The following is a 112,001-nucleotide window of genomic DNA, read 5'->3' on the forward strand; positions in this document are numbered from 1 at the left end:
TCACGTCGTCCGATCCGCGCAGCAGGCACGGCGTCGTGCCGCAAACCTGCACATGATAGCGGCCGACCGGCGCCAGATTGTACATCGTGTAAAAAGACGCGACTTCATAGGCGCGCATGAACGGCATATCGAGCTCGGCCGCGACGAACTCGATCACCGGCACGGGCAGCCAACCCTGCGTCTCGGTCTCGGCTCCGACCTGGCGCTGCGCGAGGTCGAGCAACGGCATCACCGCCGAACGCTGACGCCCCGCGGGGTAGCGCGCGATGACGGCCTTCGCCTTCTCGGCATTTTCCGCCGTCCACGCAAAAGCGCCCCAGCGCGCGCGGACTTCGGCTTCGTCGGGGATTTGGGGTGCGTCAGCCATTTGTTACTTCCGGGCTTTTGCTTTCGCGAGATCCAAAAAAGGCATTAAGGCAAATGCTGGCTAACAAAAGAGGCCAGAGAAATGCCCTGATGGAGTCCAAATTGGGGACGTTAAAGACGTACTTTGCCGCAAACACGGCAAGTAGCGCAGCGGCGAAAACAACGCTGGCTGCTCGGGTCCAGAACCTCACCGGTCGCACTCCCCAAACACGACGTCGATCGCGCCGATGATCGCGGTGGTGTCGGCAAGCATGTGGCCCTTGCACATCATGTCCATCGCCTGGAGGTGGCTGAACGCCGTCGGGCGGATCTTGCAACGGTACGGCTTGTTGGTGCCGTCGCTGACCAGATAGACGCCGAATTCGCCCTTGGGGCTTTCGGTCGCCACATAAACCTCGCCCGCCGGGACGTGGAAACCCTCGGTATAGAGCTTGAAGTGATGGATCAGCGATTCCATCGACTGCTTCATCTCGCCGCGCTTCGGCGGCACGACCTTGCGGTCGAGGCTGGCGATCGGGCCCGAAGGCATCGCGTTGATGCACTGCAGGATGATCCGCTGCGACTGATAGACTTCCTGCACGCGGACCATGAAGCGGTCGTAGCAGTCGCCGCGCGTGCCGACGGGAATGTCGAAGTCCATCTTCGCATAGGCGTCATAGGGCTGCGACTTGCGCAGATCCCACGGAATGCCGCTGCCGCGGATCATCGGGCCCGAGAAGCCCCACGCCAGCGCGTCTTCCTTCGCTACGGTCGCGATATCGACATTGCGCTGCTTGAATATCCGATTGTCGATGACCAGGCTCATCGCGTCGCCGAACAGCTTCGGCAGCCGCGTCTCGCACCATTTGCCGATGTCGTAGAGCAGCTTTTCGGGGACGTCCTGATGGACGCCGCCCGGACGGAAATAGGCGCTGTGCATCCGCGCGCCCGACGCGCGCTCGAAGAAGTTGAGGCAATCCTCGCGCAGCTCGAAGATCCAGAGGTTCGGGGTCATCGCGCCGACGTCCATGACGTGCGACCCGATGTTGAGCATGTGGTTGCAGATGCGCGTCAGCTCGGCGAACATCGTGCGCAGGTACTGCGCGCGGTCGGGCACCTCGAGGTCGAGCAATTTCTCGATCGCGAGGACATAGCTATGTTCCATGCCGAGCGGCGAGCAATAGTCGAGCCGGTCGAAATAGGGCAGCGCCTGCAGATAGGTCTTGTACTCGATCAGCTTCTCGGTGCCGCGGTGGAGCAGCCCGACGTGCGGGTCGACGCGCTCGATGATCTCGCCGTCGAGTTCCATCACCATGCGCAGCACGCCGTGCGCCGCGGGGTGCTGCGGGCCGAAGTTGATCGTATAGTTGGTGACGGCCTGGTCGCCCGCGGTATCGGCGGTGTCGACCGGATAGCCTTCGAACATGTCGCTGCCGTGGTGCTTGACCTGAGGAGAGTCGGTCATGCGTCACCTCCTGTCTTGGGCTTGCGCGGCGCGCGCGGCTTCGCGGGCGCCTTGGGCTTGGCAGGCGCCTTTTCGGCCTTCTTCGTGGCCGGAGTCTTCGCTTTGGCGGCCGTCGTCGCCTTGGCGCCGTCGCGGCTCGTCTTCGCGGCCTTGATATTCGCCTTCGCGCCCGCGCCGGTCTGTTCGGGCTTGTCGGTGGTCTTGGGGGTCGGCGGCGGCGCCTTCTTTTCCCCCTTTTCGTCGGCGACCTTGACCTGCTGCGCGGTCATCGGCGACGGCGCACCCTTGCCCGGCGCTTCGCCGGTGCCGCCGGCCTTTTCGTCGCCCGGCAGCACATAGTCGGCGCCTTCCCAGGGGCTGAGAAAGTCGAAGTTGCGAAAATCCTGCGCCAGCTTCACCGGTTCATAGACGACGCGCTTGTCCTCTTCCGAATAACGCAGCTCGATATAGCCGGTCAGCGGGAAGTCCTTGCGCTGCGGATGGCCCTGGAAGCCATAGTCGGTCAGGATGCGGCGGAGGTCGGGGTTGCCCGCGAACAGCACGCCGTACATGTCGAAAACTTCGCGCTCGAGCCAGCCGGCGACGGGCCAGACGGGCACGATGCTCGGTACCGGCGTCGTTTCGTCGGTCGACACGCGGACGCGCAGGCGGTGGTTCTTGGTCACGCTGAGCAGGTGATAGACGACCTCGAAACGCTCGGCGCGTTCGGGATAGTCGACCCCGGCGATTTCCATCAGCTGCTGATAGTCGAGTTCATCGCGCAGCATGACCATCACACCGGCGACCGCTTCGCGGCGCACGGTTATGCTGTCCTCGCCCACGGCAAAGACATGCTCGATGAGATCCTCGCCGAGCAGCTTGTGCAGCGCGGGGCCAACGCCCTCGCGGGCCGCGATCAGGGGAGCGGGACTGGCCATCAGCGTTCGATCGTCCCGGTGCGGCGGATCTTCCGCTGCAACTGCATCACCCCATAGAGCAACGCCTCAGCAGTCGGCGGACAGCCGGGGACATAGATGTCCACGGGCACGATGCGGTCGCAGCCGCGCACCACCGAATAGCTGTAATGATAATAGCCGCCGCCGTTGGCGCAGCTGCCCATCGAAATGACATATTTGGGGTTCGACATCTGGTCGTACACGCGGCGCAGCGCCGGGGCCATCTTGTTGCAGAGCGTCCCCGCGACGATCATCACGTCGGACTGGCGCGGGCTGGCGCGCGGCGCGACGCCGAAGCGTTCCATGTCATAGCGCGGCATGTTGACGTGGATCATCTCGACCGCGCAGCATGCGAGGCCGAAGGTCATCCACCACAGCGAGCCGGTACGCGCCCAATTGAACAGATCCTCGGTCGTGGTGACGAGGAAGCCCTTGTCGCCAACCTCGCTGTTGAGATCGTCGAAGAAGCTCTGATCCGGGTTGGTTCCCGGAGCGACAGGGCTGGCGACCGGCATCTGGCCGGGCATGATGATGCTGGAGCTGCTCATTCCCAATCCAACGCGCCTTTTTTCCACGCGTACACAAGGCCGATCGCGAGTTCGGCAAGGAAGATCATCATCGTGGCCCAACCGGCCCAGCCGATTTCCTTGAGGCTGACCGCCCAGGGAAAGAGGAAGGCGGCTTCGAGGTCGAAGATGATGAAAAGGATGGCGACGAGATAGAAGCGCACGTCGAACTGGCTGCGGGCATCCTCGAACGCGGGGAAGCCGCATTCATATTCGGTCAGCTTCGCCGGATCGGGCTTGTGCGCGCCGGTCAGGCGCGCGACGCCCATCGGCAGGAAGACGAAGGCCGAGGAAAGGCCAACGGCTATGACCAGAAAGATCAGGATCGGCAGATATTGCGTCAGATCGACCATGGGAGCTCGCAGTCTGTTTTAAGGCGTTTACCACCCCTTTGTTGGGCGCGCTTTAGGCCAGCAAGCCGCGCCTCGCAAGCGCTGCGGCGAGGAAATTCGTTGCCGTTGTGACCAAAAGCACAAACGGCGCTGGAACGCGCCCCTATCCTCATGATACGCGGACGGCAGGGGTCGATATTTCGGGCCTTTGGCGCCCGTTTCGAAACTGGGGAGCTTTTATGGGACCAATTTTTCATCGCGCCCTCGTCGCAGCGGCCGCCGCACTGGCACTGTCGGCGGCGCCAGCCCATGCCGAACTGGTGAATGCGAAGAATCCCGCGACGATCAAGGCGATCCTCGAGTCGCAGGGCTGGCCGGCGACGCTTGTCACCAAGGACGGCGACGATCCCTATATCGAGAGCAACCGGAACGGCCTGAAATTCCTCGTCCTGTTCATGAACTGCGAGGACAACCGGAACTGCAAGACCCTGCAATATTATATGGGTTTCAGCGACGCGAAGGATGTGTCGCTCGACCGACTCAACCAATGGAACCGGACCAAGCGCTTCGCCCGCGCCTATCGCGATGACGAAGGCGACCCGGTGCTCGAAATGGACGTCGATGTCGATTTTGCCGGGATCCCGCGCGAAAATCTGGGCGAGACGCTCAACACCTGGTCATCGCTGATGGACAGTTTTCGCGAGTATGTTTTCGAGAAATGATGGCCACGTAGGTCAGCCCCGCCCCTCCTTCGTCACCCCGGACTCGATCCGGGGTCCATGGCTTCGACGCCGAGATGGATGCCGGATCAAATCCGGCATGACGATGGAAGAGCTACGACACGTCAGGCGTTGCGCAGCGCGCCCGCGACCAGCTTCTGAAGCTTGGAATGCACCGCGCCGCTGCCCGCGATGAATTCGCTGCGTTCGATCGCGCGGTCGCCGCCGCGGAAATCGCTGACGAAGCCGCCCGCCTCGCGCACCAGCAACATGCCGGCGGCGACATCCCAGATGTTGAGCTGGCTTTCCCAGAAACCGTCGAAACGGCCCGCCGCGACCCAGGCTAGATCGAGGCTGGCGGCGCCGAAGCGGCGGATGCCGGCGACTTCGGGCGCGACCGCGCCGAAAATGCGGCTCCACTGCGCCATGTCGCCGTGGCCCATGAACGGAATCCCGGTGGCGATCAGGCATTCGTTGAGGTGGCGACGCGACGCGACGCGAAGGCGCCGGTCGTGCAGCCACGCGCCGCGGCCACGCTCGGCCCAATAGCTTTCGTCGGTGACCGGCTGATAGATCAGCGCCGCGGTCACGTCGCCCCAGCCGCCGCCGAGCTTCGGCTCCTGCACCGCGATCGAGATCGCGAATTGCGGGATCGCGTGCAGGAAGTTCGACGTGCCGTCGAGCGGGTCGATGATGAAGCGCGGTTTGCCCGGCTCGCCCTCGATCTCGCCGGCTTCTTCCATCAGGAAGCCCCAGCCGGGACGCGCGTGGGTCAGTTCGTCATAGAGCGTGCGCTCGGCGGCCTGATCCGCCTTCGACACGAAGTCGGCGGGCCCCTTTTGCGAGACCTGCAGATGCTCGATCTCGCCGAAGTCGCGGCGCAGTTTCGTGCCGGCCTTGCGCGCGGCGCGTTCCATGACGGTGATGATGCCGGAAATGGCCATGTCAAAATCTCCACCCGCCCGAAATGCGGGCGGTGATATTCAATTAGTCGGCGCGGCGAACATATTCGCGGTCATAGACATTGACCACGATGCGCGTCCCGCTGGTGATGTGCGGCGGCACCATGACGCGCACGCCATTGTCGAGGATCGCGGGCTTGTACGACGACGACGCCGTCTGGCCCTTTACCACCGCATCGGCCTCGACGATCGTCGCTTCGATCTGCTCGGGCAGTTCGACCGAGATCGGGCGTTCTTCCCACAGCTCGAGGACGACTTCCATGCCGTCCTGCAGGAATTCGTGCGCGTCGCCGACGACATCCTTGGAGATTGTGATCTGTTCGTAGCTATCCTTGTCCATGAAGACGAGATCGTCGCCCTCGGCATAGAGATACTGGAAATCCTTGGTGTCGAGGCGGACCTTCTCAACCGTGTCTGCGCTGCGGAAACGGTTGTTGAGCTTGCGCCCGTCGATCAGATTCTTGGCCTCGACCTGCATATAGGCGCCGCCCTTGCCCGGCTGGGTGTGCTGGATCTTGGTGACCTTCCAGATGCCACCTTCAAATTCGATAATATTGCCGGGACGGATTTCAACGCCGGTGATTTTCATCGCGCACACTCGCTGTTCAAGGATGGAAAGAGCCGCCGGCGCATCGCATGCGCCGGTCACAGGAGCGCGCCCTTAGCCGCGTGTGCGGCGAAGGGCAAGCGGTGCTTGCGTCACGCGGTCGTCGCGACGGCCTTGCGCGTCCGCGCATAGCTCATCGCGACGAGGACGACGAACAGGCCGAGGCCGACGAAGATCGACGGGACATGGAAGCCGTCGCCGACGACCGCGAGCGGCGCGTCGCTGTCGGTGGCGTAGACGAGGCCGGCGTAGAAAACACCGAACAGGCTCTCGCCGACGATCATCCCCGTCGCGGTCAGCACACCCATGCGATGCGCAAATTCGGGGTTGGCGCGGCGCTCGGCCCAGCGGTCGTAAAACCAGCCGCCGATCGCGCCGATCACGACGGGCAGGATCACAGTCATCGGCAGGTAGATGCCGATCCCGATCGCGAGCGGCGGGAGGCGCAGCTTGCGCGCACGGCCCAGCAGTTCGTCGATGAGGATGAAACCGATGCCCGCAGCCACGCCGTAGCCCAGCATCGTCCAGTTGAGGTCGCCGCCAAGCACGCCCTTGGCGAGCGACGAGATCAGCCCGGCCTGCGGCGCCGCCAGCGCATTGGGCCCCGCCCCCGGCACGCCGACGAAGCCCAGCGTCTCGTTCAGAACATTGAGCACCGGCGGCACGACGAGCGAACCGAAGAATACACCGATCATCAACGCGACCTGCTGTTTCCACGGCGTTGCGCCGACGAGCTGGCCGGTCTTCAGATCCTGCAAATTGTCGTTCGAGATCGTCGCGATACCGAAGACGACGCCGGTGACGATCAGCGCATAGGCGACCATCGCCGCGCTCGCTTCCTCGCCCCCGCCGCGCCCGAGCAGGCCGACGAGCAACAGCGATGAGGCGATGATCGCGAGGATGCCGATCCCGGACACGGGCGAGTTCGACGCGCCGATCAGGCCCGCCATGTAGCCGGTGACCGACGCGATCATCAGCCCGATGACGATCACGAACACCAAGGCGCCGACGACAAGAATCGCTGCCGAACCGGCAAGCGGCCCGCCCGCAAGCACCGACCACAGCAGCCAGGCGATCGGCAGCAAGGTCAGCAGCGAACCGCCGAACACCCAGCCGATCGGAATGTCGCGCTCGCCGACCGCCAGCGCCTCGCCGGCGTTGCGCGCCTTGCTCGCCGCCATCGCCGACCGGATGCCGCCAATCACTGGCCCGGCGATCTTGAGCAGCGTCCAGATCGCCGCGACGGCGATCACGCCGGCCCCGAAGAATCGGACGTCCGCGCGGAACACGTCGTTCGCAATCGCCTCGACATCGGCGCCGCTCGCGCCCTGCGTCAGGATCGGCAGCAGGATCCACCAGCCGGTGACCATGCCGACGAGCTGCGCAAGACCGACCGACAGGCCGACAAGGTGGCCGACGCCGAACAGCGCGAAGCTGAGCCCGCCCGCCACGCCAGTCGCGCCAGTCCCGACCTTGAACCAGTGCGACACTTCGGCCGCGGCAAGCTTCATCTGGGTGAGCAAGGTAAAACCCGCGGCGACCAGACTGTTCCACAGAAGCGCCGACAGCCCCGCCTTGTTCTCGGCCGCGCCTTCGGCGCTCGCCGCGCCGACATGCAGAACCTCCGCCGCCGCGCGGCCTTCGGGATAGGGGAGATCGGCCTCGACCACCAGCGCGCGGCGCAGCGGCACCGAAAAGAGCACGCCGAGGATCCCGCCGAGCATCGTGATGGCGGTCGTCTCGATCATCGGGAAACCCTGCCAGTAACCGACCATGATCAGCCCCGGCAGCACGAAGATGATCGCCGCCAACGTGCCCGCTGCACTCGCGATCGTCTGGACGATATTGTTCTCGAGAATCGTCGATCCCGCCATGAAACGCAGGAGCGCCATCGAAATGACGGCGGCGGGGATCGAGGTCGCGAACGTCAGCCCGACCTTGAGACCCAGATAGACGTTCGCCGCCGTGAACATCAGCGTCAGCAATCCGCCCAATAGGATCGCCCGGACCGTCAGTTCGCGCATTGCCGTGCCATCGCGGCTCATAATCGTCCTTCCGCCTCTTCAATTCCGCCGTGTTGGGGTGACTTGGCGCCCCGCACAAGCAAAAAACCGACGAGACGAGGATGATTTGACGTATCGATCCAATCCCTTTCCGTCGCCCCGGAGCAAAAGGCGGCCCATGATGAACGTGGATATCCCTGACCAGCCGTCCGGTCTCCGGGCAGCCAAGCCACCGAAGCGTTCCGCTCCCTGTGCCGGGCTGTTCGGCTGGCGCAAGGAGGGCGCGCCGCCGCGGGAAGCCAAGCCGGAAAAATCGCCGGGCCGCGACTATCCGGTCGGCTGACCCTTAAGGATCGCGGCAAAAGCCTTCACTGCGGCGGCAGGCCCCTCGGGATGGCTCCAGACCGCCCCCGACACCGCGAGAAAATCCGCGCCCGCATCGACCAGCAGCTTCGCATTGTCAGGCGTGATCCCGCCGATCGCGACGCACGGCAATTCGAACAATCCTTGCCACCAGGTCAGGATCTCGGGGTCGGCGCGGTGCTCGACCTCTTTGGTCGTCGTCGGAAAGAAGGCGCCGAACGCGACATAGTCGGCGCCCGCCTCCCCCGCTTCCATCGCGAGGTGACGGCTCGCGTGACAGGTCACGCCGATCTGTGCTCCGGGGCCGAGCAGGCTCCGTGCCTCTTTCGGATCGCCGTCGCCCTGTCCCAGATGTACGCCGTCAGCCTTGAGACGCTTTGCGAGCGCCATATCGTCGTTGACGATGAAGGCGACATCCTTTGCCGCGCAGATCGCCTGCAACGGCGCCGCAAGCCGCGCCGCCTCGTGCTGGTCGAGACCCTTGACGCGAAACTGGAACGCCGCAACGGGCGCGGCGGACAGCGCGGCATCGAGCCGGTCGGGAAAGTCGCCGCCGACGTCGAGCGGCGAGATCAGGTAAAGCTGGCAAGTCGTGGTCATGGCGGGTTCATAGCGATGGCGCCAGACGTGGGCAAATGCAGAACTTGACCCGCATTGCCGCCCCGGCCCTCGCCGCCCTTCTCACGCTTTCGGCCTGCGCCACGGCGGGCCGCGATGCGCCGCTTGCCGACGGCAGCGACGTCGCGCTCGGCCAGCGCGCCTATGTCGACGGCCCGCTGGTTCAGCCGGTCGCGGTGCTGGAGGACAGCCGCTGCCCGATGAACGCGCGCTGCATCTGGGCGGGCCGCGTGAAGGTGCAGATGGTGTGGATTCGCGGCAATGGCAACAAGCAGCCGTTCGAGGCGACGCTGGGCGAACCTGTCCAGCTTGCCGATGGCCAATTCACTCTCGAATCGGTCCGGCCCGAAAAGCGCACCGACGCAACGATCAAACCCGGCGACTATCGGTTCAGCTTCCGCTTCGCCGGCGGCCTCTAGAGCACCCGCGCCAGCACGAAACCGTCCCAGCCCTTCGATCCGACCGTCTGCACGGCGGTCGCGTCGAGGCGCGAATCTCCGTGCAGCATCTCGAACAAGGCGCGCGTGCCGTCGATCCGCGGATCGCCGCTGTTCGCGTCGAGTACTCCGCCCTCGCGCACGACATTGTCGACGACGATCGTCGTACCGCTGCGGCCGAGCCGGATCGCCTCGGCCACATAATGGGCGTTGCCCTGCTTGTCGGCGTCGATGAATATGAAATCGAACGGCTCGCCCGGCACCATCGCGGCCAGACTATCCTTCGCCGGACCGACGCGGATATCGACCCGGTCGGCCAGCCCGGCGCGTTCGACATTTTCGGCGGCGACGCGCGCGTGCGTGCGGTCTATCTCCAACGTCACCAGCAGGCCGCCCTCGGGCAGCGCCCGCGCCAGCCAGATCGTCGAATAGCCGCCAAGCGTTCCGACTTCGAGAATGCGGCTTGCGCCCGCCATCTGCGCGAGCAGGAACAGCATCTTCCCCTGCGGCGCCGACACGTCGATCGGCGGCAGGCCCTGCTTCTCATTGTTGGCGAGGGTGGTGGCAAGCGCATCGTCGGCGCCCAGCAGTTTGCCGACGATATATTCGTCGACGGCTTGCCATCCCTCTCCCTTCACATCAGGCCACCGAGGCCGCGTGAATTTCGTCGATCGCGCCGCCCAGCGACGCATTGAATTCCTCGTCGCTCATCTGGTGGCGCAGGTCCTCCAACAGCGCGCGGCTGAAGCTCGCGATGATGCCGGGGTTCTTGGCCAGTTCGACGCAAGCCTCGGGCCGCGCAAAACCGCCCGACAGCGCGACGACGCGCAGCACCTTGGGATGATCGACCAGGGGCTGGAACAGCCCCGCCTCGGTCGGCAGCGACAGCTTCAGCATGACCGGCGCGCCGGTCCATGCGTTGAGCGCGGCCAGCGTTTCCTCGAGCAACAGGCGGTCAGCGGCGCCGCGCTCGGCGCTCTTGATGTTCACCTCGGGCTCGATGATCGGAACCAGCCCATGCGCCGCGATTCGCGCCGCCTCGGCGAACTGCTGCGCGACGATCGCCTTGATCCCGGCGGGGTTGGCAAGATTTATGACGCTGCGCATCTTGGTGCCGAAAACGCCTTTGGCGACCGCGCGTTCGCACAGCGCATCGAGCCCCGGATTGGGCTTCATCAGCTGGACGCCATCGGCTTCGTCCTCAAGCCCCTTGTCGACCTTCAGGAATGGCACGACGCCGCGTTCCCACAATAGCGCCGGAACCGGCTTGCCGCCCGCTTCGCCGTCCATCGTGCGCTCGAACAGGATCGCACCGATCACCTTCTTGCCGTTGAAGCAGGGCGCGGTCACGATGCGGCTGCGCATGTCGTGGATCAGGCCGAACATCTCCTCGTCGTTCGAATAGGCATCTTCCTCTATGCCATAGCCCTTGAGCGCCTTGGGCGTCGAACCGCCGCTCTGGTCGAGCGCGGCGATAAATCCCTGCCCCGACTTGATCTGTTCCAGCATCTCGGCATTGGCGGTCGTCATAAACTCTCCGTGACTTTGCATAGGTATGCGGTGGCGCGCATAGCTTCCCCGCTTCGGGGATGCAAATGCGAGAAAACAACTAGATTTTGAGCGCGTTGACGCCCGGCAGCGGTTTGCCTTCCATCCATTCGAGGAAAGCACCGCCCGCGGTCGAGACGAAAGAGAAATCATCAGCGACGCCGGCATGGTTCAGCGCCGCAACGGTATCGCCGCCGCCCGCGACCGAAATCAGCGAGCCTTCGCGGGTCAGCGCGGCTGCCGTCTTGGCGAGCGCGACGGTCGCGGTGTCGAAAGGCGGCGTCTCGAACGCGCCGAGCGGGCCGTTCCAGACGAGCGTGCGGCAGTTCTTGAGCACGTCCGCCAGCGCTTCGACCGCGGCGGGGCCGACGTCGAGGATCATCTCGTCGGCCGCAACTTCATGGACGTTGACGGTACGCGTCGGCGGATTGGGCGCGAATTCCTTCGACACCACGACATCATACGGAAGATGGATCGTGCAACCCGCGGCATCGGCGCTGTCGAAGATCGCGTTGGCGGTATCGACAAGGTCATGCTCGCACAGCGACTTGCCCACATCGACCCCGCGCGCGGCCAGGAAGGTGTTCGCCATCCCGCCGCCGATGATCAGATGGTCGACCTTGCCGACAAGGTTGCGCAGCACATCGATCTTGCTCGACACTTTCGCGCCGCCGACGACCGCCGCCACCGGATGCGCCGGATTGCCGAGCGCGGCGTCGAGCGCCTTCAATTCGGCCTCCATCGCGCGGCCAGCATAGGCGGGCAGGCGGTGCGCGACGCCCTCGGTCGAGCCATGCGCGCGGTGCGCCGCCGAAAAAGCGTCGTTGACATAAAGATCGCCGACCTCGGCCAACGCGTCGGCGAAAGCCGGATCATTCGTCTCTTCGCCGGGATAGAAGCGGGTATTTTCGAGCACCGCGACGTCGCCCGGCGCGAGGACGGCAACGCCCGCCTTCGCGCCCTCGCCGACTGCTTCGGGGATGAACATCACCGAATGGCCGAGCACATCCTCGACCCCGCCCATGACGAGGCTCAAGGATTGCGTCGGGTTCTTCGCGCCCTTGGGTCGCCCGAAATGGGCGAGGAGCAGGACGATTGCGCCCTTGTCCGAAAGCTCGCGGATCGTGGGCATCGCCGCCTGAATCCGCGTCGCGTCGCTGACCGCGCCATCGATCATCGGGACATTGAGGTCGACGCGCACGAGCACGCGCTTGCCGGTGACGTCGCCGATATCGTCGAGGGTCTTGAAGTTCACCACTTTTCCTCGCTCCAATCCTGAAATGCTCCCCCGCGAAAGCGGGGGTCCATCACCTGCGCTCTCGTTGCCCACTGCGGTTCGCGCGATTTCGATATGGTCGGAGATGGGCCCCCGCTTTCGCGGGGAAACATCAAAATATCGACTTACAGAAACTTGGCGATCACGCCCGCGGTATCGACCATGCGGTTCGAGAAGCCCCATTCATTGTCGTACCAGCTCAGCACGCGCACCAGCTTGCCGTCGATGACCGCGGTTTCGAGGCTGTCGATGGTCGAGCTCGCGGCATTATGGTTGAAGTCGATCGAAACCAGCGGCTCGTCGGTATAGCCGAGCACGCCCTTCAGCGGGCCTTCGGCCGCCGCCTTCAGCACCGCGTTTACCTCTTCCTTCGTCGTGTCGCGCGACGGCGTGAAGGTCAGGTCGACGACCGAAACATTCGGGGTCGGCACGCGGATCGACGAGCCGTCGAGCTTGCCCTTGAGTTCGGGCAGCACCAGGCCGACGGCCACGGCCGCACCGGTCGAGGTCGGGATCATCGACATCGCGGCGGCGCGGGCGCGGCGCGGGTCGCTGTGGATCTGGTCGAGTATCTTCTGGTCGTTGGTATAGGCGTGGATCGTCGTCATCAGGCCGCGCTCGATCCCGATTGCCTCGTGCAGAACCTTGGCGAAGGGCGCGAGGCAATTGGTGGTGCAGGAGGCGTTCGAGATGATCCGGTGATCGGCGGTGATCTTGTCGTCGTTGACGCCATAGACGACGGTCAGGTCGACTTCCTTGGCGGGGGCCGAGATCAGCACGCGCTTCGCACCAGCGTCGAGATGCTTTTGTCCGCCGGCCTTGTCGGTGAAGAAGCCGGTGCATTCCATCACGATGTCGATGCCGTTCGCGGCGTGCGGCAGCGCGGCGGGATCGCGCTCGGCGGTCACCTGGATACGCTTGCCGTTGATGATCAGGTCGTTGCCGTCGACTTCGACGCTGCCGTTGAACGGACCATGCACCGAGTCATGGCGAAGCAGGCGGGCATTCGCCTTGGCATCGCCCAGGTCGTTGATCGACACAAGTTCGAGGTCGTGGTCGGTCCGCTCCAGAATGGCGCGCGCCACATTGCGGCCGATGCGTCCGAAACCGTTGATTGCGACTTTCACTGCCATGTCGAGGAGTCCTTTCTGCGTGTGGAGGCTTGGGTCTTACGCGCCGAGCCGTGCCAGGATCTGGGGTGTGATAGCATCGGCGGTAAGGCCGAAATGCCTGAATAGGTCTTCGATCGGCGCCGAGGCGCCGAAGCTGTCGATGCCGAAGCGGAGGCCGTGACGGCCGGTGTAGCGCTCCCAGCCGAAGGTCGTGCCCGCCTCGATCGAGACGATCAGCGTATCGTCGGGCAGGATATCGGCCTGATAGGCGGCGGCCTGTTCGTCGAACAGCTCGGTCGAGACCATCGACACGACGTCGGCACCATGGCCGGCGGCTTCGAGCTTGTCGGCGACTTCGAGCGCGAGCGACACTTCGGACCCGGTTGCGACCAGCACCACCTTGCGCGCCGCCGAAGCGCCGCGCAGGCGGTAACCGCCTTTCGCGCTAAGATTTTTCGTGACGTCATGACGCAGCGGCGGGAGGTTCTGCCGGGTCAGCGCGAGCAGCGTCGGACGGCTTTGTTGCGCCAGCGCGATTGCCCAGCATTCGGCGGTCTCGACTGCATCCGCGGGGCGCATCACGAGCAGGTTGGGCATCGCGCGTAGCGACTGGAGATGTTCGATCGGCTGGTGCGTCGGCCCGTCCTCGCCGAGGCCGATGCTGTCGTGCGTCATCACATAGACGACACGCTGTTTCTGGAGCGCCGACAGGCGGATCGCCGCGCGGCAGTAGTCGGCGAAGACCAGAAAGGTGCCGCCATAGGGCACGACGCCGCCGTGCAGCGCCATGCCGTTCATCGCCGCGGCCATGCCGAACTCGCGAATACCGTAATAGATATAGCGGCCCGCATAATCATTCCTGGTCAGCGGCTTGGTCGACGCGGTCTTGGTGTTGTTCGAGCCGGTCAGGTCGGCGCTGCCGCCGACCAGCGACGCGATATCGGCCGTCAGCGCGGTCAGCGTGTTCTCCGACGCCTTGCGGGTCGCGACCTTCGGCGGCTCGGCGACCAGCCCGTCGAGATAGGCTTTGAACGCATCGCCCGGCGCTATCTTGCCGCTCAGGCGATCCTCGAATTCCATTTTCTTTTCGTTGCTTGCGAGGCGATCATTCCATTCGGCGTGAAGTTTCTTGCCCTTCTCGCCAAAGCCCGCCCACGTCGCCGCGACATCGGCCGGAATGACGAACGGCTCGGCCGTCCAGCCCAGCGTCGCGCGAGCAGCGGCAACCTCATCGGCGCCCAGCGGCGAACCGTGCGTCGCCGAGGTGCCCTGCTTGTTCGGAGCCCCGAAGCCGATCAGCGTCTTGCACGCGATCAGCGACGGGCGGTTGTCAGCCAGCGCACCGTCGATCGCGCGGCGGATATCGGCCGGATCATGCCCGTCGCAGCTCTCGACATGCCAGCCGGTGGCGGCATAGCGCGCCTTCACATCCTCGCTCGTCGACAGGTCGGTCGCGCCATCGATCGTGATCTTGTTGTCATCCCACAGCACGATCAGCCGTCCGAGCTGCAAATGCCCAGCTAAACCAATGGCTTCGTGGTTGATGCCTTCCATCAGGCAGCCGTCGCCCGCGATCACCCATGTGCGATGATCGACAAGATCGTCGCCATAGATCGCGTTCAAATGCCGCTCGGCGATCGCCATGCCCACCGCGGTCGCCAGCCCCTGGCCCAGCGGCCCCGTCGTCGTCTCGACGCCCGCGAGCTCGAAATTCTCGGGGTGCCCCGCACACGGGCTGCTCAGCTGGCGGAAATTGCGGATCTCATCGATCGTCGGGTGCGCATAGCCCGCGAGATGAAGCGTCGCGTAAGCGAGCATCGAACCATGGCCCGCCGAGAGGACGAATCGATCGCGGTCGGCCCATTTCGGATCGGTCGGGTCGAACTTCAGATAGTCCGAATAGAGGACCGTCGCGACATCGGCCATGCCCATCGGCATCCCCGGATGACCGCTGTTCGCGGCCTGTACGGCATCCATCGCAAGCGCCCGGATGGCGTTGGCGAGCTGGCGTTCGGGCAGTGTCATGGGTCCCCCGGGACAGGAAGTGAAGATGACGGGATTCGGTGGGGACAGCCCTTTGCGGCGGGAGGGGCAGGAGTCAACCGCCCGCGGCATAAAATAGCGCGCATTTCGGTACGGAGAGGCGATTGCACCCCTCCGCCGGCGCTGCTAACCCTTGGACATGGAACTCGATCTCGACGAATCCAGCCTCGCCATTGGCCGCATCGAACGGGCGCTCAGCCGGATCGAAAAGGCGCTGACCGAACGCGCGAACCGTCCCGCCCCCGAACCCGCAGCGAATGACCAATCGGCGCTGAAGGCCGAGGTCGTTGCCGTGATCGGCGAACTCGACCGGCTGATATCGGAGGCGAAGCATGGGTGACGTAAAGCTCAACATCGCCGGGCGCATCTATGACGTTCACTGTGAGGACGGCCAGGAGCAGCAGCTTATAGGGCTTGCCGCCATCGTCGACGAAAAGGTGCGCGCCATGCCCGGCGGCACCGAAACGCGCCAATTGCTCTTCGCGTCGCTGATGCTGGCCGACGAGGCGATCGAGGCGAAGGGCAAGGCCGACAAGGCCGAACCTCAATCCGACTCGCTCCGCGCCGCCGTGGCGCTCGCCGAAAGCCGCGAAGCGCAAGCGCGCGACGAACTCAAATCGGCCCTCAGCGAGCTCAACGCACTCAAAAAAGCCAATGCTGACGCCGTCAACACCCCGACGCGCAACGACCGCGCGCTGCTGCAGATCGCCGATCGTATCGAGGCGCTGGCCGAAAAGGTCGAGCAAATCCCTTGAGCCGAGGGCCCGCGCACCCTACATAGGAGGCGGCGGGAACTGCCCGGCACGAGCCGTTGCGAAAATCCCTGAGGCGATACATCATCCAAGGGAGCTGTCCCTGCCCGGACCCTGGTCCGACGTACATGGCCCCCACCTGACGTTACTGGCGTCAGAGGATCTTCCGGCAACCGACCCATGGTGGTCCCGCCACCCACCCGCCAAGCGCGGCAGAAAGACCGGATCAGGGCGATGACAGACCGATCCGATAGTCTTTCAAATAAAAAGAACGCATTACGGGAAAAACTTCGATTTCGTTGTAAACATTTTGCGGCGAATCTCGACCCTATGGCGCGGTTTGCGGCGTTCAGGAGCTTGCCAGCCCCACTCGCGGATTTGACGGCAGCCGCCCGGTGCATCGCCGCCTATATCGCGTGGCGCGACGAGCCGGACATTCTCCCGATGTTAACAGGCGTCCAGATGCTCGCCTTGCCCCATCACGCAGGGCGCGTCGCCACAATGAGCTTTCGCCGCTGGCGGCCGGGCGATGCGCTGGAGCGCGGGCCGTGGGGCACCGAACAACCCCCGGAAACCGGCGAATCCGTCGTCCCTGACCTCATCTTCTGCCCCCTTCTCGGTTTCGATCGCGCCGGAGGGCGGCTAGGACAAGGGGGCGGGCACTATGATCGCTATTTCGCCGCCCACCCCGGCATCCCGCGCATCGGAATCGCATGGTCGGTGCAGGAAGTTGACACTGTTCCGACCGAACCGACCGACGCGCAGCTCGACGCCATATTGACCGAACAGGAATTCATCGTGATCGGAGACCGCCTGTGAGCCCGCCCCTTCCCGACCCGCAGCCAAGCTGGCGCAAGCCCGCGGGCATGTTCCTGATCCTGCTGCTGATCGCGATCTGGGCGACGGGTGTCGTCGCGCTGTCGCCCTGGGTCGGCGAATGGCCGATGCTCGTCCAGGCGGTCTTTTATCTCGTCGCAGGCATCATCTGGGTGCTGCCCTTGAAGCCGCTGCTGCGCTGGATGGAGCTCGGACGGTGGCGCGGCTGAGAAGCCGCGCCAGTCCATAAATTCCGATCGGGGAATGTCCCAAGCTGCGGTGGCCATTTCGCCCCGAAGGGCAGGAAATGGCGCGAGTGACGGGGCTCGAACCCGCGACCTCCGGCGTGACAGGCCGGCACTCTAACCAACTGAGCTACACCCGCGTGTGCTTGGGAGAGGCGCCAATATGCGCCGCGCTCCGGCCTGTCAACCGTCGCCCTCCTCCTTTTTTCGATTTAGCCGATCGCGTACCTCTTCGGCGGTAGTCAGCGTGCCATGTTCGAACAGGAAACCCGCCAGATCGGGCGTTCCTGTCGATGCGAGGATGGTCTGCAAAATCAGCAGAAGCGGCACCGCGAGCAGCGCCCCCGGCGTACCCCACACCCATCCCCAAAAGCTCAGGGACACGAGAATCAGCAGCGGATTGATGGTCAGCCGCTTGCCGAGCACCAGCGGGGTGACGAGATTCGCCTCAACCAGATGGACGCCGATGAAGAGCAGGGCCGGCAACAGCGCGAATCCCACGGCATCGAAGGTCATCAGACCGCCGAGCCCGAGCAACGCGGCCGCAACGATCGGTCCCAGATAGGGCACGAAATTGCAGATGCTGACAATCCCGCCCCACATGAAGGGCGACGGCATCCCGAGCGCCCACAGCAGCAGCGAGACGACAAGCCCCAGGATCGCGTTGATCATCGTGATCGTCGCCAGATAGTCCGCGGTCGCATCGACGACATTCTGGATCACGCGCGCGGTCTGCATCGCGCCGTCGAAACTGCCGCGGCGGCGGATCGTCGCGCGCCGCAATCGCGTCCACCCGGACAGAAAGAAAAAGATCACGAGCACAGCGAAGAAGAGCTGGATCGCCGCCGATGGCGCCGCGGAGATGAAATAATCGACGACCGACGACGGCGCGGTCGCCGCGACCGCCTGCGCGGTCGCCTCGGTCCCCGTCGCGACCGAGGTCAGCGTCCGGTCGACGAACTTCTGCAGGCTCGAATAGAAATCGATGAGCGGCGCCAGATTGCTCTGGATGCGCGGGATCGATTCGGGAATGCGGGCGAACCAGCCGGTCGCAGGCAGGACGATGATCGCCAGCGCCGCATTCACCAGCGCCACGAATCCCGCGAGCGCCAGAAATGCAGCGAGCGCCGACGGCAACCCCCGCCGCTCGAGCCATTCGAGCAGCGGAACGAGCGCAATCGAGACCACGATGGCGGCGGTGAGCGGCAGGAAGAATTCGGCTCCAGCCTTCAGCGCAAAGGGAAAACCCAGGCAGAAGCTGGCACCAAGGATCAGCGCAAGCGCGGCGAGCAGCCGGTCGCGCCGGAAATCGTCGACCTCGATCTGGCGCAGGGTTCTCGCGCGCGCAGCATCCGCTTTCGTCCTCCCCCTGTCTTCAGCCACGCCTCGAGCCTCCCGGTTAACCGCTTCTTCTTACGCGAGCTTCGGCCGCCGCGCCACCCGGCCGTATTTGCCGCGAAATGCGCATGCCGTCTGTCCCCATTTGAAGCAGATTGCTGATTTCTACCGGAATTTTAACCAGAAATTACCCTTTTTCGCCGATGCCAAAGACCAAGGACCAGCATTTGGAGTCAAAGATCATGGTGAAAGCGCCTGTGGGGGGCGCGAGGCATCATAAGCTTCTACTTCCCTCTTCAACCCTTGCGCTCGCCGTGGCGCTGATGACGCCCATGCCGGCGGCAGCAGCCGGCACGCTCGCGGGCACGACCATCAGCAACACCGCAAGCGCCAGCTTCGACAATGGCTCGGGAAACCAGACGATCAATTCGAACACCGTCGACATGCGCGTCGACGAGGTGCTCGACGTCGTGGTCGCCGACCAGGCAACCGACGTCCCGACGACCCCCGGCGCGACGAACCAGGTTCTGACCTACCGCGTTACGAACACCGGTAACGGGCCCGAAGCCTTTGCGCTCAGCACGATCGCGAATGTCGGCGGCGACGACTACGATCCGGTTGTCACCCAGATCTACATCGATGCCAACAACAACGGCACCTATGACGCCGGGACCGACACCCTCTATGTCGCGGGATCGGAAAGCGCGCTGCAGCCCGACGCGACGATGACCGTCTTTGTCCTCGCGACGACCCCGGGCAGCGTCACCGACGGGAATCGCGGTATCGTTACGCTCGTCGCGGCCGCGAAGACAGGAACCGGCGCGCCCGGCACATCCTTTGCCGGCCAGGGCGAAGGCGGCGGCGATGCGATTGTCGGCTCTACCGGCGCGGACGGTCAGGACAATGGCAATTTCCTCGTTTCCGCCGCGACCGTCTCGCTCGTCAAATCGGCGACGATCGTCGATCCCTTCGGCGGCAGCGAACCGGTTCCCGGTGCGATCATCACCTACACGATCACCGCCACCATCGCCGGGTCGGGGTCGGTGAGCGGGCTGGCGATCAACGATAATATTCCCGCCGACACTGCCTATGTCGCCGGATCGATCACGCTCGGCGGCAGTCCGCTGACCGACGCCGCAGACGCCGACGCGGGCGACTATAACGGCACCCGCATTCACGTCGGCCTCGGCACCGTTGCCGGCGGCCAGACCCGTACCGTCACCTTCCGCACGAGGATCAACTGATGCGAAAGCTCCTTATCCTGTTGCTCGCGATACTTGCGCCGGCACCGGCGTTCGCCGCCAACCAGGTCGCGCTCGACAACAATGTGTTCGTCGAACGCGTCTCGACCGACGCCAGCGGCAAGCAGCGCGTATTGCTCGAAGAACCGAAGGTCGTCGTTCCCGGCGACCGGCTGGTGTTCGTGCTCAACTACCGCAACGCGGGTGGCGAGCCTGCCGACAAGTTCGTCATCACCAATCCGATGCCGTCGGCGGTACGCTTCGCGGGCGCGGCCGACGCCAGCCCGATCGTCTCGGTCGACGGCGGCAAGGCATGGGGACCGCTCGATACGCTCTCGGTCATCCAGCCCGACGGCACCCGCCGTCCGGCGCAGCCCGCCGATGTCACGCACATCCGCTGGGCGTTCCAGAAACCCATTCCGGCGGGGGGCACCGGAAAGCTCATGTTTCGGGGGGTCGTCAAATAATCTTTTGAAGTAAGCCGCTTAACGGTTGCCGGCGGTGGGGAATTTGGCGACCAGCAAAGCCTGGGGATTCAGCTATGACCAGCAAGCTGACTTACTGGGGTTCCATCGGTCTGGCAGTGGCGTTCGGCGCTGCTGCCAGCCCGGCCTATGCGGCCGGGACCACCGCGGGAACCTCGATCACGAATACAGCAACCGTCAACTATCAGGTGGGCGGCGTCGCTCAAGGCGCGCAGACCGCTTCGGATACGTTCACGGTCGACCGCAAGATCAACCTGACCGTCGCCGAGGTGGGGACCGTCACGACCAATGTCGTACCGGGACAGACCAACGCGGTCACAACCTTCCAGCTCACCAATAACTCGAACGAGGTGCTCGACTTCGCGCTCGTCGCGTCGCAGATCACCGGCGGCACCGCCTCGCATGGCGGCACCGACACGTTCGATGCCACGAACGTCCGCATCTATCGCGACAGCACCAGCGGCACCGTCGGCAGCTGGGACGCGGCCGACACGCTCGTCACCTATGTCGACGAACTCGCCGCCGATGCGTCGGCGACCTTGTTCGTCGTCGCCGACATTCCGACGGGCCTCGCCAACAATGCTGTCGCCGGGGTCACGCTCCGCGCCACAGCGCGCGAAGGCGGCACCGCGAGCACGCAGGGCGCTGCGATCACCGAGACGGCGGGTGCCAATACATCGGGCAAGGACACGGTGTTCGCCGACACCGCCGGCGTCACCGGCGACGCCGCGCGCGACGGCTCGCACAGCGATAACGACGACTATACGGTGCAGACGGCGACACTGGCGGTCACAAAGACAAGCCGTGTCATTTCGGATCCGTTCAACAACACGACGAATCCGAAGCTGATCCCAGGCGCCGTCGTCGAATATTGCATCGCGGTCGCGAACAGCGGCAGCGCGGCGGCGACTTCGGTCGCGATCACCGACCCGGTCCCGGGCCAGCTGACGTTCAACGCAGGCACCATCCTGCTGAACGGCACGGTCACGGGCAGCACCTGCAACGCCGACGGCACTGCCGGCGGCAGCTACGCGGCGCCGAACGTGTCGGGGACCATCGCAACGATCGCGGCGGGCGCCACGCGCACGCTTGTCTTCCGCGCGACGGTCAACTGATCCGGCGGGGCAGCGGAAGGCGTCCGTCGTGCTTCCGCTGCCCGTCCTTGGGCCAGCGATGCAGTGTCACCGGAAATATTTGTCGTTCGTGACCGCCGCGGTCGCGGCAGCGCTGCTGCCCGCGGCGCCGGCGGCCCATGCGCAGGTCATTTCCAATACCGCCACGGCCGACTGGACCGACAATGGCCGCGCCGGTCAAACGCTGTCGAACCGCGTCGACGTGACCGTCCGGTCGCGCCCGCCCGAACAGCCGGTGATCCAGACCTATCGCCTGCTCGAAAACGGCGGCAACAAATCGGCGCCGCTGCGTCCCACGCAATGCGGGGGCTCGATCATCGCCGCAAGCGCCAGTACCGGCAATCTCATCCAGCTCGCCGGTGTCTATGCCAGCGTGCCGACCAACCCGGCGTCACTCCAGAGCAGCAACGCGTTTCGCGCCGGTGAAGTGCTGGTCGTCGGCCTCACCCTCGCCTCGGCCAATACCGATCCGAACGCGGTCGATACCCTGCCGGTCGTCCTTGATCTTGCCAACGGCGATCGCGAACAGATCACGCTTACCGAGACCGCATCGAACAGCGGCGAATTCACCGGCTTCATCAACACGATCGGCGTGCCGCCCGCCGTCGTCCAGGGCGATTGCCGCCTGTCGGTCAATCCAGGATCGCCGCTCCAGCTTCGCGTCACCGATCAGGCGAACGCCAGCCTGGTTGCCACCGCGACGATCGATTTCCTCGTCGATCCCTTCGGCATCGTGTTCGACAGCGGCGACGGATCGGCGGTCGCGGGCAGCCGCGTCACGCTGATCGACGCCGCGACCGGCCAGCCCGCGCAGGTGTTCGGCGACGACGGCGTATCCGCTTACCCATCGACCGTCGTTACGGGTCAGACCGTCACCGACGGCAGCGGCAGGCTCTACAGCTATCCGCCGGGCGACTATCGCTTTCCGTTCGTCGCGCCCGGCACCTATCGCCTGATCGTCGAGCCCCCCGCGCCCTACACCGCACCGTCGACGTCAAGCCCCGCGGACCTCGCGCCGCTGCGCCGTCCCGACGACGGCCTGCCCTTCACCATCACCGATGCGAGCTACAGCCGCACGTTCACGCTCGACAGCCCCGCGCCTGTTCGCGTCGACCTTCCCGTCGACCAGCCCGGCCTGCCGCTGATCCTGCGCAAGACGACCTCGACGCAGTCCGCCGCGCCGGGCGACGTCGTCCAATATCGCATCGAAGTCACGAACCGCGATGCGCGCCGCTCGACCGGCGCTGTCACCGTCAGCGACGCTCTGCCCGCCGGGATGCGTCTGCGCCCCGATACCGTGCGCGCCAACGGCCAACGGATCGACGCCGTCGCGACCGCCAACGGCCGCGATTTCACCGTCAGCCTGCCCCCGCTCGCGCCCGGCGCGACTGCCCTGCTGACCTATATCGCCGAAGTGACGGTCTCCGCCCAGCCCGGCAACGCGCTCAACCGCGCAAGCGCCGTCGACAACCGCCGCACCGAAAGCAACATCGCCGAAGCGACCATCGCGATCAAACGCGACCAGCTCGGCGACCGCATGACGATCATCGGCCGTATCACCGATGGCGGCTGCAGCGTGAACCCCGGCAAGGCACCGGGCATCGCGGGCGTCCGCGTGATGCTGCAGGACGGCAGTTACACCGTCACCGACGAGGATGGCCGTTACCATTTCGAGGGCGTTCGTCCCGGGCTCCATGTGGTCCAGATCGATCCGTCGACCCTGCCGCTCGACCGCGAGGCCATCGATTGCGCGCGTTCGACCGCAAGCGCGGGCAGCACGATCTCGCGCTTCGTCGAGGGGCGCGGGGGCTCGCTGGAGCGCGCCGACTTCCGCGCCATTGCGGTCGCCCCGCGAGCAGCGCCAAAAACCGCGGCCTTCGAAGCGCCCAAGCCGGTCGGCGACCCGGAAGCCGCAGGCGCGAACCGCAATTGGCTTGCGGGTCAGGCGCCGGGCATCGGCTGGCTCTTCCCCGAAGCCGGCCATAATCCGCGCACCAAGGCGATCCGCGCGGCGATCAAGCACGCACCGGGCCAGAAGGTGACGCTGACGATCAACGGCAAACCCGTCGATCCGCTCACGTTCGAAGGCACGAGCAAGTCGGCCGACGGGCTGGTCGCGGTCAGCCTGTGGCGCGCCGTCGAGATCCGCGAAGGCGAGAACAGACTAGTCGCGCAGGTGACGGACGAGAATGGCGCGGTGCTCGAAACGCTCGAACGCAGCGTCCATTATTCGATCACCGCGATGCGCGCGACGCTGATCCGCGAAAAGTCGGTACTGATCGCCGACGGCGTGACGCGTCCGGTGATCGCGGTGCGCCTGACCGACCGCGACGGCAAACCGGTCCGTTCGGGCCTGACCGGCGATTTCAGCGTCCCTGCCCCCTATTATCCCGCCGTCGAGGCCGATGCACAGCAGGCGCGGCAACTCGCCGGCCTCGAACGCGCGCAGCCGGTCTGGCGCATCGATGGCGACGACGGCATCGCCTATATCGAGCTCGAACCGACGACCGCGTCGGGCACACTGACGATGGATTTCAATTTCCGCGACGACAAGGTGACGCGCAAGCAGACGATCGAAACCTGGCTCGATCCCGGCAATCGTCCGTGGACCGTCGTCGGCTTCGCTGCCGGCACGATCGGTTACAACACGCTCGACGACCGCATGGAGCCCGTCGCCGAGACGCTCGACGATCTCAATGCCGACGCCCGCCTCGCGCTCTATGCGAAGGGCCGCGTGCAGGGTAAATGGCTGATGACGCTGTCGTACGACAGCGACAAGGACAAGGATGACGCACGCTTCGGCGGTGTGATCGATCCGCGCGCCTATTACACCATCTACGCCGATCGCAACGAGACACGCTATGACGCCGCATCGGTGCGCAAACTCTATCTGCGCCTCGAACGCCCGCAATTCTATGCGATGTTCGGCGATATCGAGACCGGCATCGCCGAACCGCAGCTCGCCCGCTACCGGCGCGCGCTGAATGGCGGCAAGGCCGAGTATCGCGGCCGCAACCTCGCCGCCACCGCGTTCATTGCCGACACGCCATACCGCTTCCGCCGCGACGAGATTCAGGGCAATGGCCTGACCGGCCCCTACCAGCTCCGTGCGCGCGACATCCTGCCGAACAGCGAACGCATCGTGATCGAAACGCGCGACCGCCTGCACAGCGAGCGGATTGTCGAGAGCGTCACGCTGACGCGCCACGTCGATTATGATATCGATTATCTGGCCGGCACGCTGCGCTTCCGCAGCCCCGTCCTCAGCCGCTCGTCGATCCTCGATCCGCAGTTCATTGTCGCCGAATATGAGGTCGACGGTGTCGGCGAGCGCGTCCTGAATGCAGGCGGGCGGGTCAGCTACCAGTCGAGCGACGAAAAGCTGCGCGTTGGCGCGACCTTCATCCATGACGAGGACAATAGCGCCAAGACGAACCTCGGCGGCGTCGATGCCCGCTATCGCCCCAACGTCGATACCGAAGTACGCGCCGAATATGCGATGAGCGACGCAAAGGCGAGGAATGGCAGCAGCACTGCCGCTGCCGGCACGGCAAAGGCGTGGCTGATCGAGGCCGAACACCACAGCCGCAACGCCGACTTCCTTGCCTACGTCCGCGAACGCGAAGCGGGCTTCGGCACGGGCCAGCTTAACAGCGGCGAGGATGGCACACGCAAGTTCGGCTTCGACGCGCGCCTGAAGGCAACGCGCAATCTGTCGGTGACCGGCAGCGCCTGGCAGGAAGATTATCTCGACGTCGATGCGCGCCGCCGCGCCGCACGCGCGCTTGTCGAATATGACAACGGCACGACGCTGATCCGGGCCGGCTTGATGCACGCCGACGACCACCTGTCGGACGGCTCGCGCAACACCTCGAACATCGTCCAGCTCGGCGCGACGCAGCGGCTATTCGACAAGAAGCTCGAACTCGACGCCCAGACCGAATTCGCCCTCGGAGGCAAGGACGCGAGCGTCGATTTTCCGACCCGCCACCGCATCGGTGCGCGCTATGCGGTGACGCGCGACGTGAACCTCGTCGGCAGCTATGAAATCGCCGATGGCGACACAGTGCGCGCCCGCACCGCTCGCATCGGCTTCGATCTTGCGCCGTGGGCTGGCGCACGACTTCTCGCGACTGCGAACCAGCAGGAAATCGGCGAATATGGGCCGCGCAGCTTCGCCGCCTATGGCCTGTCGCAGTCATTGAAGCTCGACGAGCATTGGTCGGTCGACCTGTCGCTCGACGGCAACCGCACGATCGGCGGCATTCGCGCCAGCGACGTGCTCAATGTCGACCAGCCGGTCGCATCGGGCGGCTTCCTGGGCGACAACGGCACGCTGACCGAGGATTTCACCGCGATCAGCGCGGGGGCGACGTATCGCACGCAGCGCTGGACGATCACCGGCCGCGCCGAATATCGCGATGGCGAGCTGGCCAACCGCTATGGCCTGACGCTCGGCGGCCTCCGCCAGCTCGGCGAGGGCCAGGCACTCGGCGCGCTTTTCACCTATGCGAAGGCCAGCGGCAGCGGCTCGACCCCGACGACCGAAGTCATCACCTTCGAGGCAAGCTGGGCGCATCGCCCCGCCGACTCGCAGATTTCGTGGCTCAACAAGAGCGAGTTCCGCTCGGACAAGGTTCGCGATGCCATTGCGGGTCAAGCCGGGCCGATCGGCGGCGCCGTGCTGACGATCGACGGCGACGCGACGAGCCGCCGCCTGCTCAACAGCCTGTCGATCAACTGGACCCCGCTCGGCAACCGCGGGATCGGCAGCGGCAACAATTGGTACGAACGCGCCGAAATCGGCCTGTTCTGGGGCACGCGCTACAATTTCGACCGCTTCAGCGCCGACGATGTCGAGGGCTGGTCGAACCTGCTCGGCGCCGACGTCCGTTTCAACCTGACCGAGAATGTCGATGTCGGCGCCTCGGGCACCGCCCGCATCGGCACCGGCGGCGACACCCTCGCGTGGGCGGGCGGCCCGACGGTGACGCTGGCTCCGATGAAGAACGCCAACATCACCTTCGGCTATAATTTCGCCGGCTTCCACGACCGCGACTTCGAAGACGCGCGCTTCTCGCGGTCGGGGGCCTATGTCACCTTCAAGCTGAAGTTCGACCAGACGAGCTTTGCGGGGCTCGGCCTCTAATCGGCGAACAGCAAAACCGGCGTCTCGATCAGCTTCTTGAGCGCCTGCACATAGCTTGCGGCGTCCCAGCCATCGACGACGCGGTGGTCGCAACTGATCGACAGGTTCATCAGTTTGGCGCGGCGAATGTCGTCGCCGTCAAACACGGGGCGTTCGACGATCTTGTTCGGGCCGATAATTGCCACTTCGGGGCGGTTGATCACCGGCGTCGTTGCAATGCCGCCGAGCGGGCCGAGCGACGTAACCGTTAACGTGCCACCGGTCAGTTCCTCGACCTTCGCCTTTCCGGTGCGCGCAGCTTCTGCCAAGCGGCTGATTTCGCTCGCGAGTTGCCAGACATTCTTGTCCTGCGCGTCGCGGATCACGGGAACCATCAGCCCTGCGTCGGTCTGCGTCGCCATGCCGAGATGCACCGCGCCGTACCGCGTCACTACGCCGCCTTCGTCGTCATAGCGCGCGTTGATCATCGGAAACTCAGGGATCGTGCGGCAGATCGCGACGATCAGGAAGGGCAGCATCGTCAGCTTCGGACGGCCGCCGCGGTTGGCGTTGAGGTCGGCGCGCATATCCTCAAGCGCGGTGACGTCCATTTCCTCGACATAGGTGAAGTGCGGGATCGTGCGCTTCGAGGCCGCCATATTCTCGGCGATCTTGCGGCGCATCCCGATGACCTTGACCGGTTCGTCGGCGCGCGCACGCGATGCGCCGGGCGCATGATAGCCCTGCCCGCCGTTATACCGCAGAAACGCGTCGAGATCGGCGTGGCGGACGCGGTCGCCGTCGGCATGCACCTGACCGAGATCGACCCCGAGATCGCGCGCGCGCGCGCGGACGGCCGGAGATGCAAGAACAGCGCGACTATGAGCCGCCGGAGTTTCAGGAGCCGGAACTGGCTCGGGCGCCGTAGCGGGCGCGGGTGCTGGAGCAGGCGCAACCTCGACAACCGTAACCTCCTCGGTTCCCGGTGTTTCCGCGACGATTTCTTCCTCGACCGGCGTATCGGCGGGCGGCGCGTCGTCAACGCCCTCGCCTTCGGTCTCGATCACCGCGAGCGTCGAGCCGATCGACACCATGTCGCCGACCTCGCCCGCCAGTTCGACGACGATCCCCGACACCGGCGATTCCATTTCCACGGTCGCCTTGTCGGTCATCATGTCGGCGAGCTGCGAATCTTCCTCGATGCGGTCGCCGACCCGCACGTGCCAGGCGACGATTTCGGCCTCGGCGATGCCTTCGCCGATGTCGGGCAGACGGAACGAAAAACGAGCCATGGCGATCAGTCCTTCAGAATCTTGTCGAGCGCGGTCGCGATGCGCACCGGTCCAGGGAAATAGGCCCATTCAAGGCTGTGCGGATACGGCGTGTCGAAGCCCGTGACCCGTTCCACCGGCGCCTCGAGATGATAGAAGCAGCGCTCCTGCACCAAGGCGGCGAGCTCGGCGCCGAAGCCCGAGGTTCGGGTCGCTTCGTGGATGATGAGGCAGCGTCCGGTCTTCTTTACCGAGGCCTCGATCGCGTCGATGTCGAGGGGCAGCAGCGTGCGCAGGTCGAGGATTTCGGCGTCGATGCCGCGTTCCTCGACCACCGTCTTCGCGACATGAACCATCGTGCCGTAAGCGAGCACGGTCACCGCCTCGCCCGCACGCACCGTCGCCGCCTTGCCGAGGTCGATGCGATAATAGCCTTCGGGCACCGCGCTCGCCTGATGCCTCGACCAGGGCTCGACCGGCCGGTCGTAATAGCCGCTGAACGGGCCGTTGTAGATGCGCTTGGGTTCGAGAAACACGACCGGGTCATTATCCTCGATCGCCGCGATCAACAGGCCCTTTGCGTCATAGGGATTCGAAGGAATGACGGTTTTCACGCCGCAAATGTGGGTCATGATGCTCTCGGGCGACTGGCTGTGCGTCTGACCGCCAAAAATCCCCCCGCCGAAGGGGGTGCGCACCGTCATCGGGCAGATGAAGTCGTTCGCCGACCGATAGCGCAGCCGCGCCGCCTCGCTGACGAGCTGGTCGAGGCCGGGATAGATATAGTCAGCGAACTGGATTTCGGGGACCGGACGCAGGCCGTAGGCGCCCATCCCGACCGCGACGCCGATGATGCCGCATTCGTTGATCGGTGTGTCGAACACCCGCGTCTTTCCGTGCTTTTTCTGCAGGCCCGCGGTCGCGCGGAAGACGCCGCCGAAATAACCGACATCCTCGCCCATCACGACGGTGTTGGGGTCGCGTTCGAGCATGATATCCATGGCGCTGTTGATCGCCTCGATCATGTTCATGGTCTTGGTATCGGCGCTCATCATTCGGGCTTCCAGTTCGGGCCGAACTTGGCCTCTTGCTCGGCGAGCATCTGATCGCATTGTTCCTTGAGGTGCCAGGGCATCTCCTCGAACACGTCCTCGAACATCGTCTCGAACGGCTGGTGCATTCCGTGACCAAGAACACCGAGCTTTTCCGATTGTTTCTGGGTCGTCTTTACCAGATCTTCGAGCTCCCGGGCCTGCGCCTGATGGCGTTCATCGTCCCATTCGCCCAGCACTTCCAGATGCTGCTTCAGCCGCGCGATCGGATCGCCAAACGGCCACGCGGTCGCCTCGTCGGCGGCGCGGTAGGCACTCGGATCGTCGGACGTGCTGTGCCCTTCGCTACGATAGGTGAAATGCTCGATCAAAGTCGGGCCGTTGTTGGTGCGCGCGCGATCGGCCGCCCACTGCGTCGCGGCATAGACCGCAAGCGGATCGTTGCCGTCGACGCGCAGGCCCGCGATACCATAGCCCACCGCGCGCGCCGCGAAGGTCGTCCGCTCGCCGCCGGCGAAGCCGGAAAAGCTCGAAATCGCCCACTGGTTGTTCACGACATTGAAGATGACCGGCGCATTATAGACGGTCGCGAAGGTCAGCGCCGAATGGAAATCCCCCTCGGCCGACGAGCCCTCGCCACACCACACGGTCGCGATCCGTGTGTCGCCCTTCGACGCCGACGCCATCGCCCAGCCGACCGCCTGCGGATATTGCGTCGCCAGATTGCCCGACACGCTGAAAAAACCATGCTCGGGCGCCGAATACATGATCGGCAACTGGCGGCCGAGCAGGTGGTCGCCGCGGTTCGAATAGATCTGGTTCATCATCTGGATCAGCGGATAATCGCGCGTGATCAAAATGCCCTGCTGGCGATAGCTCGGGAAGCACATGTCCGACCGGTCGATCGCCATCGTCGAAGCGACCGACGTCGCCTCTTCGCCGGTGCATTTCATGTAGAAGCTTGTCTTGCCCTGCCGCTGGGCACGGAACATGCGCTCGTCGAAGGCGCGGGTCAGCATCATGTAGCGCAGCATCGCACGCAAGCGCTCGGCCGAAAGCTTGGGATCCCACAGCCCCTTCGCAACCCCGTCGAAGTCGAGCACGCGGACCAGGCCGTAGCACATATCGCGCATCGCATCGGGCTTCGTATCTTCACTCGGGCGCGGCGTCGCATCGACCGCCGGAACGACGATATCGCCGAAGTCGGGCGTGTCGCCGGGGCGATAGCGAGGTTCGGGAATATGGAGCGAGAGCGGCGGCAGATTGCTCGCCGGTCGACTGTCCGACTCAGGCATATCTTCTTCCCTTCGGCCGCGAATCGCGTGCCTAGTTATATTTCAGCGTGACGACATATTATTACGGTCGCCATACGAATGCAACGGCAGCGATCAGACCGCGACAGGTGCGGGAATATGCGCTTGCGGTGCATAGGCGTCGACCGCGAAATCCTCAAACCTGTAGCCGAAAATGCTCGAGGGCCGGCGAAGGATGCGCAGCTTGGGCGCCCCCTGCGGAACGCGTCGCAGCTGCTGTTCGACCAGCTCGGCATGATTGAGATAGAGATGAACGTCGCCGCCGGTCCAGACGACTTCGTGCGCGGTGAGATCGCATTGCTGCGCGATCATCCGCGTCAGCAGCGCGGCCTCGAAGATATTGAAGGCAAATCCCAGCCCCAGATCGCACGAGCGCTGGAACAGCAGGCACGACAATCCCCCGTCGCTGCGGACGTGGAATTGATAGGTCATGTGGCACGGTGGCAAGGCCATGCGGTCGAGGTCGGCGACGTTCCAGCCGGTAAAGATGTGCCGCCGCGACCCCGGATTGGTGCGCAGCGAGTCGATCAGCGTCGCAATCTGGTTGTAGCCTTGGCCCGCGCGGCGGAAGAGCCCGTCGCCCACCGGTTCGTAGCGCGGCCAATTCACCCATTGATGGCCGTAAACGGGGCCGAGATCGCCCCATTGCGCCGCGAAATCTTCGTCGGCGACGATCCGTGCCTCGAAATCCCCGGCACTGATCTCGTCGCCGGTCGCGCGGCGATATTTGTCGAGCGGCCAGTCGGTCCAGATCCGGACCCCCTGCGCCACCAGCGACCGGATATTCGTGTCGCCGGTCAGGAACCACAGCATCTCGCGCAGAGCGGTTTTCCAATAGACGCGCTTCGTGGTCAGGAGCGGGATCGCATCGTCCACCAGCGAGAATCGCATCGTCTCGCCGAACAGCGACCGCGTGCCAACCCCCGTGCGGTCGACGCGCTCGTCGCCCTCGACCCAGATGCGGCGCATCAGGTCGAGATATTGCAGTTCATAATGGATGGATTCGGGCAAGACTCGCTCCTCGCTTTCACCGTCTTTGCTAGGCCGCCCCGCGCCGCGCTACAAGGGGCGCGGCCTCGCGGACGGACCTATTGTCCGATACGGCCCAATCCCGTCTTTCGCCGCTTCGTTATCGGCCGCATGAGCAGCCCGGTGACCCTGATCGAGCCCATCGGCAAGCTGTCCCGATCGACGATCGCGGCCGGCTTCATACCGCGCGAGGCGGAGGACGAGATCGCGCGCCTGCTGTACCGCCCGACGATCCCCGCCGATCGCGAAATCATGATCCTCGCAGGCTTCGACGCCTATGCCCGGCTTGCCAGCTTCCAGCGCATTGCGGGCGAGGCAACCGACCGATGCGTCATCACGCCGCAATGCTGGCACCGGCTGCTCGGCGGCCGTGTCGTGGCGGTGCAGATGGCGCACAACCACCCGTCGGGAATAGCGCGGCCGAGCCCCGCCGACCTGCAATGCACGCGCGAAGCCGCGCAGTTCCTGCGGCTTGTCGGCATCGACCTCACCGATCATCTGATTTTCGTCGAAAGCGGACATTTCAGCTTCCGCAATGCCCTGCTGCTCTAGACCGAACAATCGTGACCGCCATGCCGATTGGCGCTTGATGTTCGCAAAATGCGCGTCTAGAGGACCGCCCTGCCCTCGCGCCGGACTACCGGCGCCGGATCGGTCGGGGAGTAGCTCAGCCTGGTAGAGCACTGTCTTCGGGAGGCAGGGGCCGGAGGTTCGAATCCTCTCTCCCCGACCAGTATCTTTTGTAATCAACAGACCTTGTAACGCGCGGCGACTATCCCTAGATTGTCCCCACGCCGTCGTGGTTTTCCCCCTTTCCATTTCGGCGAGTGCCCCGTCGTTCGACGCGGGCGCGTCCTCCCTGGACCCTGGCCACCTCGTACTTCGGTACGAGGTGGTTTTTTATTCGGCAGCGAGCGGCACCTCGTCTTCGCCGGGCGCAATGCCCGCCAGCCGGTCGATCAGCCCACCGAACCATTCGGACATCCGGACAACCGCCTCATGATCGGGGGATCGGTCCGAGCGAAGATAGAGACTGCGGTCGATCTCGATCTGCACCGCGTGGATCGACCGGTCCGGCCGGCCGTGCGCCGACACGATATGCCCCCCGGCATAGGGCTGGTTCCGCGTCACCGCGACGCCCAGCCTCTCGGCGTGCTCGACGACAGCGTCCGTAATCCGGTCATCGGCGGTTCGTCCGAAACGGTCGCCGATGACAATCCGCGCGCCGTGACCCGACTGACCGGCGGGAATCGCCGGCATACTGTGCAGGTCGATGAGAACGGCATGGCCGAACCTGGCGCGCGCGCGCACCAGTTCGCGCGACAGCGCCAGATGATAGGGGCGGTGAAAGGATTCGAGCCGCCAGTTCAATCCATGCCGGTCGATCGGAAATCGCCAGAGGGAACCGCAATCGGCAAGTCGCGTCGGGATGACGCCCAGCCCGGCGCGTTCCTTCCGTCCAGGTGCGGAAAATTGCGCGCGCAGCGGTAACGCGACATCTCCGGGCGCCATTTGCCCTTCGCCGCGATTGCAATCGGCGACCGCACGCGCCCATACCGCCTGGACGACCGTCGCCCCGCGATCGGCGGCTTGCCCCGCGATCAGGTCGCACCAACTGTCTTCGAGCCGTTCTAGCTGCTCCAGCCCGACACGCGCGGCGGCCAGTATCTCGGGCGGATAGATGCGCCCGGCGTGGGGAATCGACACGATGACGGGGCCGCCCGACGCGGGCCGATTGACAGCGATGGCGCTGGACGGAATGCTGAAAAGGGTCATTGCGGGAAGCGTGGCAAAAAAGGAGAAGCAAATCCAGCCGCGCCGCAATTTGTTAAATGTCTCCCGCTATAGGACAGTTTCACCACGGACGGCGCCGGGAACGGGCGCCATGAAGGACCAGGGAGCGTATTTCGGGCCATGATTCGCATTTTGCTCGCGGAAGATGATGATGTGATGCGCGAGTATCTGGCGCGCGCGCTGACCAGCGCCGGCTATCATGTGACCGCCGTCGATCGCGGGACCGAGGCCGTGCCCTATGTCGAATCGGGCACCTTCGACCTGCTGCTGTCGGATATCGTGATGCCCGAGATGGACGGTATCGAGCTGGCGCAGCACGCCGCCAAAGTCGCGCCGCAAACGCAGGTGATGTTCATCACCGGTTTTGCCGCCGTGTCGCTCCGCGCCGAGGAAAATGTGCCGCAGGCGAAGCTGCTGTCGAAGCCCTTCCACCTCAAGGATCTGGTGCGCGAGGTCGACAGCCTGTTCGGGCGCGCCGACCAGTCGCACCAACAATAACGACGCTTCTTCGCGCGAAGGGGTTGCAAAGCCCGGCGGAGGAGATTAGGGGGCGCGTCACCCCAAGGGATGGGCGTGTAGCTCAGTGGTAGAGCACTGTGTTGACATCGCAGGGGTCGCAAGTTCAATCCTTGCCACGCCCACCATTAAAAACGCCGCCGACCCAATGGGTTGGCGGCGTTTTTGCGTTCAGGCCATGCCCTTCGCCAGATCGCCGCGCGAGGCGTCGCCGATCTGGCTGCCGCCATCGCAGTCGAGGATCGTGCCGGTGATATAGCCCGCGGCCGGCGAACAGAGGAACACCGCCGATTCGGCGACCTCGGCGATCGTTCCCCAGCGCTTCATCGCGATGCGGTCATAATGCGCCTGACGCGTCCCGGCGTCGGGCGCGAGGCGTTTCATTCCTTCGGTATCGGCGATCGGTCCCGGCGAAATACCGTTCACGCGCACGTCGGGGCCCCATTCGAGCGCCAGGACGCGAATCAGCTGGTTGATCCCGGCCTTCGCGGCGCAGGCATGGGCCTGCAGCGCCGAAGCGTTGACCGCTTGCCCCGCCGTGATCGCGATCAGCGATGCCCCGGGCCGCTTCAGCAGGTCATGGCATCCCCGGAACACGTTGAAAGTGCCATTGAGATCGATATCCACCACCGTGCGGAAGGCGTTCGCTGACATGCCGAGCACCGGCGCCAGAAAATTGCCCGCTGCGCCAGAGATCACGATATCCATCGGCCCGAGTCTGTCGGCGACGGTCTCCATCACGCCGCGGATCGCGGCATAGTCGCGCACATCGCCCGACAGGCCGATTGCCCCCGGTCCGATCTCGTCTGCGGCACGGCGCGCCTTGTCGGGGTCGCGCCCCGCGACCGCGACCTTGGCGCCAAGCTCGGCGAAGCGCTTCGCAATGCCCAGGTTGATGCCGCTCGTGCCGCCGGCAACGAAGGCCGTCTTGCCCGCAAGCAGATTGTCCCGAAATGTCGTCATGCGCCTGCCGCTCCCTTCCCGATGATCGCGACCGGGCTTGACGGATGCCATTCAGTCGCCTTTTGAAACCCGATCAGACAGCAAGGACGACAAGATGGCAAGCGGCCCGACCTCGAACAGCATCATTTCGCAGCGGCTGAAGCTCCATTATGTCGATTGGGGCAATCGCGACGCGCCGCCGCTCCTGCTTGTCCACGGCGGCCGCGACCATTGCCGAAGCTGGGACTGGGTCGCCGAGAAGCTCGCCGATCGCTATCATGTCATCGCGCCGGACCTGCGCGGCCATGGCGACAGCGCTTGGGCGCCCGACGGCAATTACGAGATGGGCGCCTTCGTCTATGACCTCGCGCAGCTCATCCACCAGCTCGATCTCGCGCCGGTGACGATCGTATCGCACTCGATGGGCGGCAATGTCTCGTTGCGTTATACCGGCCTCTATCCCGATAACGTCCGCAAGCTCGTCGCAATCGAAGGACTCGGCCCCTCGCCCAAGGTTCTGGCCGAGCGTGCCGAGACGCCCTTCGCCGAACGTTTTCGCGGCTGGATCGACAAGAAGCGCCAGGCGGCGGGCCGCACGCCGCGCCGCTATGCGACGCTCGACGACGCGCTGGCGCGGATGATCGCCGAGAACAGCTATCTGACCCCCGATCAGGCGCGCCACCTGACGATCCATGGCATCAACCGCAACGAGGACGGCAGCTGGAGCTGGAAGTTCGACAATTATCTGAACGTCTGGCCGGTGGTCGACCTTCCGCAGAGCGACATAGAATCGCTCTGGTCAGCGATCAGCTGCCCGACGCTTCTTCTTTATGGCGCCGACAGCTGGGCTTCCAACCCCGAAAAAGACGGACGCATCGCGCATTTCAATACCGCTAGAGTGATCGAATTCGAGAATGCCGGTCACTGGCTGCATCACGACCAGTTCGACCGGTTCATGTCCACGCTAGAGGATTTCCTCTAAACGGCATGGCGAAGGCGGACGAAGGGCGTTCGCCGCGGATGTTGTCATGGCCTATACGGGGCAGATAACCGGACGTCAGCGGCTTCTCGCTGGCAGCGCCGCGCTGCTCGCGGCTTTCGCGATCGGCACCGGCCTTGTCGGCGGGCTCGACCTCCATGTCGTTCGCGCCGCCAGCGAGGCGATCAGCGCCATCGCCATCCCCGCGCCGAAACCTCCGCAAGACGTCATCGTGCCCGCCAAGACGCAGCACGAGAAGGCAAGCGGCAAGGCATCGGCCGCCAACAGATTTGCAAGAGCAGCCCCCGTCGCCGCCCCCGAACCCAGGCTGCCGCCACCCGAACCGCCTCCGGTCAGCGCCGCCCCCCGGCCAGGCACGGGCAGCGATGCGTCGGCCGGGGCTACCCCCGTCCCCGGTCCGGGATCGGGCTCCGGCGGGCGCGGCGACGGGACCGGCGCCGGCGGTTCGGGCAGCGGCACCGGTGGCGGCAGCAAGGCGGCCTGGCGCAGCGGCACGATCCGCGACAGCGACTATCCGCGCGAAGCCAGCCGCGCCAGGGTTGGCGGCGAGGTCGAGGTTCGCTTCACCATAGAAGCGACCGGACGGGTGACGGGATGCCGCGTCAGCCGATCGAGCGGCGATGCGTCGCTCGATGCGACGACCTGTCGGCTGATCGAAGAGCGCTTTCTCTTCAAGCCCGCGACGAACGCGGCGGGCGAAGCGATCCGCAGCCCCTATGGCTGGCGGCAGACCTGGTGGCTCGAGCGACGTAACTGAAGCCCCTTGACGACGGCCTCAGCGCCCACAGAAATTGCGACAATATCGCGAACCATTATCAATAGCGGTTGACACTGCGAACGACTCTCAATAGCGGCGTGGACGACCAAACCAAAACAAGGGGGTTATCCGTGAAAACTTCGTCCGCCTCGTTCCTCGCTCTCTCCTGCGTGGGCAGCCTGATCAGTGCTCCCGCGCTCGCTACCGAGGCCGATGCCGCGCAGGACGCACCCGGCGGCCGCACCGACATCGTCGTCACCGGCAGGCTCGCGACCGAAGTCGAATCGCCCAAATCGACGGCGCCGCTCGTCGATACGCCGCAGACAATCACCGTCGTGACGCAGGAGGCGCTGCGCCAGCAGAATCTGCTCACGCTGCGCGATGCGCTCGCCACGATCCCCGGCATCACCTTCGGCGCTGGCGAAGGCGGTGGCGGCTATGGCGACTCGATCAACCTGCGCGGCTATTCGGCGAACAACGACCTGACCGTCGACGGTGTCCGCGACAGCGCCCAGTACAGCCGCACCGACCCCTTCAACCTGCAGCAGATCGAAGTCTATAACGGCGCCAACTCGGTCTTCAACGGATCGGGCAGCGTCGGCGGCACGATCAATCTCGTCAGCAAGATCCCGTTCTCGCGCAGCGCGACGACCGTGCAGGCCGCGGTCGGCACCGACAATTATTACCGTGCGTCGGTCGACAGCAACTGGCGCCTGAACGACCTGATCGCCGTCCGCCTGAACGCCATGTATCACGAGAATGACGTTCCGGGCCGCGACGTTGAATCCTATCAACGCTGGGGGGTCGCGCCGTCGATCACGATCGGTGTCGACAGCGACACCAGCCTGACGCTCGCCTATATCCACCAGGACGACGACAATACGCCGATTTATGGCGTGCCCTTCTTCCTCAGCGGCGTGAACGACGGGCCGCTGCCGGGGGTCGACGACAGCGACTATTTCGGCATCGTCAATCTCGACGAACAAAGGACGAACGTGAATCGCCTGACCGCGACCTTCCGCCATGCGTTCAGCGAGAATGTGTCGATCCGCAACCTTACCCGCTGGCAGCGTGTCCACCAGTATAGCCAGACGAGCGCACCGCAGGGCGTCTTCTGTCTTGCGAATGGCCTGCAGCCGGTCGGGTCGGGACCGAATACCACAGTCGGTATCGCTTGCCCCGCAGGCCAGAACACCCCCGGTACCTATTATCCCAGCGGTCCGCGCGGCCTCGTCCGCGATCAGGTCAACGACCTGCTCCACAACCAGACCGACCTCACCGTCGTAACCGGAGAAACGGGAGGCACGCGTAACACACTGGTAATCGGCGCCTCCATCTCACGCGAAGACTATGAAATCACGACCGCATCGCTGGCGCGAAACCCCGATGGTTCAGCGGTGACGCTGCCGCCGATCAATCTCTTCAATCCCGACACCACATACACCGGCCCGATCAACTTCACCGTTACGGCACGGTCGAAGGGCCGCAGCAACAACAAGGCGATCTACGCTTTCGATACGCTCGAACTCGGCACCATGTTCGAGTTGAACGCAGGCCTGCGCTACGAGAGCAATCGCGCCGAGTTTCGGAACATTCCGCTGCTCGTCGTCCCGCCGGGCACGACCGCGCTGACGCCGGCGCAGCGCGAACCGCAGATCAGCGACGAAAATCTCTTCTCCTATCGCTTCGGCGCCGTGTTCCACCCGATCGAGAACGTCAGCTTCTATGGCGCCTATGGCAACGCCAGGACGCCGTCCTCGGCTACGGTGCGTCTCGGCTGCGGCGTGATCCCCGCGACGGGCGCCGCCGATCCCTGCGCTGTCGCCCCGGAAAAGGCGCGCACTTATGAAATCGGTGCCAAAGCCGAGTTGGCGAACAAGAAGCTTCTGCTGACCGCCGCTCTGTTCCGCAACGAACGCACCAACTTCCGCACGCCTTCGAACGACCCGTCGCTGCCGAACTCGCTTCAGGTTCTTGACGGCGAATCGCGCGTCGACGGAGTTGCTATTGGCGTGACCGGCAATCTCACTCCCGAATGGGCGATCTTTGCCAACTACACTTACCTCGACAGCAAGGTAAAGCAGAGCGTCTCCGACTTCTGCCTCACCTCGCCGGGCGCGACAGGCTGCAGCAACAGCGTTGCGATCCCCGACCCGCAGGCCGGCGATCGCCTGATCCAGACCCCGAAACATTCGGGCAGCCTGTTCACCACCTACGCCTTTCCGTTCGGCCTCCAGATCGGTTATGGCCTGACCTATCAGGGCAGGTTTGCAACCAACCAGCGCAACCTGCTCCAGCGTACGCAATTCATGGTCGACGACTATCTCATCCATCGTGCGTTTGTGTCGTATGACTTCAACAACGGCTTGGTCGCGCAGCTCAATGTGACCAACCTGACCAACGAGGATTATTACACCGGCGTCCGCAACAATGTGAACGCGACGACCGGCGTCGTCACCGGCGGCTGGGCCACCCCCGGCGATGCACGCTCGGCGGTGTTCAGCCTCTTCTACACCTTCTGATCGCAAACGGGCGGGCACGGCGCATTGCCGTTCCCGCCCTTTTCTGCCTAGAAGCGGCGCCATGATCCGCATCATTCCCGACGTACTCGACGCCGACGGCGTCGCCCGGCTCCGCGCCATCCTCGACGCCGCCGACTGGATCGACGGCAACGAAACCTCCGGCCCGCAGGCGGCGCTCGCCAAACGCAACCAGCAACTCCCCGAATTGGGCGAAGCCGCGGCCGAGGCAGGACGCCTGGTCCTCGATGCGCTCGGCCGCACGCCAATGTTCATCGCGGCAGCGCTTCCGCTCAAAATCTACCCGCCCTATTTCAACCGCTACGCGGGCGGCGAGACGTTCGGCGATCATATCGACAATGCGATCCGGATGCGGCGCGGCAGCGATTTCCGGATGCGCGCCGACCTCTCGGCGACGCTCTTCCTCGCCGATCCCGGCAGTTACGAAGGCGGCGGCCTCGTCATCGAAGGCATGACCGCGCCGCCGGGGCTCAAGCTTCCCGCCGGGCATATGGTCCTTTACCCGGCGAGCACCGTCCACCGCGTCGAGCCGGTAACCGCCGGCGCGCGCGTCGCCAGCTTCATGTGGATCCAGTCGATGGTGCGCGACCAGGGGCAGCGCGACCTGCTGTTCGACCTCGACATGGGGGTACAGGGCGCGGCGATGACGCTGGGCCAGGGCGACGCGACCGTCGTGCGGCTGACCGGCGTCTATCACAATCTGCTGCGGCGCTGGGCTGACAGCTAACCCAGCATATCGCGCCACGCGCGCGAGGTGAACTCCCGGTCGCCGCGGAGGATCGATGCCGCCAACCCGCGCGCGTCCGCCAGCGCAATTCCCTGATCCGGGCCGAGCACCGTAAGCGCGGTCGCCCAGCCATCCGCCATCATGCAGCTGCGATGGAGCACGGTCACCGACGAGACACCGTTGACGATCGGCTGGCCCGAGCGCGGGTCGAAGCTGTGCGAATAATGCCGGTCGCCGACAGTAAAGCCGCGCCGGTAGCTGCCCGACGTCGCGACCGACAAATCGTGCAGCGCGATGCGCCATGGCTGCGCCGACGACGTCGGCGGCGTTTCGGTATCGACCCACCAGGGCTGACCGTCGGGCCGGATTCCTTCGCCCCTGAGCTCGCCGCCGGCTTCCAGCAGGAAATGCCGCACGCCGTTACCAAGCAGCCACTCGGCCGCCAGATCGACGCCATAGCCCTTGGCGATCCCCGAAAGGTCGAGGAACGCCCCCTCGCCGCGACGCAATCGCGACGCGCCGGCGTCCCATTCGATGCTGCGGTCCGCTTCGTCACCATCGGCGGGCACCGCGTTCACCGGCCCCGTGCTGCCGAAGCCCCAGCGCTCGGTCAGATCGCCCAAGCACGGGTCGAACGCCCCGCCGCTAACCGCCGCAATCTCGAGCGCCGCCGAGACGACATGCGCGAGTTCGGCGGGCACGCGGCGCCATTCGCCCGCAGGCGCGCGGTTGAAGCGCGACAGATCCGATTCCGGCTCCCACTGGCTCATCTGCGCGACGACAAGGTCGAACGCCGCCTGCACGCCCGCCATCGTTCCTGCCGGCGGCGAAACGGCGTGCAGCGACCAGCTTGTCCCCATGGTCTCGCCGGCGAAGGAGGTGATCGCCGCGCATGCATCGCGCCCCGCGAAAGCCGCAGGCGTCAACGCGCGCGGAATCAGGATGCGGTCGGTCAGGGCGCCAGGACTTCCAGCGTCGTCACGTAGCTTGCCCGGCGCGCGATCGGCGGCGGCGCGCCTTCTTCGCCGCCCGCTTGCGGCGTCGTGACGTTGAGCCAGTACATGCCGGGTTCGGCCCAGCTGATCTCGACCTTGCCGTCGGCGCCGGTCTTGAGGTGCATTTCGCCCAGCTGGTCGCGATAGCGGATGCCGCCGGGGATCACCGTCACCGGCAGATCGGCCGCGGGCTTGCCGTCGAGCAGGAACTGGAAGGTCGCCGCCTCGCCCGCGATCAGGTCGTTGGGATGCGTCACCGGAACGAGCTCGATGCCTTTGCCGGTCGGCTTGAACAGCGTCGTCGTCGGCTCGCCCACCGTCACGAAAATCTCGTTGCGGTTGTTCGCCTCGGCGGTCTTCACGTTGGTCGCGCCCGCGGGAACCCGCTCGGCGAGATTCGCGGTCGTCGTGCCGCGCGGCAGGCGCTCGGTCTTGCCGTTGAGGTCATAGCTGCCCATCAGCATGTCGGCGACCGACGCAATGCGATAGGTGCCTTTCTGCGTCAGATGGACGTCGAAGGTGCTGCGATAGCGGCCCGTCGCCTTGTTCTCGATCGTGACCTCGGTGCCATCGGGCGCCCACGCCTTGACCGCATCGAGCCGCAGCGGCTGGTGCTCGAAATAGAAGAGGTCGTTCGAAACCGCGGCGTCGACCGCCACCCACACATCGTCGCCCGACAGCACCGTCGACGACGGCATCATCCACTGGCGATGCGCGCTCGCGGGAACCGCCGCCATTGCCGCGATCGCGACCGTCGCGACCAAACCCAGGATCTGCTTTTTCATGTCCCTGCCCTTTCGAAAATTCAGCGGAAGGCAACCGTGACGGCGCCAAGTTCGGTCTTGCCCGCAGCGCGCCCGCCCACGCCCGCCTTGGCCGGCCAGGTAAAGGGGATGCGGAGCAGTTCGCGCCCGCCGACTTCGCGGGCCGCCTCGATAACGAGCGTATAGTCGCCCACCGCGGTCGCGCCGAGCTGCGCCCGGCTGAACGAGATTTTCTGGGCGCCCGGTGCGCGCGTCGCGCCGGTGACGCCGTTTGCGGGGAAGGTCATCGTGCGGCCCGAGGCGCGCCACCATTGCCGCACGTCGCGCAGCCATTTGGTGCCCTCGTTGCCCTTCATGTCATAGTCGTACCAGACCGCGACCGTCTTTGCGGGCGCCCCTGCCTTCTCAACCCAGATCGCCACATAAGGCCGGTGATATTCGGCGACCTTCAGCTGCGGGATCGTGATCGTGACGTCCATCGTCGCGGGCGCCGCGGCGGCCATGACGGGTGCGGTGAGCGCCGCGCCCAGCGTTCCGCCGATCAGGATCGTTCGCGATGACGACTGCATGAAGTTTCTCCCTAATGGATGAAGATGATGGCGATGGCCGCGGGCAGTACGAGCCCCGCGCCGACGAGCGGCCAGGTGCTCTTGCGCTTCGCCGAATGTAGCCACAGCAGGAACAGACCGGTGATCGCGAAGACCAGGCAGGCAAAGGCGAAGATATCGATGAACAGGCTCCACTCGCCGCCCGAATTGCGGCCCTTGTGGAGGTCGTTGAGGTACGAGATCCAGCCGCGATCGGTAACCTCGCTGGTCACCGCGCCGGTCGCACGGTCGATCGCGACCCAGGCGTCGCCCCCCGGACGCGGCGCGGGCAGATAGACCTCGTCCGCCGACCATTCGGCCTCGCCCGACGCCTTCACCGGAAAATGATCCTCGACCCATGTGGCGACGGGTGCTGGCAGCCTGCCCTTGCCGCCCGCCGGATCGGCGCCAAGCTCGCCGAGCACGGCGGCCGGCATCTGCGCCCTCTTCTCGACGACCTTGGGCGTTCCCTCGATATCGGCGGCGTGATTGAGCGTGAAGCCGGTAATCGCGAAGAGCACGAGCCCGATCAGGCTGATCGCCGAGCTCATCCAGTGCCACATGTGCAACTGTTTCAACCAGAAGGTCTTGCGGCCCTTCTTTGCTGTCGATTGCCGGGATTGGGGTGCGTGCATTGGGAGAGAATCTATCGAAAAAGGAGGCCCGCCATTATCGAGAACGATTCGCAATTACAATAAAAAAGGGGGTCGGCGCGACAAAACATTGTGTGCGGAGACGTGCGGCGCGGATCGCCAGAACCGTGACCGGAGCCCCGTCGGCAGGATCAAAAGGGTTTGAAGGAAGGTGGCGGAGACGGAGGGATTCGAACCCTCGGTACCGGATTTACCAGTACGACGGTTTAGCAAACCGTTGGTTTCAGCCACTCACCCACGTCTCCGCATGGTCTGCCGCGCTAACGACAGGCTGGCCTCAGGCGGGTCGCTATAGCCATGCGTTTCGCGCCCCGCAACGTCAAACATTGCTCTTTTTTGATCCCCGATTGCGCCGTTCGCAGCAAAAATGATTCGGTCTGGCGCAAAATCGACTCGGGTCATCGCCGGTTCATTGCCGAGGATTCACTGTCCGAGTCATGGTTAAGCTGTAACGCGCCGCGGGCGCCGACCGATTTTGGGGGAATTTATGCGTAGAGCCCTTGCCACCTTCACCGCCGCGGCCATCGCCGCGATCGGCCTTGCGCTGTCGCCGCTCCCGGCGGCCGCGCAGATGACCTCGGTCGACCCGAACACGGCGATCGATGCCGATCTCAACAATCCCTCGCCGCCTCCGCCATCGACGCCGCCCGCGAACGACAGCTACAGCAGCGACCTTGCGACGGGCAGCCAGCAATATGACGCGACCCCCGACACCGGCGCGGCAACGCCGCCGGCAACGGTGACAACCGCCGATTCCAGCGCGACCTACAAGGAAGACGATCTGATCGGGGCGGCGGAGGGCGTGTTCGGCAAGGGCGCGCAGGGCCTCGCCGGACTTATCGAGGATATCCTCAAGAAGCAGGGCCAGCCCAACGCCTATATCGTCGGGCGCGAGGCCGGCGGCGCGCTCGGCATCGGGCTGCGCTACGGTTCGGGTACGCTCCACCACAAGGTCGAAGGGGAAAAGCCCGCTTACTGGACCGGCCCGTCGATCGGCTTCGACGCGGGCGCCAACGCGGGCAATACCTTCGTCCTCGTCTATAACCTCTTCGACACCGAGGATCTCTACAAGCGCTATCCGGCGGGCGAAGGCGCCGCCTATCTGGTCGGCGGCTTCAACGCGAGCTACCTGCGCCGCGGCGACGTGGTGCTAATCCCGATCCGCGTCGGCGTCGGCGCGCGGCTGGGCATCAACGCCGGCTATATGAAGATTCGCAAGAAGCAGAACTGGATCCCCTTCTAAGGGGCAGGCCGCTTGCCAAGGGGGCGAATACAGCCCGCGCTCCGGCGCGGGCTTTTCTTTTGTGACCAGGGGGTGGTGCGCGGCTGGTTTCGACCGAAGGTGGACATTCGTTCCTCCCTGTGGCGCAGCCATGGGGAGGTGGCAGCGCGAAGCGCTGACGCAGGGGCGATGGCGCGACGTTGCGGCCCCTCCACCACCGCCTACGGCGACGGTCCCCCTCCCCATCGCTACGCGACAGGGAGGATGCTTCCCGCTTCGTCATCCCGGACTTGATCCGGGATCCATCGCGGCGTCGAAGTCATGGACCCCGGATCAAGTCCGGGGTGACGAGGGGTGGCCGGCTGTGACCGCTCACTACCCCAAAGCCGCCACTACCCTCAAATAGGCCTTTCCTACATTATCCAGCTATGCCAGCCTTCGTCCGGCTCTTTCATCTGGTGGACAAATCCGGTTGTGGTCCGGCTCGGCTTGCGGCCGCGGCAAGGCACGCGAAATGCGTTCGGCAACCCTCCCGGCGCCAAACGGGCGCTGCAATGGGCTGAACTTTCCTGAACTTTGCAAACTATGCCGCGATGACCAAGGCAGGCGTGACGGCTCTTCACGCCGAAGCGGACAGCTATCCTAATCCCCGTCAAAGGCGATCAGCGTCTCGCACGCCAGTCCGGCGGCCTCCAGCCGCTGCGATCCCCCGAGATCGGGCAGGTCGATCACGAACAGTGCCGCCGCGACCTCGGCTCCCACATTGCGCATCAGCGCGGCCGTGGCGAGGATCGTTCCGCCCGTCGCCAGCAGGTCGTCGACCAGCACGACGCGGTGCCCCGGCAGGATCGCGCCTTCGTGTAGCTCAAGCCGGTCGGTGCCATATTCCAGCTCATAGTCGACGCCGATCGTCACACCGGGCAGCTTGCCCGCCTTGCGCACAGGGACGAGGCCGATCCCCAAGGCGGTCGCCATCGCCGCGCCGAACAGGAAGCCCCGCGCCTCGACTGCCACGATGAAATCGGGACGATAGGTCGCAGCGCGCGCGGCCAGACGCCGGACGCTTTCGGAGAAACCGGCGGCGTGGCCGATCAGGGTGGTGATGTCGCGGAACTGGATGCCCGGCTTCGGAAAGTCCGGGATGGTGCGGACGAGCGACGCGAGGTCGAGGTCGGGCTGAGGCGGGAGGGCGATCATCGTGCCGGTCGCCCTCCCTTATGTCCTCAATGCTTCTTGTCGGCCCAGATGTTGCGGTACGACAGATAGGTCAGCGTGGTGAAGATGAGCAGGAAGATGAAGGCCGCCCAGCCCACCTGCACGCGCTTCACCAGCTTGGGCTCGGCGGTCCACACCAGGAACGCGGTAACGTCCTTGGCCATCGCATCGACCGTGTTCGGCGAGCCGTCGGCGAAGGTCACTTGGCCCTTGGTGAGCGGCGGCGCCATCGCGAGGTTGAGGTTCGCGAAATAGGGGTTGAAGTGCAGGCCCGTGCCCGGCTTCAGTTCCTTCGGCAGGTTCGCCGGCGGGTTCTGGAAACCGGTCAGCAGCGAATAGACATAGTCCTTGCCGCCTTCGCGAGCCTTGGTGATCAGCGAGAGATCGGGCGGCAGCGCATTGTTGTTGGCTGCGCGCGCCGCCACTTCGTTCGCATAGGGGCCGGGGAAATAATCCGACGGCAGGCCGTCACGCGTCGCCGGTTCGCCCGTGTCGGGGTTGACCGACGGGACCTGGAAACCCTTGGCGAAGGTCTTCACCTGGCCTTCGGTGTAGCCCAGATCCTGAATATCGCGGAAGGCGACGAGGTGCAGGCTGTGGCAGGCCGAGCAGACCTCCTTGTACACCTGAAGACCGCGCTGCAGCTGGGCTTTGTCCCAGTGCGGCATCAGGCCATCGCTGGCCAGCTTCAGATGCTTCGGATGTTTGTGGAACTCGTGCGAAGCGTTGGGCTCATTGGTCAGCGGCGTCGTGAAGATCGCGAACAGCAGCGCGGCAATGAAACCCAGGCCGACGAGGAAACCGAGCGGACGAACCATGGCTGTATCAGCTCCTATTAAAGTCCGGCGCTCAGGCCGTGGCCGCCGACGTGTCGTCGGCATGCTTTGAGAGGACCGCTTCGGTGATCGAATTCGGCATCGGCAGCGGACGTTCGATCCGCGAGACGATCGGCAGGATGATCAGGAAGTGGGCGAAGTAGTAGATCGCGCCGAGCTGGCTTAGCAGCACATAGGGCTGTTCGGCCGGGCTCTTGCCGCAATAGCCGAGGATCAGCACGTCGACCACGAGCACCCAGAAGAAGATGCGGTTGAGCGGGCGATAGTTCGACGACTTCACCGGCGAGCTGTCGAGCCAGGGCAGGAAGAACAGCAAAGCGATCGCCGCGAACATCGCGATGACGCCCCACAGCTTCGCATCGATCCACAGGAAGTTGAAGGTGAAGGCGCGCAGGATCGCGTAGAAAGGCCAGAAATACCATTCGGGCACGATATGCGCAGGCGTCGAAAGCGGGTTCGCGGCGATATAGTTGTCGGCATGACCGAGCAGGTTCGGGCTGAAGAAGGTCAGCGCGACGAACAGCAGCAGGAACACGCCGACGCCGACGCCGTCCTTCGCAGTATAATAGGGGTGGAACGGGACGGTGTCCTGTTCGTCCTTCACCTCGATACCGGTCGGATTCGACGAGCCCGGGATGTGCAGCGCCCAGATGTGCAGGATGATGACGCCCGCGATCACGAAGGGCAGCAGATAGTGCAGCGAGAAGAAGCGGTTGAGCGCGGCATTGTCCGGCGCAAAGCCGCCGAGCAGCCAGACGCGGATCGGCTCGCCCACGACGGGTATCGCCGAGAAGAAGCCGGTGATCACCTGCGCGCCCCAGAAGCTCATCTGGCCCCAGGGAAGGACATAGCCCATGAAGGCGGTCGCCATCATCAGCAGGAAGATCACGACGCCGAGCAGCCACACCATTTCGCGCGGCGCCTTGTACGAACCGTAATAAAGGCCGCGGAAGATGTGCAGATAGACGACGATGAAGAACATGCTCGCGCCGTTCATGTGCGCGTAGCGGATGAACCAGCCGGCGTTCACGTCGCGCATGATATGCTCGACCGAGTTGAACGCGACGCCCGCGTTGGCGGCATAATGCATCGCCAGCACGATGCCGGTGACGATCTGGATGACCAGCGCGGCGCCCGCGAGAACGCCGAAGTTCCAGAAATAGTTGAGGTTGCGCGGCACCGGATAGCCGGCGCCGATGGCGTTATAGACGAGACGCGGCAGCGGCAGCTTCTCGTCCAGCCACTTCATCAGCGGCTGCTGCGGTTCATAGTTCTTGGCCCAGGGAAAGCTCATCTTATCTCGCTCCTCAGCCGATCGTCACGACGGTGTCGCTGTTGAATTCATAGGGCGGCACGACCAGATTCTTGGGCGCCGGGCCTTTGCGGATGCGCGCCGCGGTGTCGTAGTGCGAACCGTGGCACGGGCAGAAATAACCGCCGAAATCGCCGCGATTCTCTCCTTCGGCGGCGCCGAGTGGCACGCAGCCGAGGTGGGTGCAGACGCCCAGCGTGATCAGCCAGTTTTCCTTGCCCGGTTTCGTACGCTCGTCGATCGTCTGCGGGTCGCGCAGATCCGACAGCGGCACTTTTTTCGCTTCCGCGATTTCGACGGGCGTCAGGTTGCGGACAAACACCGGCTGTTTGCGCCAGCTCGTCTTGATCGCCTGCCCGGACTGGATCGCCGAAATGTCGATTTCGGTGGTGGACTGCGCAAGCACGTCGGCCGACGGATTCATCTGATTGACCAGGGGAAGCACCACCGCGGCCGCACCGACACCGGCAAAACTCACTGCTGCGATGTTGATGAAGTCCCGGCGCCGCACGCCATCTTCGATGCCGGCGGAAATATCGGTTTCACTGGTCATTCGACTGCCCTTGCATGGGTGAACTGACATAGCTCCCCAGAAGGATGACCCGCCCCTGCCAACGCGCACGCGAAATGGCGCAGCCCGGCGGCCCCTCCGGGAATTGCGGGCCTGATAGCCGCACTGTCCGGGCTTGCCAACAGGCAATTTCCGCTTTGTCCATGCTGGCTTGCGCTTCGCCGTCCTGCCCTCGATTCCCGGCCCTTCCGGCGCTATGGGAGCGGCATGGAAATCGCCCTGTTCCAGCCCGACATCGCCGGCAATGTCGGCACGATATTGCGGACTGCCGCCTGTTTCGGCGTCCCCGCGCATATCATCGAACCCTGCGGATTCCCGTTCGGCGACGCGGCGCTGAAGCGGGCCGGGATGGATTATGCGGTGCGTGCGAATGTCCGGCGCCACCCCGACTGGCAGGCCTTCCGGCAATGGTCGCAGCTCGGCGGACAGCGCATCGTGCTGCTGACGACCGCGGGCGCCACGCCGCTTCCCGACTTTGATTTCGGTCAAGGCGACGTGCTGCTGTTCGGATCAGAGAGCGCCGGCGTTCCGTACCATGTTCACGAGGCCGTAGCCGCGCGGGTCGCGATTCCGATGCAGCCGGGCTTTCGATCCTTGAATGTCGCGGTCGCGGCTGGCATCGCGCTCGCCGAGGCGCTCCGGCAGACGAAAGGCTTTCCCCGATGATCCCGCTCGATCCCCAGCAGCAGGCTGCGCGCACCTGGTTCGAATCGCTGCGCGACCGCATCTGCGCCGAATTCGAAGCCATCGAGCGCGAGGCAGGCAGCGATGCCGCCTTCACCTATACGCCCTGGGATCGCGAGGCCGAAGGCACCGCGCCGGGCGAAGGCGGCGGCGGCGTCCGCGGCGTGATGACCGGCAAGGTCTTCGAAAAGGTCGGGGTCAACGTGTCGACCGTCGGCGGCGAGTTCGCGCCCGACTTCGCCAAATCGATCCATGGCGCGGGCGACGATCCGAATTTCTTCGCGACCGGCATCAGCCTCGTCGCGCATATGGCGAACCCGCATGTCCCCGCCGTCCATATGAACACGCGCTTCCTTGCGACGACGAAGCGCTGGTTCGGTGGCGGCGCCGACCTAAACCCGCCGATTCCCTACCAGGAAGACACCGACGCCTTCCACGCGCGCTTCCGTGCCGCCTGCGCGCCCTATGGGCCCGACGTCTACGAACGCTATGCCAAATGGGCCGAGGATTATTTCTACATCCCGCACCGCGGAGTGCACCGCGGCGTCGGGGGCATTTTCTACGACCATCTCGAATGCGGCGGCGATGCCGAGTTCGACCGCAATTTCGCGTTCACGCAGGCGGTGGGCGAGGCCTTCCTCGACATCTTTCCACAGATCGTCCGCCGGCGGATGGCGCAGCCCTTCTCGGAAGCCGAGCGCGAGGAGCAACTGATCTGGCGGGGGCGCTATGCCGAATTCAACCTCGTCTATGATCGCGGGACGCTGTTCGGGCTCAAGACCGGAGGCAATATCGACGCGATCCTGATGAGCCTGCCGCCCCTCGCGAAATGGAGCTGAGACGAAAAGGGCGCCCCGTTTCCGGAGCGCCCCTTCCTCGCCTGAAGCCCGTTCAGGCGAAAACGTCGGCCGATGCCTTCGGCGCGATCGCCCGATAGATGCCGATCGGCATCGCGAACGACAGAAGCAACTGCGGCACATAGACGACGAGCGCCATCACGATCATCGAGATGAACGCGCCAACACCCGGCTCGCCCGACATCGCGGCCCCCATGATTCCGCCAAACACCATCCCCACCACGAACCCGTAAACGATCGAGAGGATGAAGATGAGGACGTAGAAGCCGACGATGGACCACTGCGATGCGGCGGTCATCCGCCACGATTCGGTGATGCCCGTAACCGGATTGCGCGTCAGCCGGTCGGCCATGACCGGGCCCGCTACCGAGAGGCGACCGAATACCCACAGGAAGAAAACCAACATCGCGAGGTAGAAGATGACCATCAACACCATGGCCCCGCCACCGAGCGTACCGGACTCCAATGCGCTCGGCGAAAAGCCGCCAGCACCTGCAAAGGCGGCGCCGAAAATCAGCACGAATATGAAGCCGATTATGATCACGAGAAGATAGATCGCGATGAATACGACCAACATGCCGAAAGCAAATGCCGGTCCGGCCTGCAGCGCCCAACCGAAGTTCGGCGCTTCGCCGGGATAAAGCCCGCTGCGCCAGATCAGCATGCAAGCCGCATATAGAACGACCGCGGCCAAGACGCCGAACAGGAACAATCGCCCCATGGCCCCCATCACCGCCGACGGATCGCCGGCCGACATCGCCATCGTCGTGATAGTCGATCCGAGCATGAGATAGCCGAGCAAACCGAGCACCACGACAGCGCCCACGATCCACGTCAACATCTGCAACCAATTGGCCTTCAGGAACGCGAACGTCTCCGAAAAAGCCGCACCGATACTCATCTTGTTCATCTCATTCCCCCTTTCATACCTGACCTTGTTGTTGCGTCACGTCAGGCGACCCCAAACCTCCTATGTTCTTTTCACATCCAGTCGCGCATCCTTCCCCGGCGCGGACGGGGTAATGCCCTTATTCGAAGGTCGACGCCCGCGTCGCGAGTTGCCGGTAGGCCGCTGCGGAAATCGCGATCGTCACCATCGTGGCGGCGACGCCGAGCGCCGATTCGAGGAAACCGCTCACGATATGCCCGACCCCGGGGCCCGTTCCGGTGACGACGCTCACGACGCCCATCAGGATCAGCATGATGATCACGATCACGATCGTCACCAGCAACAGGAAGAAGAAGATCGCCCAGCCATTGTCGCGCGTCATGTCCCAGCTCGTGCGGATCGCCTCGACCGGATTGCCGATGCCGCGGTCGGCGACCAGCGGCGAGACGAGCGCGAGGCGCCCGATCAGATAGAGGCCCGGAATGATCAGAAGAACGAAGCCGATCCCGACGATCAGCCCGGTCAGGATCTGCAGGCCGATCAGCGTCGGGATCATCCGCGCAGCAAAGGCCAGCGCCTCGCCGACGCTCGTCGCGGTACGCGACAGCCAGAGCCGCAAGATCGCGACCGTTCCGACAACCGCGAACACCGCGACCGTCAGCTGATAGGGCAGCATCTGCCAGACATTCTGCTGGAACGTTGCCGATATCTGCTCGAGTGTCGCGCCCTGCGGCGGCTCGATCGGTGCGGGTCCGAACCATGCGACGGCAAGCGACGGCAGGAACAGGAAAACCGCCGCGATGGTCCCGGTCAGCGTCGTGTGCGACTTCAGCAATGCCACGCTGTCTTCCCACGCCGCACCCATGTCGAATTTTGCCATTGATACCCCATATTTATCGGCAGATGCCAAGGATCGGAGACTGACCTTGTTCGCCCCCAATGTCCAGCCTTGTCGCTACGGCCGCTGCGCCCTCTTGCCTCACCGCACGCAAAGGGGCAGGAAGCGCGCCCTATGACCATCCTGCCCACCCCCGCATGGCATGTTTCACCGGGCCTGACCGACTATGCCGCGGCGCTTGCCGACATGGAGGAGCGTGCCGCCGCGATGCACGCGGGCAACGCTGGCGAACGCATCTGGCTGCTCGAGCATCCCCCGCTCTACACCGCCGGGACGAGCGCCGATCCCGCCGAACTGCTCGATCCGCGCTTTCCGGTGTTCGACGCCGGGCGCGGTGGGCGCTACACCTATCACGGCCCGGGCCAGCGCGTCGGCTATGTCCAGCTCGACCTCACGCGGCGCGGACGCGATGTGCGCGCCTATGTTTCGGCGCTCGAAGGATGGGTGATCGACGCGCTCGGCCTGCTCGGGGTCGGAGCGCGCCGCGCGGAAGGCCGGATCGGGATATGGACCGACGACGCCGGCGGGCGCGAGGCGAAGATCGGCGCAATCGGCGTGCGCGTGAAGCGCTGGATCACGTTGCACGGTTTTTCGCTCAACGTGACCCCCGACCTTGCCCATTTCACCGGGATCGTGCCGTGCGGGATCGCCGAATTCCCGGTGACGAGCCTCGCCGCGCTCGGCAACCCGGCCACCTTCGCCGACGTCGACCGGGCGCTCGCCGAGACGCTGCCCGCCTTTCTCGACAAGCTTCGGGCAAGCGACTAGGAACGGCGGCATGACGCGGACCATCCTCATCGCCCTGCCCCTTGTCCTGCTCGCCGCCTGCGACAGCGAGCCTGCGGGCAAATCGACGACCAAGCTCGACGCGGTTGAGGTGCAACCGGGGACGATCAGCGATTCGATGATCATCCTCGACGACGCGGCGGGCGACGGCACGGCAGTCGATAACAGCGTCCCCGACGACGGCACGAAGAAGGAAGCGCCGACGGCCGCCGCCAGCGAAACGGCCGACACCGCCGAATCTGACGAGAGCGGCGATCCCGACGCGGTCGAGGCGCCCGTCGCGCAAAAGGCCATCTCTGCCGAAAGCGCGACGAAAAAGACCCAATAGGGTTTTAGCGCAGCCCCAGACTCTTGTGCGTCTGCAGCGACAGGCGCCAGCGCGGGTCGGCCATCACCAGGTCGATGCATGCCTGTACGTTCGCGGCGGCGTTCGGATCGTCGAGCGGCTGGATCAGCCGATGCGCGAAATCCAGATCGGCCAGCATCACAACATCGCTTCCCGCCTGCGGCCAGACGAGCTTCAGTTCGTCGCCGCTTCTCTGAACCAGTTCGCTACCCGCCTTGGGACTGACGCAAATCCAGTCGATGCTGCGCGGAACATCCTGCGTGCCGTTGGTCTCGATCGCAATGGTGAAACCCTCGGCATGGAGCGCGTCGATCAACGCCGCGTCGACCTGCAGCATCGGTTCGCCGCCGGTGAGCACGACGTAGCGGTCGTCCGCGCCCTCGCCCCAGCTTTCGGCGATCACCGCGGCGAGCGCCGCCGCATCGCGATATTTGCCGCCGAGCGTGCCGTCGGTGCCGACGAAATCGGTGTCGCAGAATTTACAGATCGCCTTCGCGCGGTCCTGCTCGCGTCCCGTCCACAAATTGCAGCCCGCAAAGCGGCAGAAAACGGCGCGGCGGCCGGCCTGCGCACCCTCGCCCTGCAGGGTGAGGAAAATCTCTTTGACGGAATAGGTCATCGGATCAGGCGTAGCGCGTCGGGTCGGGCAGCCCGGCGTCGGAGAAGCCCTTCGACCGCAGGCGGCAACTGTCGCACGATCCGCAGTGCAGCCCCTCCGGCGTCGGGTCATAGCACGACCAGCTCATCGCCGCATCCATGCCGAGCCGCGCAGCCTCGGCCGCGATGTCGGCCTTGGTCATATGCTGGAGCGGCGCGTGGATCTGGAACTCGATACCTTGATCCCCGTCGCGCGTCGCGAGCGCCGCAAGCTTCTCGAACCCCTGAATGAACTCGGGACGGCAATCGGGATAGCCCGAATAGTCGAGCGCATTGACCCCGATCACGATATCCTGCGCGTGCCGCGCCTCGGCAAGCCCGAGCGTGAGCGACAGGAAGATGAGGTTGCGCGCGGGCACATAGGTAACCGGAATATCGCTGCCGACACCTTCCTTGGGCACGTCGATGTCGGCGGTCAGCGCCGACCCGCCGAAGCGGCGGAGGTCGAGCGGCAGGACGATATGTTCGGCCGCGCCGACGTAGGCCGCGATCCGCGCGGCGGATTCGAGTTCGACGCGGTGGCGCTGGTTATAGTCGATCGTCAGCGCGACAATCCGTGCCCCCGCCTCGCGCGCGAGCCCCGCGCACACCATCGAATCGAGACCGCCCGACAGGAGGACGATGACGCTTTTTCCGGAAACATCCTGCATCGGCGCCAGATAGGCCTGCGCCCGCAGGCGTGCAAGTATTGCGGCGCACAAAGAAACAGGCCGCACGGCGCGAGCCGCACGGCCTAGGTCGGCATAAAGCCGTAGGGAGAAGGACACACATCGGTGCGTCGTCCAACCCCTCTAGCAGGCGATGGTTAACAAGCCGTTAGAACGCGGTGATCAGCAGCCGCCCGCGCGGCGCGCCTCGATCGCCTGCGAGAAGGGGCGGCCGTCGGCAATCCCCTGCGTGTCGATCTGAACCAGCCGGTTCGTTTCGCTGCGGATCGTCGTCCGCCCGTGCCCGGCGCCCGGGCAGGTGTAATGGACGGTCACCGAGGCCGGCGTATCCTCGATAACATAGCGCGAACAGCCCTGCTGCGGATGATAGACCTGGATCAGGCGCCTTGCGTCGCCGAGGCAGACCGTCTGCAGCACCGCATCCTTGCCGCGTTCGCGAAGCTGCCAGCTGCCCTTTTCGAGGCGGTCGAGCATCGCGAGCGACGGCGCCTGCGCCGGCACCGCGGTTGCTCCGGCAACTCCGAGAGCCAGCAAGGCCGTTCGAAACATGGGAGAGAAGATCGCCATTACACCTTCCATCTGGCTGCCCTGGTCCGGGCAAAACGCGACCCCTGTTCCCATAAGCTAGCAAGCCAGGGCAGGCATTTCAACCGCTTGGCGCCGATATGCCTCGTCTCGTCGTCACCCCGGTGAAATCAAGGGGGTAAAACACTCAGCCGTGCGCCGCGATATCGTCGAGCGGGATCGGAAAGACGCGCGAGCAAAAAGCGCAATCGACCTGCACCAGCCCATCGTCATCAGCCATCTCGCGGCGTTCGCCTTCGGGGAATTTCGAGAGAACGCCGGCAAAATAGTCGATGCTGCACCGGCAGCCGCGCGATACGGCTACACCCGGTTGGACGCGCACCTCGTCTTCGTGGAAGAGCCGCCATGCCAGCGTCTCGAGCGAGGTCGCCGGGTCAGTGAGCTCTTCGTCCTTCAGCGTCGCGGCGATGGTCTTGGCATGTTCCCACTCGGGGTGATCGTGCCGCACATGCAGGCGGTCGCGTCCGACTTCGCCCTCGGGCAGGTGCTGGAGCAGCAGGCCGCCAGCAAGGCACCCCGCCTCGGCATCGTGGCGCGCCGCCAGCTTGATCAGGCTCGGAATCTGTTCGGACTGCTCGAAATAATGCTCGGCGGCGTCGCCGATCGACGACCCTTCGAGCGGCACGATGCCCTGATAGCGCTCACCGGTCACCGCCTGGTCGAAGGTGATCGCGAGGAACCCCTCACCGAACAGCGCAAACAGCGTCGGATCGGCGCCAACGCCGACCAGTCGCTCGGCGTCGAATTTCAGGTAACCCCGCAGTTCGCCGCCGCGATAGTCGCATACAAGCAGTTCGATCGGCCCGCCGCCGGTCTGCGCCTGCAGCGTCAGCTGGCTCCCCTCGTCCTTGAGTGTCGAGCCCAGCAGCACGGTCAATGCGAGCGCCTCGGCGAGCAGCTTTTCGGCGACCGGCGGATAGTTATGCGCGGCGATGATCGTGTTTAGCGTCGGCCCAAGACGCACGAGGCGGCCACGAACATGGCGCTCGCTGATCGTGAACAGCAGCGGCTGGTCGAACCAGGTTTCGATAATCTCGCTCATAATTTCCCGACGGCCCAAAGCAGCACCGATTTTTGCGCGTGGACGCGGTTTTCGGCCTCGTCCCAGACACGCGACTGTTGGCCGTCGATCACCGCGTCGACCACTTCCTCGCCCCGATGCGCGGGCAGGCAGTGAAGAAACAGCGCGTCGCCCTTGGCCGCACCCATCAGCCGCTCATCAACCTGATAGGGCGCCATCGCCGCCAGCTTGTTGTGCGCATGATCCTGCCCCATCGACACCCAGGTGTCGGTGACGACCAAATCGGCGCCCGCGACCGCTTCGCGCGCGTCGCGCACGATGTCGATGCGCGCGCCCCTTGCGCGCGCCGCCTCGACGAAACCCGCATCGGGTTCATAACCCTGCGGCACGCCCGCACGAACGTTGAAGCCGAACAGCCCCGCCGCCTCGATCAGCGAGGCGAGCACGTTATTGCCGTCGCCGAGCCACGCGAGTTCGAGCCCCGGCAGTGCCTTGCCGCTTTCGACGATCGTCAGCAGGTCGGCGACGATCTGGCACGGATGCGACAGGTCGGTCAGACCGTTGATCACGGGAACGTCGGCGTACTGCGCCAGTTTCTCGATCTTCTCGTGATGATCGGTGCGGATCATGATCGCATCGGCATAGCGCGACAGCACGCGCGCGGTGTCGGCGATCGTCTCGCCGCGGCCGAGCTGTGTCGTTCCGGCGTCGAGGATCATGGGCACGCCGCCCAGTTGGCGGATGGCGAGGTCGAACGAGCAGCGCGTGCGCGTCGAATTCTTTTCGAACACCATCGCGAGCACATGATCGGCGAGCGGGGCGTCGGCGTCGGGCTTCGCCTTCGGCCAGCCCGCGCGCGCCGCTTTGCGATCGATCGCGTCGGCCAGCATCGCCGCGACCGCATCCCCGCCCGCATCGGACAGGTTCAGGAAGTTCCGCATTTACGCCTCGGGCGGCGTATAGCTCGCCGCCCCCGCCGACAGTTTCTCGATGAATTCGTCGATATGCGCCTGTTCGATGTTGAGCGGCGGCAGCACGCGCACGACATTCTCGCCCGCCGCGACGGTCAGCAGCCCGTGATTGTCGCGCAGGTGCGCGACAAAGGCGCGGCTGTCGCTCTTGAGCTTGAGACCGAGCATCAGGCCGAGGCCGCGGGTGCTTTCGAACAGATCGTCATGGTTGGGGATGAGCTGTTCCAGCGCACCGCGAAGGCGTTCGCCGGTCGCCTTGACCTGGTCGAGGAAGCCTTCCTCGAGGATGACATCGAACACCGCCTGCCCCGCCGCCATCGCGAGCGGGTTGCCGCCATAGGTCGAGCCATGCGTACCGATCACCATCCCGCGCGCCGCCTTTTCGGTCGCGAGGCACGCGCCCATCGGGAAGCCGCCGCCGATACCCTTGGCGGTCGCCATGATGTCGGGGGTGACGCCATACTGTTCATAGGCATAGAGCGTGCCGGTGCGCGCGACGCCGCACTGGACTTCGTCGAATACCAGCACGAGATCGCGCTCGTTGCAGATGTCGCGCAGGCCTTGCAGGAAAGGCTGCGACGCCGGACGGATGCCGCCCTCGCCCTGCACCGGCTCGACAAGGAAGCCCGCGGTGTTGTCGTCGACGAGGTCGAGCGCCGCGTTGAGGTCGTCGAACGGCGCATAGGCGAAACCCGGCAGCAGCGGATCGAAACCCTTGCGCAGCTTTTCCTGATTGGTCGCCGAGATCGTGCCCAGCGTGCGGCCGTGGAACGCGTTGTTGAAGGTGATCAGCGTGTGCTTCTCGGCATTGCCCGCGCTCGAATGATAGGCGCGCGCCGTCTTGATCGCGCACTCGACCGCCTCGGCGCCCGAGTTGGTGAAGAAGACGGTGTCGGCGAAGGTGTTGTCGACCAGACGCTGCGCAAAGGCTTCGCCCTGCGGGCTGCCGTAAAGGTTCGACACATGCATCAGCGTCGCGGCCTGATCCTGGATCGCCTTGGTCAGATGTGGATGGCCATGGCCAAGCAGATTGACCGCGATGCCGCTCGCGAAGTCCAGATAGCGTTCGCCGCGCTCGCCAATCAGATAGGCGCCCTCGCCTCGCACCGGACGCACACCGCACCGGGGGTAAACGGGCATCAGCGGCGTGATCGACATGTCGGGCACCTTTCGAGAAAGACAAACGTAAAAAGGCGACCCCGAACGGGCCGCCCTTGGTGGGGCCGCCCCTATACTGCCGCGGCCGGAGCCGCGTCAACACGGGGGTTAGAGCGATTTCGCCGCTTCCATCGCGAGCGTGACCGAATGCTTGCGCGCGGTGTGATCATACATCGAAGAAGCGATGATAATCTCGTCGACGCCGGTACGCGCCCTGAACGCCTTGAGGCCCGCGGCGACATCGTCGATGGTCCCGACCGCCGAGCATTGCAGCACATGGTCGAGGATCGCGCGTGCATTCGGCGGCAGGCTGTCCTTATAGCCTTCGAGCGGCGGCTTCATCTTGCCGGGATTGCCGGTGCGCAGCGCGACGAACGCCTGCTGCTGCGACGAAGCGAGCAGTTCGGCTTTCTCGCGCGTGTCGGCGGCAAAGACGTTGAACGCCGCCGCGGCATAGGGCTCGGCAAGTTGGTCCGAGGGTTTGAACTGGCGCCGATAGATGTCGAGCGCTTCGTCGAGCGCGTCCGGCGCGAAGTGACTGGCGAAGGCATAGGGCAGCCCGAGCATCGCCGCGAGCTGTGCGCCGAACAGGCTCGATCCGAGAATCCAGAGCGGCACCTTTGTCCCCTCGCCCGGAACCGCGCGGATGCCCAGCCGTTCGTCGCCGGCGAGGAACGCCTGCAACTCGACGACGTCCTGCGGGAACTGGCGCTCGTCGCTCGCAAGATTGCGGCGGAGCGCGCGGGCGACGACGCCGTCCGAACCCGGCGCCCGCCCAAGACCGAGATCGACCCGGCCGGGGAACAGCGCTTCGAGCGTGCCGAACTGTTCGGCGATCACTATCGGCGCATGGTTCGGCAGCATGATGCCGCCCGCGCCGATGCGGATGGTCGATGTCGCCTGCCCGATATGCGCGAGCACGACGGAGGTCGCCGCGCTCGCTATCCCCGCCATGCCATGATGCTCGGCAACCCAATAGCGTTCATAGCCGAGCGCCTCGGCGTGCTTCGCGAGATCCGCAGCGTTGGCGAGCGATTGCGAGATGGTGCCGGTATCGGTGACGGGCACGAGGTCGAGAAAGGACAGTTTCGTCATGCAACCGATATGCGTTGGCGGTCCGTGAGGTTCAAGCGCAGCCCTCCACGCTCGGACACAAGAAAAACTACGCCCGCTCGTCCTTCGGCGATTCCATCAGCACATAAGTGGTGATCGAATGAACCTGCGGCAGCACGCCGAGGACTTCGGTATGGAAATGTTTGTACGCGGCCAGATCCTCGGTCTCGACCCGCAGCAGATATTCGATCGCGCCGGTGAGATTGTGGCACTCGCGCACTTCGGGAGCGAGCGCCATCGCCGCCTCGAAATCATTCTGCGACTTCTTCGTGTGCGACGACAGGCCGACGGTTACATAGGCCAGGAACGTCAGCCCCAGCTTCGCCGGGTCGACCACCGCGCGATAGCCCTTGATAACGCCGCTGCGCTCGAGCTCCTGCACGCGGCGCAAGCACGCCGAGGGAGACAGGCCGACGCGATCGGCGAGTTCGAGGTTAGAGATTCGTCCATCGCTGGACAATTCGTGCAATATCTTGCGGCCAATGGCATCAATCTTGATCATGGATTGCACAATCTATCCCAAAACTACCTATCTTTGCAATCCGTGGCGCATCGAAACGCATTATGTTGCGCCACATGGAACAGACCACCCTTGCCGCGCTCTCCGCTTTCGCTCTCGTCTCGTCGATCACGCCGGGGCCGAACAATATGATGCTGATGGCGTCGGGCGCGAACTTCGGCCTTCGCCGCACGGTGCCGCACGCCCTCGGCGTCGGCATCGGCTTCACGCTGATGATCGTCCTCGTCGGCGTCGGCCTCATGGGCCTGTTCGACCGCTTTCCGGTGCTCAACATCGCCCTCAAGGTGGTGAGCGTCGTCTATCTGCTCTGGCTCGCCTGGAAGATCGCCAACGCCGGCGCGCCTGGCGACGGCGAGAGCCCGCGCGGCAAGCCGATGAGCTTTTTCCAGGCGGTGATGTTCCAGTGGGTGAACCCCAAGGCCTGGTCGATGGCGCTGACTGCGATCGCGCTTTATGCCCCGAACCGCAATTTCGCGGCGGTGCTGCTGGTCGCGGTCATCTTCGGGATCATCAACCTCCCCTCGACCAGTCTGTGGGCGGTGATGGGCGTGTCGCTCCGCGGTTGGCTGTCGAGCCCGGCACGGTTGCGCGCGTTCAACTGGACGATGGCGGCGTTGCTGGTGGGGTCGCTCGCGCTTCTTATCTGATCCGATTGCAAGGTTGCGATCCGCAACCTAAACACGGCGCTCCCCTCACAGGAGAAGAGAGCCATGCAAAGCCGCCGCCTCGGAAAAAGCGCCATCCACGTCTCCGACATCTGCATGGGGACGATGACCTTCGGCAGCCAGACCGACGAGGCCGAAGCGTTCCGCATTCTCGACCGCTGCTTCGACGAGGGGATCAATTTCTATGACACCGCCGAGGGTTATCCGGTGCCGCCCGACACGAAATGGGTCGGCCGCACCGAAGAGATCGTCGGCCGCTGGCTCAAGACCAAGAACCGCGACGCGATCATCCTCGCGACCAAGGTGTCGGGACCGAGCCATGTCTGGTTCAAGTCGCCGTGCCGCGGCGGAATGACCGCGCTCGACCGCCACAATATCCGCAGCGCCATCGAAGCGAGCCTCACGCGCCTCCAGACCGATTATGTCGACCTCTACCAGACGCACTGGCCCGACCATGATGCGCCCTATGACGAGATCATGGACGCGCTCGACGAACTGGTCCGCGAGGGCAAGGTGCGAATCCTCGGCTGTTCGAACGAGACGAGCTGGGGCTTGATGAAGTCGCTCGCCGCATCCGAACGCCTCGGCGCCCAGCGCTATCATACGATCCAGAATAATTTCAGTCTCAACAACCGCCGCTTCGAGGACGAACTCGCGCAGGTCTGCCGGCAGGAGGGGATCAGCCTGATCCCCTATTCGCCGCTCGCCGGCGGGGTATTGTCGGGCAAATATCAGGACGGCGCCCGGCCCGAAGGCGCGCGCTTCTCGCGCTATCTCGGCATGGAAGGCCGGCAGGCTGCGATGGGGCGCCGTTTCGTCAACGACAAGAGCCTCGCCGCGACGGCTCGCTATCTTGCGATTGCCGAGGAGCATGGCCTGCATCCGGTGACGATGGCGACCGCCTGGTCGAAGCAGCACGATTTCGTCGCCTCGACGATCGTCGGGGTCAGCGCCTATGATCAGGTCGACCCGATTCTCGCCGCCAAGGAACTGGTGCTGAGCGACGAACTGATGAAGGCGCTGCACAAGGTCGGCAAGGACATCCTCTACCCGATGGGCTGAGGCGCGCCGCCGAACCGCTCGCGCAACTCGAACTTCAGCACCTTGCCCGTCGCGTTGCGCGGCAGCGCGTCGACGATTTCGAGCCGCGCGGGGTGTTTGTACCGCGCGAGCCGCTCGCCGCAGTAGGCCTTGATGTCCTCGATCGTCACGCTCGCGCCGGGGCGCGGCACGACAACCGCGCAGCCGCATTCGCCCCATTTGGGATCGGGCAGGCCGATGACGGCAACCTCGTGGATCGCATCCATCGCATAGAGCGCATTCTCGACTTCGGCCGGATACACATTCTCGCCGCCGGTGATGTACATATCCTTCACCCGGTCTTCGATGTAGAAATAGCCCTCTTCATCCTGCCGCCCGACGTCGCCCGAGCGGAACCAGCCGTCGACGAAGCTCGACGCATTGGCATCGGGCCGGTTCCAGTAGCCGGGCGTGATGTTGAGCCCGCGCATCCAGATCTCGCCAAGCTCGCCGACCGGCGCCTCGGTGCCATCGCCGCGCATGATCTTCGCCTCGCAATGCCGTACCGGCTTGCCCGCGGCGCCGATCTTGCCCGGGATGTCGCGCGCCTCCTGCATCAGCGCCGCGGCGCACGTCTCGGTCATCCCGTATCCCTCGCGGATCGGCACTCCGCGCGCGAACCAGGTGCGGAGCAGGCTTTCGGGGACGCTCTCGGCGCCGCAGCTCATCGTCTGGGTGCGCGAGAAATCGGTGGTCGCGAAATCGGGATGCGCCTGCATCGCGTTGTACATCGCCGGCACGCCGAGAAAGTGCGTCACGCCCATGTCGGGATCGCCGAATAGCCGCAGCATGGCGCCGGGCTCGAACGCGCGCACCACGACGACGGTGCCGCCGAAGCCGAAGCTGATCGTTGTATAGGCGACGAGCCCGCCGATGTGGAACAGGGGCAGCGCGACAAGCCCGACCATCCGGTTCGACGCATTCGAGATGCCGCCCGACCCCGCATTGATGAACAGGAACTGGGCGTGGTTGAACATCACCCCTTTCGGCGTTCCCGTGGTGCCCGACGAATACATGATCATGCAAAGATCGCTGCCGAGCTGCGGAAGCTGGTCGTACACGGGCGTCGCCGCTGCTATCGCCGCCTCCAGATCGCCGCCCTTCCCCGCCGGGTCCATTGTGATCCAGTGCGCGACATCGGTTTTTTCCCTGAGCGCCGGGATCACCGCTTCGAGATCGGTGTCGTAAAACACCGCGCTCGCGCCGCTGTCGCTCACCATGAAGGCCAGCTCGTGCGCGGTCAGGCGGAAGTTCAGCATCGTCAGCACCGCGCCGATCCGCCAGCAGGCGAACATGATGTCGAGCATGTCGCTGCTGTTCATCGAGAGCAGGCCGACTCGGTCGCCCTTCGCGACGCCGATTGCGCTCAAATGCCCCGCGATCCGCGCCACCCGCTCGTGCATCGCGGCATAGCTGTGCTGCCGCCCGCTGTGGATGTCGATCGTCGCGACCTTGTCGGGAAAACGGCGCGCATTCTCCGCGATCCAGTCATAGACCAGCATATCGTTCATCTTGTCTCTCCCGCAGCAAACTTACGTTTTCCGCTGGAGAAAGCGAATCGATTCTAGGCGGGCGTCAGGCGAGCTCGATCTTGAACAGTTCGAGCATCCGGCCCCACGCCTTTTCAGCCGCCGCTTCGTTGTAGGCGCGGCCGTCGGGCGGGCACCAGCCGTGCATCGCGCCGGCATAGACCTCGACCTCGTGCCATTGCTTGCGGGGGGTCAGCACGGCGTTCAGCCGGTTCTTCTCTTCGGGGTCCTGCTTGTCGTCATTGTCGGCGATCGCGAACAGATAGCCCGCGTTGGTTCCGGGGATCAGCAGGTGCGGGCTGTCGGGCTTGTCGGTGCCGACCCCGCCGCCATGAAAGCTCGCCGCCGCACCGACGCGGTCGGGCTTCAACGCCGCGGTGTAGATCGTCATCGCACCGCCCATGCAATAGCCGGTCGTGCCGAGCTTGCGCTTGGTATCGACCTCCTTTTGCGCGTCGAGGAAGGCGAGATGCGCGGTCGCGTCGGTCGTCACCAATGGCTTGGTCAGCTGCTTCAGATAGCCGAACAATTTGTCGCGGATCGCGGGGTCGTTGAAGTCGTTCGTCGCGTCGACGACGGGCGACTTCTGCCAGCGATAAAAGGGGTTCACGGTGAGCACCGCATAGCCCTCGCCCGCCAGCCGGTCGGCCATCTGGCGAAAGGCAGGACGCAGGCCGCGAATGTCGGGCCACACGAGCACGCCTGGATGCTTGCCGCTCGCGGGCGCGACGAAATAGGCATCGGCGGTGCCGTCGGCGGTGCGTATCTCGACGTCGCGGCCCTTCACCGGCCCGGCGGCGGCCGCCGACACCGGCAACATCGAGGCAAGCGCACCCGCGCCGACCAGCGTGCCGAAACTACGGCGGTTTACGGGCAGCCCCGCGCGGTCGAGATCGGCTTCGGTGATGTCATTGCACATACGCTCTCTCCTCTTCCCGAACCCCGATACGCGCCAAAAAGCCAAAGGCTGCCGATTCCCCCGAAAGCGCAGAAAACTAGGCAACTTCACTCACAAATCGCAATACGCGCACCGATGGATATAGGGGCAGCTAAGCACGGCCCAAGATAATAGGAAAGGGTTATCGGTCCCATTTCGTCATCCCCGCGAAGGCGGGGATCCCGCTTCCTCCAACGCGGCTATTCAGCTGGATCCCCGCCTTCGCGGGGATGACGAGACAGGGGGTCAGGCGTTGAGACGTATCTCGTCGTAACTATGCACCACATGATGCACGCCGACACCGCGCAATATCTCGCCATGCGCCGCACGGTCGACGATATGACCCGCGCCGCAAAATCCGACCACGGTCATCCCCGCAGCCAGCGCCGCCTGCGCGCCGGTCGGCGAATCCTCGATCGCGAGGCAGTCGGCCGGATCGACCCCGATCCCTTTGGCCGCAGCGAGATAGATATCGGGATGCGGCTTGCCGCGATCCCAGCCATCGGCGCTGTAGATATGCTCGCCGAAATGATGCCGAAGGCCGAATAGCACTAGCGCCCAGTCGATATATTCGGCGCGGCTCGACGAGGCGATCGCGCGCGGCAGCGACCCCAGCGTGTCGAGAAAGGCCGGCGCGCCGGGAACGGCGTCGAACCCCTCCATGAAACGCGCCCGCGCGCGGGCGCGGTGCGTTTCCCGAAAATCGGCAGGCAGCGCGCGGCCGAAGCGCGCCTCGATCCGCCGCTGCGTTTCCTGCCAGTTATGGCCGTAATAGTCGCGCAAGGCTTCGTCATAGGTTGTCGGCATCCCCGCCGCGGTCAAGCTTTCGGAGAGCGACATATTCGCGCGCACCTCGCTGTCGGCGATCACGCCGTCGAAATCGAAGATGATGGCGGCGAAGGTCATCGGGTGTGCACAATCTTCATACTTGGGCGCTAGAGACTGAACGGGTCAGGAAACATCATCATGAAATTCATTTCGCTAAACTCGCGTGGCGGCAACTATCTGGTTGTCGCGGAGAATGTCGCGTGGCTCCGGTCTGCCGAAAACGGACAGACGCAGGTCGGCATGGTCGGCAGCACGCCGCTGCTCGTGGCCGGAACCATCGAAGAAGTTTCGGCCTCGATCCTAGCGCAGGCCAACGCCTCCGGGCGCCGAGCCGGTGACGGACCGCCGGTCACGGCATGAGCACCGGATCGCGGGCATAACCCCACGCGCCCTCGCCCGACCAATGGCGTCCGTCGGGGAAGGTCAGCGCTATCCCGCTTAGCTGCGCCGGATCGAACAGGCGCATGTTGACGCCCATCAGGTCGACCGCGCCGCCCATCCGCTCGATCAGGCCCGCGGTCGCCGACCAGTGCGTCGAACAGCCGCAGATGGCGCAGAAATGCAGGTCCGAATTGGGGTTCGGCCGGTCGGCGCGATTATAGGTCCGCGTTTCGCCCTCGATCACGACATCGCGCGGCGAATAATAGGCCCAGAGGATGCCGTGCGAGAAGCAAAGCGAGCAATTGCACTCGGCAATCTCTTCGGGCGCTTTGGCAAGCCGCACGGAGACGGCGCCGCAGTGGCAGGTGGTGTTCCAGGTCATTCCGAAATCACCCTGCCTCTCAACATTTCGAGCCCCGCCTCAACGAGTTCCGCGGCCGAAGTCGCTTCGCGCGATACGGGATAAAATTCCGCTACACGATATCCCGCGCCAATCGCGAGCAATTCCACTTCCTTCGCTTCGATCAATGCATCCCGCGCCTTCAGAAAGTGGCGATGCAAATAGGACGCGCCGTTAATAAGAAGCGTCGAGTCATCCACCGGCGCCCCGTCGCTGACGACCATCAGGATACGGCGTCTTTCGCGCCGCTGGTTCAGATAATGAGCGCCCCATTCCAGCGCCTCCCCGTCAACATTCTCGCGCAGAAGGTCAGGGTTGAGCATCTGCCTCCAACCATTGTCGTCCAGACCCGCACCGTCGAATGGCTGATAGAGGATGTGAAGCAGCGCACACAGACGGCCGGGTCGCCGGGGTCGTCCCTCGCGCAGCCATTTGCGCCGCGCGAAACCTCCATGCCACCCGGCAGTCGTATAGCCAGCAACCGCGACACTGGCACCGCACCGTCCCAACTCCTCCGACAATCGCCGGACGCCCGCGGCAACCCAAGCCATGGGTTCGCCGCGCATCGAGCCGGACTGGTCAACCATCAGTAGGACAGCCGCATCATGGAACTCGCCCGCCTCAGTTCCGGCGAGCGAAGGAAGGTCGTGCAGTCCGCGATAGATGTCTTCTGCGTTCGCAATCTGCGAGCGCCACTGCTCGTTGTCGGTCTCGACATGACCTTTTTCAGGATCAGGACTCGCTTCGTAGAGGGCAAGCGGCAGATCTGTCGCGGCCAAAACACGATCATATTCCCGCGTGTACACACGATAAGGCTCCCCTTCGGGGCCATCGGCGACAGGGCGCCCACGCCAGCGGCGGATTATGATGCCAAACACAACCCACAGAAAAGTCGCGGTGAGTAAAAGGCTGAGAGCCACAGGCACCGAACTCGGGGAGTCGGCAGCCATCGGCCTATTCCACCGTCACCGACTTCGCCAGATTGCGCGGCTGGTCCACATCCGTGCCCTTCGCCACCGCCACATGGTACGCCAGCAACTGCACCGGCACCGCATAAACCAGCGGCGCGATCAGCGGGTGGACCTTGGGCATCTCGATCGTCGCCATGCAGCCGTCGCCGGCTTCGGCGAGGCCTTCGGCGTCGCTGATCAGCACGACCTTGCCGCCGCGCGCCATGACTTCCTGCATGTTGCTGACGGTCTTTTCGAACAACGGCCCGCTCGGCGCGAGGACGATCACCGGGACCGCCTCGTCGATCAGCGCGATCGGGCCGTGCTTCATCTCGCCCGACGCATAGCCTTCGGCGTGGATGTAGGAGATTTCCTTGAGCTTGAGCGCGCCCTCGAGCGCCAGCGGATAGTCGGGACCGCGGCCCAGATACAGCACGTCGCGCGCCGGCGCGACCAAATGCGCCATCTTCGCGATATCCTCGTCATGCGCCAGCGCCGCGTTCAATGCGGCGGGGGCTTCGACCAGATGCTTGACGATCTCGCGCTCCTCATCGGCGCTGAGCTTGCCCTTCTTGAGCGCAAGATGCGCAGCGAGCGCGGCGAGCACCGCGAGCTGGCAGGTGAAGGCCTTGGTCGACGCGACCCCGATCTCCGGCCCCGCGTGGGTCGGGAGCAGCAGGTCGGCCTCGCGCGCCATGCTGCTGGTCGGCACATTGACGACGACCGCGATCGTCTGGCCGTTCGCCTTGCAATGGCGGAGCGCCGCGAGCGTGTCGGCGGTCTCGCCCGACTGCGAGATGAAGAGCGCGAGCCCGCCGGGCTGCAGCACCGGGTCGCGGTAACGGAATTCCGACGCGACATCGATGTCGACGGGGACGCGCGCGAAGGTCTCGAACCAATATTTGGCGACCATGCCCGCATAGAAACTCGTGCCGCACGCGACGATCGTGATGCGCTCGACCGTCGAGAGGTCGAAGTCCATCTGCGGCAGCGCGACGGTCTGTTCGAGCGGGCGGATGTAGGAGGAGAGCGTCTGCGCAACCACGGTCGGCTGCTCGAAAATCTCCTTCTGCATGAAGTGGCGGTAATTGCCCTTCTCGACCGCCGCAGCGGTGACGCCCGATGTCGTGATCTCGCGCGCCACCGGGTTGTTCGCGGCATCGTAGATCTGCGCGCCGTCGCGGGTGATGACGACCCAGTCGCCCTCGTCGAGATAGGCGATCTTCTGCGTCAGCGGCGCAAGCGCGAGCGCGTCGGAGCCGAGATAGGTCTCGCCCTCGCCGTAGCCGACGACGAGCGGCGAACCGAGGCGCGCGCCGATCAGCAGATCGGGATGCTGGCGGAAGGCGATCGCGAGCGCGAAGGCGCCGCGGAGCTGCGGCAGCACCGCCTGCACCGCTTCCTGCGGCGACTTGCCTGCCTCGACCTGTTCGCTCACGAGGTGCGCGACGACCTCGGTATCGGTCTCGCTCTCGAAGGTGCGACCGCGTGCCTGCAGCGCCTCGCGCAGCGGCTTGAAATTCTCGATGATTCCGTTGTGCACCAGCGCGACTTCGCCCGTCGCATGCGGGTGCGCATTGCTCGTCGTCGGCGCGCCGTGCGTCGCCCAGCGCGTGTGCGCGATGCCGACGGTGCCGGGCGCCGGGTTGCCCGCGAGCTCCTTGACGAGATTGTTCAACTTCCCCTCGGCGCGGCGGCGGATCAGCTGGCCACCCTCGACCGTGCATACCCCCGCCGAATCATAGCCGCGATATTCCATGCGCCGCAGCCCGTCGACGAGGCGGTCCGCCACCTGGTCCTTGCCGATGATTCCGATGATTCCGCACATGGGGGCTGGGCTTTCTTCTAGAGCGTGTAGGGAATGCGAATACCCGGCATCGACGCCGGAAACACCTTGATATTGCGGGTGACGAGGATGCGGCCGCTGATCTGCGCGGTCGCCAATACGAAGGCGTCGGCAAGGGTCAAGCCCTTGCGTTCGGCGCGGAGTGCGGCGGCACGGCGCGCAACGGCGTCGCCGATCTCCTCGACCTGGAAACAGCCGAGAAAGGCCTCGACGGCTTTGACCGATTGCGGGTCGGCGGCGGACATCACCTCGGTCCAGCTCACCCGGCTGACGCTCTTGCGTCCGGCGCGGCGGATCTCGCCCCGCGCGGCCTCGACGCCGATCAGCGCGTCGATCAGGATGTCGCTGTCGAACTGCGCATCGATCATTCGCGCTTGCCCCTCAGGCGGCGCTGATATTTGAGGCCGTCACCGATATCGTCGCGGTCTTTCCAGATACCGAACGCATTGTCGATCGCGTCACCCGACACGTCGGCGCGATAGGCGGCAACCGCGCGGCGCACCAGCTCAGCGCGCGAGACGCCTTGCTCATTGGCGAGTGCATCGAGCCATTCGACGTCAGAATCGGGAATGTCCGCGAGAAAGCGCATGTAGTTCTGATATCATATCATGATATCAAATCAAGTCCTGCCGAAATTTCTGTCGACGAAAGTCATGGCAAATTGCACCGGATCGGCGGGGCGGCCGTTGCCCTGCTCGAAACGTAGCCTGCCCTCTTCCCAGATCTTGCGGACCTGATCGGGCAATTCGGGTCCGAATTTCATCTGTTGCGCGACCATTTGCACCCAGCTGCCCGTCAGCCCCAGGCTCTGGCGTATCGTCGGCTCCATCGCCACGCAATAGGCGCGCGTCGGCTCGTCGAGATGGCCGATCGCGTTCAGGACCCACGCGTCGACGTAGCGAAGGAATGGCTTGTCGTCGTAGCGGTCGCTCATCTCGTCTTCTCCGTCTTCCATTCGTCGCGCAGCAAGCCGTAGATCAGCGAATCGCGCACGCCGATATGCGTTTCCCACTCGCCGCGCAGCCGGCCTTCGCGCTGGAACCCCAGCCGTTCGAGCAGCCCGATTGAACCGCGATTTTCGGGGTCGGTGTCGGCAAAGATGCGGCGCAGTTCCAACTCGTCAAACCCATAGTCGATCACTCGCGCCACCGCTTCGCGCGCAATGCCCTTGCCCCATTGGTCGCGATGCAGGATATAGCCGACTTCCTTCACCTGAGGCCTGCCGTCGATCAGGATGACCCAGCCGAGCGCGGCATCGTCGCCCGCGGTGATCGCCCAGCAGAGATGACCCTGCCCTTCGCTGGCATTCCCTTTGACGTAATCCGCCGTCTCCGCAGACGACGTGTGCGGCCCGCTCGACCACCAGATCATCACCTCGGGATCGGACAACACCGGAAACAGCGCGCCGGCATCGTCCTCGCGAAGCTGGCGCAGCACGAGCCGCGCGGTCGTCAGCGTCGGCGCGGGCATCGGTCTATTTCTTCTCCGCTGCCTTCTTCTTGCGCATCGCATCGTGAAAGCGGTCGGCCCAGCCGGGCTTGACCGACTGTTCGGCGCGCACGAGGCGGAGTTCGCCGTCCATCACGTCGCGCGTCACCGTGCTGCCCGCGGCGACGATCGCATCGCGGCCGATCCTCACCGGCGCCACGAGCGCGCTGTTCGATCCGATGAAGGCATTCTCGCCGATCTCGGTCCGATATTTGAAATAGCCGTCATAATTGCAGGTGATCGTCCCCGCGCCGATGTTCGCCCCTGCGCCGATGGTCGCATCGCCGAGGTAAGTGAGATGGTTCGCCTTGGCGCCCTTGCCGAGGATCGCCTTCTTGACCTCGACGAAATTGCCGATCTTCGCCTTCTCGCCGAGGATCGTGCCGGGACGCAGGCGTGCAAAGGGGCCGACTTCGCAGCCGACACCGATGGTCGCACCCTCGATATGGCTGAAGCCGCGGATCGTGACCCCGTCGGCGACTTTCGCGCCGGGACCGAAGAATACATTGGGCTCGATCGTCACGTCGCGGCCGATTTCGGTGTCCCACGAGAACCAGACGGTTTCGGGCGCCTTCAGCGACGCTCCGCCCGCCATTGCCTCGTCGCGCTTGAACGCCTGCCACTGCGCCTCGGCGGCGGCAAGTTCGGCGCGGCTGTTGATCCCGGCGACGTCGGCGGGGTCGGTCCTGACCACCGCGCAATGGCGCCCGTCGGCGTTCGCGATATTGACGATATCGACGAGATAAAATTCCTTCGCCGCATTGTCGTCGGTGACCCGCGCGAGCAGCGCGAACAGGTCGCGCGCCTTCGCCGCCATCAGCCCCGAATTGCACAGTCGCACCGCGCGCTCGGCGTCGGTCGCATCCTTATGCTCGACCATCTTCACGACTCGGTCGCCTTCGGTGATGACGCGGCCATATTGCAACGCATCGTCGGGCTCGAACGCCAGCACCACGACCGCGGGCGCATCGGAGGCGCCGAGCCGATCGATCATCGCCTGCATCGTCGCGGTCGGCACGAAGGGCACATCGCCATAGAGGATCAGCACGTCGCCGTCGAAACCGGCGAGCGCCTGCTCCGCCTGCTGCACCGCGTGACCGGTGCCAAGTTGCGGTTCCTGCACCGCCAGATCGGCACTGCCGCCAAGCGCTGCCTCGAGCTGGTCGGCCTTGTCGCCGACGACAACGACCTTCTTCGCGGGCGCCAGCGCATCGACCGCGGCCATCAGGTGCAGCAGCATGGGCCGCCCCGCGATCGGGTGCAGCACCTTGTGGAGGTCGGACTTCATGCGGGTGCCCTTGCCCGCAGCAAGGATGATGGCGGCGATGGGATTGCTCATGGCGCGAGCCATGCCAGCAAATCATTGCGGTTTCCAGCACATCGCGCCATGCGATCGTGCAAATCCCGTTCGCATCGAGCGAAGTCGAGATGCCGCGAAGGCGCGCTCGATCCTTGGGTGTCTCGACTTCGCTCGACACGAACGGAAAAAGAGGTTTGCACATGAACTTTCCCTTCCGCATCGTCGGCTTCGACCTCGACGGCACGCTGGTCGACACCGCGGGCGACCTGACCGCGGCAGTGAACCATGCGCTCGCGCTGCTCGATCGTGCGCCGCTGAGCGAAGCAAAGGTGCGGCCGATGATCGGGCTCGGGGCGAAGCATATGCTCGAACAGGGCCTCACCGCGACCGGCGGCGTTCCTGACGGCGCGGTCGAGCGGCTCTATCCCGAGCTGCTCCGCTATTATGGCCAGCATATCGCGGTACACAGCCGTCCCTTCCCCGGCTTGATCGACGCGCTCGACCGGCTGGACGCGCTCGGGGTCCGGACTGCGGTCGCCACGAACAAGGCTGAGGGGCTGGCGCGCCAGCTGCTTGCGGAACTCGGCCTCGTCGACCGGATGAGCGCGATCATCGGCGGCGACACGCTCGGCGTGCGCAAGCCCTCACCCGACCCCATCCACGCTATGATCGAGCAAAGCGACGGTGGACGGACGGCTTTCGTCGGCGACAGCATCTATGACGTCATGGCTGCAAAGGCCGCCGGCGTACCGAGCATCCTCGTCGGCTTCGGCTTCCTCGACCGGCCCGCCGAAGACTTCGGCGCCGATCATGTGATCGGCCATTATGACGAACTGGTTCCCCTGCTCGAAGCACTGTGATCCCTGCGAAGGCCGGGGTCCATTGGCAAGCTTCGGAGATGGGCCCCCGCCTTCGCCGGGGATCACATCACAACTTCAGCGCTTCCGCCACTTCGTCCAGAGGTGCTTCGCCAGCATCGTCGGCGGCATCCGCAACCAGTGCGAGCGGATGTAGAAGGCCTGCTGAAGCAGGAAATCGGTCGAGCGTCCCCAGTCGTCGCGCGCGAGGAGGCGGCGGCGATACCAGACGTCGCCCGCGTCCTGCCGATCCCAGCCGGAGGGCAAGTCCGCGCCATAAAGATCGCGTGCCAGTCGCGCTGCGCGATGCACAGCCCCGCGCAGCCCGTGCAGGTCCGCACGCGCGTCGAGCCTGCCCCAGAAACCCGAATCCGCCGCGGCGAAATCGCGCGTCAAGCAATGGAAGTCCCACAGGTTGCGAAGTCCGCCCTGCAGGTCGCCGTCGGCGAGCATATGCGCGGCGCAATGGCATGCCATGTCCTCGCGATTGAGAATGGCAAAGCCACTCGCCGTCGTCACCGCGTCGCCGACCAGCGCGAGCGCATCGGGCGTGACTCGGTGCGTTTTCGGCAGGATCGTGTGATGGACGTCGATCATCCGGTCGCGCGCCTTGTGAATGAGCGGCGGCAGCTCGTGCATATGTTCGCGGTAATAGAAATCGTCATAGGGGTCGGACTTGACCCATTCCCAGCCGGCTTCGAGCAGCTCGTTCTCGGCGCGGCGAATGTCGTGTGCGAGGACGAGGATGTCTAGATCACCGATCTGGCGCCCCGCGCTGCAAGGCAGGCCGCCGGCGGCATAGGCGGTGCCTTTCAGAAGCACGAACTCGATCCCTTCGGGCGCGAGCGCGCGGCGCGCCATCTCCGCTTCCCACAGCGCCTGATCCTTTGCAACCTGGGCGGCGGCGCGCTGGTCGGCGAACAGCGCCGCGACCGGCGGCGGCAGATCTGCCTCGCGCAGATGGTGCGCCAGCGTCGCCAGCATCGCCTCGGCGCGCGCGACGCTGATCACACCGTCCCAGTCGCGCGGCGCGAGCGATACCGCATCGATCCGTCCCGCAAGCAGGCCCACCAGAGTATCGATCGCGCTCACCGCGCCGCCTCCGCCCAAAGCCGTTCGACCAGCGCCATCCCTGCCGCGCTGTCGGGATAGGTAATGCCGAAAGCGGGCGTCTCGCGCACCAGCCGCGTCAGCGCGGCGAAGCCCGCCTCGCCGAGCGCGATATAGTTGGTCGACGCCTCGGTCAGCCGGACAAAGGCCTCGCCCTCGCCCATCGGTTCGATCGCCGCTTCACCGCCGAAGCGCGGGAATAGGATCAGCGCGGGACGCGCCGGCACGTGCATCGCCGCGATCGCGTCGGCGCGCGGGATCAGGTGGCGGATGTCGCCCTTCGGCGTTCCGGCGAGAAGCGGGCCGAGCCGCGCCGCATCGACGCGCGCTGCCATTTCGGCGATTGCCTCATTCTTCAAACTGACCGCGCGCGGAAAGGCCAGCGCATCGCCGCTCGCGGGTTCGACCAGCGTGAACTCGTCGCCCATCAGCCGCCAGTCGCCTTCACCGAGCAGCGCTGCGAGGGTCGATTTCCCCGATCCGGATTCGCCCGACATGATCACGGCGCGCCCGTCCCTAGCGACGGCGCTTGCGTGGAGCAGCAGATGCCGCCGCCAGCCGAGCGCCACCTGCAGGTTCATCCCCATCTCGGCTGCGAGCAGCCCCATCGAGAGTGGCAACGGCAGCGCGTCAGGGACGACGAAGTCGCCGCCGATATGCACCGACGGCCGCAGCCAGCGCCGCCACGGCCGCGCCGCGAACAGCCGCACCGTCGCATCGGCGGGCCGCGCATCGTCGCGCGGATAACCGGCGTATAATGTCTCGAGCGCCGCAATCGGTTGCCGCCAGTCACTGCCGATACGGAACTGGACGGGGCCGACCTGGATTCGCGCGCTTTGCCTCACGCTTCCGCCACCAACCCCATCGCGGCGAGCTCGGCGAGCCGGTCGGCGACGATGGCGACGACATCACCCTCGCCATCGAGGTCGAATTCGCCGGCAAGCCGCGCGGCGATCGCATCCGCTCCGCACGCGTCGCCTCCCATCGCCGCCAATATCTCGGGCATCGGCGCGATCACGAGATGCGTCTGCATCGACCGCCGGTCGAAGATCGCGGTCAGCTCGCCCAGCGTCTCGATGCGCAGCGCGTCGGCGGGCGCGGCGCGATAGGCACGATCAGGCATAATTTTCGGCGGTCGCGAGCAGCTTGACGAGGATTTCCATCAGTTTCGCGCGCTCGTCGCGGGTCAAGGCCGATTCGAGCTTTTCCTCCGCCGCGAGCGCCGCCGGGACGATCGCGTCATACAGCGAGCGACCGGTTTCGGTGAGCTCGAGATGGTGCGAGCGCCCGTCGACCTCGTGCGCCTGCCGCGCGATAAGCTGGCGGTCGGCCAGTGCCTTCGCCGCGCGGTTGACCGTCACCTTGTCCATATGGGTGATCGCGACAAGCTCGCGCTGGGTGCGCGGCACGCCCTCGCCCAGCACCGCCATCAACCGCCATTCGGGAATCTTGAGCCCGAACCGGTTCTGATATTCGGCGGCGATCCGGCTGGACAGGGCGTTGGAGGCGACGGACAGACGATAGGGCAGGAAATTGTCGAGATTCAGCTTCTTCGCGGCCATGCCTTGCAAACCCCCAAATGCCGTTTCCCCGGCAGGATCATCCTATCGCCTGTTTCGGGCCTGTGAAGGTCAGAATGTAACGCGGCCGCCGATCCACAACGTGCGCGGCGTCGCGCGTTCGACGATCCCCGCTGACGAGATCGCGGCAGGGACCAGTTCGTCGGTCAGATTTTCGCCGCGCGCCTCGATGCTGACCGCATCGGTCACGCGCCACGACAGCCCGGCATCGAGCGTCAGCGCATCGTCGAGGCGAAGCAGGCCGAGGTCATCCTCATTCTGGCTACCGATATAGCGCAGCGTCGCGAAGCCGCCGAAGCGGCCTTGGCCATTGCTGCGCAGCGAGACGCTGCCGCCATGCTTCGCGATCTGCGCCGGGCGGCGGCCGTCGAGCGCGACGGCCGCACCCGACGCGTCGACCTTGGCATCGGTGAACGCATAGGTCGCGCGCAGCGTCGCCGGGCCGACGCGCTGCTCGGCGCTGAATTCGACCCCCTTGCTGTCGATCGCGTCGAGATTCCGGCGCTGGTTGAGGTTGGGCGCGAGGGTCACATTGGCGATCGCGTTCGACAGATGGTTGGCGAACAGCGTCACCGACAGCTTCGTCCCGCCCCGCTGCCAATCGGCGCCCACTTCACCGCCCCAAAGGCGCTCGGGTTCCAGCGCCTCGTTCGCGGTCGTCACCTCGGCGCCGACGCGGAAGGGCCGGTAAAGTTCGTTGAGCGTCGGCAGGCGCCAACCGCGATACCCCGCGGCGCGCAGCGCGAATGCGTCCGACGTCCAGCGCACGCCCGCGCGGCCGCTGCCTTCCCAGCCCTGTCGCGACGCGAAACGCAGGTTGGTGATCAGCGATCCGCCGATATTGCGCTCGAGCCGGTAGCCCTCGCCGAGCCACCAGCGATCGACCCGCCCGCTCAGCGTCCAGAGGAACCCGTCGCTCGCGTCGCCCGCGGTCCATTCGGCGAAAGCCCCGACGGTATCGCTGCTGCCTCCGGCGATGCGGTGGCGGCCGGGGATGGTGCCCGTGAAGAAGAAATCCTCTTCGGTGCGGCCGGTGGTACGGCGCCAGTCGGCGCCGATACGCAGCGGGTTCCCGCCATCGAAAGCCGGACGAAATTCGACCCGTGCGCCGAGCCCGGTCGCGGGCACGCGCTGAAAGAGCGCGGGCGCCACGCTGTTCCGTCCCGCCGCGACGCTCGCGAAGCCGCTCTCGAAATCGCGGAGCTGGATATAGGCGAGCGCGAGCCATTGCGTCGCGTCATAGGGATCGTGCACGAAGCGCACGCTCGCATCGACGCCGTCGACCTTGCTCTGCGTGAAATCGGTGCCGCGGTCGCGCCGGTCCGAAAAGCCGCGCACGCTCGCCTCGATCCGGCTGTCGTCGCCGGCATCGAAGCGCAGGCGAAGCCCGACCCCGCCCTGTTCATAGGGCGCCGCGCGATCGACGCTGCCGCGCTGGCCTTTCGTGATGGGGATGAACCCATCGCCGCGGCTATACCGCCCATCGATCACGACCTGCCCGCTGCCCAGTTCGCCGCCCGCCGAAGCCGAGACGTCCCAGCTATCGCGGCTGCCATAGGCCGCGCTCGCCTCGACGCCGTCGGTCATCGTCGAATAGAGCCCGATCGTCCCGGCGAGCGCGCCCGGTCCATCGACCCCGCTACCGCCGCCGCGCGTCACGACGATGCCGCCGAGATTGATCGCATCATAGGCGGACCAGGCGACCCAGCCGCCGAACGGGTCGGCCTGCGGCACCCCGTCGAGCGTCACCAGCGCGCGGCTCGACGCATTGCCGCCCAGCCCGCGCAAGGTAACGCCCTGGCTGGTCGGATGTGCGCTGCGCCCGTCCGAGCGGCGGAACTGGACGATTCCCGCCTCGTCGCGCAGGCGATTTTCGACCCGCGAGCCGAAACCCGGATCGAGGTTGCGAAGAATGGCCGAACTCTGCACCCCGTCGTCCTGATTGTGAGGCAGCAGGCCGCCGCGCACGACAATATCATAAGGGTCGATGCGGTAGTCGGCGAAGACGATCTCGTCGCTCGGACCGGAGGAGGCACCCTCCTGCGCCGCGGCCGCCGCCGGCAGCGCCAGCGCAGCCGCCCCCGCGAACAACCGGATCATACGGGCTTCACTGCATCGGGATGCGCCCGCTGGATCGCCGCCAGTTCCATGCACGCGGCATCGATCTCGACGAGCCGCGGATAGTCATCGAGCGGCACCTCGAACCGCCGCGCATTATACATCTGCGGCACGAGGCAGCAGTCGGCGATCCCCGGCGCATCGCCGCCCAGATAGCGCCCCTCGCCCGCCATCGCTTCGAGCGCCTCGAACCCCTGCGCGATCCATGTCGCGATCCAGCGATCCTTGGTCTGCTCGTTGAGCCCCAGATCCTTCGTCAGATATTTGAGGACGCGGAGGTTGTTGAGCGGATGGATGTCGCTCGCGATCACCTGCGCGCGCGCCAGCGCCACCGCGCGCGGCATCGGTTCGTCGGGGATCAGGCGCGGCTCGGGATAGGCACGGTCGAGCCAGTCGATGATCGCCATGCTCTGGATGATCGGCTCGCCATCGACGACAAGCATCGGCACGAATCCTTGCGCATTCTGTTCCAGATAGGCGTCGCTGCGCTGGTCGCCCGCGATCAGGCTGACCTCGACGCGCTCATATTCAAGCCCTTTCAGGTTCATCGCAATGCGGACGCGAAAGCTGGCCGAGGAGCGAAAATAATCGTGGAGGACGAGGCTGGTCATGCGCGCCCTAATGCGATGCTTTCGGCATCTCCGCAATCCATTGCCGCAGCAGCGCCGCGCCTTCCTTATGGACCGTCGAGCGGCCGAGCTCGGGCATCGCGATCCCCGGCTCGGTGCTTTCGAGGCGATAGATGAGGAAGCTGCGGTCGGGCTCGCCCGGCGCGATCGCAAAATCCATCCCGCCGCTGCCGCGCCCCGCCGCGGTCGGGCGCTTGCCGATGCCATAATTGACATTCACCGGATCGGTCCAGCGCAGGAACAGGCCGCTGTTCGACGCGCTGCCTTCCGGATTGTGGCAGTGCGCGCAGTTGACGTCGAGATAGGCGCGCGCGCGGTCCTGCAAACTGCCGCTCGCCGGATCGTCCCAGCGCGGCATGACCGGCTTGAGCGCCTCGGGCCGGTCGAACCACAACCGTTTCGCATCCGCGCTCATCGTCGCCGGCAGCACGAGGTTGCGCGCCTTCGGACCGATCGGCACGATCGCGCCGGCGCGGCTGTGGCATTCCTTGCACTGATTCTTGTTCGGCACGCCATATTGGATGCTGTGCGCGCCGCCGTCGGGACTCTCGAAGCTCACCGGCACGCGGCGGCCCGCGATCGCGAGCGACGCATCCTTGCCGTCGGCGTCCCAGATATAGGGCAGCGCGACCCAGCCCTTCGCGCGGTGGATGAGCAGCCGCGTCTCGACCGGGCGGCCGCCGTTCCGGTCGTGCCAGCCGAAACTCTTGACGATCACCGTGCCGACGGGGAACGCGATCGTGCCGTCGTCGGCGACCTCGGCCTTCTTGCCCGCCGGGATAGAAACGAAGCGATGCTTCTCGGCATAGTCGCTGAACAGCGGCGTGTTCAGCGTATAGGCGAAGCTCGCGATCGGACGCGCCGGATCATTGCCCGCGAACAGGCCAAAGGCGGACAGTTTCGGCGGCATCGTGTCGCCGTCGATCAGCGCCTGATCGACGGCCGGCGGCGCGACACCGCCCGCACCGCTTGCAAAAAGCAGCGCAGCAGCAAGCGCCGCGACGACGGGCTTCACTGGACCTTCGCCTCCATGCTCGCGGGCAGCTTGATCTCGGGCAGCGCCGCCGGGGGCGTGCCCTTCAGCGTCACCGGCGTCGGCTTCGCCTGATCGCGCGGCGTCTTCACATCGGGCAGGTTCAGCGACAGCACCCCGACCTCGTCGAGAACGATCGCGTCGCCCGCGCCGTCCCACAGCACCGGCGGGATCGCCCCGCCCATCGCCGCCGCGATCTGCGCCCCGCCATCGAACGCGGGGGCATAGCCCGCCTTGCCATGCTGGTTGCCGCGCACGACGATCGCCTTCGGCAGCGGCTGGTAGTTCGGATCCTTGTGATCGTAGCGATAGCCGACGATCATGACATTGGCGGTGCCGTTCTGGTCGAAGACATTGCCGAAAACCTCGACATTGCGGTTCGCCATCACCAGCACGCCGGTGCCGGTCGGGACGCTCGCGACGATATTGCCCTTCGGCGCGAAGTTCGGCGTGCTGTTGTCGCTGACGATATTCTCGAACACGCGGACATTATGCCCGCCCTGCTGCGGCAGGCTCGGCAGGTCGAAGACCAGAATGCCGCCCGTATTCTTCGCCGCGATATTGTCGTGGACGTCGGCGTCGAAGCTGTTCTCGATTTCGATCCCCGCCACATTCTCGGTCGCGATCGATTCGCGAACGACGATATTTTTCGACTGGCCGACATAGATGCCCGCGTCCGACGCGCCGCGGACATAGACGCTGTCGATCAGCACGTCGCTGCTCTCGACCGGATAGACGCCATAGGCGCCGTTGGTTTCCTTCGGCCCCGCGGTCCATTCGACGCGAAGCTGGTGATAGACGATGCGGTTCGCGCCCTTCGACTTGATCCCGTCGCCCTTGGTGTTGAGGACCGCGAAATTGGTCAGGAACACGTCGTCGCTGGTGACCAGCAGCCCCTCGCCGGCGCCCTGCTGGCCCGAGAAATCAAGGATCGATCCTGCGCCGTCCTTCGTCCCCGCGCCGCGCACGGTCACATTGTCGACGTCGAGCGACAGCCCGTCGGTCAGCTTCCACACCCCCGCGCCCAGTTCGACCGTGTCGCCGGGTTCGGCGAGGATCAGCGCTTCCTGCAGCTTTTCATTGGCGTCGGGCGTTCCTGCCTTGACGCTGATCGTCTTTGCCGCCGCCGGAGCGGCAACGAAAGCCGCCACGAAACAGAGCGTCGCCGCGTGGCGCAGGCTTTGGAATCGCATGAGTCTCTCCCCTTGTTTCGGGGGAGCATGCGGCAAGACTTGACGGATGCCAAGCGGGTTGCTGACATGCGTGTAGCTAATAAAAACCGGGAGTGGTCGCCTTGTATTTGAGAATTGGATTCGCGCTTGCAGCCTTCATCGCCGTTCCGTCGATGGCTGCGGCGCCACCGGCGGCGGTCAGCGGGCGCTGGAAAACCGACGACGGCAAGGCGATCGTCGCGATGGCGCCCTGCGGCACGAAGATGTGCGGACGCGTTGAGCGCCTGCTGATCAAACAGCCCGCCGGCGGCCAGCTCGACGAACGCAATCCCGACAAGGCGAAGCGCGGCCGGCAGGTCACCGGCCTGCAGATATATTGGGATCTCGTGCCGCATGACGACGGCTGGAAAGGGCCGGGCTACAGCCCCGAAGATGGCCGCTATTACACCGCGCATCTGCGCGTGAAGGGCAACAAGCTGACGATGAAGGGCTGCGTCGCGGTCTTCTGCAAGACCGTCACCTGGACGCGGATCGCTTGATCCTTTGATCCTCCCTGTCGCGCAGCGATGGGGAGGTGGCAGCGCGAAACGCTGACGGAGGGGCAATTAGCGCAACGTCGCCGCCCCTCCACCATCCTTCGGATGGTCCCCCTCCCCATGGCTGCGCCGCAGGGAGGATTGGAGTTCAGGGCGCATCCCCAAGGATCCAGTCGACCCCGGCCGCCACGTGGATACGCGTCGTGTCATAGATCGGCAGGACATTGGCGTCGGTATCGACCAGCATCACCAGTTCGGTGCAGGCCAGCACGATCGCCTGCACATCCTGTTTTGCGATGTCGGTGATGAACGTCTTCATCGTGCGCCGCGAACTTTCGTTCACCTTGCCCAGCATCAGCTCTTCGTAGATGATCCGGTCGATCTCCTCCGCGCGGCTCGCGTCATAGGGCGCCAGGGTCAGGCCGTGGCGAACGAGGCGCTGGCGGAACCACGGTTCGGTCATCACGTTGCGCGTGCCGATCACCGCCGCCGCCTTGATGCCGTCGGCCTTCATCTTTTCGCCGGTCTCGTCGACGATGTGAAGTAGCGGGATCGAGATCGCCGCCGCGACATCCTCGGCGACCTTGTGCATCGAATTGGCGGCGATCATCAGCGCGGTCGCGCCCGCATCCTGCAGCCGCTTCGCCGACGCGATCAGCACCTCTTTCGCATGCGCCCATTGTTCGGGCGTCGAAATGCGCGAAAGCTCGCAATAATTGAGGCTCTCCATCAGGATCGGCGCCGAACAGGCAGTGCCGAGACGCTTCTGCACGCCCTTGTTGAGATGCCTGTAATAAAGCTCGGTCGATGCCCAGCTCATTCCCCCGATCAGGCCGATTTTACGCAAAATGGTCCTCCGAAATGCAACGGGACCGGGTCTCGTCCGACCCGGTCCCGAACTTGGCTAGAAAAACTGTCGCCGTCGGGCAAGCCCGCGAGCGAAGTTTTGCGGCAGGCCGTCAGCGCCCGGAGCTCCGCGGGTCCTAGTGCCCGCTGCCGCTCAACGCCTTGACGATGTCGTCGGCCATCTTCTTCGCGTCGCCGAGCAGCATCATCGTATTGTCCATGTAAAAGACGTCATTGTCGACGCCGGCATAGCCGACCCCGCCCATGGAACGCTTCACGAACAGCACGGTCTTGGCCTTTTCGACGTCGAGCACGGGCATACCATAGATCGGCGAGGTCTTGTCGGTCTTCGCCGCCGGATTGGTCACGTCGTTCGCGCCGATGACGAAGGCGACGTCGGCCTGCGCGAATTCGCCGTTGATGTCCTCGAGCTCGAACACCTCGTCATACGGCACATTCGCCTCGGCGAGCAGCACGTTCATATGGCCCGGCATACGCCCCGCGACCGGGTGGATCGCATATTTGACATTGACGCCTTCCTTCTTCAGCTGGTCGGCCATCTCGCGCAGCGCGTGCTGCGCCTGCGCGACCGCCATGCCGTAGCCGGGGACGATGATGACATTCTCGGCCTGGCTCATCAGGAAGGCCGCGTCGTCGGCGCTGCCCGGCTTCCACGGACGCTGTTCCTTTGCCCCGCCCGCAGCGGCCGCCGCGTCGGCGCCGAAGCCGCCCGCGATCACGCTGATGAAGCTGCGGTTCATCGCGCGGCACATGATGTACGACAGGATCGCGCCCGACGAGCCGACGAGCGCGCCGGTGATGATCATCGCGGTGTTACCGAGCGTGAAGCCCATCGCCGCCGCCGCCCAGCCCGAATAGCTGTTCAGCATCGACACGACGACCGGCATGTCGGCGCCGCCGATCGGGATGATGAGCAGGAAACCGATCAGGAAGCTCAGCGCCGTGATCGTCCAGAAGACCCATGGGCTTTGGTCGGTCAGGAAATAGGCGACAAGGCCGATGATCGCGGCGAGCGTGCCGAGGTTGATGATATGGCGCCCCGGCAGCATGATCGGCGAGCCCGACATATTGCCGTTCAGTTTCAGGAAGGCGATGACCGAGCCCGAGAAGGTGATCGCACCGATCGCGATGCCAAGGCCCATTTCGACACGGCTGACGGCGAAGATTTCGCCGGCGGCGTCGGCAATGTGGAAGGCGCCGGGGTTGAGATAGGCTGCCGCCGCCACGGCGACCGCGGCAAGGCCGACAAGGCTGTGGAAGGCCGCGACAAGCTGCGGCATCGCGGTCATCGCGATCCTGCGCGCCATGACGATACCGATCACCGCGCCGATACCGATCGCGCCGAGCACTTCGGCGATCGCGATCGTGTCGAACGCGCCCTCGCCCGTCCGCGGGACGTGGGTCAGCAGCGTGGTGACGACCGCGATCGTCATGCCGATCATGCCGTAGCGATTGCCGCGTCGCGACGAGGCCGGGCTCGACAGCCCGCGCAACGCCAGAATGAAAAGGATGCCCGAGGCCAGATAGGCCAGCGCCACCCAGGGATTGATCGGTGCTACTTCGTGCATTCTAATTCCCCCGTCGGGCCGTCCGTCCCCGGCCCGTCAAATCCAAGGATTGCCGCGCCTCAGCGCTCTTTCTTCTTGTACATCGCGAGCATCCGCTCGGTGACCGCGAAGCCGCCGAAAATGTTGATGCTCGCCATCACCACGGCGGCAAGGCCAAGCCATTTCGACAGCGGCGATCCGGCGGCCGCGCTGGCGATCAGCGCACCGACGATTATGACAGAGGAAATCGCGTTGGTGACGCTCATCAGCGGCGTGTGCAGCGCGGGCGTCACCGACCAGACGACAAAATAGCCCACGAAACAGGCCAGAAGGAAAATCGAGAAAATCGAGATAAAGTCCACGGCCGGCTCCCCTGCTGATTCCGCTTGGCGCACCTCTTGCCGTGCGCGAGGGGGCGTGTCGACTCCAAAGCTGTCAAAAAAACGGGCGCACCCTTCGCGATCGGAGGAAAGGCGCGCCCGGGGCGTAATTAAATTGCGCGGGACAAGCTACATCTTGGGCAGCAGCACCGCGTCGACGACGTGAATCACGCCGTTCGACTGGGCGACGTCGCCCTGCGTCACCAGCGCCTTGTTGCCGCTTGCGCTGGTCAGCAGGATCGCGCCGTCGCTCTTGGTCGCGGTCAGATCCTGCCCGTCGGCGGTCTCGAGCGTCGCGCTGCCCTTGCCCTCCGCGATTTTCGCCTCGATATCGGCGATCGTCAGCTTGCCTGGCACGACATGATATTTGAGCACGCCCGCGAGCACATCCTTTTGCGCGGGGCGCATCCAGCCGTCGCGCGTCACTGCGGGAATCTGCGCAAAACTTTCATCGGTCGGCGCAAAGACGGTGAAGGGGCCGGGACCCGACAGTGTCTCGACGAGACCCGCCTGCTTGACCGCCGCGACAAGCTGCTTGTGGATCGGCGAGGCCGAGGCATTTTCGACGATGTTCCGGGTCGGCAACATCTCGGCGCCGCCGACGGTCGGGTTGCCACTCGCGGTGGCGACATCGCCGGTTGCGGCGGCGTCGGTCTCGGCCTTGGGCGCCTCGGCGGCCTTGTTGCACCCGGCGAGCGCCAGACCGGCACCCACTACGGCCGCAAGCAGCATATGTTTCGTCATCTCGTCATTCTCCTTGAAACCAAAGGCGAAATGCCGCGGATTCGAAGAATCCGCGGCCACTCGCAGCGAAACGCGCCCTGCGGCGCGAAAGTTTCAGAAGAAAGACAGCGCGGAATTGCTTATCCCAGCAACCGCTCGTTCACGACCTTGCCGCCCTGCGTCAGGCGCACGGCATTGCCGATTTCCTCGTCGAGCACCGGCTTGCCGGCTTCCTTGTCCCAAAAAGCCGACAGGAAGTTGAACAGGTTGCGGCTGAACAGCGCGCTGGTATCGGCAGGCATCAGCGCCGCGATATTCTTCGCGCCGATCACGGTAACGCCGTGGATGCGCTTCGCCTCGCCGGCGACCGCACCCTCGACATTGCCACCGCTTTCGGCCGCCATGTCGACGATCACGCTGCCCGTCCGCATCGTCGCAAGCTGCGCGTCCGAAATAAGCCGCGGCGCGGGGCGGCCGGGGATCAGCGCGGTGGTGATGACGATATCCTGCTTGGCGATATGTCCCGACACCAGTTCGGCCTGCGCCTTCTGATATTCTTCCGACATTTCAGTGGCATAGCCACCAGCGCCTTCGCCCTCGATCCCCTCGACGCTTTCGACGAAGATCGGCTTGGCGCCGAGCGACAATATCTGTTCCTTGGTCGCCGAGCGCACGTCGGTCGCGCTGACCTGCGCGCCCAGACGCCGTGCGGTCGCGATCGCCTGCAGCCCCGCGACGCCGACGCCCATCACGAACGCCTTGGCGGCGCTGACGGTGCCCGCGGCGGTCATCATCATCGGAAAGGCGCGGCCATAGGCGTTCGCTGCCATCAGCACCGCCTTGTACCCCGCGAGGTTCGCCTGGCTCGACAGGATATCCATCGACTGGGCGCGCGTGATGCGCGGCATGAATTCCATCGCGAGCGCTTCGATCCCGAGCTTCGCATATTCGTCGACGCGCGCGCGCTCGCCGAACGGGTTGAGCCCCGCGGCGAGCCAGGCGCCTTCGGCAAAGCCCTTGAGGTCTTTGGGGTCCGGCCCCTGGATGCCGAGGATGATGTTCGCACCCTTCAGCACCTCGGCACGGCTGCCGACGCTGGCGCCGGCAGCGGTATAGTCGGCGTCGGCGATCGATGCCGCCTCCCCCGCTCCCGTCTCGACGGCCAATTCAGCGCCCAGCCCGATGAATTTCTTCACGGTTTCGGGGGTCGCGGCGACGCGGGTCTCGCCGGGGGCGAGTTCCTTCAGGACGGCGATGCGCATGGCAAAGGGCCGGTCAGGAGATGATGAGGACGACGAAGGCCGCGACGACCACCGTGATGATCGTGCCGATTTTCAGCATGCTGAGGAAACCCGCATAGGTTTCGTTCGCCGCTTTCATTTCCTGTTCCGCCATGCCCTGTCCCCTTTGCCTGTTCGCCGAAAGGCGCGCCCGCGCGCCCAAAATCGCTTCGCCAAAATTACTTCGGATGCGCGGGTGGCGCGCCCCAGAATCGAGCGTCGCGCCGGTCTTAGCCACGCCTTTCGCGATGCTCAAGGGGCGCTGGCGGGAAAAAGCCCTTCATCGTGGCGAAAGCCGAACGGCCTTAATAGCCCCTTTACCCCTATGCCGTAGATCACAGCGCTTGAACGGATGGCACGGCATCAGACATCCGAACATAGGGGCAGAACGGGGATTATGGCCAGCCAGCGCGACACGCGAACAGTGATGATCGTCGATAGCGAACCCGCACAGCAGCGGTTCCTGTCGGCGCTGCTGTCGCGCGGCGGCTGGCGCAGCATCGTCGCCGGCGACACCGACACCGCGCTTGCGAAGCTGGGCACGCAGGAGGGCATGGCGCTCGACGCCGTCCTCGTCGACCAGGGCACGCCGGGCATGGAGATCGGCGAATTCGTCGCCGAACTGCGACGCTGGCGTCCTGCCCTGCCCCTCATCGTCATCACATTGCGCAACAGCGTCGAGGTCGCCGTGTCGTCGATGCGCGCCGGCGCGAGCGATTTCGTGCAAAAGCCGATCGCCCCCGATCGCCTGCTCGGCGCGCTCGACCGCATCGTCTCGCCGAACGGACCGCAGGGCGAACTCCGCCCGCTCACCGAAAAGCTCCGCGCGCCGCTGGCATTCGAGGAGATCATCGGGTCGAGTCCCAATTTCCGCAGCGCGCTCGCGATCGCCGCGAAGGCTGCGCGCGCACGCGTTCCGGTGATGATCAACGGCAAACCCGGCACCGGCAAGGAGGTCTTCGCCCGCGCGATCCACAGCGCATCGCCGCGCGCGCGCGGCCAGCTTGTGATGGTCGATTGCTCGGCGGTATCGCCGGGCCTGATCGGCTCGGGCCTGTTCGGCCACGAACGCGGCGCCTTTCCCGGCGCCTTCGACCGCCAGATCGGCCGCCTTGTCCAGGCCGACGGCGGCAGCATCATCATCGACCATGTCGAATGTATCCCGCTGGAAACGCAGGCCAAGCTCGTGGAGTTCATAAACTCCGGCGAAGTCCAGATGATCGGCGGCTCGATCCGCCAGAGCGTCGACGTCCGCATCATCGCGACGACCGCGAGCCCGCTCGACAAGCTGATCGAGGCCGGCCACTTCCGCGAAGATCTCTATTACGCGCTCTCGACCGCGCAATTTACCCTGCCCTCGCTCTCCGAACGCCGCGGCGATGTCGGCCCGCTCGCCCGCCACCTGCTCGCGCGCATCGGCGGCCTGCCCGGCATGGGTCAGATCGGGATCACCGACGACGCGCTGCGTCTGCTCGCCGCCTATGCCTGGCCGGGCAATGTCCGCCAGCTTCAGGACGTGCTGTTCCGCGCCGCGACGTCGAGCAAGACCGACGTCCTGACCGGCGCCGATTTCAAGGCGATCGAGGCCGCACTCGGCGGCGGCACGCCCGGCGGCGAAGGCGATGTCGCGATCAACGGCGAAGCGATCGGGGTCACGCTCTACCTGCCCGACGGCAACCTCCGTCCGCTCGAGGAGATCGAGGCCGACGTCATCCGCCTCGCGATCGGCCACTATCGCGGCCGCATGAGCGAAGTCGCGCGGCGTCTCGGCATCGGCCGCTCGACGCTCTACCGCAAGCTCAGCGATCTCGGGATCGACACCGCAGCCTGATTTTTGGCATCGACGGTCCCGATCGGCCTGACTAGTCCGGGCCTATGGACAAGCGATTTTCAGGACGAACCGCGCTCATCACCGGCAGCGCATCGGGCATCGGGGCGGCAACCGCCGCGCTGCTGCAAGCCGAGGGCGCGCGCATCATCGGCGTCGATCTGTCGCAAGGCCGCGACGTCGCCAGCCCTGACATGTGGAACGCCCTTGCGGGCGAGCTTGTCGACACCGACATCGCCGTCGTCAACGCCGGCATCGCCACCGCGGGACAGATCGCCGACATCGATTTCGCCGACTGGCGCCGCACGCTCTCGGTCAATCTCGACGGCGCGATGCTGACCTTGCGCGCCGCGATGCGCGCCATGATCGCGCACGGCCGCGGCGGCGCGATCGTCGTCACCGCCTCGATTTCGGGAATCAAGGCCGAACCTGGTGTCGGGGCTTATGGTGCGTCGAAGGCAGGCGTCATCCAGCTCGCACGGATCGCTGCCAAAGAAGGCGCGCCGCACGCCATACGCGTCAACGCGATCGCCCCCGGCGGGGTCGACACGCCGATCTGGGATGATGTCGACTTCTTTCCGGCGATGATCGCCGAACAAGGCAGCCGAGAGGGTGCAATCGATGCGATGGCGAAAGCCGCAACGCCGCTCGGCCGCTGGGCCAGCGCCGACGAAACCGCGCGCCAGATTGCATTCCTGCTGTCGGACGATGCTGCCAGTATCACCGGCGCCGTGCTGGCCGCCGATGGCGGCTATTCGCTCTAGGCCGTCAGCGCAGCGTCCCTCAGGCCGCGCCACACCCTCAGCGCCTGCCGGGTCTCCGCAACGTCGTGAACGCGCAGCAACTGCGCGCCCTGCGTCGCCGCCTGATAGTGAAGCGCGACGCTGCCGCCGCGGCGCTGGTCGGCCGGCGCCTCATTATCGAGCGCGCCGATCATCCGCTTCCGGCTTGCGCCGAACAGGATCGGACAGCCGAGCGTGTGGAACAACGCCACCCCGTTCACCAGCGCCAGATTGTCGGCGACGCCCTTGCCGAAGCCGAGGCCGGGGTCGACGATGATCTTGGCACGATCGATCCCCGCCGCGGCACAGGCCGCGATGCGCTCGGCGAGCATGTCGTAAACGTCGAACAAAATATTCGAATAGGTGCCGCCTTCATGCGGATCGCTCTTCGCCGACGGCGCGTGCATCAGCACCACCGGGCAGCCTGCGCGCACGACCACCTCCATCGCGCGCTCGTCATAGCGGAGCGCCGAAATATCGTTCACGATCGTCGCACCCGCCGCGAGCGCGGCTTCCATCACCGCTGCCTTGCGGGTGTCGATCGAGACGGCGACGCCGCCCTTCGCGAGCGCCGAAACGACGCCCTCGACGCGCTGGATCTCGTCGCCTTCCCATACCAGCGGCGCGCCGGGGCGCGTCGATTCGCCGCCGACATCGACGATCGCGGCGCCGGCCGAGGCCAGCGCATAGCCGGCCTCGTTCGCCGCTGCATTGTCGACATGCTTGCCGCCGTCCGAAAAACTGTCGGGGGTGACGTTGAGGATGCCCATGATCTGCGGCTCATTGAGCCGCACCGTGCGTTCACCGAGTTGCAGAGCGCCGCGCGGACGCGCGACCGCCGACCGCTGCGCCGTCGCCGCTGCGGCGAGACGATCGGGCATCGCGGCGATCCAGCCATCGAGTTCGGGAACCGGCACGATCGCCGACCTGACCTCGTCAGTGTCGCGCAGGCTGACGTGCCACGCCGCGAACCAGACCAGCGTATCGGCAATCCGCAGGCAATCGTCGTCCAGCTCGTGCGGCCGGTCGACGAAGCAGGCCGGGCGGCAATAGACGCGGGCATCCTCGCGCGTCTTGCCGAAATCGGACTTGGTCAGCGGCTGGAACATCAGGCCTCGTTGGCGAGCAGCCAGTCCTGCCGCACTGCGTCGATCACGCGGAGCTGCTTGCCGTCGTCGACGTGCCAGAAGGTCCAGCCATTGCAGCTCGGCGCGCCCTGCACGCCCGCGCCGACCTTGTGGATCGAGCCCGCATCCTGCCCCGCGCAATCGAGCGATCCGTCGACGCGCACGACCGCCTTCCAGCGACGCTTGGCATCGGTCAGCACCGAGCCCGGCGGAACCATCCCGCATTCGACGAGCGTCCCGAACGCGACGCGCGTCGCGGCCTTGGGCGCCATCATCGTCTTCACCGCACTCTCGTCGAGCGGCAGCGCCATCTCGATCCGCTCGAGCGCGGCCGCGATATAATCATCCTCGCGCTCGATCCCGATGAAATGCCGACCGAGACGCTTCGCGACCGCGCCGGTCGTACCGGTGCCGAAGAAGGGATCGAGGACGACGTCGCCGGGGTTCGAACAGGCCAGCAGGATGCGATAGAGCAAGGCTTCGGGCTTCTGCGTCGGGTGGACCTTGTGCCCGCCCTTCTTCAGCCGCTCCTGCCCGCCGCAGATCGGGATCAGCCAGTCGCTGCGCATCTGGAGTTCGTCGTTCAGCGTCTTCATCGCCCGATAGTTGAAGGTATATTTCGCCTTCTCGCCCATCGACGCCCAGATCAGAGTCTCGTGCGCGTTGGTGAAGCGGGTGCCCTTGAAATTGGGCATCGGGTTCGCCTTGCGCCAGACGATGTCGTTGAGGATCCAGTAGCCCTGATCCTGCAACGCGGCGCCGACGCGGAAGATATTGTGATAGCTGCCGATCACCCAGATGCTGCCGCCGGGTTTCAGGATGCGCTTCGCTTCCGCGAGCCAGGCATGGGTGAAGCGGTCATAGGTCGCGAGACTGTCGAACTTGTCCCATTCGTCGTTCACCGCGTCGACCTGACTGCCGTCGGGGCGATGAAGGTCGCCGCCGAGCTGGAGATTGTACGGCGGGTCGGCAAAGATCATGTCGACCGACGCCGCGGGGAGCGAGCGCATCATTTCGACGCAGTCGCCCTGCAGGATGCCGTCGAGCGGCAAATCGGCGTGGCTGATTTTGGGCGCCGATTTCGACGCACGCCTCGCCGCCGGGGCCTTGACCCGTTCCATCACACCCATGTTTCGCCCCTGTTCAAACCCGAAAGAAGCCTCTGATGAGTCCGGCGGAGTCCGCCGTCAAGCTCGGGATTCTAAGGATTCCAGGTGTCATAATGGTTAACGGCACGAGAACGAAACGAGTCTGCCACGACATATGGAGTCATGCGCGCCGCGCGGACTCAACCACTGGTGGTGTGGCGATGAGGACTCACCCGCGAAAATATTTTCAGATTCCCGGATCGACCCCGGTCAGATCGATCGAACGGCGCCACAGATCGCGCGCCAGCTTCGGATCGCGCGCATCGCGCGTCGCGCGCGCCGGGCCCGAACGCCCCGATATCTCGCCCAGCCCCTGCGGCCCCAGATAGTCGCCGCCCTGCACATGCGCGCCGGTCGCCGCCTGCAGGGTCGGCCACGCGCCCTGCGCCGCGCTGTTGAAGAACGGCGTCGCGAGCGGCGTCATATAGCGCAGCGGCAGCGGCAGGTGCCGCGTCAGCTCGGTCATCGCGACGCCGGGATGGCACCCGATCGCCTGCGTCGCGCGGCCCGCTGCACTGAGCCGCCGGTCGAGCTCGTACATGAAGAGCAGGTTCGCAAGCTTGCTCATCTGGTAGCGCGGCCAATGATGATAGCTGCGGCTCGCATCGAGATCGCTGTAATCCATCGTTCCGCTCTTGTGCGCGATGCTGGCAGTGACGACGATCCGGTCGTCGACATGACCATGGATCAGCCCGGTGAAGGCGAAGGTTCCGAGGTGGTTGACCCCGAATTGCAGCTCGAAGCCTTGTTTGGTCAGCGTCCGCGGCGGGATCATCACCCCGGCGTTGTTGATCAGCACGTCGATCCGCGGCCCGGCGACGACAGCGGCGGCCGCCTCCCTCACCTGGTCCAGATCGGCAAGGTCTAGCGGCTGGAAACTCAGCGTGGCGGCCGGCATCTCGTCGCGGATCAGATCCATCGCCGCCTCGGCGCGCCCGGCGTCGCGGCAGGCGAGGATGACATGCGCACCGCGCGCCGCCAGAACCTTCGCGGCCTCGAAGCCGAGCCCGGCATTCGCCCCCGTGATCAGGAAGCGGCGTCCGCTTTGCTGCGCAACATCGTCGGCCGTAAACCCGCTGCGCATGTCTTTCTCCCGCCGTCAGATCAGGCTCAGTTGCGCAACCGGCGCGAAACTGGCCCGGTGATGCGGCGTCGGTCCATGCTTGCGCAGCGCCGCGAGATGCTGCGCCGTGCCATAGCCCATATTGGTCTCCCAGCCAAAGCCCGGATGGTCGCGCGCCGCCGCGACCATGAACCGGTCGCGATGCTCCTTCGCCAATATGCTCGCCGCCGATATGCACGGGTGCGACGCATCGCCGCCGACGATCGCCCGCGCCCTGTAGCGCCATCTGGGCAGCCGGTTGCCGTCGACCAGCACCTCTCCCGGCTCGAACCCCAGCGCCTCGACCGCGCGAGTCATCGCAACGAAGGTCGCCTGCAATATGTTGATGCTGTCGATCTCGGCGACGCTCGCCTCGCCGATCCCCCAGCGGCAGCGCGCCTTGATCTCGACTTCGAGTTCGGCGCGGCGTTTCGCGGTCAGCTTCTTGCTGTCATCGAGCCCGGCAATCCCGCCCTCGCAGAGCAGGACGGCGGCTGCGACCACCGGCCCGGCGAGCGGCCCGCGCCCGGCTTCGTCGACGCCGACGATCACCGATTCCCCTCCCGCTTGCGGGAGGGGTTAGGGGAGGGTCCGTCGAAGGCGAGCGCTGCCAAAACATGCCCTCCCCCGGCCCCTCCCATGAATGGGAGGGGAGCTAAATGCGCCACGGCGGATATCTCCGATACTCGCCCGCCTGATAGAGGCAGAGGCGGTTCCCCGCGGGATCGCTCAGTCGCGCCTCGCGCCAGCCCCATTCCTCGTCCTTCGGCATCTGCTCGAACTGCACCCCGCGCCGCGCGAGATAGGCAACCCACGCATCGAGCGCACCGCTCTCCAGATAGGCGGTCGCGCCGCCCGCCGTGCCGTCGCCGACATGGATCGACAGCGTAACGCCGTTCGCCGCCTCGAAGCGCGCGTACCCATTGCCGGGGCTATCGACGATCTGCGTGAGCCCCATCTGTTTGTAGAAGGCGACCGACACCGCATAGTCGTTCGCGGGCAAGGTGATCTGGTTGAGCGCCGGACCGGTAAACAGCCCGTCGTTGCGCACGAACTGCTGCCCCATCGGGCCATGGCCGCTCCCCAGCCCCGGCGCGCCCATCAGCGCGAGCCGCACGAAATCGCGCGCCCGCGCAACCGCGGGTTCGAGCGGCATACCCTGCGCAAGTCCCGTCGCGATCGCGCTGGCCAGCGTACAGCCCGTGCCGTGCGTGCTTGTCGTGTCGATGCGCGGCGCCTCCCAGCGCGCAACCTCGCCCTCGCCGGTTTCGAGCAGGCGGTCGATCACCGTCTCGCCCTCGCCGTGCCCACCCTTGATCAGCAGCGAACAGCCATGCGCCAGCACCGCCTCCTCGCCGCCGAGCGCTGCGAGCTCGGGCAGGTTCGGCGTCGCGACCATCGCGCGACCCAGCAATGCCTTGAACGCCGCGATCGTCGCGTCATCGGCGAGCGCCGATCCGCTTGTCGCCACCATCACCGGATCGAAGACGACCGCCGCGTGCGCAAGGTCGGGCCGGGTCAAACGCTCGGCGACAGCGGCCGCGGTCGCTGCGCTGCCGATCATCCCGATCTTCACCGCATCGACACCGATATCGGCCACCACGCTGTCGATCTGCGCGAGAACCATGTCGGTCGGGACCGCATGGACGCCCTGCACGCCCAGCGTATTCTGCGCCGTGATCGCCGTGATCGCGGTCATCGCGTGACCGCCCAGCATCGTCACCGCCTTGATGTCGGCCTGGATTCCCGCACCGCCCCCGCTGTCGGAACCGGCGATGATCAGAACGCGTGCGGTCACGACATGCCCCCAAAATCATCGTCACCCCGGACTTGATCCGGGGCCCATGACGACAGGCCGGTGGAGGATGCCGGATCAGGTCCGGCATGACGAATATGGGGAATTGTCACCCCTTGAACTTCCGCTCCGTCGAGGCGGGGAATTTCGCGAGCGCCGCGCCTTCGCGCAGCGGCCGGTCGAGCAAATCGCCGCCGCAATTGGGGCATCGCTCGTCGAGCTTGTCGGCACAATCGGCGCAGAAGGTGCATTCGAACGAGCAGATGAACGCGCCGTGGATATCCGCGGGCAGGTCGCGGCCGCAGCGTTCGCAATCGGGTCGCATTTCAAGCATGGTATTTTCCTTCCAGTTCCGTCCGTACGGACGGGATGATTCATCAGGCCGCCGCCACGCGCACCGCGTCGCAGATCAAATCGACGACCCGCTCGACCTGGCCGGCGTCGTCGCCCTCGGCCATCACACGGATCACCGGTTCGGTTCCCGACGCGCGGATGACGAGGCGTCCGCGTCCGTTCAGCGCCGCCTCGCCCTCGGCGATCGCCGCCTGCACCTGTGCATTATCCAGCGGCTTGCCCCCCGCGAAGCGGACATTCTTCAAAAGCTGCGGCACCGGATCGAACTGGTGCAGCAATTCGCTCGCGGGCTTCCCCGCCCCGACCAGCTCGGCCAGCACCTGCAGCGCCGCCAGCGTCCCGTCGCCGGTCGTCGCATGGTCCGACAGGATCATATGCCCCGACTGCTCGCCGCCGACATTGAAGCCGCCGCTTTTCATCCGCTCGAGGACATAACGGTCGCCGACCTTCGTCCGTTCGAGGGTCAGTCCTTCGCCCTGAAGGAAGCGCTCGAGCCCCAGGTTCGACATCACCGTCGCGACGACGCCGCCGCCCTTCAGCCGCCCCTGCCGCGCCCAGCTCGCGCCGATCAGCGCCATGATCTGGTCGCCGTCGACAATCGCGCCCTTTTCGTCGACGATGATCAAGCGGTCGGCATCGCCGTCGAGCGCGACGCCGATGTCGGCGCCGCTCGCGACCACGGTTTCCTGCAACAGGCCGGGCGACGTCGATCCGCAATTCGCGTTGATGTTGGTGCCATTGGGCTCGACCCCGATCGCGACGACGTCGGCGCCCAGCTCCCAGAACACCGTCGGCGCGCTGTTGTACGCAGCACCGTTCGCGCAATCGAGCACCATCTTCAGCCCGTCGAGCCGAACCGATTCGGGCAGGCTCTGCTTCACCGCGTGGATATAGCGGCCGCGCGCGTCGTCGATGCGCTTGGCGCGCCCGATATGCGACGGGTCGGCGAGGCGCGCTTCCTGCGTCAGCAGGAACTCGATCTGCATCTCGTCCTCGTCCGACAGCTTGTAACCGTCGGGGCCGAACAGCTTGATGCCGTTGTCGAGAAACGGATTATGACTCGCCGAGATCATCACGCCCAGATCGGCGCGCATCGACCGCGTCAGCATCGCGACCGCCGGGGTCGGCATCGGCCCGACCTGCACCACGTCCATGCCGACGCTGGTGAACCCCGCGACGAGCGCGTTCTCGAGCATATAGCCCGAAAGACGCGTGTCCTTGCCGATCACGACGCGATGCTTGTGGTCGCCGCGCAGGAAGTGTGCGCCCGCCGCCATTCCGACACGCATCGCGGTTTCCGCGGTCATCGGAGCCCGGTTGGTCAGCCCGCGAATCCCGTCGGTTCCGAAAAACTTGCGCATGGCACCTCTGCTACCTAATCCGGTGGGCAGGACAAGAGCCCACCCGTAATACCGGACGGCCCTAGGTCACCCATTTTGGCTTGGCAAGCTGGCCGGGACCGGCACCGGGAGAATCGAACTTGAAATCGGCATGGATCATCCTTTCGGCGCTCGTCGTCGGCATGTTGCTGGGGGTCGCGGTCGAAAGCCTGTCTCCCGCCGCCGGAACCGCAAGCCTCCCCTATGTGGAGACCGCCGGGCTGCTCTGGCTCAACGCGCTGAAGATGACGATCATCCCGCTGATCGTCGCTCTCCTCATCACCGGCATTACCGCGACCAGCGATGCGGCGCGCGCGGGCAAGCTCGCGGGCCGCGCGGTCGCGATCTTCATTGCCGGCAACCTGATTGCGGGGCTTATGACCTTGCTCATTTTACCCCTCCTGCTGCGCGCCTTTCCGATGTCGGCCGCCGCCGCCGAGGGGCTGCGCCACGGACTCGGCGGCCACACCGAAACCGCCGCATCGCCGACCTTCGCCGACTTCATCCTCGGCCTGATCCCCACCAACCCGATCGCCGCCGCCGCCGAAACCTCGATCCTGCCGCTGATCGTCTTCACGACGATCTTCGCCTTCGCGATCACGCGCGTCGGCACGGCGGAGCGCGCAACCCTGTCGGGCTTCTTCAAGGCCCTCGGCGACGCGATGCTCGTCGTCATCGGCTGGGTGCTCGCGCTTGCGCCGATCGGCGTCTTCGCGCTCGGCTATGCGCTCGCGGTCAAGGCCGGGGTCGCAGCGTTCGGCGGCCTGCTCCACTATGTGCTGATGCTTTCGATGATCGGAACCGGCACGATCATCCTCGCCCTGCTGCTCGCGGTCTTCGTGGTCGGCGTCTCCTTGCCGCGCTTCGTCCGCGCGATGGTCCCGACCTTCGCGGTCGCGCTCAGCACGCAAAGCTCGCTCGCCAGCCTGCCCGCAATGCTCCGTGCCTCGGCCGAGCTCGATGTCGATCCCAAGAAAGCCGACATTGTCCTGCCGCTCGCGGTGGCGCTGTTCCGCTTCACCAGCCCGGCGATGAACCTCGCGGTCGTCATCTATGTCGCCTGGCTGTTCAACATCGAGCTGACCCCGTGGGAGATGGCGGTCGGCCTCGCCGTCGCGCTCGCCGCGGCGCTGTCGTCGGTCAGCCTTCCCGGTTCGATCAGCTTCGTCACCTCGATCGCGCCGATCGCGATCGCGATGGGGGTTCCGGTCGCGCCACTCGGCCTGCTCGTCGCGGTCGAAACCTTCCCCGACATCTTCCGCACCCTCGGCAATGTCGTCGCCGATGTCGCCGCAACCAAATATGCCGCCGATGGTGTAGAAGAGGATGCATCCCCCGCAGGAGTCGTTTCATGAAATATCGCACCCTCGGCCAAGGCCTCGAAGTTTCCGCGATCGGCATCGGCTGCATGCCGATGATCAAGGGCGGCAACATCCTCTATGGCGAGGCCGCCGACCTCGATGAATCGACGCGCACGATCCACCGAGCGATCGACCTCGGCGTCACCTTCTTCGACACCGCGCAAATCTATGGCCCCTTCACCAACGAGGAGCTGCTCGGCGAGGCGATCAGGGGCAAGCGCGACGGCCTCGTCATCGCCACCAAATTCGGTTTCAAGTTCGACGGCAAGCAGATCGTCGGCGTCGACGGCAGCCCCGAGAATGCGCGCCGGTCGTGCGAGGGCTCGCTCCAGCGGCTCGGCATCGACACGATCGACCTTTTCTATCAGCACCGCGTCGATCCCTCGGTGCCGATCGAGGAGACCGTGGGCGGGATGATGGAGCTGGTGAAGGAGGGCAAGGTCCGCCACATCGCCCTCTCCGAAGCCGGGCCCGAAACGATCCGCCGCGCCGCCAAGGCGGCGCCGATCACCGCGCTGCAGAGCGAATATTCGATCTGGGAACGCGACGTCGAAGAGGAAATCCTGCGAGCCTGCCGCGACAACGGTATCGGCTTCATCCCCTATTCGCCGCTCGGACGCGGCTTCCTAGCGGGCACGATCCGCAGCCGCGACGAGCTGCCCGAGAATGACTGGCGCCGCAACGACCCGCGCTATTCGGACGAGAATCTGCCCGCCAACCTCGCGATCGTCGACGCCATCGCCGGGGTCGCCGCAAAGCATGGCGTCTCGAACGCACAGATCGCGCTCGCGTGGCTGCTCGCGCAGGGCGACGACATCGTCCCGATCCCCGGCACCAAGCGCCGCGTCACGATGGAAGACAGCGTCGCCGCCGCCGACGTGACGCTGACCGCCGACGACCTCGCCACGATCGACGCCGCAGCGCCGATGGGCGGGACAAGCGGGCCGCGCTATGGCGAAATGGGAATGCGGATGGTGCGGTTGTAGCGCGACTCTCGACCGGTTGCGGCCTTGGTGCTTCCCGGCGAAAGCCGGGATCCAGACAACGAGCGCTGCGCTTGCTTCATGGGCCCCGGCTTTCGCCGGGGTGCACATTACGACTGCAGACGACCGGAAGCACACCTATCCTTCATCGTCACCCCGGACTTGATCCGGGGTCCGCGACTTCGGCGCCGCAATGGATCCCGGATCAAGTCCGGGATGACGAAGGGCTGGAAACCACCCCAAAGCCGCCTTCCCGCCTACTCCTTCCGATCCAGCCGGTCGCAAAGCTCGTCGACCTTCTCGCGCAGCTCGTGAAATCGCATCTGGTCCAGCTTTTCGTGCAGCCGCATGATCTCCAGCTCGGCGCGCAGGTTGATTTCATAATCGACGCTCGCGGTCAGCCGGTCCTTCGCCGCCTGCCGGTTCTGGCTCATCATGATGATCGGCGCCTGCACCGCGGCGAGCGTCGAGAGCATAAGATTCAGAAAGATGAACGGATAGGGGTCGAACGCCAGCCCGAAACGCTGCAGCACCTCCGAATTGAGCAGCATCCAGCCGAACAACACCAGCGTGAAGACGGTGATGAACCCCCACGAACCGCCGACCGCCGCGACGCGGTCGGCCAGCCGGTCGCCGCGGCTCGCCTGCGCGTCGCCAAGGTCCGCCGCATCGCGGCTGCTGGGGGCCCGCGCCGCGATGGCCTCGAGGACACGGCTTTCCTCTATATCCAGATCGTCATAGGCGCGGCCAAGCAGCCGCAGCGACAAATCGTTGAGATGCGCGGTGCTGTTCATGCACGCCCTATCCCACCCAGCGCCATATCCCCGCAACCATATATCCCAGCGCGCCGTGCGCCCATGTCGCGGCAAGCCACAGAACGATCCCGCCGAACAGCGCATGGCTGCGCGGCATGGCATCGCCCCACGGCGTCGTACCTGCAACCTGGCGCGCAAAAGGCACGAAGCTCGTCCGCGCCGCCCAGTGCCGCCAGCTGTCGCCCATCAGCCGCGCCTTCTTCGCATCCTGTCCCGCCGATCCGACGAGCGCGAGGAAGGCGATCGTCGCCGACAGCACGATCTGCCCCGGCGTCGGCATCACCAGCGCGTGCGCGAGCGCCCACAGGGTGAACCCCCACATCATCGGGTGCCGGGTGATCGCAAAAACGCCGCGCGGCGCCGCCTGCGCTGCGGCCGCGGCGTTTGGCGCCGGCATCGCCGGATTGCCGATCAGCGATCCCATGAACAGGATGCTAGCGACCAGGACGAGCAGCGAAGCGAGGATCCAAAGCGGATCGTCGACGGCCCACAGCGGCGGCTCGGGCGGCATCCCGCGCCATGCCTGCACGATCAGGACGAAGGTGGCGATCGCGACGATCGAATAGACGATCATGAAGCCGCGCTCGCCGAGCCGCCCGGCAAGCCCCGCGCGCATCGGATGCGACAGCAGCAGGTGCGATCCGACGAACAGCGCGCAGGTCGTGATCAAAAGCGACATGGGTTGCATTGGACGGCCCCTCTCCCTTTGGCGCCATTCCCTTCAAATCGTCACCCCCGACGAAGGCCGGGGTCTCACCCGCGCAGTCGACGGGCCGCGATGACGAAATGGGGACGAACGCCCGCAACCATTATAATCACCGATCATATGCCTTCGGCAATGCCCCTTCGGTCGGGGTCAGGTAGCGATCGCGCAGCCGGTCCTGCCGCGTGACGAGCGACTGGCGCTTGCCATCGATCCACACCATCGTCGGACGGCTGCCGAGTTCGAGCGGATCATGGTCCCAGATCACGATATCGCCGGCGCGCCCCGCGCGCAGCGACCCGATCGCGCCGTCCATCCCCACCGCCTTCGCGGGCACGCTGCTGATCGCGGCGAAGGCCTGATCCCATGTCAGCCCGCTCGCGCCCGGCAGTTTCGACAGCCCGACCAGATTGCCGGCATATTGAGTGGTATATCCCATCTTGTGCGCATCGTCGTCGTCGAACACGCCGACCGACACCTCGACCCCCGCCGCCTTCAGCCGCCCGGCGTTCGACTGCGTCGCGCCGAGCTGCTCGAAACTGCCCGGCAGGTCGGTGAGCGGCGAGACCAGCACCGGCACCTTGGCCGCCGCGATATCGCGCGCGACCAGCCAGCCCTCGGTCGCGCCGACGAGCACCAGCTTCAGCGCCGGGAATTCGCCCTTGAGCTTCAGCACGTTCAGGATATCCGCCGCGCGGTCGACGCGCACGAACAGCGGGGTCGTGCCATTGATCACGCGCACCAGCGCCTCGGCATCGGCGCGCTGGATCAGCGAATCATTGCTCCATTCGGCCAGCGTCGCGGGGTTGCGGGCATAGCTGCGCGCCGCCAGCAATTGCTCGCGGAACAGAAGGAAGGTCGCGGCGCGGCTGCCGCCCGCCTTCGCCGACCCGTCCTCGCCGAACGCGACGAACTGTAGCGCGCGCGGCCGCGTCACCATGTCGTTGTCGTCGCCAAGGTCGACGACCGCGCCCTGCCCGGCGAACAAATTGCTGCTGCTGCCCGGCGCGACGATCGCGCGCGTCACGCCCGCGGCGCGATTGACCGCGATCGGCGATCCCATCGGGTTGAGCGCGGGCGCGATATCGAGCCCCGCCGAGAAGCGCGACCGCGTCGCCGAGCGATCGTTGGTGCCGGCAACGGCATCGACCTCGACCAGCCCGACGCGGCTGAACGCCGCGACGATGCCCGGCGTCACATAATGGCCGCCCGCATCGACGCGCTCGATCCCCGCAGGCACCGCCACACCGCGGCCCGCTGCGACGACCTTGCCGCCGCGCACGACGACGGTGCCGCCCTCGATCGGCGCGCTGCCGTCGCCGATGACGAGCTTCGCATTGGTGATCGCGACGTCCTGCGCGTGAGCCGGAGCAGACAAGGCCAGAGCAGCAACCAGGGCGCTCGCCAACCCGGTTAGCACCGTGCCCCTGCGAAGGCAGGGGCCCATCTCCGGTCCTGTCGATTTCAAACAAGCCGCGGTGAACAAGCGAGAGCGAAGGAGATGGGCCCCTGCCTTCGCAGGGGCACAGGAGAGACTGGACCGGACGGTCGGGAGCCGCATCATTTCACGTCTCCTTCGCCCGGCTGGCCAAGCTCGAAGTCGGTCACCGGACGCCGTTTCGGGTCCATCGCGTCGAACATCAGCGCGCCGTCGATCCAGACCTTTTCGGGCCGCGTATAGACGCTGAACGGATTGCCGTTCCACAGCACGACGTCGGCCATCTTGCCGGGCTTCAGGCTGCCCGTCCTGTCCCCGATGCCGAGCGCCTTCGCGGGATTGATCGCGAGCCAGGTCCATGCCTGCTCGTCGCTGATCTGCATCCCCATGCGGCGGCCTGCAGCGAGCGCTTTCGCGGCTTCCTGATTGAGCCGCTGGATCTGGTTCGCATCGTCCGAATGGACGATCGTGCACGCGCCTTCCTTGTACATTAGCGCGATATTCTCGGGCACCGCGTCATAGGCTTCCATCTTGAAGCCCCACCAATCGGCCCACATCGCGGCGCAAATGCCCTCTTTCTTCAGCAGGTCGGCGATCTTGTACGCCTCGACCGCGTGGTGGAACGCCGCCACCTTGTATCCGAACTCGTGGCTCATATCGATGACGATCGCCATTTCGTCGGCGCGGTAGCAATGGTTCTGCACCAGAATCTCACCCGACAGCACGCCCGCGAGCGTTTCCATCGCCAGGTCGCGGTCGACCGCTTTCCCCTCGTCGAGTTTCTTCTTGTACGCCGCCGCCTTCGCCCAGGTCTGGCGATTGACCGCCAGATTGCCCATGCGGGTCGAGGGCATCCGGCCCTTCGCGCCATAGACGCGCTTCGGATTTTCGCCGCACGCCATTTTCAGGCTGTACGGCGCGCCCGGGAACTTCATTCCCTGCATCGTGCGCGCGGGCACATTCTTGAGGACGACCGAGCGGCCGCCCATCAGATTGGCGCTGCCCGGCAGGATCTCCAGCGTCGTCACCCCGCCATTGGCGAGCGCGCGGGCAAAGCCCGGGTCCTGCGGCCACACGCTATGCTCGCTCCACACCTCGGGCGTGGTGGGCGAGGTCGCCTCGTTGCCGTCCGAATGCGCGTCGACCGCCGGCGAGGGATAGTCGCCGAGGTGGCTGTGGATGTCGATCACACCCGGCGTCACATATTTGCCCGTCCCGTCGACGACATCGGCGTCGGTCGGCACCTCCAGATCGGGGCCGCCGACCGCGAGCACCTTGCCGCTCGACAGCACCACCGAGCCATTGTCGAACCGCCCGCCCTCGCCGTCGAAGATCGTCGCGCCCTTCACTACGGTCAGCCGCGTCGGATATCCCTTGTAGGTCGAGGGATAGGGATCCTTGTTGAACTTGACCGGCTTTTCGGCTGCGGCGGTGGCGGGCTTGGCACCCGCCGATTTCGGCGCCTCGCCGCCCGCCGCGCAGCCGACGAGCGCCAGCGACACTGCAGCCAGCAGGCCGCCCTTCACGCGCCCGACCATCGATTACGCCCCCTTCGGTTCGGGATGGATGCCCGCGGCCTGCGGCTCGGCCTCGCCGACACCGGCCAGGCCCTCGTCGCGGTCGCGCAGCGTGTCGAGGTGCATCCAGCGCTTGACGATCGGGCTGACCAGCAGCACCGCGACCGCGGCGCCAATCGCGATCCAGCCGAACATCTCGTAGATTTCGAGCAGCTTGGCCTTGCTCATCTCGCCGCCATGGCCGCCGGTCGCCTCGCCGATCTTGCCGGCGACGAAATTGCCGACCGCGGTCATATAGAACCACGCGCCCATGATGAGCGACGCGAGATAGGACGGCGCCAGCCGGTTCATCGCCGACAGGCCGACGGGGCTGAGGCAGAGCTCGCCGGTCGTGGCGAGGAGATAATAGAGGAAGACGAACAGCACCGGCGTCATCGCCGCCACGCCGAACGCTTCGGCGCCCCAGACGAGGACGAGGTTGGCAAGCCCCATCTGCGCCAGCGCCAGACCGAATTTCGCCGGAGCCGACGGCTCCATGCCGCGCTTGCCGAGCCATTGCCACAGCCCCGCGAAGAAGGGCGCGAAGAGGATGATGTAGATCGGGTTGATCGACTGGAAGATCGAGGCGGGAACCGCGCCGCGGTCGACATAGCGGTCCGTGAACAGGTTCATCGACCCGCCCGCCTGTTCGAACAGGCCCCAGAACAGCGGGTTGAGCGCGATCAGGAACAGGATCGCGAACATGCGCTCGCGCGGCTCCTTTTCCAGCTTGAAGCTTTCGTAAAGGACATAGCCGAGCAGCGCGATGCCCGAGATGGCGAGCAACGACTGGATGACGTCCTGATACTGGACGAGCGCCCAGATCACGGCGACTGCGGCAAAACCGATGCCGTAAAGTGTCCATTCGCGCGACCTTGCGAGCGGCGCGGGCGCCTCGCCGGCGCCGAGGAGCGCGCTCTTGCCGAGGACGAAGACGACGAGACCGGCGAGCATACCGATACCGGCAAGCCCGAAGCCATAGCCCCAGCCGATCCGCTGGCCGAGATAGCCGACGAGGATCGTGCCGAGCGCGGCGCCGACGTTGATGCCCATGTAAAAGATCGTATAGGCGCCATCGCGGCGGACGTCGGTGAGCCGGTAGAGCTGACCGACCATCACCGAAATATTGGCCTTGAGGAAGCCCGAGCCGACGATGATGAAGGCGAGCGCGGCCCAGAAGACGTTGATCGTCGCGTCCTCCTGCCCTCCGCCCCCTTCGACCGCCATCAGGCTATGCCCCGCTGCGAGCAGCAGGCCGCCGAACAGCACGGCTTTGCGCTGGCCGAGGTACCGGTCGGCGAGATAGCCGCCGAGAACCGGGGTGATGTAAACGAGGCTGGTATAGGCGCCGTAGATCAGGTTCGACTTGCTGTCGCTGAACAGCCAGTGCTGGGTCAGGTAGAAGATCAGGATCGCGCGCATGCCGTAATAGGAAAAACGCTCCCACATTTCGGCGAAGAAGAGCATGTAGAGGCCCTTGGGATGGCCGGCGAACTCCGGTTTCTTGCTGCCGGCGATCAGCGCACCGATGCTCAGAAACACCGCGAGGACGACGAGTGCGATGACCGCAATCCAGTCACCCTCGTCCCACATACCCATAGATTTCATTGAAACGCGTCCCTTTTCCCGGATTGTTTTGGCGGCGGCTTTCCGCCGCGCGAATGGCTCAACCTAGCGCGAAAATTGCTCAAGGGAAGAATCTAATTGCGCGTGAAACCATGTGGCACGCGGAGGAAATTTGTTGCGAATCGTTCGCAACGCTTGCGCAGGCCTCCAAAGGCGCCCAAATGCGCTCCATGTTCAACGACATCTCCTCGCTCCGCGCACACCTCGCCACCCGCCGCTCGGGAAAGGCACGCGACATGGTCGCCCCCGGCCCCGACACCGGGCAGCTCCATGACATCATCGCCCTCGCCTTGCGCACCCCCGACCATGGCAAGCTCGCGCCGTGGCGCATCGTCACCATCGCCGACGACCGGCGCGAGCGTTTCGCCACCGTGCTCAAGGACGCATGGGTGGCGGAGAATCCCGGTGCCGCGGGGATGGACCTGTCGGCGCTCGACCAGTTCGCGCATCAGGCGCCGAGCCTCGTCGTGCTGATCTCGACCCCGGTGCGGGGTGCGAAGATTCCGGTCTGGGAACAACAGATGTCGGCCGGCGCGGTCGGCATGAATCTGCTCCATGCCGCGCACGCGCATGGCTTCGTCGGCAGCTGGCTCACCGGCTGGGCCGCGTACAGCCCCAATGTGGCGAAAGCTTTCGGAGTCGCCGACGGCGACATGATCGTCGGCTATTTCTTCTTCGGAACCGCCGCCGCCGACCTCTCGGAGCGTCCGCGACCCGAATATGACGACGTCGTAAGCTCTTGGGATATTTAATTTCAATGTTGACGACATTTTGCTAATTTTCGCGATTTGACTGTGCTGCTGTCTTATGGCATTAAGGCGCCATGCTCGATCAGTCCAAACCCGTCTATCAGCGTCTCCGCGACGTGATCGCCAACGCCATTCTCGACGGCACCTACGCCGACGGCGATATGCTCCCGTCGGTACGCTCGCTCGCGGCGGAGGAAGGGGCGAATCCGCTGACGGTCGCCAAGGCCTATCAGACCTTTCAGGACGAAGGGCTCGTCACGGTAAAGCGCGGCGTCGGCATGTTCGTCGCCGAAGGCGCGACCGACCGCCTACGCACCTTGATGCGCGAGGATTTCCTCGCCAACGTCTGGCCCCCCGTCGCGCAGCAGATGCGCCGCATCGGCCTCGACGCGCGCACCCTGCTCGACCTGACCGAGGCCTGACGTTTCTTTCTGCCGTGGGGTGAGCGGAATTTCGTCACCCCGGACTTGATCCGGGGTCCATAAGGTCCGCGCTGCCGCGGATCGCGCATCCGATCCGGAATGACGACAAAAGAGATAACCTCCCCTCCCGCAGGCGGGAGGGGCAGCGAGGCTTGCCAGCTTGCTGGCTAGCCGCAGCGGGGTGGGCATGGCGCGCCGTCGTCGCCCCACCCCCAACCCCTCCCGCCCGCGGGAGGGGAGACGAACGGCCGCAGCCGCTCGTCAGCAGCCCCCTACCGCCCGACCTGCGCCGCCTTTTCGCGCAAATCCGCCGCCGCCTGCGCATTCCCGCGCCGGTCCAGCAAATCCGCATAAATCCGCATGATCTCTGCATTCAGCGGCTGCAGCCGATAGGCGAGCGCGATCATCGGCAGCGCCTGCTCGCTGTCGCCCCTTGCAATCCACGCGCGTGCCAGTTCGCGCAGCACCACCGCGTCACGATTGCCGATCCGGCGGCGAATGCGCTCATAATGCGCGATCGCGGAGTCCCAGTCGCGGGCGTCCATCGCCAGCGCAGCGGCGATCCGCTCGCCCGCCACGCTCGACGGATCATTTGCGAGCAGCCGCAACACGACGCGGCGCGACGCCGCGGCATCGCCGATACGGTAAAGCGCATTGGCCAGCCGCAAGGCGACCCGCTCGCTCGCATCGAGTGCCTGCGCCGACCGGTACGCCTGCACCGCAAGGTCCAGCCGCCCTCCGGCCAGCGCCGCATCGCCCAGCAGCACGTGCGCGTCGGCTACGCCGGGGTTGGCATCGCGCAGCCGCGTCGCGCGCGCGATTGCTCCCGCATAATTGCTTCCCGCCAAATCGGCGGAGATCGCCGGGATCGCCTTCGCCGGATTGAGCGGATCGCCATCGGCCGACAGCGAAGCGAGACCGTAGCTGTCGCTCGCCGCGAACGGCGCCGCCTCGCCGCGCGCCAGCGTCGCGGCGCGCGCCAGATAGGCTGCGGACGCATCTGCGTCCCCCGTCTCGGCCGCCAGCCGCGCCGCGAGCAGCAACGCCCAGCTATCGGCATCGCCGCGTGCCGCGACGGGCGTCAGGGCATCGGCCGCCGCCCCGGCATCGCCATCGGCCCAGTCGGCCACCGCGAGGATCCGGCGCGCGGTGAAATTGTTTGGCTGTTCGGTCAGCAGCCGGTCGGCCCAGGTCGCCGCCACGGCCTGTCCGCCGAGTTCGAGTTCGACGACCGCGCTCAGCAGCATGAAGCCGGGCACATCGTCCATCGCACCGCGCGTGCGCTGGAGCAGGCTGCGCGCCAGCGGATAGTTCGCGCCGCGCGCCGCGAGCACCGCCTGCAGATAATATATCCTTGGATCGCCCGGCGCCAGCTCGGCCGCCGCGCGCAGCGACGCCAGCATATCCTTGTACCGGCCGAGGTCGCCGAACGTCGCGCCCTGCTCGATCAGCGCGTCGGCGTTGGCCGGATCGGCCGCCAGCGCCGCCTCGTACCAGCCGAGCGAGGGCTTCAGCCCCTGCTGCGTGCGCACCAGTTTCGCCTTGAGCGTCAGGGCGGCGCTGTTCTTCGCGTCGAGTTCGATCGCATAGTCGGCGGCGTCGTGCGCGCCCGCGGCGTCGGCGTTGGCGTCCCGAAAGCGCCCGACCGACACCCACAGCGCGGACTCGTTCGGCAGCGCCCGGACCGCGCGATCGAACGCGGCGCGCGCCGCGCCGAGATCGCCGCCCGCAAGCTGGACATCGCCCTCGACCCACGCCGCCTCGCCCGCCATCTCGGGTGCGACGGGTCCGTCGGCGAGCGTCTCCAGCGCGCGCGTCCCGTTCCCCTGCAACGCATAAGCCCGCGCCAGCAGCGGGCGCAAATAGTCGGCGTTGGCGCCCGCCGCGAGCGCCGCCTTCACCGTCGCCTCGGTCCCCACGCCATCGCCCAGCGCGATCTGCACGCGCGCCAGCCGGACCCGCGTCGCAATATCCCTGGGGTCAGCCGCGACGTCGCCCTGCAGCTTTGCAGCGCGCTCGCGAAGTTCGCTATGCGCGCCCTCCTTCGTTGCCTCACCGCAGCCGGCGAGCGCCAGCGCCGCCAGCGATGCGGCGAGCAGGACGCGGACACGGACCACTCAGGCCTGCATCCGATATTGCTTCAGCAGGTCGTAAAGCGTCGGGCGGCTGATCCCGAGCAGCTTCGCCGCCGACGAGATATTGCCCTCGCTCTGCGTCATCGCGCGGCGGATCGCGACGCGATCGGCGGCCTCGCGCGCGCTGCGAAGGTTCAGATAATCCTCGCCGTCCGCCTCGCTCCCGCCGGCAAGGTCGAGGTCGTCCTTCATCACCAGCTTGCCGTCGGCCATGATCACCGCGCGCTTGATCCGGTTTTCGAGTTCGCGGACATTGCCGGGCCAGCGCCCCTCGTCGATCGCCTGCAGTGCGTCGGGCGCGAAGCCGCGCACCGACGGGTTCATCTCGGGCGCATAATGGTGCAGGAAATGGCGCGCCAGCAGCACCGCGTCGCCCGGCCGCTCGGCGAGCGACGGGATCTTCACCACCATCTCGGCGAGACGATAGTAGAGGTCGTCGCGAAAGCGCTGCTCGGCGATCATCGCGTCGAGATCGCGGTGCGTCGCGCAGACGATGCGCGTATCGACCGCGATCGCCTTGCGCCCGCCGATCCGCTCGATCGTCCGTTCCTGCAGGAAACGCAGCAGCTTGACCTGCAGCGGCAGCGGAATGTCGCCGACCTCGTCGAGGAACAGCGTACCGCCATGCGCCAGCTCGATCTTGCCCTCGGTCGTCTTGACCGCGCCGGTGAACGCGCCCTTCTCGTGCCCGAACAGCTCGCTTTCGAGGAGATTCTCCGGGATCGCGGCGCAGTTGATCGCGACGAACGCCCCGTCGCGCCGCCCGCTCGCCTCGTGCAGCCCGCGCGCCAGCAATTCCTTGCCCGTCCCGCTCGCGCCGAGCAGCATCACCGACACGTCGAGGTTCGCGACGCGCTCGATCGTCCGCGCAACCTTCAGCATCTCGGGCGCCCCGGTGATCATCCCGCCCAGCACGCGATTGTCGCCCGAACCCCGCTCGGCGAGCCGCCCGTTCTCGACCTCCAGCTCGTGGACATGGAACGCCCGGCGGACGATCAGTCCCAGTTCCTCGATATCGATCGGCTTCTGGTAGAAATCCCACGCCCCGCTCGCGATCGCCGCCAGCGCGCTGGCGCGCTCGCCATGCCCCGACACGACGATGACCTTGGTATCGGGCTTCACCTCGAGGATCGCCTTCAGCACGCGAAATCCCTCGCGCGTTCCGTCGGGATCGGGCGGCAGCCCGAGGTCGAGCGTCACCACCCCCGGCTCCTCGGCGCGCAGCAGCTCGATCGCGCTGTCGAAATCGCCCGCGATCAGCACCTCATAATCGTCATACGCCCATTTGAGCTGCGCCTGCAGCCCCGGGTCGTCCTCGACGACCAGCAATTTCTTCGGCGCGGTCCCGCTGTCGTTCATGTCTATGCCACTCTTCCTGCCGGCATTCCCGCGTCCGCATGGGCCTCGGCCAGCGGCAGCCAGAATGTGAAATTGCTGCCCTTGCCCGGCTCGCTCGCGACCTCGATCGACCCGCCCATCGCCTGCGCGAGCTGCAGCGCCTCGAACGCCCCCAGGCCGAAGCCGCCTTCCTTGGTCGAGACGAAGGGCTTGAACAGCTCGTCGCGGACGAAAGCGCGGGTCATGCCCGCCCCCTGGTCGATCACGTCGATCCGGACGCGCCCATTCTCGGCGACCGCGATCAGCTGCACCGGCGTGTCGTCGGCAGAGGCGTCGATCGCATTGCTCACCAGATGCTGGACGACCTGCCGGATCGATCCCGTATCGCCCCACGCCGCAAGACCCGCCTGACATCCGACGAACAGCGCGCGCCGAGTCCGTACCTCGGCCGCGACGTCGCGCATCAGCGGTTCGACCAGCGTGCGCACGGCATCGGCCGACGGCCCGCGTTCGCGCGGCGACAGCCGGACGAGCAGGTCGGACAGCCGCCGCGAGGAGATTTTCAGCGTCTCGATCATGTCGGCGCGGAACGCCGGCTTTTCGGCATGACGCTCGGCATTGCTCGCGAGCAGGCTCAATTGGCTCGCCAGATTCTTGATGTCGTGCATGATGAAGGCAAAGCGGCGGTTGAACTCGTCGAAACGCTTGGCCTCCGACAGCGCCGCCTGGCTGTGCGATTCCGCCAGATAGCTTGCCGCCTGCTGACCCGCGATGCGCAGCACGTCGAGATCCTCCCAGTCGAGCGCGCGCGACACCGGTGGGCGATGGAGCACGACGACCGCGATCATCCGGTGGAAATGCAGCACCGGCACGACGACCCACGCGCGCGGGTCGGCAAGCAGCCAGCCCGGAATCGCCAGATCCTGCTCGCCCTTCTCGCCGCGCCGCTCGGCATCGAGGTCGACGATGTGCCGCGTTTCCTGCAGCATGAAGGCCGATCGCAGCGGCAGCTCGGCGCCCTCATCGATACCCGCCGGCCAATGCCACTGGTCGGAGACGCGAAACGCGCCGAGCGGATCGGGCAGCATCAGCAGCGCGCCAGGACTGCCCGTCAGCTCGGCCAGCGCGCGCGCCGCGCGGCGATGCAGGTTGCGATCGTCCTCGCCGTCGCCTTGCGCAAGCGTCGCGGTAAAGCGCATCCATTCGGCGCGATAGTCATAGCGATGCTCGAAGAAATGCTTCGAGATCATCACCGACAGCCACGCCCGCGCGCGCGCCGACAGCAGCAGCAGCCCGCCCGCCCCCAGTGCCAGCGTCAGGAACACCCCCTGCGCGAGGTCGCCATAATCGCCGCCGAGCTGCCGCGCGACCGCACCCGACAGCCCGATCAGGACCAGATAGAGCGCCGCGCCGAGCAGGATCAGCGTGCGCACCGCGGCGGGGCGCGACAGCCGCATCCGCTCGCGCCCGATATCCATCGCCGCGATCACGAAGGTCGGCAGAATCGCCAGCGCGACCGCGGGCAGCAGATGGATCAGCGTCGTCGCCGCCCTGCCGGTCATCGCCCCGATCAGCTGGACGTTGAGCTCATAGCCCCACAGCATCGCAAAGCCGCCCGCGACCGCCATCACCGGCATCCGGAGGCCCGCGCTCGCGCGGCGGACCCCGCTGTCGATCACCAGCAGCCCGCCGATCGCGACGAGCATCGTCGAGACGGCAAGCGACGGCCCGAGCCACTCGCTCGCCACCGCGCTCCGCCAATGGGCGATCAGGCCCGCGACCAGCGAAATGCCGCTGATCGTGACGAGCAGGCGAAAGATCAGCCGCTGCGCCCCCGCCATCGCGGCGGGTTTCGGCCAGAAGGTCGCCGCCAGCCAGCCCAGGATCGCCATGTCGCGCAGCGCCTGCGCGACCAGCACCTGCGACGCGCCGGGCGCAAAGACATAGAGCGACGCGCTCCACGCCATCGTCGCGGCGGCGGCGATCGCCAGCCAGCGCGGTGCGGGCATCAGCGCCGCCATCCGCTCGCGCGGCCGCGCCAGCAGCCACAAGGTTACCCCGCCATATCCGACAAAGGCCAGCGCGGATAAAATGTCGGCAAGGGCTCCCAGCGTCGGCATGGTCAGCGCGCGCCCTCCGGCCACAGCACGACGCGGACGGTCTGGAGGAGGATCAGCAGGTCGAGGAAGGGCGAGTAGTTCTTCGTGTAGTAAAGATCATATTCCAGCTTCGCCCGCGCATCCTCGATCGACGCGCCATAGGGATAGTTGATCTGCGCCCAGCCGGTCAGCCCCGGCTTCACCATGTGACGCTCGGCATAATAGGGCAGCTCGCGCTCGAGTTCCTCGACGAAGGCCGGGCGCTCGGGGCGCGGGCCGACGATGCTCATCTCGCCCTTCAGCACGCACCAGAGCTGCGGCAGCTCGTCGATGCGCAGCTTGCGGATGACATGGCCGACGCGCGTGACGCGGGGGTCGTTCTCAGACGCCCACACCGCCTGCCCCGCCGCCTCGGCGTCGGTGCGCATCGACCGGATCTTCACGACCTCGAACGGCTGGTCGTACCGCCCGACGCGCGACTGGCGATAAAAGACCGGCCCGCGGCTATCGAGCTTCACCGCGACGCCCGCGATCAGGATCAGCGGCAGCCCGACGACCAGCACCGCAAGGCTCGCGCCGATATCGAACAATCGCTTGCCGACGCGCGAGATCCGCTGGCCCGCCGAAAAGCCGTCGGAAAAGATCAGCGCGCTCGGGTTCGTCGTCGCCAGATCGACGCGCCCGGTCTCGCGCTCGATAAAGCTCGCAATGTCGCTGACCTGCACGCCCGTCGTCTTGACGCGCAGCAGGTCGTCGAGCGGCAGCGCGCCGCGCCGTTCCTCGAGCGCCAGCACCACCTCGCCCACGCGCAGGTCGACGACATGGTCGGCGATGCTGGCGATCATCGCGCGCGGCATCGCGTCCGCGATCGCGCGCTCGCCCTCGGTCATTGCGACGAAACCGGCGATCACGATCCCGCTTCCGGGCGCTTCGGCCAGTTTTTTGAGGCGCATCGCGCGCTTGCCCGCGCCCAGCACCAGAACGCGCCGACGGAACGCCTCGGCCCCCGCGCTCTGCGTCAGCGCCAGCCGGATCAGCGACAGCGACGCGATTGCGAACGCCATCGCGTACAGGCTGTTGACGCGCCACAAGGTCGCGGTCGGCAACAGGAAGCCGACGACCGCAAGAAAGATCACCCCCAGCGAAATCGCCGCGAGCAGCCGCGCGGTCGCGAACTTCATCGACCGCAGCGCCTCGTTGCCATACATCCCGGTCGCCATCATCGCGAGCGAGTTGGAAATGGCGAACGTCGCAAGCGGCAACCAGCGATCGGTCAGCGCACCGGGGTCGAAATCGGCATAACGGGCATAAAGATGCCACGCGGCCTCGGCCGACCCCAGCAAGGCCAGGAATTCTACGAGCGCCAGCCAGACGACCGCGTGCGGCACATAATGTTTGAACAGTCGGAACATCGGAAAGTCTGGCCCTTTCGCGGATATACCTAGCGCGCAGGCGTCAACTGTCGGTTAATTTTACACTTGTTTATCGCCCCGATGCGTCGAGTCCAGAGCGCAAAGCCATTCGGCTTCCCGGCGTGGCTGCGCTCCGGCCTCTGCCGGGGATCGCACAGGGCAGCTGGCGACCGGAACTAGCCGTCGCCCCCGCGAAGGCGGGGGCCGCAGTCGGTTTACGCTGCGGCGCAGGAAAAGGCCGATGGCGGCCCCCGCCTTCGCGGGGGCGACGATTATTGGTAACGACCGCTCCCCACCCCAATTTAGACATCCCCTCTTCGTCATCCCGGACTTGATCCGGGATCCAGCGCGGCGTTGAAGTCGTGGGCCCCGGATCATGTCCGGGGTGACGAATCTTCGTGATCGCCCGCGCGCTGCAGGTGCGCGTCGACGAAGCGCATCTCGCCCGCGAATTTGGCGCACGCCACCACGACTTCCGCCGCGCGACGCCGCGCTGGCTGGTCTTCTAGTCGCCCGCGAAGTCGAACGCGCTCACGCCGCGCTCGCCTTCGCGGAAGCGCAGCGGGCGGCCGAGCGGCGGCATCGAGCGCTGGATGCAGCCGCTGCGCGTGCACCGCCGGCAGCCGAGCCCGATCGGCGTGGCGGGGCTGCGCATCAGGTCGAGCCCTCGTGCCGCGATCAAAGGTGCGGCGACCTTCGCATCGACCCCAACACACACGGCAAAGCGCGCGGGCGTCCCGCTCCCCGTCGCGCCGGGGGCGGCGACCGAGCGCGACTGGGTGAACCAGCGCGAGCCATCCTCCAGCTCGACCAGATCGGCGATCACCTCGCCGGGGCGCGAAAAGGCTTCGTGAACGCCCCACAGCGGGCAGCGCGCATCGCCATCGACCAGCGGCGACTGGCTCGCCCCCGCATAACGCTTGCTCCCCTGCCCCGCGCGGTCGATGCGCAGCATGAAAAAGGGCAAGCCGCGCGCGCCGACGCGTTGCAAGGTCGTCAGCCGGTGTGCGACCTGCTCATAGCCCGCGCCGAAGCGCCGCTGGAGCAACAGCAAATCATATCCCGTCGCGTCGCACGCGCGCAGGAAGCGGCTGTACGGCATCATCAGCGCGGCCGCGAAATAGTGGACCAGGTGGCGCTCGAACATCCGCGCCGCCGCCGCTTCGGCGAACCCCGCGCCCGCGACGAGCGCGTCGATCTCGTCCTTCGCCTCGATCTGCGCCAGCGTCGCCGCCGCCTGGAAGGTGCGCGACGCGGGGCGCAGCAGCTCGTTCAGCATCAACTGCCGCGCGTGCCAGTCGAGCCAGCGCAGCCGGTCGGGCATCACGTCGCTCGGCAATATGCGAATGCCGAGCTGGTGCCGCGTGCGCAAACGCTCTGAAATCGTACCATAAAGGTCGCCGCCCGCGAGCCGCAGCTCGTCGGCCAGTTCCTCGGCGCGCGCGTCGAGGTCGGGGAAATGGTTGCGCCATTTCTCGATCGCGCGGCGCACCGCGGCAACTTCGGGCGCGTCACCTTCGCCTTCCGAGCGCCCCTCGGGCGCGGCATCGAACAGGCGGGCGAACGCAGCCGCGGTCATGGGCGCGGTCTGCAGCCACTCCTCGACCTCCTGCGGCCCGATGCCCAAGTCGGCAAAGCGCGGATCGGCGAGCCGGCGTCTCAGGCCCGCAAGCCCGCCCGGCACATCCTCGGCGCCCAGCTTCGCCGCGTCGAACCCGAAGCGCTCGGCCAGCCGCACGATCACCGTCGCCGACAGCGGCCGCTGGCCATGCTCGATCAGGTTGAGATAGCTCGGCGAAATATCGAGCGCCTCGGCCATCGCCGCCTGCGTCATCGCCGCCTCGCGCCGCACCTTGCGCACCGCCGGCCCCGCAAACACCCGCCGCTCCGCCATC

General features: G+C 65.7%; 114 protein-coding genes and 4 tRNA genes (1 of these 118 cut by a window edge). 35 read left to right on the forward strand and 83 right to left on the reverse strand.

Annotated features, from left to right (window positions below):
* The 5 genes from QOL68_RS12565 to QOL68_RS12585 all read right to left on the reverse strand — a co-directional run.
* Positions 1-367: the 5' portion of a complex I 24 kDa subunit family protein gene (locus QOL68_RS12565; RefSeq protein WP_282949667.1), read on the reverse strand. It extends 302 nt beyond the left edge of the window; only the first 367 of its 669 coding nucleotides appear in the window; the start codon lies at positions 365-367; the stop codon falls past the left edge of the window.
* Positions 368-553: 186 nt separating this feature from the next.
* Positions 554-1,771 carry an NADH-quinone oxidoreductase subunit D gene (locus QOL68_RS12570; RefSeq protein WP_204993054.1) on the reverse strand — a complete coding sequence of 406 codons (1,218 nt, stop codon included), beginning with the start codon at positions 1,769-1,771 and terminating at the stop codon, positions 554-556.
* Between the two features lie 35 nt (positions 1,772-1,806).
* The gene (locus QOL68_RS12575; protein WP_282949666.1) at positions 1,807-2,727 is read right to left on the reverse strand and encodes an NADH-quinone oxidoreductase subunit C; all 921 of its coding nucleotides are present in this window, start codon (positions 2,725-2,727) and stop codon (positions 1,807-1,809) included.
* Complete coding sequence (locus QOL68_RS12580; RefSeq protein ID WP_374395133.1) at positions 2,727-3,272, reverse strand: NuoB/complex I 20 kDa subunit family protein; 546 nt, start codon at positions 3,270-3,272, stop codon at positions 2,727-2,729. Before QOL68_RS12580 ends, QOL68_RS12575 begins: the two co-directional genes overlap by 1 nt.
* Positions 3,273-3,289: 17 nt before the next feature.
* Complete coding sequence (locus tag QOL68_RS12585) at positions 3,290-3,664, reverse strand: NADH-quinone oxidoreductase subunit A (RefSeq protein WP_058456716.1); 375 nt, start codon at positions 3,662-3,664, stop codon at positions 3,290-3,292.
* A 218-nt stretch (positions 3,665-3,882) separates the two neighbouring features.
* Between QOL68_RS12585 and QOL68_RS12590 the strand changes: the two genes are divergently transcribed.
* The gene (locus tag QOL68_RS12590) at positions 3,883-4,365 is read left to right on the forward strand and encodes a YbjN domain-containing protein (protein WP_282949665.1); all 483 of its coding nucleotides are present in this window, start codon (positions 3,883-3,885) and stop codon (positions 4,363-4,365) included.
* Between the two features lie 122 nt (positions 4,366-4,487).
* On the opposite strand, the gene QOL68_RS12595 is transcribed toward QOL68_RS12590, so the two are convergent.
* The 3 genes from QOL68_RS12595 to QOL68_RS12605 form a co-directional block, all read right to left on the reverse strand.
* Positions 4,488-5,306 carry an inositol monophosphatase family protein gene (locus tag QOL68_RS12595; protein WP_058456714.1) on the reverse strand — a complete coding sequence of 273 codons (819 nt, stop codon included), beginning with the start codon at positions 5,304-5,306 and terminating at the stop codon, positions 4,488-4,490.
* A 43-nt stretch (positions 5,307-5,349) separates the two neighbouring features.
* On the reverse strand, positions 5,350-5,913 hold the full coding sequence (gene efp, locus QOL68_RS12600) for an elongation factor P (protein WP_282949664.1): 564 nt from the start codon (positions 5,911-5,913) through the stop codon (positions 5,350-5,352).
* Between the two features lie 110 nt (positions 5,914-6,023).
* Positions 6,024-7,976, reverse strand: coding sequence for an OPT family oligopeptide transporter (locus QOL68_RS12605; RefSeq protein WP_282949663.1), 1,953 nt, complete (start codon positions 7,974-7,976; stop codon positions 6,024-6,026).
* 139 nt (positions 7,977-8,115) lie between these two features.
* Between QOL68_RS12605 and QOL68_RS12610 the strand changes: the two genes are divergently transcribed.
* The gene (locus tag QOL68_RS12610) at positions 8,116-8,277 is read left to right on the forward strand and encodes a hypothetical protein (RefSeq protein ID WP_282949662.1); all 162 of its coding nucleotides are present in this window, start codon (positions 8,116-8,118) and stop codon (positions 8,275-8,277) included.
* Here QOL68_RS12610 and thiE read toward each other — a convergent pair.
* Positions 8,262-8,897 (reverse strand): thiamine phosphate synthase, encoded by a 636-nt coding sequence (gene thiE, locus QOL68_RS12615; protein WP_282949661.1) that lies wholly within the window; start codon positions 8,895-8,897, stop codon positions 8,262-8,264. The two genes, QOL68_RS12610 and thiE, sit on opposite strands and share 16 nt — an antisense overlap.
* Positions 8,898-8,932: 35 nt before the next feature.
* On the opposite strand from thiE, the gene QOL68_RS12620 reads away from it, so the two are divergent.
* The gene (locus QOL68_RS12620; RefSeq protein ID WP_283404315.1) at positions 8,933-9,334 is read left to right on the forward strand and encodes a hypothetical protein; all 402 of its coding nucleotides are present in this window, start codon (positions 8,933-8,935) and stop codon (positions 9,332-9,334) included.
* Here QOL68_RS12620 and QOL68_RS12625 read toward each other — a convergent pair.
* The 5 genes from QOL68_RS12625 to tkt form a co-directional block, all read right to left on the reverse strand.
* Positions 9,331-9,990 carry an O-methyltransferase gene (locus QOL68_RS12625; protein WP_282949659.1) on the reverse strand — a complete coding sequence of 220 codons (660 nt, stop codon included), beginning with the start codon at positions 9,988-9,990 and terminating at the stop codon, positions 9,331-9,333. The two genes, QOL68_RS12620 and QOL68_RS12625, sit on opposite strands and share 4 nt — an antisense overlap.
* Before the next feature lies 1 nt (position 9,991).
* Positions 9,992-10,882, reverse strand: coding sequence for a fructose bisphosphate aldolase (locus QOL68_RS12630; RefSeq protein WP_058456709.1), 891 nt, complete (start codon positions 10,880-10,882; stop codon positions 9,992-9,994).
* A gap of 79 nt (positions 10,883-10,961) precedes the next feature.
* On the reverse strand, positions 10,962-12,155 hold the full coding sequence (locus QOL68_RS12635; protein ID WP_282949658.1) for a phosphoglycerate kinase: 1,194 nt from the start codon (positions 12,153-12,155) through the stop codon (positions 10,962-10,964).
* Positions 12,156-12,301: 146 nt separating this feature from the next.
* Complete coding sequence (gene gap / locus QOL68_RS12640; RefSeq protein WP_282949657.1) at positions 12,302-13,309, reverse strand: type I glyceraldehyde-3-phosphate dehydrogenase; 1,008 nt, start codon at positions 13,307-13,309, stop codon at positions 12,302-12,304.
* Positions 13,310-13,345: 36 nt separating this feature from the next.
* A complete protein-coding gene (gene tkt / locus QOL68_RS12645; RefSeq protein WP_282949656.1) occupies positions 13,346-15,313 on the reverse strand; it encodes a transketolase in 1,968 nt (655 codons plus the stop codon).
* Between the two features lie 157 nt (positions 15,314-15,470).
* Here tkt and QOL68_RS12650 point away from each other — a divergent pair, with 157 nt between their 5' ends.
* From QOL68_RS12650 to QOL68_RS12665, 4 genes are all read left to right on the forward strand, one after another.
* Entirely contained in the window at positions 15,471-15,671 is a 201-nt protein-coding gene (locus QOL68_RS12650) for a hypothetical protein (RefSeq protein ID WP_058456705.1), read from the forward strand.
* Positions 15,664-16,086 (forward strand): cell division protein ZapA, encoded by a 423-nt coding sequence (locus QOL68_RS12655; RefSeq protein WP_282949655.1) that lies wholly within the window; start codon positions 15,664-15,666, stop codon positions 16,084-16,086. Before QOL68_RS12650 ends, QOL68_RS12655 begins: the two co-directional genes overlap by 8 nt.
* A 231-nt stretch (positions 16,087-16,317) precedes the next feature.
* A complete protein-coding gene (locus QOL68_RS12660) occupies positions 16,318-16,902 on the forward strand; it encodes a 5-formyltetrahydrofolate cyclo-ligase (RefSeq protein ID WP_282949654.1) in 585 nt (194 codons plus the stop codon).
* Positions 16,899-17,129 carry a DUF2842 domain-containing protein gene (locus tag QOL68_RS12665; RefSeq protein WP_282949653.1) on the forward strand — a complete coding sequence of 77 codons (231 nt, stop codon included), beginning with the start codon at positions 16,899-16,901 and terminating at the stop codon, positions 17,127-17,129. Before QOL68_RS12660 ends, QOL68_RS12665 begins: the two co-directional genes overlap by 4 nt.
* Before the next feature lie 78 nt (positions 17,130-17,207).
* On the opposite strand, the gene QOL68_RS12670 is transcribed toward QOL68_RS12665, so the two are convergent.
* A tRNA-Asp gene (locus QOL68_RS12670) sits at positions 17,208-17,284 on the reverse strand.
* A gap of 43 nt (positions 17,285-17,327) precedes the next feature.
* Positions 17,328-18,527, reverse strand: a complete 1,200-nt coding sequence (locus QOL68_RS12675) for an AI-2E family transporter (protein ID WP_282949652.1) — start codon at positions 18,525-18,527, stop codon at positions 17,328-17,330.
* A 278-nt stretch (positions 18,528-18,805) separates the two neighbouring features.
* Here QOL68_RS12675 and QOL68_RS12680 point away from each other — a divergent pair, with 278 nt between their 5' ends.
* The 4 genes from QOL68_RS12680 to QOL68_RS12695 all read left to right on the forward strand — a co-directional run bounded on the left by QOL68_RS12680 (position 18,806) and on the right by QOL68_RS12695 (position 26,490).
* Positions 18,806-19,726, forward strand: a complete 921-nt coding sequence (locus QOL68_RS12680; RefSeq protein ID WP_282949651.1) for a hypothetical protein — start codon at positions 18,806-18,808, stop codon at positions 19,724-19,726.
* Positions 19,726-20,190, forward strand: a complete 465-nt coding sequence (locus tag QOL68_RS12685) for a hypothetical protein (RefSeq protein WP_282949650.1) — start codon at positions 19,726-19,728, stop codon at positions 20,188-20,190. Before QOL68_RS12680 ends, QOL68_RS12685 begins: the two co-directional genes overlap by 1 nt.
* Positions 20,191-20,264: 74 nt before the next feature.
* On the forward strand, positions 20,265-21,323 hold the full coding sequence (locus tag QOL68_RS12690; protein ID WP_282949649.1) for a hypothetical protein: 1,059 nt from the start codon (positions 20,265-20,267) through the stop codon (positions 21,321-21,323).
* Positions 21,324-21,351: 28 nt separating this feature from the next.
* Positions 21,352-26,490: a hypothetical protein gene (locus QOL68_RS12695; RefSeq protein WP_283404316.1), complete on the forward strand. Its 5,139-nt coding sequence runs from the start codon at positions 21,352-21,354 to the stop codon at positions 26,488-26,490.
* Here QOL68_RS12695 and QOL68_RS12700 read toward each other — a convergent pair.
* From QOL68_RS12700 to thyA, 4 genes are all read right to left on the reverse strand, one after another.
* Entirely contained in the window at positions 26,487-27,761 is a 1,275-nt protein-coding gene (locus tag QOL68_RS12700; RefSeq protein WP_282949647.1) for a dihydrolipoamide acetyltransferase family protein, read from the reverse strand. The genes QOL68_RS12695 and QOL68_RS12700 overlap by 4 nt on opposite strands.
* A gap of 5 nt (positions 27,762-27,766) precedes the next feature.
* Positions 27,767-28,771, reverse strand: a complete 1,005-nt coding sequence (locus QOL68_RS12705; protein ID WP_282949706.1) for an alpha-ketoacid dehydrogenase subunit beta — start codon at positions 28,769-28,771, stop codon at positions 27,767-27,769.
* 20 nt (positions 28,772-28,791) lie between these two features.
* Positions 28,792-30,087: a 3-methyl-2-oxobutanoate dehydrogenase (2-methylpropanoyl-transferring) subunit alpha gene (locus QOL68_RS12710; RefSeq protein ID WP_282949646.1), complete on the reverse strand. Its 1,296-nt coding sequence runs from the start codon at positions 30,085-30,087 to the stop codon at positions 28,792-28,794.
* 93 nt (positions 30,088-30,180) lie between these two features.
* Entirely contained in the window at positions 30,181-31,116 is a 936-nt protein-coding gene (thyA, locus tag QOL68_RS12715) for a thymidylate synthase (RefSeq protein WP_282949645.1), read from the reverse strand.
* Between the two features lie 129 nt (positions 31,117-31,245).
* On the opposite strand from thyA, the gene QOL68_RS12720 reads away from it, so the two are divergent.
* Together QOL68_RS12720 and QOL68_RS12725 are read left to right on the forward strand one after the other, a co-directional pair.
* Positions 31,246-31,686 (forward strand): JAB domain-containing protein, encoded by a 441-nt coding sequence (locus QOL68_RS12720; protein WP_282949644.1) that lies wholly within the window; start codon positions 31,246-31,248, stop codon positions 31,684-31,686.
* A gap of 104 nt (positions 31,687-31,790) precedes the next feature.
* A tRNA-Pro gene (locus tag QOL68_RS12725) sits at positions 31,791-31,867 on the forward strand.
* A gap of 167 nt (positions 31,868-32,034) precedes the next feature.
* Here QOL68_RS12725 and QOL68_RS12730 read toward each other — a convergent pair.
* The gene (locus QOL68_RS12730) at positions 32,035-32,910 is read right to left on the reverse strand and encodes an N-formylglutamate amidohydrolase (protein WP_282949643.1); all 876 of its coding nucleotides are present in this window, start codon (positions 32,908-32,910) and stop codon (positions 32,035-32,037) included.
* A gap of 138 nt (positions 32,911-33,048) precedes the next feature.
* Here QOL68_RS12730 and cpdR point away from each other — a divergent pair, with 138 nt between their 5' ends.
* Together cpdR and QOL68_RS12740 are read left to right on the forward strand one after the other, a co-directional pair.
* Positions 33,049-33,426 (forward strand): cell cycle two-component system response regulator CpdR, encoded by a 378-nt coding sequence (gene cpdR / locus QOL68_RS12735; RefSeq protein ID WP_058456696.1) that lies wholly within the window; start codon positions 33,049-33,051, stop codon positions 33,424-33,426.
* Positions 33,427-33,497: 71 nt separating this feature from the next.
* Positions 33,498-33,572 (forward strand) — tRNA-Val (locus QOL68_RS12740).
* A gap of 43 nt (positions 33,573-33,615) precedes the next feature.
* Here QOL68_RS12740 and QOL68_RS12745 read toward each other — a convergent pair.
* The gene (locus tag QOL68_RS12745; RefSeq protein ID WP_204992723.1) at positions 33,616-34,407 is read right to left on the reverse strand and encodes an SDR family oxidoreductase; all 792 of its coding nucleotides are present in this window, start codon (positions 34,405-34,407) and stop codon (positions 33,616-33,618) included.
* Between the two features lie 94 nt (positions 34,408-34,501).
* Here QOL68_RS12745 and QOL68_RS12750 point away from each other — a divergent pair, with 94 nt between their 5' ends.
* From QOL68_RS12750 to QOL68_RS12765, 4 genes are all read left to right on the forward strand, one after another.
* Positions 34,502-35,368 carry an alpha/beta fold hydrolase gene (locus QOL68_RS12750; protein WP_058456694.1) on the forward strand — a complete coding sequence of 289 codons (867 nt, stop codon included), beginning with the start codon at positions 34,502-34,504 and terminating at the stop codon, positions 35,366-35,368.
* A gap of 46 nt (positions 35,369-35,414) precedes the next feature.
* A complete protein-coding gene (locus QOL68_RS12755) occupies positions 35,415-36,143 on the forward strand; it encodes an energy transducer TonB (protein WP_282949642.1) in 729 nt (242 codons plus the stop codon).
* Positions 36,144-36,274: 131 nt separating this feature from the next.
* Positions 36,275-38,665 carry a TonB-dependent receptor gene (locus QOL68_RS12760; protein ID WP_282949641.1) on the forward strand — a complete coding sequence of 797 codons (2,391 nt, stop codon included), beginning with the start codon at positions 36,275-36,277 and terminating at the stop codon, positions 38,663-38,665.
* Between the two features lie 61 nt (positions 38,666-38,726).
* A complete protein-coding gene (locus QOL68_RS12765; RefSeq protein WP_058456691.1) occupies positions 38,727-39,410 on the forward strand; it encodes a Fe2+-dependent dioxygenase in 684 nt (227 codons plus the stop codon).
* Here the strand turns inward: QOL68_RS12765 and QOL68_RS12770 are convergent.
* From QOL68_RS12770 to QOL68_RS12790, 5 genes are all read right to left on the reverse strand, one after another.
* Positions 39,407-40,270 carry an FAD:protein FMN transferase gene (locus QOL68_RS12770; protein WP_283404317.1) on the reverse strand — a complete coding sequence of 288 codons (864 nt, stop codon included), beginning with the start codon at positions 40,268-40,270 and terminating at the stop codon, positions 39,407-39,409. The genes QOL68_RS12765 and QOL68_RS12770 overlap by 4 nt on opposite strands.
* A gap of 92 nt (positions 40,271-40,362) precedes the next feature.
* Positions 40,363-41,190, reverse strand: a complete 828-nt coding sequence (locus QOL68_RS12775) for a DUF4198 domain-containing protein (protein ID WP_058456689.1) — start codon at positions 41,188-41,190, stop codon at positions 40,363-40,365.
* A 20-nt stretch (positions 41,191-41,210) separates the two neighbouring features.
* Positions 41,211-41,738 (reverse strand): DUF2271 domain-containing protein, encoded by a 528-nt coding sequence (locus tag QOL68_RS12780; protein WP_058456688.1) that lies wholly within the window; start codon positions 41,736-41,738, stop codon positions 41,211-41,213.
* A gap of 11 nt (positions 41,739-41,749) precedes the next feature.
* Complete coding sequence (locus tag QOL68_RS12785) at positions 41,750-42,391, reverse strand: PepSY-associated TM helix domain-containing protein (RefSeq protein ID WP_282949639.1); 642 nt, start codon at positions 42,389-42,391, stop codon at positions 41,750-41,752.
* Positions 42,392-42,561: 170 nt separating this feature from the next.
* Positions 42,562-42,654: transfer RNA gene (locus tag QOL68_RS12790), tRNA-Ser, on the reverse strand.
* A 242-nt stretch (positions 42,655-42,896) separates the two neighbouring features.
* Between QOL68_RS12790 and QOL68_RS12795 the strand changes: the two genes are divergently transcribed.
* Entirely contained in the window at positions 42,897-43,652 is a 756-nt protein-coding gene (locus QOL68_RS12795; protein ID WP_082657732.1) for a DUF1134 domain-containing protein, read from the forward strand.
* A gap of 621 nt (positions 43,653-44,273) precedes the next feature.
* Here the strand turns inward: QOL68_RS12795 and QOL68_RS12800 are convergent.
* Genes QOL68_RS12800 through petA form a run of 4 tightly spaced genes read right to left on the reverse strand, consistent with a single transcriptional unit; the run spans position 44,274 to position 47,547 of the window.
* Positions 44,274-44,828 (reverse strand): adenine phosphoribosyltransferase, encoded by a 555-nt coding sequence (locus QOL68_RS12800; RefSeq protein WP_282949638.1) that lies wholly within the window; start codon positions 44,826-44,828, stop codon positions 44,274-44,276.
* Positions 44,829-44,854: 26 nt separating this feature from the next.
* Positions 44,855-45,664 carry a cytochrome c1 gene (locus QOL68_RS12805; protein ID WP_282949637.1) on the reverse strand — a complete coding sequence of 270 codons (810 nt, stop codon included), beginning with the start codon at positions 45,662-45,664 and terminating at the stop codon, positions 44,855-44,857.
* Between the two features lie 31 nt (positions 45,665-45,695).
* The gene (locus QOL68_RS12810; protein WP_282949636.1) at positions 45,696-46,976 is read right to left on the reverse strand and encodes a cytochrome b; all 1,281 of its coding nucleotides are present in this window, start codon (positions 46,974-46,976) and stop codon (positions 45,696-45,698) included.
* 13 nt (positions 46,977-46,989) lie between these two features.
* Positions 46,990-47,547, reverse strand: coding sequence for a ubiquinol-cytochrome c reductase iron-sulfur subunit (gene petA / locus QOL68_RS12815; protein ID WP_204992699.1), 558 nt, complete (start codon positions 47,545-47,547; stop codon positions 46,990-46,992).
* Between the two features lie 225 nt (positions 47,548-47,772).
* Here petA and QOL68_RS12820 point away from each other — a divergent pair, with 225 nt between their 5' ends.
* Together QOL68_RS12820 and hemF are read left to right on the forward strand one after the other, a co-directional pair.
* On the forward strand, positions 47,773-48,231 hold the full coding sequence (locus tag QOL68_RS12820) for a tRNA (cytidine(34)-2'-O)-methyltransferase (protein ID WP_282949635.1): 459 nt from the start codon (positions 47,773-47,775) through the stop codon (positions 48,229-48,231).
* Positions 48,228-49,088 carry an oxygen-dependent coproporphyrinogen oxidase gene (gene hemF, locus QOL68_RS12825; RefSeq protein WP_204992697.1) on the forward strand — a complete coding sequence of 287 codons (861 nt, stop codon included), beginning with the start codon at positions 48,228-48,230 and terminating at the stop codon, positions 49,086-49,088. The genes QOL68_RS12820 and hemF overlap by 4 nt, the downstream gene beginning before the upstream one ends.
* A 52-nt stretch (positions 49,089-49,140) precedes the next feature.
* Here hemF and QOL68_RS12830 read toward each other — a convergent pair whose 3' ends face one another.
* Complete coding sequence (locus QOL68_RS12830) at positions 49,141-50,016, reverse strand: hypothetical protein (protein WP_282949634.1); 876 nt, start codon at positions 50,014-50,016, stop codon at positions 49,141-49,143.
* A gap of 118 nt (positions 50,017-50,134) precedes the next feature.
* Positions 50,135-50,875, reverse strand: a complete 741-nt coding sequence (locus QOL68_RS12835; protein WP_282949633.1) for a hypothetical protein — start codon at positions 50,873-50,875, stop codon at positions 50,135-50,137.
* Between the two features lie 132 nt (positions 50,876-51,007).
* Between QOL68_RS12835 and lipB the strand changes: the two genes are divergently transcribed.
* Both lipB and QOL68_RS12845 read left to right on the forward strand, forming a co-directional pair.
* On the forward strand, positions 51,008-51,661 hold the full coding sequence (gene lipB / locus QOL68_RS12840; RefSeq protein WP_282949632.1) for a lipoyl(octanoyl) transferase LipB: 654 nt from the start codon (positions 51,008-51,010) through the stop codon (positions 51,659-51,661).
* Between the two features lie 10 nt (positions 51,662-51,671).
* On the forward strand, positions 51,672-52,007 hold the full coding sequence (locus QOL68_RS12845; protein ID WP_282949631.1) for a hypothetical protein: 336 nt from the start codon (positions 51,672-51,674) through the stop codon (positions 52,005-52,007).
* 4 nt (positions 52,008-52,011) lie between these two features.
* On the opposite strand, the gene queE is transcribed toward QOL68_RS12845, so the two are convergent.
* From queE to QOL68_RS12885, 8 genes are all read right to left on the reverse strand, one after another.
* Complete coding sequence (queE, locus tag QOL68_RS12850; protein ID WP_282949630.1) at positions 52,012-52,644, reverse strand: 7-carboxy-7-deazaguanine synthase; 633 nt, start codon at positions 52,642-52,644, stop codon at positions 52,012-52,014.
* A gap of 4 nt (positions 52,645-52,648) precedes the next feature.
* On the reverse strand, positions 52,649-53,332 hold the full coding sequence (gene queC, locus QOL68_RS12855; protein WP_282949629.1) for a 7-cyano-7-deazaguanine synthase QueC: 684 nt from the start codon (positions 53,330-53,332) through the stop codon (positions 52,649-52,651).
* 180 nt (positions 53,333-53,512) lie between these two features.
* Complete coding sequence (locus QOL68_RS12860; RefSeq protein ID WP_282949628.1) at positions 53,513-53,899, reverse strand: hypothetical protein; 387 nt, start codon at positions 53,897-53,899, stop codon at positions 53,513-53,515.
* A gap of 163 nt (positions 53,900-54,062) precedes the next feature.
* Positions 54,063-54,977 (reverse strand): Hsp33 family molecular chaperone HslO, encoded by a 915-nt coding sequence (gene hslO, locus QOL68_RS12865; RefSeq protein WP_058457162.1) that lies wholly within the window; start codon positions 54,975-54,977, stop codon positions 54,063-54,065.
* The gene (argF, locus tag QOL68_RS12870) at positions 54,974-55,897 is read right to left on the reverse strand and encodes an ornithine carbamoyltransferase (protein WP_204992691.1); all 924 of its coding nucleotides are present in this window, start codon (positions 55,895-55,897) and stop codon (positions 54,974-54,976) included. Before argF ends, hslO begins: the two co-directional genes overlap by 4 nt.
* On the reverse strand, positions 55,898-57,085 hold the full coding sequence (locus QOL68_RS12875; RefSeq protein WP_282949627.1) for an aspartate aminotransferase family protein: 1,188 nt from the start codon (positions 57,083-57,085) through the stop codon (positions 55,898-55,900).
* Between the two features lie 108 nt (positions 57,086-57,193).
* Positions 57,194-58,180, reverse strand: a complete 987-nt coding sequence (locus QOL68_RS12880; protein WP_282949626.1) for an LLM class flavin-dependent oxidoreductase — start codon at positions 58,178-58,180, stop codon at positions 57,194-57,196.
* Between the two features lie 67 nt (positions 58,181-58,247).
* Entirely contained in the window at positions 58,248-58,700 is a 453-nt protein-coding gene (locus QOL68_RS12885; protein WP_204992688.1) for an Lrp/AsnC family transcriptional regulator, read from the reverse strand.
* A gap of 74 nt (positions 58,701-58,774) precedes the next feature.
* Here QOL68_RS12885 and QOL68_RS12890 point away from each other — a divergent pair, with 74 nt between their 5' ends.
* The gene (locus QOL68_RS12890) at positions 58,775-59,365 is read left to right on the forward strand and encodes a LysE family translocator (protein ID WP_282949625.1); all 591 of its coding nucleotides are present in this window, start codon (positions 58,775-58,777) and stop codon (positions 59,363-59,365) included.
* Positions 59,366-59,428: 63 nt separating this feature from the next.
* Positions 59,429-60,445, forward strand: coding sequence for an aldo/keto reductase (locus QOL68_RS12895; RefSeq protein WP_282949624.1), 1,017 nt, complete (start codon positions 59,429-59,431; stop codon positions 60,443-60,445).
* On the opposite strand, the gene QOL68_RS12900 is transcribed toward QOL68_RS12895, so the two are convergent.
* From QOL68_RS12900 to QOL68_RS12910, 3 genes are all read right to left on the reverse strand, one after another.
* On the reverse strand, positions 60,430-61,974 hold the full coding sequence (locus QOL68_RS12900) for an acyl-CoA synthetase (RefSeq protein WP_282949623.1): 1,545 nt from the start codon (positions 61,972-61,974) through the stop codon (positions 60,430-60,432). The two genes, QOL68_RS12895 and QOL68_RS12900, sit on opposite strands and share 16 nt — an antisense overlap.
* A gap of 64 nt (positions 61,975-62,038) precedes the next feature.
* On the reverse strand, positions 62,039-62,911 hold the full coding sequence (locus tag QOL68_RS12905; RefSeq protein ID WP_282949622.1) for a dienelactone hydrolase family protein: 873 nt from the start codon (positions 62,909-62,911) through the stop codon (positions 62,039-62,041).
* 264 nt (positions 62,912-63,175) lie between these two features.
* Positions 63,176-63,835 (reverse strand): HAD family hydrolase, encoded by a 660-nt coding sequence (locus QOL68_RS12910; protein ID WP_282949621.1) that lies wholly within the window; start codon positions 63,833-63,835, stop codon positions 63,176-63,178.
* Positions 63,836-63,895: 60 nt separating this feature from the next.
* Here QOL68_RS12910 and QOL68_RS12915 point away from each other — a divergent pair, with 60 nt between their 5' ends.
* On the forward strand, positions 63,896-64,117 hold the full coding sequence (locus QOL68_RS12915; protein WP_204992681.1) for a hypothetical protein: 222 nt from the start codon (positions 63,896-63,898) through the stop codon (positions 64,115-64,117).
* On the opposite strand, the gene QOL68_RS12920 is transcribed toward QOL68_RS12915, so the two are convergent.
* The 8 genes from QOL68_RS12920 to glmU are packed head-to-tail and all read right to left on the reverse strand — an operon-like array spanning position 64,107 to position 70,173.
* Positions 64,107-64,520 carry a GFA family protein gene (locus tag QOL68_RS12920; protein WP_282949620.1) on the reverse strand — a complete coding sequence of 138 codons (414 nt, stop codon included), beginning with the start codon at positions 64,518-64,520 and terminating at the stop codon, positions 64,107-64,109. The genes QOL68_RS12915 and QOL68_RS12920 overlap by 11 nt on opposite strands.
* On the reverse strand, positions 64,517-65,488 hold the full coding sequence (locus QOL68_RS12925) for a cobaltochelatase CobT-related protein (protein ID WP_282949619.1): 972 nt from the start codon (positions 65,486-65,488) through the stop codon (positions 64,517-64,519). The genes QOL68_RS12920 and QOL68_RS12925 overlap by 4 nt, the downstream gene beginning before the upstream one ends.
* A 4-nt stretch (positions 65,489-65,492) precedes the next feature.
* On the reverse strand, positions 65,493-67,316 hold the full coding sequence (gene glmS / locus QOL68_RS12930) for a glutamine--fructose-6-phosphate transaminase (isomerizing) (protein ID WP_282949618.1): 1,824 nt from the start codon (positions 67,314-67,316) through the stop codon (positions 65,493-65,495).
* Between the two features lie 17 nt (positions 67,317-67,333).
* Positions 67,334-67,702 carry a PIN domain-containing protein gene (locus tag QOL68_RS12935; RefSeq protein WP_058457174.1) on the reverse strand — a complete coding sequence of 123 codons (369 nt, stop codon included), beginning with the start codon at positions 67,700-67,702 and terminating at the stop codon, positions 67,334-67,336.
* Positions 67,699-67,923, reverse strand: a complete 225-nt coding sequence (locus QOL68_RS12940; protein WP_058457175.1) for a ribbon-helix-helix domain-containing protein — start codon at positions 67,921-67,923, stop codon at positions 67,699-67,701. The genes QOL68_RS12935 and QOL68_RS12940 overlap by 4 nt, the downstream gene beginning before the upstream one ends.
* Before the next feature lie 30 nt (positions 67,924-67,953).
* Positions 67,954-68,268 (reverse strand): hypothetical protein, encoded by a 315-nt coding sequence (locus QOL68_RS12945; protein WP_058457176.1) that lies wholly within the window; start codon positions 68,266-68,268, stop codon positions 67,954-67,956.
* Positions 68,265-68,804 (reverse strand): GNAT family N-acetyltransferase, encoded by a 540-nt coding sequence (locus tag QOL68_RS12950; protein WP_058457177.1) that lies wholly within the window; start codon positions 68,802-68,804, stop codon positions 68,265-68,267. The genes QOL68_RS12945 and QOL68_RS12950 overlap by 4 nt, the downstream gene beginning before the upstream one ends.
* A 4-nt stretch (positions 68,805-68,808) precedes the next feature.
* The gene (gene glmU, locus QOL68_RS12955; RefSeq protein WP_058457178.1) at positions 68,809-70,173 is read right to left on the reverse strand and encodes a bifunctional UDP-N-acetylglucosamine diphosphorylase/glucosamine-1-phosphate N-acetyltransferase GlmU; all 1,365 of its coding nucleotides are present in this window, start codon (positions 70,171-70,173) and stop codon (positions 68,809-68,811) included.
* A 149-nt stretch (positions 70,174-70,322) separates the two neighbouring features.
* On the opposite strand from glmU, the gene QOL68_RS12960 reads away from it, so the two are divergent.
* Positions 70,323-70,982 carry an HAD-IA family hydrolase gene (locus tag QOL68_RS12960; RefSeq protein ID WP_282949617.1) on the forward strand — a complete coding sequence of 220 codons (660 nt, stop codon included), beginning with the start codon at positions 70,323-70,325 and terminating at the stop codon, positions 70,980-70,982.
* A 75-nt stretch (positions 70,983-71,057) separates the two neighbouring features.
* Here QOL68_RS12960 and QOL68_RS12965 read toward each other — a convergent pair whose 3' ends face one another.
* The 8 genes from QOL68_RS12965 to QOL68_RS13000 form a co-directional block, all read right to left on the reverse strand.
* On the reverse strand, positions 71,058-72,071 hold the full coding sequence (locus QOL68_RS12965) for a nucleotidyltransferase domain-containing protein (RefSeq protein ID WP_282949616.1): 1,014 nt from the start codon (positions 72,069-72,071) through the stop codon (positions 71,058-71,060).
* On the reverse strand, positions 72,068-72,934 hold the full coding sequence (locus QOL68_RS12970) for an HprK-related kinase A (RefSeq protein WP_282949615.1): 867 nt from the start codon (positions 72,932-72,934) through the stop codon (positions 72,068-72,070). The genes QOL68_RS12965 and QOL68_RS12970 overlap by 4 nt, the downstream gene beginning before the upstream one ends.
* Positions 72,931-73,212 (reverse strand): HPr-rel-A system PqqD family peptide chaperone, encoded by a 282-nt coding sequence (locus tag QOL68_RS12975; protein WP_058457181.1) that lies wholly within the window; start codon positions 73,210-73,212, stop codon positions 72,931-72,933. Before QOL68_RS12975 ends, QOL68_RS12970 begins: the two co-directional genes overlap by 4 nt.
* On the reverse strand, positions 73,205-73,651 hold the full coding sequence (locus QOL68_RS12980) for a MarR family winged helix-turn-helix transcriptional regulator (RefSeq protein ID WP_282949614.1): 447 nt from the start codon (positions 73,649-73,651) through the stop codon (positions 73,205-73,207). Before QOL68_RS12980 ends, QOL68_RS12975 begins: the two co-directional genes overlap by 8 nt.
* Positions 73,652-73,720: 69 nt before the next feature.
* Complete coding sequence (locus QOL68_RS12985) at positions 73,721-75,769, reverse strand: TonB-dependent receptor (protein WP_282949613.1); 2,049 nt, start codon at positions 75,767-75,769, stop codon at positions 73,721-73,723.
* Complete coding sequence (gene maiA, locus QOL68_RS12990) at positions 75,766-76,398, reverse strand: maleylacetoacetate isomerase (RefSeq protein WP_282949612.1); 633 nt, start codon at positions 76,396-76,398, stop codon at positions 75,766-75,768. The genes QOL68_RS12985 and maiA overlap by 4 nt, the downstream gene beginning before the upstream one ends.
* Before the next feature lie 7 nt (positions 76,399-76,405).
* Complete coding sequence (locus tag QOL68_RS12995; protein WP_282949611.1) at positions 76,406-77,431, reverse strand: SO2930 family diheme c-type cytochrome; 1,026 nt, start codon at positions 77,429-77,431, stop codon at positions 76,406-76,408.
* Positions 77,428-78,642, reverse strand: a complete 1,215-nt coding sequence (locus QOL68_RS13000; RefSeq protein WP_282949610.1) for a parallel beta-helix domain-containing protein — start codon at positions 78,640-78,642, stop codon at positions 77,428-77,430. Before QOL68_RS13000 ends, QOL68_RS12995 begins: the two co-directional genes overlap by 4 nt.
* A 101-nt stretch (positions 78,643-78,743) precedes the next feature.
* Between QOL68_RS13000 and QOL68_RS13005 the strand changes: the two genes are divergently transcribed.
* Positions 78,744-79,160, forward strand: coding sequence for a DUF2147 domain-containing protein (locus tag QOL68_RS13005; RefSeq protein ID WP_282949609.1), 417 nt, complete (start codon positions 78,744-78,746; stop codon positions 79,158-79,160).
* A gap of 145 nt (positions 79,161-79,305) precedes the next feature.
* Here the strand turns inward: QOL68_RS13005 and QOL68_RS13010 are convergent, their stop codons facing one another.
* The 6 genes from QOL68_RS13010 to QOL68_RS13035 all read right to left on the reverse strand — a co-directional run bounded on the left by QOL68_RS13010 (position 79,306) and on the right by QOL68_RS13035 (position 84,069).
* Positions 79,306-80,004 (reverse strand): aspartate/glutamate racemase family protein, encoded by a 699-nt coding sequence (locus QOL68_RS13010; protein WP_204992664.1) that lies wholly within the window; start codon positions 80,002-80,004, stop codon positions 79,306-79,308.
* Between the two features lie 136 nt (positions 80,005-80,140).
* Positions 80,141-81,592 carry an NAD(P)(+) transhydrogenase (Re/Si-specific) subunit beta gene (locus QOL68_RS13015; RefSeq protein WP_058457189.1) on the reverse strand — a complete coding sequence of 484 codons (1,452 nt, stop codon included), beginning with the start codon at positions 81,590-81,592 and terminating at the stop codon, positions 80,141-80,143.
* A 59-nt stretch (positions 81,593-81,651) separates the two neighbouring features.
* A complete protein-coding gene (locus QOL68_RS13020; protein WP_058457190.1) occupies positions 81,652-81,933 on the reverse strand; it encodes a proton-translocating transhydrogenase family protein in 282 nt (93 codons plus the stop codon).
* A gap of 147 nt (positions 81,934-82,080) precedes the next feature.
* On the reverse strand, positions 82,081-82,695 hold the full coding sequence (locus QOL68_RS13025; protein WP_282949608.1) for a fasciclin domain-containing protein: 615 nt from the start codon (positions 82,693-82,695) through the stop codon (positions 82,081-82,083).
* A 119-nt stretch (positions 82,696-82,814) separates the two neighbouring features.
* Positions 82,815-83,936, reverse strand: a complete 1,122-nt coding sequence (locus QOL68_RS13030; RefSeq protein WP_282949607.1) for an NAD(P) transhydrogenase subunit alpha — start codon at positions 83,934-83,936, stop codon at positions 82,815-82,817.
* Between the two features lie 13 nt (positions 83,937-83,949).
* Positions 83,950-84,069: an aa3-type cytochrome c oxidase subunit IV gene (locus tag QOL68_RS13035; RefSeq protein ID WP_058457192.1), complete on the reverse strand. Its 120-nt coding sequence runs from the start codon at positions 84,067-84,069 to the stop codon at positions 83,950-83,952.
* A gap of 282 nt (positions 84,070-84,351) precedes the next feature.
* On the opposite strand from QOL68_RS13035, the gene QOL68_RS13040 reads away from it, so the two are divergent.
* Positions 84,352-85,785, forward strand: coding sequence for a sigma-54-dependent transcriptional regulator (locus QOL68_RS13040; protein ID WP_204992660.1), 1,434 nt, complete (start codon positions 84,352-84,354; stop codon positions 85,783-85,785).
* A 44-nt stretch (positions 85,786-85,829) separates the two neighbouring features.
* Positions 85,830-86,546: an SDR family NAD(P)-dependent oxidoreductase gene (locus QOL68_RS13045; RefSeq protein ID WP_282949606.1), complete on the forward strand. Its 717-nt coding sequence runs from the start codon at positions 85,830-85,832 to the stop codon at positions 86,544-86,546.
* Here QOL68_RS13045 and folP read toward each other — a convergent pair.
* The 7 genes from folP to glmM all read right to left on the reverse strand — a co-directional run bounded on the left by folP (position 86,543) and on the right by glmM (position 93,451).
* Positions 86,543-87,673, reverse strand: a complete 1,131-nt coding sequence (gene folP / locus QOL68_RS13050) for a dihydropteroate synthase (RefSeq protein WP_282949605.1) — start codon at positions 87,671-87,673, stop codon at positions 86,543-86,545. The genes QOL68_RS13045 and folP overlap by 4 nt on opposite strands.
* Complete coding sequence (locus QOL68_RS13055; RefSeq protein WP_282949604.1) at positions 87,673-88,821, reverse strand: site-specific DNA-methyltransferase; 1,149 nt, start codon at positions 88,819-88,821, stop codon at positions 87,673-87,675. Before QOL68_RS13055 ends, folP begins: the two co-directional genes overlap by 1 nt.
* 205 nt (positions 88,822-89,026) lie before the next feature.
* Complete coding sequence (locus QOL68_RS13060) at positions 89,027-89,923, reverse strand: oxidoreductase (protein WP_282949603.1); 897 nt, start codon at positions 89,921-89,923, stop codon at positions 89,027-89,029.
* Positions 89,924-89,938: 15 nt separating this feature from the next.
* On the reverse strand, positions 89,939-90,493 hold the full coding sequence (rnhB, locus tag QOL68_RS13065; RefSeq protein ID WP_282949602.1) for a ribonuclease HII: 555 nt from the start codon (positions 90,491-90,493) through the stop codon (positions 89,939-89,941).
* Between the two features lie 103 nt (positions 90,494-90,596).
* A complete protein-coding gene (thiD, locus tag QOL68_RS13070; RefSeq protein WP_282949601.1) occupies positions 90,597-91,739 on the reverse strand; it encodes a bifunctional hydroxymethylpyrimidine kinase/phosphomethylpyrimidine kinase in 1,143 nt (380 codons plus the stop codon).
* Positions 91,740-91,845: 106 nt separating this feature from the next.
* Positions 91,846-92,070, reverse strand: a complete 225-nt coding sequence (locus tag QOL68_RS13075) for a DUF1272 domain-containing protein (RefSeq protein ID WP_204992654.1) — start codon at positions 92,068-92,070, stop codon at positions 91,846-91,848.
* A gap of 43 nt (positions 92,071-92,113) precedes the next feature.
* Complete coding sequence (glmM, locus tag QOL68_RS13080; protein ID WP_282949600.1) at positions 92,114-93,451, reverse strand: phosphoglucosamine mutase; 1,338 nt, start codon at positions 93,449-93,451, stop codon at positions 92,114-92,116.
* Positions 93,452-93,570: 119 nt separating this feature from the next.
* Here glmM and QOL68_RS13085 point away from each other — a divergent pair, with 119 nt between their 5' ends.
* Both QOL68_RS13085 and QOL68_RS13090 read left to right on the forward strand, forming a co-directional pair.
* Entirely contained in the window at positions 93,571-94,824 is a 1,254-nt protein-coding gene (locus QOL68_RS13085) for a dicarboxylate/amino acid:cation symporter (RefSeq protein WP_282949599.1), read from the forward strand.
* Complete coding sequence (locus QOL68_RS13090; RefSeq protein ID WP_282949598.1) at positions 94,821-95,816, forward strand: aldo/keto reductase; 996 nt, start codon at positions 94,821-94,823, stop codon at positions 95,814-95,816. Before QOL68_RS13085 ends, QOL68_RS13090 begins: the two co-directional genes overlap by 4 nt.
* 254 nt (positions 95,817-96,070) lie before the next feature.
* Here QOL68_RS13090 and QOL68_RS13095 read toward each other — a convergent pair whose 3' ends face one another.
* The 5 genes from QOL68_RS13095 to QOL68_RS13115 form a co-directional block, all read right to left on the reverse strand.
* Positions 96,071-96,607: a DUF1003 domain-containing protein gene (locus tag QOL68_RS13095; protein WP_204992650.1), complete on the reverse strand. Its 537-nt coding sequence runs from the start codon at positions 96,605-96,607 to the stop codon at positions 96,071-96,073.
* Positions 96,608-96,614: 7 nt separating this feature from the next.
* Complete coding sequence (locus tag QOL68_RS13100) at positions 96,615-97,316, reverse strand: NnrU family protein (RefSeq protein WP_282949597.1); 702 nt, start codon at positions 97,314-97,316, stop codon at positions 96,615-96,617.
* A gap of 127 nt (positions 97,317-97,443) precedes the next feature.
* Positions 97,444-98,778: an amidohydrolase family protein gene (locus QOL68_RS13105; protein WP_282949596.1), complete on the reverse strand. Its 1,335-nt coding sequence runs from the start codon at positions 98,776-98,778 to the stop codon at positions 97,444-97,446.
* A gap of 113 nt (positions 98,779-98,891) precedes the next feature.
* Positions 98,892-100,307, reverse strand: a complete 1,416-nt coding sequence (locus QOL68_RS13110) for an amidohydrolase (protein ID WP_282949595.1) — start codon at positions 100,305-100,307, stop codon at positions 98,892-98,894.
* A 3-nt stretch (positions 100,308-100,310) separates the two neighbouring features.
* Positions 100,311-101,933, reverse strand: a complete 1,623-nt coding sequence (locus tag QOL68_RS13115) for a peptide MFS transporter (RefSeq protein ID WP_282949594.1) — start codon at positions 101,931-101,933, stop codon at positions 100,311-100,313.
* Between the two features lie 188 nt (positions 101,934-102,121).
* Here QOL68_RS13115 and QOL68_RS13120 point away from each other — a divergent pair, with 188 nt between their 5' ends.
* Together QOL68_RS13120 and QOL68_RS13125 are read left to right on the forward strand one after the other, a co-directional pair.
* A complete protein-coding gene (locus tag QOL68_RS13120) occupies positions 102,122-102,703 on the forward strand; it encodes a nitroreductase family protein (RefSeq protein ID WP_282949705.1) in 582 nt (193 codons plus the stop codon).
* 71 nt (positions 102,704-102,774) lie between these two features.
* Entirely contained in the window at positions 102,775-103,122 is a 348-nt protein-coding gene (locus QOL68_RS13125) for a GntR family transcriptional regulator (RefSeq protein ID WP_204992645.1), read from the forward strand.
* Between the two features lie 272 nt (positions 103,123-103,394).
* Here the strand turns inward: QOL68_RS13125 and QOL68_RS13130 are convergent, their stop codons facing one another.
* The 5 genes from QOL68_RS13130 to QOL68_RS13150 form a co-directional block, all read right to left on the reverse strand.
* Entirely contained in the window at positions 103,395-105,239 is a 1,845-nt protein-coding gene (locus QOL68_RS13130; protein WP_282949593.1) for a tetratricopeptide repeat protein, read from the reverse strand.
* A complete protein-coding gene (gene prsR, locus QOL68_RS13135) occupies positions 105,240-106,616 on the reverse strand; it encodes a PEP-CTERM-box response regulator transcription factor (RefSeq protein WP_282949592.1) in 1,377 nt (458 codons plus the stop codon).
* Between the two features lie 2 nt (positions 106,617-106,618).
* The gene (prsK, locus tag QOL68_RS13140) at positions 106,619-108,715 is read right to left on the reverse strand and encodes an XrtA/PEP-CTERM system histidine kinase PrsK (RefSeq protein WP_058456131.1); all 2,097 of its coding nucleotides are present in this window, start codon (positions 108,713-108,715) and stop codon (positions 106,619-106,621) included.
* Positions 108,716-108,717: 2 nt separating this feature from the next.
* Positions 108,718-110,106 (reverse strand): TIGR03013 family XrtA/PEP-CTERM system glycosyltransferase, encoded by a 1,389-nt coding sequence (locus tag QOL68_RS13145; protein WP_282949591.1) that lies wholly within the window; start codon positions 110,104-110,106, stop codon positions 108,718-108,720.
* A 505-nt stretch (positions 110,107-110,611) separates the two neighbouring features.
* On the reverse strand, positions 110,612-112,000 hold the full coding sequence (locus tag QOL68_RS13150; protein ID WP_282949590.1) for a helix-turn-helix domain-containing protein: 1,389 nt from the start codon (positions 111,998-112,000) through the stop codon (positions 110,612-110,614).
* Position 112,001: the final 1 nt, after the last annotated feature.

It is taken from the genome of Sphingopyxis sp. Geo25 (genome assembly GCF_949769135.1).
In the GTDB taxonomy this organism is placed as follows: Bacteria; Pseudomonadota; Alphaproteobacteria; order Sphingomonadales; family Sphingomonadaceae; genus Sphingopyxis.

Coding starts and splice junctions, on each gene's coding strand:
- QOL68_RS13100 (WP_282949597.1), bottom strand. CDS start 97,316: ATGCAACCCATGTCGCTTTTGATCACGACCTGCGCGCTGTTCGTCGGA.
- glmU (WP_058457178.1), bottom strand. CDS start 70,173: ATGGCTCGCGCCATGAGCAATCCCATCGCCGCCATCATCCTTGCTGCG.
- QOL68_RS12720 (WP_282949644.1), top strand. CDS start 31,246: ATGAGCAGCCCGGTGACCCTGATCGAGCCCATCGGCAAGCTGTCCCGA.
- QOL68_RS12860 (WP_282949628.1), bottom strand. CDS start 53,899: ATGTTTCGAACGGCCTTGCTGGCTCTCGGAGTTGCCGGAGCAACCGCG.
- QOL68_RS13030 (WP_282949607.1), bottom strand. CDS start 83,936: ATGCGCATCGCCGTCCTGAAGGAACTCGCCCCCGGCGAGACCCGCGTC.
- QOL68_RS12805 (WP_282949637.1), bottom strand. CDS start 45,664: ATGGTTCGTCCGCTCGGTTTCCTCGTCGGCCTGGGTTTCATTGCCGCG.
- QOL68_RS12880 (WP_282949626.1), bottom strand. CDS start 58,180: ATGACGAAACTGTCCTTTCTCGACCTCGTGCCCGTCACCGATACCGGC.
- QOL68_RS12770 (WP_283404317.1), bottom strand. CDS start 40,270: ATGGGGACAAGCTGGTCGCTGCACGCCGTTTCGCCGCCGGCAGGAACG.
- QOL68_RS13145 (WP_282949591.1), bottom strand. CDS start 110,106: ATGTTCCGACTGTTCAAACATTATGTGCCGCACGCGGTCGTCTGGCTG.
- QOL68_RS12585 (WP_058456716.1), bottom strand. CDS start 3,664: ATGGTCGATCTGACGCAATATCTGCCGATCCTGATCTTTCTGGTCATA.
- QOL68_RS12830 (WP_282949634.1), bottom strand. CDS start 50,016: ATGAACAAGATGAGTATCGGTGCGGCTTTTTCGGAGACGTTCGCGTTC.
- argF (WP_204992691.1), bottom strand. CDS start 55,897: ATGCGGAACTTCCTGAACCTGTCCGATGCGGGCGGGGATGCGGTCGCG.
- QOL68_RS13115 (WP_282949594.1), bottom strand. CDS start 101,933: ATGAAATCTATGGGTATGTGGGACGAGGGTGACTGGATTGCGGTCATC.
- QOL68_RS12820 (WP_282949635.1), top strand. CDS start 47,773: ATGGAAATCGCCCTGTTCCAGCCCGACATCGCCGGCAATGTCGGCACG.
- QOL68_RS12945 (WP_058457176.1), bottom strand. CDS start 68,268: ATGAGCGACCGCTACGACGACAAGCCATTCCTTCGCTACGTCGACGCG.
- QOL68_RS12835 (WP_282949633.1), bottom strand. CDS start 50,875: ATGGCAAAATTCGACATGGGTGCGGCGTGGGAAGACAGCGTGGCATTG.
- QOL68_RS12660 (WP_282949654.1), top strand. CDS start 16,318: ATGACAGACCGATCCGATAGTCTTTCAAATAAAAAGAACGCATTACGG.
- prsR (WP_282949592.1), bottom strand. CDS start 106,616: ATGAACGACAGCGGGACCGCGCCGAAGAAATTGCTGGTCGTCGAGGAC.
- QOL68_RS13000 (WP_282949610.1), bottom strand. CDS start 78,642: ATGCGATTCCAAAGCCTGCGCCACGCGGCGACGCTCTGTTTCGTGGCG.
- gap (WP_282949657.1), bottom strand. CDS start 13,309: ATGGCAGTGAAAGTCGCAATCAACGGTTTCGGACGCATCGGCCGCAAT.
- QOL68_RS12655 (WP_282949655.1), top strand. CDS start 15,664: ATGGGTGACGTAAAGCTCAACATCGCCGGGCGCATCTATGACGTTCAC.
- QOL68_RS12595 (WP_058456714.1), bottom strand. CDS start 5,306: ATGGCCATTTCCGGCATCATCACCGTCATGGAACGCGCCGCGCGCAAG.
- QOL68_RS12885 (WP_204992688.1), bottom strand. CDS start 58,700: ATGATCAAGATTGATGCCATTGGCCGCAAGATATTGCACGAATTGTCC.
- QOL68_RS12875 (WP_282949627.1), bottom strand. CDS start 57,085: ATGTCGATCACGCCGCTGATGCCCGTTTACCCCCGGTGCGGTGTGCGT.
- QOL68_RS13040 (WP_204992660.1), top strand. CDS start 84,352: ATGGCCAGCCAGCGCGACACGCGAACAGTGATGATCGTCGATAGCGAA.
- QOL68_RS12795 (WP_082657732.1), top strand. CDS start 42,897: ATGCGTAGAGCCCTTGCCACCTTCACCGCCGCGGCCATCGCCGCGATC.
- QOL68_RS12685 (WP_282949650.1), top strand. CDS start 19,726: ATGCGAAAGCTCCTTATCCTGTTGCTCGCGATACTTGCGCCGGCACCG.
- QOL68_RS12845 (WP_282949631.1), top strand. CDS start 51,672: ATGACGCGGACCATCCTCATCGCCCTGCCCCTTGTCCTGCTCGCCGCC.
- glmS (WP_282949618.1), bottom strand. CDS start 67,316: ATGTGCGGAATCATCGGAATCATCGGCAAGGACCAGGTGGCGGACCGC.
- hemF (WP_204992697.1), top strand. CDS start 48,228: ATGATCCCGCTCGATCCCCAGCAGCAGGCTGCGCGCACCTGGTTCGAA.
- glmM (WP_282949600.1), bottom strand. CDS start 93,451: ATGCGCAAGTTTTTCGGAACCGACGGGATTCGCGGGCTGACCAACCGG.
- QOL68_RS12620 (WP_283404315.1), top strand. CDS start 8,933: ATGCAGAACTTGACCCGCATTGCCGCCCCGGCCCTCGCCGCCCTTCTC.
- QOL68_RS12985 (WP_282949613.1), bottom strand. CDS start 75,769: ATGATCCGGTTGTTCGCGGGGGCGGCTGCGCTGGCGCTGCCGGCGGCG.
- QOL68_RS12905 (WP_282949622.1), bottom strand. CDS start 62,911: ATGTGCAATGACATCACCGAAGCCGATCTCGACCGCGCGGGGCTGCCC.
- QOL68_RS12570 (WP_204993054.1), bottom strand. CDS start 1,771: ATGTTCGAAGGCTATCCGGTCGACACCGCCGATACCGCGGGCGACCAG.
- QOL68_RS12900 (WP_282949623.1), bottom strand. CDS start 61,974: ATGAACGATATGCTGGTCTATGACTGGATCGCGGAGAATGCGCGCCGT.
- QOL68_RS12650 (WP_058456705.1), top strand. CDS start 15,471: ATGGAACTCGATCTCGACGAATCCAGCCTCGCCATTGGCCGCATCGAA.
- QOL68_RS12920 (WP_282949620.1), bottom strand. CDS start 64,520: ATGACCTGGAACACCACCTGCCACTGCGGCGCCGTCTCCGTGCGGCTT.
- thiE (WP_282949661.1), bottom strand. CDS start 8,897: ATGACCACGACTTGCCAGCTTTACCTGATCTCGCCGCTCGACGTCGGC.
- QOL68_RS12810 (WP_282949636.1), bottom strand. CDS start 46,976: ATGAGCTTTCCCTGGGCCAAGAACTATGAACCGCAGCAGCCGCTGATG.
- QOL68_RS13035 (WP_058457192.1), bottom strand. CDS start 84,069: ATGGCGGAACAGGAAATGAAAGCGGCGAACGAAACCTATGCGGGTTTC.
- QOL68_RS12610 (WP_282949662.1), top strand. CDS start 8,116: ATGAACGTGGATATCCCTGACCAGCCGTCCGGTCTCCGGGCAGCCAAG.
- QOL68_RS12910 (WP_282949621.1), bottom strand. CDS start 63,835: ATGACCTTCGCCGCCATCATCTTCGATTTCGACGGCGTGATCGCCGAC.
- efp (WP_282949664.1), bottom strand. CDS start 5,913: ATGAAAATCACCGGCGTTGAAATCCGTCCCGGCAATATTATCGAATTT.
- QOL68_RS12975 (WP_058457181.1), bottom strand. CDS start 73,212: ATGCCTGATCGTGCCTATCGCGCCGCGCCCGCCGACGCGCTGCGCATC.
- QOL68_RS13045 (WP_282949606.1), top strand. CDS start 85,830: ATGGACAAGCGATTTTCAGGACGAACCGCGCTCATCACCGGCAGCGCA.
- QOL68_RS13060 (WP_282949603.1), bottom strand. CDS start 89,923: ATGCGCAGCGGGTTTACGGCCGACGATGTTGCGCAGCAAAGCGGACGC.
- QOL68_RS12960 (WP_282949617.1), top strand. CDS start 70,323: ATGAACTTTCCCTTCCGCATCGTCGGCTTCGACCTCGACGGCACGCTG.
- petA (WP_204992699.1), bottom strand. CDS start 47,547: ATGACCAGTGAAACCGATATTTCCGCCGGCATCGAAGATGGCGTGCGG.
- lipB (WP_282949632.1), top strand. CDS start 51,008: ATGACCATCCTGCCCACCCCCGCATGGCATGTTTCACCGGGCCTGACC.
- folP (WP_282949605.1), bottom strand. CDS start 87,673: ATGTTCCAGCCGCTGACCAAGTCCGATTTCGGCAAGACGCGCGAGGAT.
- QOL68_RS13105 (WP_282949596.1), bottom strand. CDS start 98,778: ATGGGCCCCTGCCTTCGCAGGGGCACGGTGCTAACCGGGTTGGCGAGC.
- tkt (WP_282949656.1), bottom strand. CDS start 15,313: ATGACACTGCCCGAACGCCAGCTCGCCAACGCCATCCGGGCGCTTGCG.
- QOL68_RS13120 (WP_282949705.1), top strand. CDS start 102,122: ATGTTCAACGACATCTCCTCGCTCCGCGCACACCTCGCCACCCGCCGC.
- QOL68_RS12710 (WP_282949646.1), bottom strand. CDS start 30,087: ATGCCTGAGTCGGACAGTCGACCGGCGAGCAATCTGCCGCCGCTCTCG.
- QOL68_RS12980 (WP_282949614.1), bottom strand. CDS start 73,651: ATGGCCGCGAAGAAGCTGAATCTCGACAATTTCCTGCCCTATCGTCTG.
- QOL68_RS13015 (WP_058457189.1), bottom strand. CDS start 81,592: ATGCACGAAGTAGCACCGATCAATCCCTGGGTGGCGCTGGCCTATCTG.
- QOL68_RS12925 (WP_282949619.1), bottom strand. CDS start 65,488: ATGGCTGCCGACTCCCCGAGTTCGGTGCCTGTGGCTCTCAGCCTTTTA.
- cpdR (WP_058456696.1), top strand. CDS start 33,049: ATGATTCGCATTTTGCTCGCGGAAGATGATGATGTGATGCGCGAGTAT.
- QOL68_RS13125 (WP_204992645.1), top strand. CDS start 102,775: ATGCTCGATCAGTCCAAACCCGTCTATCAGCGTCTCCGCGACGTGATC.
- QOL68_RS13095 (WP_204992650.1), bottom strand. CDS start 96,607: ATGAACAGCACCGCGCATCTCAACGATTTGTCGCTGCGGCTGCTTGGC.
- hslO (WP_058457162.1), bottom strand. CDS start 54,977: ATGAGCGAGATTATCGAAACCTGGTTCGACCAGCCGCTGCTGTTCACG.
- QOL68_RS12940 (WP_058457175.1), bottom strand. CDS start 67,923: ATGCGCTTTCTCGCGGACATTCCCGATTCTGACGTCGAATGGCTCGAT.
- QOL68_RS13075 (WP_204992654.1), bottom strand. CDS start 92,070: ATGCTTGAAATGCGACCCGATTGCGAACGCTGCGGCCGCGACCTGCCC.
- QOL68_RS12605 (WP_282949663.1), bottom strand. CDS start 7,976: ATGAGCCGCGATGGCACGGCAATGCGCGAACTGACGGTCCGGGCGATC.
- QOL68_RS12590 (WP_282949665.1), top strand. CDS start 3,883: ATGGGACCAATTTTTCATCGCGCCCTCGTCGCAGCGGCCGCCGCACTG.
- QOL68_RS12705 (WP_282949706.1), bottom strand. CDS start 28,771: ATGAACATGATCGAGGCGATCAACAGCGCCATGGATATCATGCTCGAA.
- QOL68_RS12950 (WP_058457177.1), bottom strand. CDS start 68,804: ATGCCCGCGCCGACGCTGACGACCGCGCGGCTCGTGCTGCGCCAGCTT.
- QOL68_RS12890 (WP_282949625.1), top strand. CDS start 58,775: ATGGAACAGACCACCCTTGCCGCGCTCTCCGCTTTCGCTCTCGTCTCG.
- QOL68_RS12730 (WP_282949643.1), bottom strand. CDS start 32,910: ATGACCCTTTTCAGCATTCCGTCCAGCGCCATCGCTGTCAATCGGCCC.
- queC (WP_282949629.1), bottom strand. CDS start 53,332: ATGCAGGATGTTTCCGGAAAAAGCGTCATCGTCCTCCTGTCGGGCGGT.
- QOL68_RS12630 (WP_058456709.1), bottom strand. CDS start 10,882: ATGACGACCGCCAATGCCGAGATGCTGGAACAGATCAAGTCGGGGCAG.
- queE (WP_282949630.1), bottom strand. CDS start 52,644: ATGACCTATTCCGTCAAAGAGATTTTCCTCACCCTGCAGGGCGAGGGT.
- QOL68_RS12700 (WP_282949647.1), bottom strand. CDS start 27,761: ATGGCTCGTTTTTCGTTCCGTCTGCCCGACATCGGCGAAGGCATCGCC.
- QOL68_RS13055 (WP_282949604.1), bottom strand. CDS start 88,821: ATGGGTGTGATGGAACGGGTCAAGGCCCCGGCGGCGAGGCGTGCGTCG.
- QOL68_RS13110 (WP_282949595.1), bottom strand. CDS start 100,307: ATGGTCGGGCGCGTGAAGGGCGGCCTGCTGGCTGCAGTGTCGCTGGCG.
- QOL68_RS12745 (WP_204992723.1), bottom strand. CDS start 34,407: ATGACGACATTTCGGGACAATCTGCTTGCGGGCAAGACGGCCTTCGTT.
- QOL68_RS12915 (WP_204992681.1), top strand. CDS start 63,896: ATGAAATTCATTTCGCTAAACTCGCGTGGCGGCAACTATCTGGTTGTC.
- QOL68_RS13150 (WP_282949590.1), bottom strand. CDS start 112,000: ATGGCGGAGCGGCGGGTGTTTGCGGGGCCGGCGGTGCGCAAGGTGCGG.
- QOL68_RS12750 (WP_058456694.1), top strand. CDS start 34,502: ATGGCAAGCGGCCCGACCTCGAACAGCATCATTTCGCAGCGGCTGAAG.
- maiA (WP_282949612.1), bottom strand. CDS start 76,398: ATGACCAGCCTCGTCCTCCACGATTATTTTCGCTCCTCGGCCAGCTTT.
- QOL68_RS12935 (WP_058457174.1), bottom strand. CDS start 67,702: ATGATCGATGCGCAGTTCGACAGCGACATCCTGATCGACGCGCTGATC.
- QOL68_RS13025 (WP_282949608.1), bottom strand. CDS start 82,695: ATGACGAAACATATGCTGCTTGCGGCCGTAGTGGGTGCCGGTCTGGCG.
- QOL68_RS12800 (WP_282949638.1), bottom strand. CDS start 44,828: ATGATCGCCCTCCCGCCTCAGCCCGACCTCGACCTCGCGTCGCTCGTC.
- QOL68_RS12680 (WP_282949651.1), top strand. CDS start 18,806: ATGACGCCCATGCCGGCGGCAGCAGCCGGCACGCTCGCGGGCACGACC.
- QOL68_RS12895 (WP_282949624.1), top strand. CDS start 59,429: ATGCAAAGCCGCCGCCTCGGAAAAAGCGCCATCCACGTCTCCGACATC.
- QOL68_RS12765 (WP_058456691.1), top strand. CDS start 38,727: ATGATCCGCATCATTCCCGACGTACTCGACGCCGACGGCGTCGCCCGG.
- QOL68_RS12690 (WP_282949649.1), top strand. CDS start 20,265: ATGACCAGCAAGCTGACTTACTGGGGTTCCATCGGTCTGGCAGTGGCG.
- QOL68_RS12755 (WP_282949642.1), top strand. CDS start 35,415: ATGGCCTATACGGGGCAGATAACCGGACGTCAGCGGCTTCTCGCTGGC.
- QOL68_RS12775 (WP_058456689.1), bottom strand. CDS start 41,190: ATGAAAAAGCAGATCCTGGGTTTGGTCGCGACGGTCGCGATCGCGGCA.
- prsK (WP_058456131.1), bottom strand. CDS start 108,715: ATGCCGACGCTGGGAGCCCTTGCCGACATTTTATCCGCGCTGGCCTTT.
- QOL68_RS12785 (WP_282949639.1), bottom strand. CDS start 42,391: ATGCACGCACCCCAATCCCGGCAATCGACAGCAAAGAAGGGCCGCAAG.
- QOL68_RS12575 (WP_282949666.1), bottom strand. CDS start 2,727: ATGGCCAGTCCCGCTCCCCTGATCGCGGCCCGCGAGGGCGTTGGCCCC.
- QOL68_RS12780 (WP_058456688.1), bottom strand. CDS start 41,738: ATGCAGTCGTCATCGCGAACGATCCTGATCGGCGGAACGCTGGGCGCG.
- QOL68_RS13090 (WP_282949598.1), top strand. CDS start 94,821: ATGAAATATCGCACCCTCGGCCAAGGCCTCGAAGTTTCCGCGATCGGC.
- QOL68_RS12580 (WP_374395133.1), bottom strand. CDS start 3,272: ATGCCCGGCCAGATGCCGGTCGCCAGCCCTGTCGCTCCGGGAACCAAC.